Annotated in this window: 94 protein-coding genes and 20 pseudogenes (2 of these 114 running past the window's edge); 50 read left to right on the forward strand and 64 right to left on the reverse strand. The window is 69.7% G+C overall.

Annotation, left to right across the window (positions count from 1 at the left end):
- Positions 1-78: the start of a TetR/AcrR family transcriptional regulator gene (locus FB563_RS29170; protein WP_055708562.1), read on the reverse strand. It extends 567 nt beyond the left edge of the window; the window shows 78 of its 645 coding nt (coding positions 1-78); the start codon lies at positions 76-78; its stop codon lies off the left edge, out of view.
- Between the two features lie 170 nt (positions 79-248).
- Between FB563_RS29170 and FB563_RS29175 the strand changes: the two genes are divergently transcribed.
- Positions 249-1,475 (forward strand): acyl-CoA dehydrogenase family protein, encoded by a 1,227-nt coding sequence (locus tag FB563_RS29175; RefSeq protein ID WP_055708563.1) that lies wholly within the window; start codon positions 249-251, stop codon positions 1,473-1,475.
- Here the strand turns inward: FB563_RS29175 and FB563_RS29180 are convergent.
- The 3 genes from FB563_RS29180 to FB563_RS29190 are packed head-to-tail and all read right to left on the reverse strand — an operon-like array spanning position 1,472 to position 4,288.
- Positions 1,472-1,993 carry a cupin domain-containing protein gene (locus FB563_RS29180; RefSeq protein ID WP_055708564.1) on the reverse strand — a complete coding sequence of 174 codons (522 nt, stop codon included), beginning with the start codon at positions 1,991-1,993 and terminating at the stop codon, positions 1,472-1,474. The genes FB563_RS29175 and FB563_RS29180 overlap by 4 nt on opposite strands.
- A gap of 7 nt (positions 1,994-2,000) precedes the next feature.
- Positions 2,001-3,215 (reverse strand): cytochrome P450, encoded by a 1,215-nt coding sequence (locus tag FB563_RS29185; RefSeq protein WP_055708565.1) that lies wholly within the window; start codon positions 3,213-3,215, stop codon positions 2,001-2,003.
- A 26-nt stretch (positions 3,216-3,241) separates the two neighbouring features.
- Positions 3,242-4,288, reverse strand: coding sequence for a type III polyketide synthase (locus tag FB563_RS29190; RefSeq protein WP_055708566.1), 1,047 nt, complete (start codon positions 4,286-4,288; stop codon positions 3,242-3,244).
- Between the two features lie 184 nt (positions 4,289-4,472).
- On the opposite strand from FB563_RS29190, the gene FB563_RS29195 reads away from it, so the two are divergent.
- Entirely contained in the window at positions 4,473-5,120 is a 648-nt protein-coding gene (locus tag FB563_RS29195; RefSeq protein ID WP_055708567.1) for a heme oxygenase-like domain-containing protein, read from the forward strand.
- On the opposite strand, the gene FB563_RS29200 is transcribed toward FB563_RS29195, so the two are convergent.
- The 5 genes from FB563_RS29200 to FB563_RS29220 form a co-directional block, all read right to left on the reverse strand.
- Positions 5,117-5,350, reverse strand: a complete 234-nt coding sequence (locus FB563_RS29200) for a DUF6213 family protein (RefSeq protein ID WP_079048970.1) — start codon at positions 5,348-5,350, stop codon at positions 5,117-5,119. The two genes, FB563_RS29195 and FB563_RS29200, sit on opposite strands and share 4 nt — an antisense overlap.
- Positions 5,351-5,376: 26 nt before the next feature.
- On the reverse strand, positions 5,377-6,762 hold the full coding sequence (locus FB563_RS29205) for an NADP-dependent succinic semialdehyde dehydrogenase (protein ID WP_055708569.1): 1,386 nt from the start codon (positions 6,760-6,762) through the stop codon (positions 5,377-5,379).
- Positions 6,763-6,836: 74 nt separating this feature from the next.
- Positions 6,837-7,310 carry an NUDIX hydrolase gene (locus FB563_RS29210; protein ID WP_055708570.1) on the reverse strand — a complete coding sequence of 158 codons (474 nt, stop codon included), beginning with the start codon at positions 7,308-7,310 and terminating at the stop codon, positions 6,837-6,839.
- The gene (locus FB563_RS29215) at positions 7,307-8,845 is read right to left on the reverse strand and encodes an ATP-dependent DNA ligase (RefSeq protein ID WP_055708571.1); all 1,539 of its coding nucleotides are present in this window, start codon (positions 8,843-8,845) and stop codon (positions 7,307-7,309) included. The genes FB563_RS29210 and FB563_RS29215 overlap by 4 nt, the downstream gene beginning before the upstream one ends.
- 29 nt (positions 8,846-8,874) lie before the next feature.
- Positions 8,875-9,801 (reverse strand): NAD(P)/FAD-dependent oxidoreductase, encoded by a 927-nt coding sequence (locus tag FB563_RS29220; RefSeq protein WP_055708572.1) that lies wholly within the window; start codon positions 9,799-9,801, stop codon positions 8,875-8,877.
- Between the two features lie 77 nt (positions 9,802-9,878).
- On the opposite strand from FB563_RS29220, the gene FB563_RS29225 reads away from it, so the two are divergent.
- From FB563_RS29225 to FB563_RS29250, 6 genes are all read left to right on the forward strand, one after another.
- Positions 9,879-10,451 (forward strand): helix-turn-helix domain-containing protein, encoded by a 573-nt coding sequence (locus FB563_RS29225; protein WP_055708573.1) that lies wholly within the window; start codon positions 9,879-9,881, stop codon positions 10,449-10,451.
- An 85-nt stretch (positions 10,452-10,536) separates the two neighbouring features.
- Positions 10,537-11,502: an NADPH:quinone oxidoreductase family protein gene (locus FB563_RS29230; RefSeq protein ID WP_055708583.1), complete on the forward strand. Its 966-nt coding sequence runs from the start codon at positions 10,537-10,539 to the stop codon at positions 11,500-11,502.
- Positions 11,499-12,680, forward strand: coding sequence for an acyl-CoA dehydrogenase family protein (locus tag FB563_RS29235; protein ID WP_055708574.1), 1,182 nt, complete (start codon positions 11,499-11,501; stop codon positions 12,678-12,680). Before FB563_RS29230 ends, FB563_RS29235 begins: the two co-directional genes overlap by 4 nt.
- The gene (locus tag FB563_RS29240; RefSeq protein WP_055708575.1) at positions 12,677-13,759 is read left to right on the forward strand and encodes an acyl-CoA dehydrogenase family protein; all 1,083 of its coding nucleotides are present in this window, start codon (positions 12,677-12,679) and stop codon (positions 13,757-13,759) included. The genes FB563_RS29235 and FB563_RS29240 overlap by 4 nt, the downstream gene beginning before the upstream one ends.
- A gap of 116 nt (positions 13,760-13,875) precedes the next feature.
- Entirely contained in the window at positions 13,876-14,739 is an 864-nt protein-coding gene (locus tag FB563_RS29245) for a phosphatidylinositol-specific phospholipase C/glycerophosphodiester phosphodiesterase family protein (RefSeq protein ID WP_055708576.1), read from the forward strand.
- Positions 14,740-14,841: 102 nt separating this feature from the next.
- Positions 14,842-15,036: a hypothetical protein gene (locus FB563_RS29250; protein ID WP_055708577.1), complete on the forward strand. Its 195-nt coding sequence runs from the start codon at positions 14,842-14,844 to the stop codon at positions 15,034-15,036.
- Positions 15,037-15,038: 2 nt separating this feature from the next.
- On the opposite strand, the gene FB563_RS29255 is transcribed toward FB563_RS29250, so the two are convergent.
- The 4 genes from FB563_RS29255 to FB563_RS29275 form a co-directional block, all read right to left on the reverse strand.
- Positions 15,039-16,208, reverse strand: a complete 1,170-nt coding sequence (locus tag FB563_RS29255; protein ID WP_055708578.1) for a phosphodiester glycosidase family protein — start codon at positions 16,206-16,208, stop codon at positions 15,039-15,041.
- Between the two features lie 162 nt (positions 16,209-16,370).
- Entirely contained in the window at positions 16,371-16,730 is a 360-nt protein-coding gene (locus FB563_RS29260) for a DUF779 domain-containing protein (protein ID WP_055708579.1), read from the reverse strand.
- A 104-nt stretch (positions 16,731-16,834) separates the two neighbouring features.
- On the reverse strand, positions 16,835-17,182 hold the full coding sequence (locus FB563_RS29265; RefSeq protein ID WP_055708580.1) for a VOC family protein: 348 nt from the start codon (positions 17,180-17,182) through the stop codon (positions 16,835-16,837).
- Between the two features lie 385 nt (positions 17,183-17,567).
- Complete coding sequence (locus FB563_RS29275; protein ID WP_142219083.1) at positions 17,568-18,203, reverse strand: DedA family protein; 636 nt, start codon at positions 18,201-18,203, stop codon at positions 17,568-17,570.
- A gap of 1,013 nt (positions 18,204-19,216) precedes the next feature.
- On the opposite strand from FB563_RS29275, the gene FB563_RS43100 reads away from it, so the two are divergent.
- The 4 genes from FB563_RS43100 (at position 19,217) to xdhC (ending at position 24,589) form a co-directional block, all read left to right on the forward strand.
- Positions 19,217-19,504 (forward strand): hypothetical protein, encoded by a 288-nt coding sequence (locus FB563_RS43100; protein WP_167528454.1) that lies wholly within the window; start codon positions 19,217-19,219, stop codon positions 19,502-19,504.
- 330 nt (positions 19,505-19,834) lie between these two features.
- The gene (locus tag FB563_RS29280) at positions 19,835-21,334 is read left to right on the forward strand and encodes a xanthine dehydrogenase small subunit (RefSeq protein ID WP_055704872.1); all 1,500 of its coding nucleotides are present in this window, start codon (positions 19,835-19,837) and stop codon (positions 21,332-21,334) included.
- Positions 21,331-23,778, forward strand: coding sequence for a xanthine dehydrogenase molybdopterin binding subunit (gene xdhB, locus FB563_RS29285; protein ID WP_055704873.1), 2,448 nt, complete (start codon positions 21,331-21,333; stop codon positions 23,776-23,778). Before FB563_RS29280 ends, xdhB begins: the two co-directional genes overlap by 4 nt.
- Position 23,779: 1 nt before the next feature.
- Positions 23,780-24,589 (forward strand): xanthine dehydrogenase accessory protein XdhC, encoded by an 810-nt coding sequence (gene xdhC / locus FB563_RS29290; RefSeq protein WP_107100542.1) that lies wholly within the window; start codon positions 23,780-23,782, stop codon positions 24,587-24,589.
- A gap of 518 nt (positions 24,590-25,107) precedes the next feature.
- On the opposite strand, the gene FB563_RS29295 is transcribed toward xdhC, so the two are convergent.
- Positions 25,108-25,653: a GIY-YIG nuclease family protein gene (locus tag FB563_RS29295; protein ID WP_055704875.1), complete on the reverse strand. Its 546-nt coding sequence runs from the start codon at positions 25,651-25,653 to the stop codon at positions 25,108-25,110.
- An 863-nt stretch (positions 25,654-26,516) separates the two neighbouring features.
- Here FB563_RS29295 and FB563_RS29300 point away from each other — a divergent pair.
- A pseudogene (locus FB563_RS29300) lies at positions 26,517-26,976 on the forward strand (haloacid dehalogenase-like hydrolase); the annotation flags it as partial.
- Here the strand turns inward: FB563_RS29300 and FB563_RS29305 are convergent.
- Positions 26,971-27,879 (reverse strand): annotated as a pseudogene (locus tag FB563_RS29305) (IS5 family transposase). The pseudogenes FB563_RS29300 and FB563_RS29305 overlap by 6 nt on opposite strands.
- 22 nt (positions 27,880-27,901) lie before the next feature.
- Complete coding sequence (locus FB563_RS29310) at positions 27,902-28,489, reverse strand: NADPH-dependent FMN reductase (RefSeq protein WP_055704876.1); 588 nt, start codon at positions 28,487-28,489, stop codon at positions 27,902-27,904.
- An 87-nt stretch (positions 28,490-28,576) separates the two neighbouring features.
- On the opposite strand from FB563_RS29310, the gene FB563_RS29315 reads away from it, so the two are divergent.
- The gene (locus FB563_RS29315) at positions 28,577-29,089 is read left to right on the forward strand and encodes a MarR family winged helix-turn-helix transcriptional regulator (RefSeq protein ID WP_107100543.1); all 513 of its coding nucleotides are present in this window, start codon (positions 28,577-28,579) and stop codon (positions 29,087-29,089) included.
- Positions 29,090-29,141: 52 nt separating this feature from the next.
- Here the strand turns inward: FB563_RS29315 and FB563_RS29320 are convergent.
- Positions 29,142-29,720 (reverse strand): annotated as a pseudogene (locus FB563_RS29320) (integrase core domain-containing protein); the annotation flags it as partial.
- Between the two features lie 66 nt (positions 29,721-29,786).
- Here FB563_RS29320 and FB563_RS29325 point away from each other — a divergent pair.
- The 3 genes and pseudogenes from FB563_RS29325 to FB563_RS43555 all read left to right on the forward strand — a co-directional run.
- A pseudogene (locus FB563_RS29325) lies at positions 29,787-30,035 on the forward strand (HAD family hydrolase); the annotation flags it as partial.
- A 391-nt stretch (positions 30,036-30,426) separates the two neighbouring features.
- Entirely contained in the window at positions 30,427-31,848 is a 1,422-nt protein-coding gene (locus FB563_RS29330; RefSeq protein WP_055704879.1) for a DEAD/DEAH box helicase, read from the forward strand.
- Between the two features lie 133 nt (positions 31,849-31,981).
- A complete protein-coding gene (locus FB563_RS43555; RefSeq protein ID WP_079048614.1) occupies positions 31,982-33,376 on the forward strand; it encodes a RodZ domain-containing protein in 1,395 nt (464 codons plus the stop codon).
- A gap of 97 nt (positions 33,377-33,473) precedes the next feature.
- Here the strand turns inward: FB563_RS43555 and FB563_RS29340 are convergent, their stop codons facing one another.
- Positions 33,474-37,376 (reverse strand): caspase, EACC1-associated type, encoded by a 3,903-nt coding sequence (locus FB563_RS29340; protein WP_055704880.1) that lies wholly within the window; start codon positions 37,374-37,376, stop codon positions 33,474-33,476.
- Between the two features lie 6 nt (positions 37,377-37,382).
- On the reverse strand, positions 37,383-37,763 hold the full coding sequence (locus FB563_RS29345; protein WP_055704881.1) for an effector-associated constant component EACC1: 381 nt from the start codon (positions 37,761-37,763) through the stop codon (positions 37,383-37,385).
- Between the two features lie 1,059 nt (positions 37,764-38,822).
- Here FB563_RS29345 and FB563_RS44975 point away from each other — a divergent pair.
- The 3 genes and pseudogenes from FB563_RS44975 to FB563_RS29360 all read left to right on the forward strand — a co-directional run bounded on the left by FB563_RS44975 (position 38,823) and on the right by FB563_RS29360 (position 40,059).
- Positions 38,823-38,957 (forward strand): hypothetical protein, encoded by a 135-nt coding sequence (locus FB563_RS44975; protein WP_280116574.1) that lies wholly within the window; start codon positions 38,823-38,825, stop codon positions 38,955-38,957.
- A pseudogene (locus FB563_RS29355) lies at positions 38,957-39,572 on the forward strand (restriction endonuclease). Before FB563_RS44975 ends, FB563_RS29355 begins: the two are co-directional and overlap by 1 nt.
- A 43-nt stretch (positions 39,573-39,615) precedes the next feature.
- The gene (locus FB563_RS29360) at positions 39,616-40,059 is read left to right on the forward strand and encodes a hypothetical protein (protein WP_234357621.1); all 444 of its coding nucleotides are present in this window, start codon (positions 39,616-39,618) and stop codon (positions 40,057-40,059) included.
- A 329-nt stretch (positions 40,060-40,388) separates the two neighbouring features.
- Here the strand turns inward: FB563_RS29360 and FB563_RS29365 are convergent, their stop codons facing one another.
- The 7 genes and pseudogenes from FB563_RS29365 to FB563_RS29400 form a co-directional block, all read right to left on the reverse strand.
- Positions 40,389-42,638, reverse strand: a complete 2,250-nt coding sequence (locus FB563_RS29365; RefSeq protein ID WP_055704883.1) for a protein kinase family protein — start codon at positions 42,636-42,638, stop codon at positions 40,389-40,391.
- Positions 42,638-43,492: a hypothetical protein gene (locus FB563_RS29370; protein ID WP_055704884.1), complete on the reverse strand. Its 855-nt coding sequence runs from the start codon at positions 43,490-43,492 to the stop codon at positions 42,638-42,640. The genes FB563_RS29365 and FB563_RS29370 overlap by 1 nt, the downstream gene beginning before the upstream one ends.
- A 25-nt stretch (positions 43,493-43,517) precedes the next feature.
- Positions 43,518-44,360, reverse strand: a complete 843-nt coding sequence (locus FB563_RS29375; protein WP_055704885.1) for a vWA domain-containing protein — start codon at positions 44,358-44,360, stop codon at positions 43,518-43,520.
- A 270-nt stretch (positions 44,361-44,630) separates the two neighbouring features.
- Positions 44,631-45,338 (reverse strand): hypothetical protein, encoded by a 708-nt coding sequence (locus FB563_RS29380; RefSeq protein ID WP_079048625.1) that lies wholly within the window; start codon positions 45,336-45,338, stop codon positions 44,631-44,633.
- A 748-nt stretch (positions 45,339-46,086) separates the two neighbouring features.
- Positions 46,087-46,509, reverse strand: coding sequence for an ester cyclase (locus tag FB563_RS29385; RefSeq protein ID WP_324615827.1), 423 nt, complete (start codon positions 46,507-46,509; stop codon positions 46,087-46,089).
- Positions 46,510-46,619: 110 nt separating this feature from the next.
- Positions 46,620-47,366 (reverse strand): annotated as a pseudogene (locus tag FB563_RS29390) (alpha/beta fold hydrolase); the annotation flags it as partial.
- An 878-nt stretch (positions 47,367-48,244) separates the two neighbouring features.
- A complete protein-coding gene (locus FB563_RS29400; RefSeq protein WP_055704887.1) occupies positions 48,245-48,622 on the reverse strand; it encodes a MerR family transcriptional regulator in 378 nt (125 codons plus the stop codon).
- 75 nt (positions 48,623-48,697) lie between these two features.
- On the opposite strand from FB563_RS29400, the gene FB563_RS29405 reads away from it, so the two are divergent.
- Positions 48,698-49,426 carry an SDR family oxidoreductase gene (locus tag FB563_RS29405; protein WP_055704888.1) on the forward strand — a complete coding sequence of 243 codons (729 nt, stop codon included), beginning with the start codon at positions 48,698-48,700 and terminating at the stop codon, positions 49,424-49,426.
- Positions 49,427-49,709: 283 nt separating this feature from the next.
- Here FB563_RS29405 and FB563_RS29410 read toward each other — a convergent pair.
- A pseudogene (locus FB563_RS29410) lies at positions 49,710-50,536 on the reverse strand (IS701 family transposase); the annotation flags it as partial.
- Between the two features lie 144 nt (positions 50,537-50,680).
- Positions 50,681-51,637 (reverse strand): annotated as a pseudogene (locus FB563_RS45505) (IS630 family transposase); the annotation flags it as partial.
- 4 nt (positions 51,638-51,641) lie between these two features.
- Here FB563_RS45505 and FB563_RS29425 point away from each other — a divergent pair.
- The 3 genes and pseudogenes from FB563_RS29425 to FB563_RS29440 all read left to right on the forward strand — a co-directional run.
- A pseudogene (locus FB563_RS29425) lies at positions 51,642-51,944 on the forward strand (transposase); the annotation flags it as partial.
- Between the two features lie 31 nt (positions 51,945-51,975).
- Positions 51,976-53,051 (forward strand): IS630 family transposase gene (locus tag FB563_RS45510; protein ID WP_425281737.1). Its coding sequence is split into 2 segments (ribosomal slippage): positions 51,976-52,458 and positions 52,461-53,051, totalling 1,074 coding nucleotides; the frame shifts between segments, so codons are not numbered across the junction.
- 100 nt (positions 53,052-53,151) lie between these two features.
- Positions 53,152-54,813 (forward strand): hypothetical protein, encoded by a 1,662-nt coding sequence (locus FB563_RS29440; protein ID WP_055704893.1) that lies wholly within the window; start codon positions 53,152-53,154, stop codon positions 54,811-54,813.
- Between the two features lie 344 nt (positions 54,814-55,157).
- Here FB563_RS29440 and FB563_RS29445 read toward each other — a convergent pair whose 3' ends face one another.
- The 4 genes from FB563_RS29445 to FB563_RS29465 form a co-directional block, all read right to left on the reverse strand.
- Positions 55,158-55,613: a DUF6884 domain-containing protein gene (locus FB563_RS29445; protein WP_055704894.1), complete on the reverse strand. Its 456-nt coding sequence runs from the start codon at positions 55,611-55,613 to the stop codon at positions 55,158-55,160.
- A 347-nt stretch (positions 55,614-55,960) separates the two neighbouring features.
- The gene (locus tag FB563_RS29450) at positions 55,961-57,352 is read right to left on the reverse strand and encodes an MFS transporter (protein ID WP_159045453.1); all 1,392 of its coding nucleotides are present in this window, start codon (positions 57,350-57,352) and stop codon (positions 55,961-55,963) included.
- Between the two features lie 357 nt (positions 57,353-57,709).
- Positions 57,710-58,759: a DNA-3-methyladenine glycosylase gene (locus FB563_RS45245; protein WP_324615828.1), complete on the reverse strand. Its 1,050-nt coding sequence runs from the start codon at positions 58,757-58,759 to the stop codon at positions 57,710-57,712.
- A gap of 254 nt (positions 58,760-59,013) precedes the next feature.
- Positions 59,014-60,018, reverse strand: coding sequence for a GlxA family transcriptional regulator (locus tag FB563_RS29465; RefSeq protein WP_107100545.1), 1,005 nt, complete (start codon positions 60,016-60,018; stop codon positions 59,014-59,016).
- Between the two features lie 475 nt (positions 60,019-60,493).
- Here FB563_RS29465 and FB563_RS29470 point away from each other — a divergent pair, with 475 nt between their 5' ends.
- A complete protein-coding gene (locus FB563_RS29470; protein WP_055704896.1) occupies positions 60,494-61,666 on the forward strand; it encodes a TDT family transporter in 1,173 nt (390 codons plus the stop codon).
- 191 nt (positions 61,667-61,857) lie between these two features.
- Here the strand turns inward: FB563_RS29470 and FB563_RS45515 are convergent.
- From FB563_RS45515 to FB563_RS29485, 6 genes and pseudogenes are all read right to left on the reverse strand, one after another.
- Positions 61,858-61,998: pseudogene (locus tag FB563_RS45515) on the reverse strand (tellurite resistance/C4-dicarboxylate transporter family protein); the annotation flags it as partial.
- 55 nt (positions 61,999-62,053) lie between these two features.
- Positions 62,054-62,203, reverse strand: a pseudogene (locus FB563_RS45520) (tellurite resistance/C4-dicarboxylate transporter family protein); the annotation flags it as partial.
- Positions 62,158-62,520 carry a TDT family transporter gene (locus FB563_RS43120; protein ID WP_063797036.1) on the reverse strand — a complete coding sequence of 121 codons (363 nt, stop codon included), beginning with the start codon at positions 62,518-62,520 and terminating at the stop codon, positions 62,158-62,160. The pseudogene FB563_RS45520 and the gene FB563_RS43120, both read right to left, overlap by 46 nt.
- Positions 62,484-62,759 carry a DUF488 family protein gene (locus tag FB563_RS45250; protein WP_324615829.1) on the reverse strand — a complete coding sequence of 92 codons (276 nt, stop codon included), beginning with the start codon at positions 62,757-62,759 and terminating at the stop codon, positions 62,484-62,486. Before FB563_RS45250 ends, FB563_RS43120 begins: the two co-directional genes overlap by 37 nt.
- Positions 62,684-62,983 (reverse strand): DUF488 domain-containing protein, encoded by a 300-nt coding sequence (locus tag FB563_RS29480; protein WP_063797037.1) that lies wholly within the window; start codon positions 62,981-62,983, stop codon positions 62,684-62,686. Before FB563_RS29480 ends, FB563_RS45250 begins: the two co-directional genes overlap by 76 nt.
- 45 nt (positions 62,984-63,028) lie before the next feature.
- Complete coding sequence (locus FB563_RS29485; RefSeq protein ID WP_079048618.1) at positions 63,029-65,785, reverse strand: multifunctional oxoglutarate decarboxylase/oxoglutarate dehydrogenase thiamine pyrophosphate-binding subunit/dihydrolipoyllysine-residue succinyltransferase subunit; 2,757 nt, start codon at positions 65,783-65,785, stop codon at positions 63,029-63,031.
- Between the two features lie 856 nt (positions 65,786-66,641).
- On the opposite strand from FB563_RS29485, the gene FB563_RS29490 reads away from it, so the two are divergent.
- The gene (locus FB563_RS29490) at positions 66,642-67,262 is read left to right on the forward strand and encodes a TetR/AcrR family transcriptional regulator (RefSeq protein WP_055704900.1); all 621 of its coding nucleotides are present in this window, start codon (positions 66,642-66,644) and stop codon (positions 67,260-67,262) included.
- 65 nt (positions 67,263-67,327) lie between these two features.
- Here FB563_RS29490 and FB563_RS29495 read toward each other — a convergent pair.
- A pseudogene (locus tag FB563_RS29495) lies at positions 67,328-68,510 on the reverse strand (YbfB/YjiJ family MFS transporter).
- Positions 68,511-68,713: 203 nt separating this feature from the next.
- On the reverse strand, positions 68,714-69,016 hold the full coding sequence (locus FB563_RS29500; RefSeq protein ID WP_055704901.1) for a muconolactone Delta-isomerase family protein: 303 nt from the start codon (positions 69,014-69,016) through the stop codon (positions 68,714-68,716).
- 165 nt (positions 69,017-69,181) lie between these two features.
- Between FB563_RS29500 and FB563_RS29505 the strand changes: the two genes are divergently transcribed.
- The 4 genes from FB563_RS29505 (at position 69,182) to FB563_RS29520 (ending at position 72,495) form a co-directional block, all read left to right on the forward strand.
- Entirely contained in the window at positions 69,182-70,105 is a 924-nt protein-coding gene (locus FB563_RS29505; protein ID WP_055704902.1) for a LysR family transcriptional regulator, read from the forward strand.
- 289 nt (positions 70,106-70,394) lie between these two features.
- The gene (locus tag FB563_RS29510; protein WP_055704925.1) at positions 70,395-71,108 is read left to right on the forward strand and encodes an SDR family NAD(P)-dependent oxidoreductase; all 714 of its coding nucleotides are present in this window, start codon (positions 70,395-70,397) and stop codon (positions 71,106-71,108) included.
- A 32-nt stretch (positions 71,109-71,140) separates the two neighbouring features.
- Positions 71,141-71,512 (forward strand): YybH family protein, encoded by a 372-nt coding sequence (locus tag FB563_RS29515; protein WP_055704903.1) that lies wholly within the window; start codon positions 71,141-71,143, stop codon positions 71,510-71,512.
- A 356-nt stretch (positions 71,513-71,868) separates the two neighbouring features.
- Entirely contained in the window at positions 71,869-72,495 is a 627-nt protein-coding gene (locus tag FB563_RS29520; protein ID WP_267888634.1) for a DJ-1/PfpI family protein, read from the forward strand.
- 179 nt (positions 72,496-72,674) lie between these two features.
- Here FB563_RS29520 and FB563_RS29525 read toward each other — a convergent pair whose 3' ends face one another.
- The 10 genes from FB563_RS29525 to FB563_RS29570 form a co-directional block, all read right to left on the reverse strand.
- The gene (locus FB563_RS29525; RefSeq protein WP_055704905.1) at positions 72,675-73,550 is read right to left on the reverse strand and encodes an ABC transporter substrate-binding protein; all 876 of its coding nucleotides are present in this window, start codon (positions 73,548-73,550) and stop codon (positions 72,675-72,677) included.
- A gap of 58 nt (positions 73,551-73,608) precedes the next feature.
- The gene (locus tag FB563_RS29530) at positions 73,609-74,364 is read right to left on the reverse strand and encodes an SDR family NAD(P)-dependent oxidoreductase (RefSeq protein ID WP_055704906.1); all 756 of its coding nucleotides are present in this window, start codon (positions 74,362-74,364) and stop codon (positions 73,609-73,611) included.
- Complete coding sequence (locus FB563_RS29535; RefSeq protein WP_199832748.1) at positions 74,361-74,987, reverse strand: TetR/AcrR family transcriptional regulator; 627 nt, start codon at positions 74,985-74,987, stop codon at positions 74,361-74,363. Before FB563_RS29535 ends, FB563_RS29530 begins: the two co-directional genes overlap by 4 nt.
- A 140-nt stretch (positions 74,988-75,127) precedes the next feature.
- Positions 75,128-77,305 carry a SpoIIE family protein phosphatase gene (locus tag FB563_RS29540; protein ID WP_079048620.1) on the reverse strand — a complete coding sequence of 726 codons (2,178 nt, stop codon included), beginning with the start codon at positions 77,303-77,305 and terminating at the stop codon, positions 75,128-75,130.
- A gap of 101 nt (positions 77,306-77,406) precedes the next feature.
- Positions 77,407-78,606: a thiolase family protein gene (locus FB563_RS29545; protein WP_055704907.1), complete on the reverse strand. Its 1,200-nt coding sequence runs from the start codon at positions 78,604-78,606 to the stop codon at positions 77,407-77,409.
- Complete coding sequence (locus FB563_RS29550; protein ID WP_055704908.1) at positions 78,603-79,247, reverse strand: CoA transferase subunit B; 645 nt, start codon at positions 79,245-79,247, stop codon at positions 78,603-78,605. Before FB563_RS29550 ends, FB563_RS29545 begins: the two co-directional genes overlap by 4 nt.
- Complete coding sequence (locus FB563_RS29555) at positions 79,247-80,002, reverse strand: CoA transferase subunit A (protein WP_055704909.1); 756 nt, start codon at positions 80,000-80,002, stop codon at positions 79,247-79,249. The genes FB563_RS29550 and FB563_RS29555 overlap by 1 nt, the downstream gene beginning before the upstream one ends.
- A 222-nt stretch (positions 80,003-80,224) precedes the next feature.
- Positions 80,225-81,085 (reverse strand): DMT family transporter, encoded by an 861-nt coding sequence (locus FB563_RS29560; RefSeq protein WP_055704910.1) that lies wholly within the window; start codon positions 81,083-81,085, stop codon positions 80,225-80,227.
- A 57-nt stretch (positions 81,086-81,142) separates the two neighbouring features.
- Complete coding sequence (locus tag FB563_RS29565) at positions 81,143-81,568, reverse strand: SsgA family sporulation/cell division regulator (RefSeq protein ID WP_055704911.1); 426 nt, start codon at positions 81,566-81,568, stop codon at positions 81,143-81,145.
- Between the two features lie 7 nt (positions 81,569-81,575).
- Complete coding sequence (locus FB563_RS29570; protein ID WP_079048621.1) at positions 81,576-82,418, reverse strand: sigma-70 family RNA polymerase sigma factor; 843 nt, start codon at positions 82,416-82,418, stop codon at positions 81,576-81,578.
- A gap of 417 nt (positions 82,419-82,835) precedes the next feature.
- On the opposite strand from FB563_RS29570, the gene FB563_RS29575 reads away from it, so the two are divergent.
- The 4 genes from FB563_RS29575 to FB563_RS29590 all read left to right on the forward strand — a co-directional run bounded on the left by FB563_RS29575 (position 82,836) and on the right by FB563_RS29590 (position 87,779).
- The gene (locus tag FB563_RS29575) at positions 82,836-83,969 is read left to right on the forward strand and encodes a maleylacetate reductase (RefSeq protein ID WP_079048622.1); all 1,134 of its coding nucleotides are present in this window, start codon (positions 82,836-82,838) and stop codon (positions 83,967-83,969) included.
- Positions 83,962-84,831, forward strand: coding sequence for a dioxygenase family protein (locus tag FB563_RS29580; protein WP_055704912.1), 870 nt, complete (start codon positions 83,962-83,964; stop codon positions 84,829-84,831). The genes FB563_RS29575 and FB563_RS29580 overlap by 8 nt, the downstream gene beginning before the upstream one ends.
- Before the next feature lie 106 nt (positions 84,832-84,937).
- Positions 84,938-85,426 (forward strand): flavin reductase family protein, encoded by a 489-nt coding sequence (locus tag FB563_RS29585; protein ID WP_079048623.1) that lies wholly within the window; start codon positions 84,938-84,940, stop codon positions 85,424-85,426.
- Between the two features lie 133 nt (positions 85,427-85,559).
- Positions 85,560-87,779 (forward strand): LuxR family transcriptional regulator, encoded by a 2,220-nt coding sequence (locus FB563_RS29590; protein WP_055704914.1) that lies wholly within the window; start codon positions 85,560-85,562, stop codon positions 87,777-87,779.
- Between the two features lie 19 nt (positions 87,780-87,798).
- Here the strand turns inward: FB563_RS29590 and FB563_RS29595 are convergent, their stop codons facing one another.
- Positions 87,799-89,334 (reverse strand): 4-hydroxyphenylacetate 3-hydroxylase family protein, encoded by a 1,536-nt coding sequence (locus FB563_RS29595; protein WP_055704915.1) that lies wholly within the window; start codon positions 89,332-89,334, stop codon positions 87,799-87,801.
- A gap of 157 nt (positions 89,335-89,491) precedes the next feature.
- On the opposite strand from FB563_RS29595, the gene FB563_RS29600 reads away from it, so the two are divergent.
- The 3 genes and pseudogenes from FB563_RS29600 (at position 89,492) to FB563_RS29610 (ending at position 93,655) form a co-directional block, all read left to right on the forward strand.
- Positions 89,492-90,076 carry an ATP-binding protein gene (locus tag FB563_RS29600; protein ID WP_079048624.1) on the forward strand — a complete coding sequence of 195 codons (585 nt, stop codon included), beginning with the start codon at positions 89,492-89,494 and terminating at the stop codon, positions 90,074-90,076.
- Positions 90,037-92,346, forward strand: a complete 2,310-nt coding sequence (locus FB563_RS43125) for a helix-turn-helix transcriptional regulator (RefSeq protein WP_055704917.1) — start codon at positions 90,037-90,039, stop codon at positions 92,344-92,346. The genes FB563_RS29600 and FB563_RS43125 overlap by 40 nt, the downstream gene beginning before the upstream one ends.
- A 732-nt stretch (positions 92,347-93,078) precedes the next feature.
- A pseudogene (locus tag FB563_RS29610) lies at positions 93,079-93,655 on the forward strand (malonic semialdehyde reductase).
- Positions 93,656-93,692: 37 nt separating this feature from the next.
- Here the strand turns inward: FB563_RS29610 and FB563_RS29615 are convergent.
- Together FB563_RS29615 and FB563_RS29620 are read right to left on the reverse strand one after the other, a co-directional pair.
- A complete protein-coding gene (locus FB563_RS29615) occupies positions 93,693-94,208 on the reverse strand; it encodes a hypothetical protein (protein ID WP_199832749.1) in 516 nt (171 codons plus the stop codon).
- 140 nt (positions 94,209-94,348) lie between these two features.
- Positions 94,349-94,627: a hypothetical protein gene (locus FB563_RS29620; protein ID WP_055704919.1), complete on the reverse strand. Its 279-nt coding sequence runs from the start codon at positions 94,625-94,627 to the stop codon at positions 94,349-94,351.
- Positions 94,628-94,941: 314 nt separating this feature from the next.
- Between FB563_RS29620 and FB563_RS29625 the strand changes: the two genes are divergently transcribed.
- From FB563_RS29625 to FB563_RS29645, 6 genes and pseudogenes are all read left to right on the forward strand, one after another.
- The gene (locus FB563_RS29625; RefSeq protein WP_055704920.1) at positions 94,942-95,730 is read left to right on the forward strand and encodes an alpha/beta hydrolase family protein; all 789 of its coding nucleotides are present in this window, start codon (positions 94,942-94,944) and stop codon (positions 95,728-95,730) included.
- Between the two features lie 112 nt (positions 95,731-95,842).
- Positions 95,843-96,310: pseudogene (locus FB563_RS29630) on the forward strand (FMN-binding glutamate synthase family protein); the annotation flags it as partial.
- A 116-nt stretch (positions 96,311-96,426) separates the two neighbouring features.
- A pseudogene (locus tag FB563_RS29635) lies at positions 96,427-97,177 on the forward strand (transposase).
- Between the two features lie 50 nt (positions 97,178-97,227).
- A pseudogene (locus FB563_RS29640) lies at positions 97,228-98,304 on the forward strand (glutamate synthase-related protein); the annotation flags it as partial.
- 40 nt (positions 98,305-98,344) lie between these two features.
- Positions 98,345-98,849: pseudogene (locus FB563_RS45525) on the forward strand (IS701 family transposase); the annotation flags it as partial.
- Positions 98,850-99,103: 254 nt separating this feature from the next.
- Complete coding sequence (locus FB563_RS29645) at positions 99,104-99,394, forward strand: hypothetical protein (protein WP_142218989.1); 291 nt, start codon at positions 99,104-99,106, stop codon at positions 99,392-99,394.
- A gap of 589 nt (positions 99,395-99,983) precedes the next feature.
- Here the strand turns inward: FB563_RS29645 and FB563_RS29650 are convergent.
- A complete protein-coding gene (locus FB563_RS29650) occupies positions 99,984-100,166 on the reverse strand; it encodes a hypothetical protein (protein WP_055709605.1) in 183 nt (60 codons plus the stop codon).
- 1,059 nt (positions 100,167-101,225) lie between these two features.
- Here FB563_RS29650 and FB563_RS29655 point away from each other — a divergent pair.
- Positions 101,226-102,034 (forward strand): IS5 family transposase gene (locus FB563_RS29655; protein ID WP_411573236.1). Its coding sequence is split into 2 segments (ribosomal slippage): positions 101,226-101,583 and positions 101,583-102,034, totalling 810 coding nucleotides; the frame shifts between segments, so codons are not numbered across the junction.
- Between the two features lie 26 nt (positions 102,035-102,060).
- On the opposite strand, the gene FB563_RS29660 is transcribed toward FB563_RS29655, so the two are convergent.
- The 3 genes from FB563_RS29660 to FB563_RS29670 all read right to left on the reverse strand — a co-directional run bounded on the left by FB563_RS29660 (position 102,061) and on the right by FB563_RS29670 (position 105,208).
- A complete protein-coding gene (locus FB563_RS29660) occupies positions 102,061-102,576 on the reverse strand; it encodes a YfbM family protein (RefSeq protein ID WP_055710354.1) in 516 nt (171 codons plus the stop codon).
- Between the two features lie 83 nt (positions 102,577-102,659).
- Positions 102,660-103,571 carry an NAD(P)H-binding protein gene (locus FB563_RS29665; RefSeq protein WP_055704139.1) on the reverse strand — a complete coding sequence of 304 codons (912 nt, stop codon included), beginning with the start codon at positions 103,569-103,571 and terminating at the stop codon, positions 102,660-102,662.
- A gap of 224 nt (positions 103,572-103,795) precedes the next feature.
- Positions 103,796-105,208, reverse strand: a complete 1,413-nt coding sequence (locus FB563_RS29670; protein ID WP_244329038.1) for a carboxypeptidase regulatory-like domain-containing protein — start codon at positions 105,206-105,208, stop codon at positions 103,796-103,798.
- A 255-nt stretch (positions 105,209-105,463) separates the two neighbouring features.
- Between FB563_RS29670 and FB563_RS29675 the strand changes: the two genes are divergently transcribed.
- Both FB563_RS29675 and FB563_RS29680 read left to right on the forward strand, forming a co-directional pair.
- Positions 105,464-106,033 carry a TetR/AcrR family transcriptional regulator gene (locus FB563_RS29675; RefSeq protein WP_055704137.1) on the forward strand — a complete coding sequence of 190 codons (570 nt, stop codon included), beginning with the start codon at positions 105,464-105,466 and terminating at the stop codon, positions 106,031-106,033.
- A gap of 439 nt (positions 106,034-106,472) precedes the next feature.
- On the forward strand, positions 106,473-107,732 hold the full coding sequence (locus FB563_RS29680; protein ID WP_234357576.1) for an epoxide hydrolase family protein: 1,260 nt from the start codon (positions 106,473-106,475) through the stop codon (positions 107,730-107,732).
- A gap of 297 nt (positions 107,733-108,029) precedes the next feature.
- Here FB563_RS29680 and FB563_RS29685 read toward each other — a convergent pair whose 3' ends face one another.
- Positions 108,030-108,230, reverse strand: a complete 201-nt coding sequence (locus FB563_RS29685) for a hypothetical protein (protein WP_142218990.1) — start codon at positions 108,228-108,230, stop codon at positions 108,030-108,032.
- A 329-nt stretch (positions 108,231-108,559) separates the two neighbouring features.
- The gene (locus FB563_RS29690; protein WP_055704135.1) at positions 108,560-109,459 is read right to left on the reverse strand and encodes a LysR family transcriptional regulator; all 900 of its coding nucleotides are present in this window, start codon (positions 109,457-109,459) and stop codon (positions 108,560-108,562) included.
- Between the two features lie 294 nt (positions 109,460-109,753).
- On the opposite strand from FB563_RS29690, the gene FB563_RS29695 reads away from it, so the two are divergent.
- Entirely contained in the window at positions 109,754-110,977 is a 1,224-nt protein-coding gene (locus FB563_RS29695; RefSeq protein ID WP_199832713.1) for a serine hydrolase domain-containing protein, read from the forward strand.
- A 63-nt stretch (positions 110,978-111,040) separates the two neighbouring features.
- On the opposite strand, the pseudogene FB563_RS29700 reads toward FB563_RS29695, so the two are convergent.
- Positions 111,041-111,627: pseudogene (locus FB563_RS29700) on the reverse strand (DnaB-like helicase N-terminal domain-containing protein); the annotation flags it as partial.
- A gap of 33 nt (positions 111,628-111,660) precedes the next feature.
- Positions 111,661-111,774, reverse strand: a pseudogene (locus FB563_RS45530) (DNA cytosine methyltransferase); the annotation flags it as partial.
- Positions 111,775-111,964: 190 nt separating this feature from the next.
- Between FB563_RS45530 and FB563_RS29705 the strand changes: the two are divergent.
- Positions 111,965-112,510 carry a site-specific integrase gene (locus tag FB563_RS29705; protein WP_055704133.1) on the forward strand — a complete coding sequence of 182 codons (546 nt, stop codon included), beginning with the start codon at positions 111,965-111,967 and terminating at the stop codon, positions 112,508-112,510.
- Positions 112,465-112,689 (forward strand): tyrosine-type recombinase/integrase, encoded by a 225-nt coding sequence (locus tag FB563_RS29710; protein WP_055704132.1) that lies wholly within the window; start codon positions 112,465-112,467, stop codon positions 112,687-112,689. Before FB563_RS29705 ends, FB563_RS29710 begins: the two co-directional genes overlap by 46 nt.
- 25 nt (positions 112,690-112,714) lie before the next feature.
- Here FB563_RS29710 and FB563_RS44205 read toward each other — a convergent pair.
- Together FB563_RS44205 and FB563_RS43130 are read right to left on the reverse strand one after the other, a co-directional pair.
- A pseudogene (locus FB563_RS44205) lies at positions 112,715-112,948 on the reverse strand (hypothetical protein); the annotation flags it as partial.
- Positions 112,949-113,727: 779 nt separating this feature from the next.
- A complete protein-coding gene (locus FB563_RS43130; protein ID WP_167528455.1) occupies positions 113,728-113,871 on the reverse strand; it encodes a hypothetical protein in 144 nt (47 codons plus the stop codon).
- A gap of 10 nt (positions 113,872-113,881) precedes the next feature.
- Between FB563_RS43130 and FB563_RS29720 the strand changes: the two genes are divergently transcribed.
- Positions 113,882-114,274 carry a group II intron maturase-specific domain-containing protein gene (locus tag FB563_RS29720; protein ID WP_234357575.1) on the forward strand — a complete coding sequence of 131 codons (393 nt, stop codon included), beginning with the start codon at positions 113,882-113,884 and terminating at the stop codon, positions 114,272-114,274.
- A gap of 255 nt (positions 114,275-114,529) precedes the next feature.
- Here FB563_RS29720 and FB563_RS29725 read toward each other — a convergent pair whose 3' ends face one another.
- A protein-coding gene (locus FB563_RS29725; protein ID WP_055704129.1) for a hypothetical protein crosses the window boundary here: on the reverse strand, positions 114,530-115,343 show its 3' portion. 3,332 nt of this gene lie beyond the right edge of the window; the window shows 814 of its 4,146 coding nt (coding positions 3,333-4,146); its start codon lies off the right edge, out of view; it ends in the stop codon at positions 114,530-114,532.

Below are 115,343 nucleotides of genomic sequence, written 5' to 3' on the forward strand. Positions count from 1 at the left end.
CCGGTCGGCGGCTTCCAGCAGCTCGCGCCGTCGGCGGTCGGCGGACCGCTGCTGATCGGTCCGCTGTGTGGTGTCCATGTGCTCTCCCCACCCGTGCTGATTCGGTGACGCCTGCGCAAACTAACACTGACTGTGCCCCTGACATCGAACGGGATGCCGGGACGTCATCGCCGGTTGACTTTTCCTACCCGCCGGTAACAGACTCGTGTTACCGCTAGTAACATCGCACCGCCGCCGCTGGAGGGGACATGGCCGAGTTCACCATGGAGCTCAACGACGAACAGAAGGAAGTCCGGGACTGGCTCCATGGCTTCGCCGCCGACGTGATCCGCCCCGCGGCCGCCGAGTGGGACGAGCGCGAGGAGACTCCCTGGCCGGTCATCCAGGAGGCCGCGAAGGTCGGCATCTACTCCCTCGACTTCTACGCGCAGCAGTACTTCGACCCCACCGGCCTCGGCATCCCGATGGCCATGGAGGAGCTGTTCTGGGGCGACGCGGGCATCGCCCTGTCCATTGTGGGCACCGGTCTGGCCGCCGTGGGCGTTCTGGCCAACGGAACCGAGGAACAGATCGGCACCTGGATCCCGCAGATGTACGGCGACGTCAACGACGTCAAGGTGGCCGCGTTCTGCTCCTCCGAGCCCGACGCCGGCTCCGACGTCGCCTCCCTGCGCACGCGTGCCGTGTACGACGAGGCCAAGGACGAGTGGGTGATCAACGGCACGAAGACCTGGGCGACCAACGGCGGCATCGCCAACGTCCACGTCGTCGTCGCCAGCGTCGACCCGGAGCTGGGCTCCAAGGGCCACGCCTCCTTCATCGTCCCGCCGGGCACGCCGGGCCTGGCCCAGGGGCAGAAGTTCAAGAAGCACGGCATCCGCGCCTCGCACACCGCCGAGGTCATCCTCGACAACGTCCGCGTCCCCGGCTCCTGCCTGCTCGGCGGCAAGGAGAAGCTCGACGAGCGCCTGGCCCGGGCCCGGGAGAAGGCCGCCAAGGGCGGCGAGCGCGTCAAGAACGCGGCGATGGCGACCTTCGAGGCCTCCCGTCCGGCGGTCGGCGCCATGGCGGTCGGCACCGCCCGGGCCGCGTACGAGGTCGCCCTCGACTATGCGAAGACCCGGGAGCAGTTCGGCCGGCCGATCATCGACAACCAGGGCGTGGCCTTCCAGCTGGCGGACATGCGGACGCAGATCGACGCCGCCCGCCTGCTGGTCTGGCGTGCCTCCTGGATGGCGGTCAACGGCAAGCCGTTCACCGCCGCCGAGGGGTCGATGTCCAAGCTGTTCGCGAGTGAGACCGCGAAGAAGGTCACCGCCCAGGCCATCCAGATCCTGGGCGGCAACGGGTACACCCGTGAATACCCCGTCGAGCGCATGCACCGGGACAGCGCGATCTACACGATCTTCGAGGGCACGAGCGAGATCCAGCGGCTGGTGATCGCCCGCACTCTGTCGGGCATGCCCATCCGCTAGCGGTGTCTGAGCGGCGTCAGCTGCTCGATGTCGTACTTGGCCCGCAAGGCCTCGATCGCCTCCTGGTCCGGCGGGCCCCCGTTCCCCAGGATCTCCAGCAACTCCTCGAAATAGCGCTCGTGATCGGGCGGGGGAGAGGCCTGGAAGAACATCTTGGCCGGGGTGTCCGTCGGATTGGCGAACGCGTGCGGGCACCCCGGTGGTACGACGATGACCGTGCCCGGCGTCGCCCGCACCACCCGTCTGCCGGAACTCGACTCCCACTTCCGCCAGTTGTCCGGGGTGCGGATGCGCGGCTCGAAGGCGAGGACGTCCAGTTCGCCCTCCAGGACGTAGAACAACTCCTCGCTGCGCGTGTGCACATGAGCGCCCACGTCGAAACCCGGGGGGACCTCCACCTCGAAGGTGGAGGCCATCCGCGAGTGCGTGCCGGTGACCTTGAACGTCACCCGCTGGGCCGGTGTCTCCACGACACGGCCGTGGCCCGGCGGCACGTACAGCGCCTCGATCCCGGTCATCGGCGGATCACCACGTCACCGGCAGGGCCTCGGGCCCCCGGATCAGCGCGCCCTTCTTGAAGGGCACCTTCTCCGGCGGTACGGCCAGCCGCAGGCCCGGAATCCGGTCCAGCAGGGCGTCCACCATGAGTTCCTCCTCCAGCCGGGCCAGCATGTTGCCGGGGCAGAAGTGCGGGCCGAAGCCGAACGAGACATGCGGGTTCGGGCTGCGGGAGAAGTCGATCGTGTCCGGGTCGGGGAAGACCTCCGGGTCGCGGTTGGCGGCCAGGTAGGAGTTGTACACCGCGTCGCCCGCGCGGATCCGCACGCCCCGGATCTCCACGTCCTCCAGGGCGATCCGGGACAGGCCGACCGCGTTGCGGTGCGGGATCCAGCGCAGGAGCTCGTCGATCGCCCGGGGGCGGATCTCCGGTTCCGCGCGCAGCCGCTCCACCAGGTCGGGGCGGGTCAGCAGCAGGTAGAACATCTGCCCGCTGTTGTTGGTGACCGCCTCGCCGCCGATCTGGAGGAGACCGGCCAGTCCGACGGCCTCGTCGAGCGTCACCTCGCCCCGGCCCACCGCGGCGCCGAGCAGGGAGGTGACGTCCTCGCCGGTGCTGTTCTCGCGCAGCCCGATGAGGTCGGAGAAGTAGGCGGCCATCTCCCGTTTGGCCTTCTCGCTGATCTCCTTGCCGTTGGAGGAGGACAGGATGAGCTGGGTCCAGGTGTGCATGGTGTGCCGGTCGGCGGCCGGGACGCCCATCAGCTCGCAGATCACCGCGATCGGGAACGGGCTGAGCACCGTCGCCGTGAGATCGGCGGGCGGGCCGTCCTGGAGGAGTTCGTCGACCAGCTCCTCCAGCATGGCGCGCGCCTTCTCCCGTACCCGCTCCACGCCCTTCGCGGTGAACGCGGCCGCCACCGAGCGGCGCAGCCGGGTGTGGTCGGGCGGGTCGAGGAAGCCGACCGCGCCCGGGTCGGGGATGAAGTGCGGGGCCAGCCGGGTGACCGGCTTCTTCATGACCTCCTCGCGGCTGAAGCGGGGGTCGTTGGTCACCATGCGCACGTCGTCCATCCGGGTCACCAGCCAGGCCCAGCCCTCCCCGTTGGGCAGCTGGATGCGGGTGACCGGGCCTTCGCGCATGAGCTCTCTCAGCACCGGGTCGAAGTCCGTCCCGGTGAGGTCGAGCGCCGGCCAGTGCCGGATAGGGGGCAGGGTCTCGGTGAGCGTCTCTTCGGTCATGCCGTACTCGAACCGTCTCTCGGTCGTCAGCTGCGCCAGCGGCCCAGCGCCATTTCCGCGGTGATGCCGGGTCCGAACCCGGCGAGGAGCCCGCGCGCCCGGTTCTGCGCGCCGCCCTCGTCGAACATCCGGCGCAGCGCGTCCAGCACGACGCCGGAGGCGATGTTGCCGTACTCGGTGAGGGTGGCCCGGCTGAACCGGAAGGCGTGCGGGTCGACCTGGAGGAACTTGCTCAGGTCGTCGAGGATGCGCGGCCCGCCCGCGTGGACGATGTAGAAGTCCAGGTCGGACGCGTCCCAGCCGTGCATGCCGGCGAGGTCCTGCAGCGCCGGGGCCAGCGGCTCCATGGTGGCCGGCACCCGCTTGTCGAGCAGGAAGTGGAAGCCGGTCGCCCGGACGTCGTACATGATCCACTCTTCGGTCTTCGGGATCAGGTACGAGCCGTTGCGTTCCAGCTCGACGCCGGTGCCGCCCTTGCCGCGGACCACGGCGGCGGCTATGCCGTCACCGAACAGGCCGTTGGAGAGCAGCGAGCCCACGCCCAGGTCGGTGGGCTGGTAGCACAGCGAGCAGAACTCGCAGGCCACGATCAGCGCGTTGGCGTCGGGGTAGGCCGTGCAGAAGTCGTGCGCGCGGTTGATCGCCGCGCCGCCGGCCGCACAGCCCAGCTGGGCTATGGGGAGCTGTCGGGTGGTCGGGTCGAAGTCCATCTCGTTGATCAGCCACGCCGTGAGCGAGGGCATCATGAACCCCGTGCACGAGACGTAGACGATCACGTCGATGTCGGTGGTGAGCAGTTCCGCGTCGTCGAGGGCCCGCTGGATCACCGCGGGAACCCGGGCCTTGGCCTCGGCCTCGTAGAGCTTGTTGCGCTCCTCGAAGCCAGGGTGCTTCAGGGTCTCCTCGATGGGCTGCACTATGTGCCGCGTCCTGACGCCCGTGTTCTCTATCAGCCGCAGTGCGAGCGGCAGTTGGGGGTGGTCCGCGTGGCGGGAGCGCGCCAGCTCCAGCGTCTCCTCCATCGTGATCACGTGTTCGGGAACCGACACCGAGGGTCTGCACAAAGTCGCCATGAACCGTGCCTGCTTTCGCCGTCCGGAAGGCTTGCGCCCGCCGGTCAGAGGGTCGTTCACCTCAGGAGGTGGTTCACCCACGATCACTCGACCCGGCGACGATCTCGCGCCGAACTACTCCAGACCGGGGACACCCGGTTTCGATCCGGGTAGGAAACCGCAGGTCCGCAGGAGGGAGAACACCATGACGGCACCGGCCGAGAAGCTGCTGGAGACGACCACCCGGGCACTCGCCCCCGACCCGGCCGCCAACCCGTTCGTCCCCCTGGTGGAACGCGGCGAGGCACCCCGGGAGAACCTGGCCCGCCTGGCCCTGGAACAGCAGTGGGTGATCCCCGCGGACCGCCGCTCCTTCGACCACCTGGCCCAGCGTGCCGACCCCGCCTCGGCGGCCTTCTTCACCACCCTCGCGACCGGCGAGGAACTGGCGGCGCGGCACCTGACGGCGTTCGCCCGGGCCTGCGGCGTGACGGAGGACCGCTCCCGCACCCACGTCCCCCTGGCCGGCTGCCAGGCCTACCCCGCCTTCGTCTCCTGGCTGGCCCTCAACGCCTCCCCGGCGGACGTGGTCCTGGCCCTCACCGCGAACTTCTCCGCGTGGGGCGGCTACTGCGGCCGCATCGCGACAGCCTTGCGGGCGCACTACGGTTTCGCGGACGAGTCCTGCGCGTTCTTCGACTTCTTCGCCGCACCGGCGCCGCTCCTCGACGAGCAGGCGACGGCAGCGGTCCAGGCGGGCCTGGACACGGGCTCCCTGAGCCCGGACAGGGCACACACCTACGGGCGCCTTCTTCAGGCGTACGAGGCGATGTTCTGGACGTCGCTGGGTTAGGGCGCCCCACTGCTGTGCGCGATGCACGCCACATCGATACGATCGGCCAGCTTGGCCAGCTCGATGGTCAACGCGGCAACCGTGTCCTCGTCCAACCCCTGCTCCCCGGCCTCGACAAGCCGCAGCCACCGCCCGCCCACGGTCCTCAGCAGCTTACTCACGTCGGCCGCAGCCACCTGCAAGGTACCGCGGTCGTCGACGATCAGAGGCAGGGTCACTTCGCGGTTCACAAAAGGGGATGGTAGCCGCGCAGCGCTCACGCACCCTGCCAAACCGTGGTGATGTTGCAGAACTCGCGGATTCCGTGCCCGGACAGCTCACGCCCGTACCCGGACCGCTTGACGCCGCCGAACGGGAAGGCCGGATGGGAGGCGGTCATGCCGTTGACGTAGACCGATCCGGCCTCCAGGTCGCGGGCGAACCGCTCGATCTCGCTCTCCTCCCGCGTCCACACGTTGGAACTGAGCCCGAACAGCGAGTCGTTGGCGATCAGGATCGCCTCGTCCAGGTCGCCCGCCCGGTACAGCGTGGCCACCGGCCCGAACGCCTCCTCCCGGTGGATGCGCATCTCCCGGGTGATCCCGGCCAGCACGGTCGGCGGGTAGTACCAGCCGGGACCGTCCGGGCGCTGCCCGCCGCACAGCACCTCGGCCCCGCCGCGCCTGGCGTCGTCGACCAGCTCCTCCAGGTCGGCCCGCCCCCGCTCGCTGGCGAGCGGCCCGATGGCCGTGTCCTCCTCCAACGGGTCGCCGACCTTGAGGGCCCGCATACCGGCGACGAACCTCTCGGCGAAGGCGTCGTAGACGTCGGAGTGCACGATGAACCGCTTGGCGGCGATGCAGGACTGGCCGGTGTTCTGCGTCCGCGCGGTCACCGCCACCTCGGCCGCCCGGTCGAGGTCGGCGGAGGGCATCACGACGTAGGGGTCGCTGCCGCCCAGCTCCAGCACCGTCTTCTTGATCATCTCACCGGCGGTGGAGGCGACCGCCCGGCCCGCCGGCTCGCTGCCGGTCAGGGTGGCCGCCTTGACCCGCTCGTCGCGCAGGATGTCGTCCACCGCGCCCGAGCCGATCAGCAGCGTCTGGAAACAGCCCTCCGTGAAGCCCGCCCGGTGGAACAGGTCCTCCAGGTACAGCGCCGTCTGGGGGACGTTCGAGGCGTGCTTGAGCAGACCCACGTTGCCCGCCATCAGCGCGGGCGCGGCGAACCGGATCACCTGCCAGAGCGGGAAGTTCCAGGGCATCACCGCGAGGACGGGGCCCAGCGGCCGGTACCGCACCCGGACCCGGGACGCGCCGGAGTCCCGCACGTCCGGCTCGGCGGGCTCCTCGTCCGCCAGCAGCCCCTCGGCGCGTTCGGCGTACCAGCGCATCGCCTTGGCGCACTTCGCGACCTCCGCACGGGCCTGCCTGATTGGCTTGCCCATCTCGGTGGTCATCACCCTGGCGACCTCCTGCTGGTCCTCGTCCAGCAGGCCGGCGGCCTTGTTCAGCAGGCGGGCGCGCTCGGCGAACGCGGTCGTCCGGTAGGTGCGGAACGTGGCCTCGGCGAGCTGGAGCCGGCGTTCCAGCTCTTCCTCGCCCATGGGCTCGTACGTCTTGAGCGTCTCGCCGTTCGCCGGGTTCACCGTCGCGATGGGCATGGCTGACCTCCCTGGGAGCGGGCTTGCTTAGACCTTCGCGCGCGGTACGGCCGCCCGCAACGCGTGGCGTCCCTTCAGGCCGAGTGCTCCTCCAGCCGGTCGAGAAACGCGGTCTGCGCCGCGATGATCACCGCGCGGGCCCGCTCCAGGCCGAGCCACTCCACGCGGTCCAGCTCCGGGAACTCCCGCATCCGGCCGGACCGCGGCGGCCACTCCATGGCGAAGGTGCCCGGGCTGAAGCCGCTCAGGTCCGGGTCCGCCTCGACGGCCCAGGCCGTGACGACCTTGCCGTTCTTCTGCGCCACCTCGCCCAGCGGTACGGCCTCCCCGTCGGGCGGCGCCAGCCCCAGTTCCTCCTGGAACTCGCGCAGGGCGGCCTCCCAGGCGGGCTCTTCGGGGTCGTACTCGCCCTTGGGGACGGTCCACGCCCCGGCGTCCTTCTTCGCCCAGAGCGGACCACCCATATGGCCCAGCAATACCTGGAGTCCCTCGTCGGTGTGCCGGAACAACAGCAGTCCCGCGCTGCGCCTGGTCGCACGCACCGTCATGGCCTGACCTCCGGGTGTGCCGCCAGCAGGGCCTGAACGGTATCGGCCTCCTCGGGGCGTTTGTCCTCCCGGTAGCGGACCACGCGGGCGAAGCGGAGGGTGACGCCGGCCGGGTATCGGGAGGAGCGCTGGAGGCCGTCGTAGGCGATCTCCACGACGAGTTCGGGGCGGACCCGGACCACCCAGCCGTCGTCCGCGACGGCGAGCTCCCGCAGCCGCTCGGTCTGCCAGGCGAGCATCGCGTCGGTCATGCCCTTGAAGGTCTTGCCGAGCATGGCGAAGCCGCCGTCCGGGGTGCGGGCGCCGAGGTGCAGGTTGGAGAGCTTGCCGGTGCGACGGCCGTGACCCCACTCGGCGGCCAGCACCACCAGGTCGAGGGTGTGCACGGGCTTGACCTTCAGCCAGGCCGCGCCGCGCCGGCCCGCGCTGTACGGCGCGTCCAGCGCCTTCGCCACCACCCCCTCATGGCCACGGGCCAGGGTCTCGGCGAGGAACCGTTCCGCCGCCGGAATGTCGCCGGGCCCGTCGGCCACCGTACGGCGCACCCGCATCGGCTCCGGCACCAGCCGCGCCAGCCGCGCGTGCCGCTCGGCGAAGGGCAGGTCGAGCAGGTCGGTGCCGTCGACCGACAGGACGTCGAAGAAGACGGGGGAGACCGGGGTCTCCTCCGCGGCCCTCGTCACGTCCGTCCGGGAGCCCACCCGGCCCGCCGTCTCCTGGAAGGACCGGGGCCGCCCGGCCGCGTCGAAGGAGATCACCTCGCCGTCCAGGATGAACCGCTCGGCCGGCAACTCCCTTGCCGCCTGGGTCACTTCGGGCAGCCGGCCGGTGATGTCGTCCAGGGTGCGGGTGTGCACCCGGACCGTGTCACCGTCCCGGTGGACCTGCACCCGGATGCCGTCCAGCTTCTCCTCCACCGCGCAGGCGCCCAGCTTCTCCACCGCCTCCGCCACCGAGGACGCGCTGTGCGCCAGCATCGGCAGCACGGGCCGGCCGACCGTGAGCCGGAACCGGTCCAGCGCCGCGGGGCCCTCGCACAGCAGGGCCTGGGCGACCGTCTGCAGCGACCCCGCGAGCATCACCGCGCGGCGTACGGCGGCCGGGTCGGCGCCCGTCGCCCCGGCGAGCCCCTCCACCGCGACCGCGTCCAGCGCGCCCTGCCGTACCTCGCCGGTGAGCAGGCCGAGCAGGAAACGCTGCTCCTCCTCGGTGGCCGCGCCCATCAGCTCGCCGACGAGCCGGATCCGCTCCGCCTGCGAGCCCGGCCCGGACACCTTGCCCAGGTCGGTGAGCAGGGCGTCGACCTCCTGGACCGTGAGCGTGGGCTCACCGGCCGGCGGCACCGGCCGGCTCAGCACCTTCCAGCCGACGCCCAGCCGGCCCTGCGGCAGCCGCCCGGCCAGGTAGGGGATGACGATCGGCACGTCGTCCGCCTCCGCCTCCCGGAACAGCTCCGCGAGCAGCGCCGTCTTGCGGGACCGGGCCGCCGTCGCGGCGACCTCCCGGGACACCTGGGCGAGCCGGGTCAGCAGCATGCAGCCATCCTGCACCGGGGGAGCGGCGGTTACACCCGGACGGAGTCGAGATCCGCCATCAGCAACTCCCCGTTGATCGCCGCCCCCGCCCGGTAACCCCGGCTCGCCGCGTTGATCACCTGTTCCGCGAAGCCGCTCGCGTTGCCCGCCGCCCACAGGCCGGGCACGGTCGTGAGGCCGCGCTCGTCGATCACGGGGTAGGCGCCGAACGGTGTCTCGCGCATCTCGGCGCCCAGCCTCAGGAGCAGGTCGTTGTGCGGGACGGTGCGCGGGGCGGCGTACAGGACCTCGCGGTCGTGGACCGTGCCGTCCGCGAGACGTACCCCCGTGAGCCGGTCGCCGGTGACGACCAGTTCCGCGACCCGGCCGGGCACGAGCGTGACGCCGGCGGTGGCCAGCCGGCGCAGGTCGTCGTCCGTCAGTTCCGGCTCGCCCACCTCGTGCAGGAAGAACCGCACGTCCTTCGACCACTGGGTGATCATGAGCGCCTGGTGCACGCTCAGCGGTGAGGTCCCGAGCACCCCGGTCGGCAGGTCGCGGGCCTCCCAGCCGTGGCAGTACGGGCAGTGCAGCACGTCCCGGCCGAACCGCTCGGCCAGCCCGGGGACGTCCGGCAGCTCGTCCTTCGAGCCCGTGGCGATCACCAGCTGCCGGGCCCGGACGCTCCGTCCGCTCGCCAGGGCCACCGTGAAGTCCTCTTCCCGGGCCGCGTCCACTGCCCGGTCCCGGACCAGCTCCACCCCGTACCGGGCGATCTCCTCGCGTCCGACGGCCAGGAACTCGGCCGGCGACATGCCGTCGCGGGACAGATAGCCCTGCAGGTGCGCGGACGGCGCGTTGCGCGGCTCGCCGGCGTCGACGACCAGCGTGCGGCGCCGGGCGCGGCCGAGGACCAGCGCGGCGGACAGCCCGGCGGCTCCGCCTCCGACGACGACCACTTCGTACTGCTCGGTCATGTGACCACCTCCGCCCCCGACCGTCGCGCGGCCGATGCGCCATTGACAAACCTGTTTGCCGAATCTGCAATACCGGCATGAGTACCGACGACGTTCTCGCCCAGGTGGGGCCCCGTCTGCGCCGTATCCGCAAGGACCGGGAGGTGACCCTGGCGGCGCTGTCCGAGGCCACCGGCATCTCCGTCAGCACCCTCTCCCGGCTGGAGTCCGGGCTGCGCAGGCCCAGCCTCGAACTGCTGCTGCCGATCGCCCAGGCCCACCAGGTGCCGCTGGACGAACTGGTCGGCGCGCCACCGGTCGGGGACCCGCGGGTGCGGGCGGAGCCGATCGTGCGGGGCGGGCGCACCCACTGGCCGCTGACCCGCCAGCCCGGCGGCCTGCAGGCCTTCAAGGTGCTGGAACCGCAGCGGAGGCAGGAGCCGGATCCGCGCAGCCATGAGGGGTACGAGTGGCTGTATGTGCTCTCGGGGCGGCTGCGCCTCGTCCTCGGGGAGCACGACGTGGTGCTGTCGGCGGGGGAGGCCGCCGAGTTCGACACGCGCGTGCCGCACTGGTTCGGGTCGACGGGGGAGGGGCCGGTGGAGTTCCTCAGTCTGTTCGGGCCGCAGGGGGAGCGGATGCACGTACGGGCACGGCCGCGGCGGAAGTGACACGGCCGACAGTTCCCCGATGGACAAGCGACCGCTTAGTATGTCCTCGGACCCGGTCAGACGAAGCAGTCCCGTGGAGGCCCGCATGCAGGCATGGCAAGTGCACGAGAACGGCGAGCCGAGCGAGGTGATGCGCCTGACAGAGGTGGAGCCGCCCACGCCCGGTGACGGCCAGGTGCGCCTGCGCGTGCGCGCCGCGAACATCAACTTCCCGGACGCGCTGCTGTGCCGGGGCCAGTACCAGGTGCGCCCGCCGCTGCCGTTCACGCCCGGCGTGGAGATCTGCGGCGAGACCGAGGACGGCCGCCGGGTGATCGCCAACCCCGCGCTGCCGTACGGCGGTTTCGCCGAGTACGCCCTGGCCGACGCCCGCGCCCTGCTGCCGGCGCCCGAGGCGCTGGACGACGCCGAGGCCGCCGCGCTGCACATCGGCTACCAGACCGGCTGGTTCGGCCTGCACCGCCGGGCACACCTGGAGGCGGGCGAGACCCTGCTCGTGCACGCCGCCGCCGGTGGCGTGGGCAGCGCCGCCGTGCAACTGGGCAAGGCGGCCGGCGCCACCGTGATCGGTGTCGTCGGCGGCGCGGACAAGGCCGCCGTGGCCCGCGAACTGGGCTGTGACGTGGTGGTCGACCGCCGCTCCGAGGACGTGATCGCGGCCGTGAAGGAGGCCACCGGCGGCCGGGGCGCGGACGTGATCTACGACCCCGTGGGCGGCGAGGCCTACGCGCAGTCCGCCAAGCTCGTCGCCTTCGAGGGCCGGATCGTCGTGGTCGGCTTCGCGAGCGGCACCATCCCCAGCCCGGCCCTCAACCACGCGCTGGTGAAGAACTACTCGATCCTCGGCCTGCACTGGGGCCTGTACAACACCAAGAACCCCAAGCTGGTCCAGCGCTGCCACGAGGAACTGACCGAACTGGCCGCCCGCGGCGCGATCAGGCCGCTGGTCAGCGAGCGGGTGCCGCTGAACGAGGCCGCCGTGGCCGTGCAGAAGGTGGCGGACGGCCTCTCCACCGGCCGGATCGCCGTGGTGATGGAGGGAGCAGCATGACCGACGCCGACGAACTGCGCCGCCGCACACGGGAGTTGCTGGCAGCACATCCGCCCGCGAGCACCGGCCGCCTGGACTTCCTGCGCGCCCGCTTCGACGCCGGCCTCGCCTGGGTGCACTACCCCGAGGGCCTCGGCGGACTGGGTGCGCCCCGCCACCTCCAGGCCGTCGTGGACGCCGAGCTGGAGGCCGCGGGCGCACCCGACAACGACGCGCGCCGCAACGGCATCGGCCTCGGCATGGCCGCGCCGACCATCCTGAAGTACGGCACGGACGAGCAGAAGCAGCGCTACCTGCGCCCGCTGTGGACGGGCGAGGAGGTCTGGTGCCAGCTGTTCAGCGAACCCGGCGCAGGCTCCGACCTCGCCGCGCTCGGCACCCGGGCGGTACGAGAAGGCGACGGCTGGGTGGTCAACGGGCAGAAGGTCTGGACGTCCGGCGCGCACAACGCCCGCTGGGCCATCCTCATCGCCCGCACCGACCCCAGCGTGCCCAAGCACGCCGGCATCACCTACTTCCTCTGCGACATGACCGACCCCGGCGTCGACGTCCGACCGCTGCGCCAGATCACCGGTGAGGCCGAGTTCAACGAGGTCTTCCTCACCGACGTCCGCATCCCCGACTCCTGCCGCCTCGGCGAGGTCGGCGACGGCTGGCGGGTCGCCCAGACCACGCTCAACAACGAGCGCGTGGCCATCGGCGGCATGCGGCTGCCCCGCGAGGGCGGCATGATCGGCCCGGTGTCGAAGACCTGGCGCGAACGTCCCGAGCTGCGCACCCACGACCTGCACCAGCGGCTGCTGAAGCTGTGGGTCGAGGCCGAGGTCTCCCGCCTCACCGCCGAACGCCTGCGCCAGCAGCTCGTCGCCGGCCAGCCCGGCCCCGAGGGCGCCGGCATGAAGCTCGCCTTCGCCCGCCTCAACCAGGAGATCAGCGGCCTGGAGGTGGAACTCAGGGGCGAGGAGGGCCTGCTGTACGACGACTGGACCATGCGCCGCCCCGAGCTGGTCGACTTCACCGGCCGCGACGCCGGCTACCGCTATCTGCGCTCCAAGGGCAACAGCATCGAGGGCGGGACCACCGAGGTCCTGCTGAACATCGTCGCCGAGCGGGTCCTCGGCCTGCCCGCCGAACCGCGCACCGACAAGGACGTCGCATGGAAGGACCTGGCCCGATGACAACAGCGGCGGACCTGCTGTACTCCGAGGAGGAAGAGGCGCTGCGCGCCGCCGTCCGCGACCTCCTCACGGACCACTGCGCGCCGGCGGACGTCATCGCCCGCGTCGAGTCGGACACCCCGCACGACCTCGCCCTGTGGAAGTCCCTCACCGAGGGCATGGGCCTTGCCGGGCTCCTGGTTCCCGAGGAGCAGGGCGGCCAGGGCGCCTCCGCCCGCGAGGTCGCCGTGGTCCTGGAGGAGCTGGGGCGGGCGGTCGCTCCGGTGCCGTATCTCACCAGCGCGGTCGTGGCCACGGAGGCCCTGCTGGCCTGCGGTGACGAGGAGCTGCTGGGACAGCTGGCCTCCGGGCGCACCATCGGCGCCCTCGCCGTCGGCCTGCACTCGGCTCCGGGCGCCGTTCATAAGGCCGTACGCCTGGAAAACGGCGCCCTGCACGGCGAGCTGACCGGCATCGCCGACGCGGCCGTGGCGGACGTCCTGCTCGTCCCGGCCGAGGACGGCGGCCTGTACGCGGTGGCCGCGGGCGACGCGACGGTCACCCCGCAGAGCTCCCTCGACCTGACCCGGCCACTGGCGACGGTACGGCTGGAGGGTGCACCCGGCCGCCGCGTCGGTGACGCCGATCCCGCCGTACGACGCGCCCTGCGCGCCGCCGCCGGACTGCTGGCCTCCGAGCAACTGGGCGTTGCCGACTGGGCGTTGACCGAGACGGTCCGCTATCTGAAGGAGCGCAAGCAGTTCAACCGGCCGGTCGGCGGATTCCAGGCGCTCAAGCACCGGCTGGCGCAGCTGTGGCTGGAGGTCGTGAACCTCCGCGCCGCCGCCCGGGCCGCCGCCGACGCGCTGGCCTCCGGCGAGGACACGGACGTGTCGGTCGCCGTCGCGCAGGCCTACGCGGCACCGGTGGCCGTCCATGCCGCCGAGGAGGCCCTGCAGCTGCACGGCGGCATCGGGATGACCTGGGAGCATCCGATCCACCTGTATCTGAAGCGGGCCAAGGCGGACTCGATCGCCTACGGCACGGCGGGCGAGCATCGCTCGGCGCTGGCCGGGTTGGTGGATCTCCAAGGGCCCTGACCACCGGCGCCCACAAGTGAACACAGGGCGAACTCCCCTCTGGGCGGGGGATGTTGGCCGTAGACCGAACGCATACTCCCTTGAGGTCCCCTCCGGCACCTCAAGGGAGTATGCGCATGGCCCTCACCACCCGTCGCAGAGCCCTCACCACCCTCGGCGCCGCCTGCGTGGGCACGCTCGCCCTGCCCACGGGCCGCGCCCTGGCCGGCGGACAACCGCGCGGTCCGCACCCGCTGTGGAACGCGCACGCCCACAACGACTACGAGCACCCCCGGCCGCTGTTCGACGCCCTCGACCACCGCTTCAACAGCGTCGAGGCCGACATCTTCCTCGTCGGCGACCAGCTCCTCATCGGCCACGACAGCTCCGAGCTGGACCCCTCCCGCACCCTCGAATCCCTCTACCTCGACCCGCTCGCCGCCCGGGTCCGGGAGAACCACGGTGCCGTGTACCAGGGCTGGCGGCGGCCGCTGCAGCTCCTGATCGACATCAAGACCGAGGGCTCCTCGACGTACCTCGAACTCGACCGCCGTCTGCGCCGCCACCCGCACCTGTTCACCCGGTACGCGCACGGCCGGGTCCACCCCGGACCGGTCACCGCCGTCATCTCCGGCGACCGCGCCGCCCGCCTCCCCATGGAGGCGCAGCAGGAGCGGCGCGCCTTCTACGACGGCCGGCTCACCGATCTCGGCGGACCCGCCCCGGCCACCTTCATCTCGCTGATCAGCGACAACTGGACGCAGAACTTCACCTGGTCGGGCGAGGGCGCGTTCCCCGACGCCGAGCGGCAGAAGCTGCGGAGCATCACCGCCGCCGCGCACGCCCGCGGTCAGCAGGTGCGGTTCTGGGCCACCCCGGACGCCGCGGGCCCGGCCCGCGACGCCCTGTGGACGGAACTGCTCGCCGCCGGTGTCGACTACCTGAACACCGACGACCTGGCCGGCCTCGAGACCTTCCTGGACGCCCGCCCCACCGGGTGACACCACTCGTTCGGGGGACATGTCAGCCACCCGGACAAACCCTCCGCTACGCCACACTTGCGGCCGAACGCCGCTCAAGGGGTGTGGCGGAGGAGGTTCCTGGTGGTCATTCCGGTCTCTGCGGTCGTGCTGCTCCTGATCCTGGCCGTGATCTTCATTCGCAACTGCTCGCTGAAGATCTCCCACGCTCTGGTCTGCATGCTGCTCGGCTTCTTCCTGGCCGGTACGAGCATGGCGCCCACCATCCACAGCGGGCTCATGACGACCGCCGACCTGGTGAGCAGTCTGCGGCCCTGAGGTCAGCCGGCCGAGAACACCCCGATGCCGTTCGCGACGGGGCGCTCGGCGCCGGTGCTCGGATGGTTGCGGACCGTCACGGCGCTCGCCCCCTCGTCGCGGGTGACCAGCTCCGTCGAGCCGCCGCCGTCGAGGTTGAACGCGTCGGACGCGCCCAGCGAGCGCATGGTGTCGGCCTCCTCCGCGACCGTCATACCGGTCCGGTACGCGGCGGCCCCGTCCAGCGCCAGGATCAGCAGCTGCCGGCCGCCGTCCCGGAAGCCCACGGCCGTGCGCACCGACGAGGCGGTGTTGTCCAGACCGGGCAGCGCCTCGCCGCCCTCGAGGACCGGGAAGCCGCCGACCGCGAAGGCGTACGGCACCCCCGACGAGGCCACCAGGTCGTGCGTGACCTTCACCGCGTCACCGACGGCGAGCTTGCGCAGCTGCTGCGCACCCTCCTCGCGGCCCACCAGGACCGTGGTGTCCGCCGGGATCGACCCGCTGCCCGGAGTGTCGGCGGCCGAGACCACCCGGCCGCCCCGGACCTTCACCTCGTAGGTGTCGGTGCTGCACGGCGCCGACCGCTGGGCGTCGGTACCGCACACGGCACGCATCCGGGAGGCGCTGCCCCAGCGGGCGGTGAAGGCGCCCACGGAGTTCTCCGGGAGCGCGTACTGGTTGAGGCCCTTCAACGGCAACGTGCCGTCCGGTGTGTCCACGCTGCCGGTGAGGGAGAGGCGGTCCAGCCGGGCCCGCCCGTCGGTGCCGACGCCGAAGACGTCCTGCGTGCTCGTGCCCGGCGGCAGCGCGGGTCCGAACCGCTGGCCGTTCGGCACCGCCGCCTTGAGCACCTGCCCGCCCGCGATCGCCGGTCCGACGCCGGCGCCGGTGGCGTCCACGCCCGGATGCTGGGTCTCGCTGATGTCGAAGAAGTCACCGTTGACCCCCGCGACCGCCCCGGCCGAGTCCGCCATCCCGGAGACGGTGGCCCGGGCCGCCACCGCGCCCGGGTACAGCAGGTCCACCCGGACGTGCGGGTCGGCCAGATCGACCGTGACCAGATGGGCGTGTGCCGGGCCCGCGGCCGCCCGGACGTCGAACTGCCGGTAGGTGACACCCGGCGCGATGCGGCTGCCGGCCGGTACGGCACCGGCCGGCGCCGCCCCCGCCAGGGCCGCACCGGCCAGCACACCGAACGCCGTGACAACCGTGAGTACCGCTCTGCCCGCTGCCGAACGCCTGCGACGTCTGATCACCGTGGCCCCCTGATGGGTCGTCAACTGTCCCTGCCGTACGGGCTGTCGTACGGCCGTCAAGGGCAGTGGACCAGAGGGCGGCGACCGCCGGGCCGACTAGGCGTCGACTACGCGAGAACGGGTGAGGAAACGCACCCCCTCGGGTGCCTCCAGCGAGAAGCCGCTGCCCCGTCCGGGTACCACGTCCACGATCAGCCGGGTGTGGCTCCAGGCCTCGTACTGGCTCCGGGACATCCAGAAGGTGACGGGCTCGGCCACGCCGTCCACCGTCAGTTCCGCCAGCAGCACGTCGGAGCCGCCGGTGCGGAACTCGCCGTCCGGGTAGCACATGGGCGCGCTGCCGTCGCAGCAGCCGCCGGACTGGTGGAACATCAGCGGACCGTGCTCGGCGTGCAGCCGCCGCACCAGGTCCGCGGCCTCGGGGGTGAGTTCGACGCGCGGGATTTCCTCATCCATGGGTCACCCTCCTGGAGAGCCGGGGCGCGGGACGTCGGACCCGGCCAGTCTCACGGATCGTCACCGGCCCGTCCAGAACGCCTCGTCGGCCCGGCCCGGTCGGGTCAGCGGTGACCGAGCACGTTCACCACCCGGCCGTTCGGATCCCGCACGAAGAACCGGCGTACGCCCCACTCCTCGTCCGTGAGCGGATGCACGATCTCCGCGCCGCGCTCGAGCATCGCCGCGTATGCCGCGTCCACGTCCTCGACCTCGATGCTCAGATCCGGGGCGACCGGCGCGGTGCGGTCCCCGGTCATCAGGCTGAGCTGCGCGCTCGGGTTCTGCCGGGAGGCCAGGGTCATGATCCAGCCATGGTTCATGACCTCCTCCAGCCCCAGCACACCGTAGAACTCCGCGCTCTGCGGCAGCGCGGTCGACCGGATGGTGGGCACGACGCGGCGTACGGGCATCTCGCGACTCTGCTGGTCGGTCGGCTGGTACGGGAGACGCCAGAGTAGCCCTGCTGTGCTTCGTCCGGGTGTGACCCTGCGGCCGTACCTCACCCGATGTCACGGACCCGGCGCCTCGGCAACGCCAGCGAAGCGCCCCCCGAAGCGGCGCGGGTAACTGCGCGGGCCTCGAACAGGAGGGGCAGCATCGACAGGACGACGACCACGGCGACCAGCGGCAGCAGGTAGTCGTCGACGTGGGGGGCGGACGTGCCGAGGCTGTAACCGGCGCCTCGGCAAGATCAGTGAAGCGCGCCCCGAAGCGGCGCGGGGAACTGCGCGAGCCGCCACGACGGCGCCGCGGACGCCGGGCGGCACAGTGCGGCGCACTGGGCGCGCGGCACTGTCACCGGCGGGCACGCCCTTCGCGGCGGGCGCGGCGGGCCTCGAACAGGAGGGGCAGCATCGACAGGACGACGACCACGGCGACCAGCGGCAGCAGGTAGTCGTCGACGTGCGGGACGGACGTACCGAGGCTGTAACCGGCGAGGACGAGCAGCTGCGACCACAGCACCCCGGCCACGGTCTGCCAGAGCGTGAAGGTCCGCACGGGCACCCCGAGGACGCCGGCCACAGGATGCAGCACCGTCCGCAGCAACGGCACGAACCGGCCGATGACCAGGGCCTTCCGGTAGCCGTACCGGGCCAGCAGCTCCTCGGCCCGGGTGGCCGCCGCCTTGACCCGCCGGCTGGAGGTGCGCGCCAGCAGGGCCCGGCCGCCGTGCCGCCCGATCAGGTACCCGACCTGCCCTCCCACCACCGCCCCCACCGCCGCGCACAGCAGCACCTGCCACAACGCCAGCCGGGGCGCCTGGTGGGCACCGCCGGCGCACAGCACACCGGCGGGGAACAGCAGGGTGTCACCGGGCAGGAAGAAGCCGACGATCAGCAGACCGGACTCCGCGAAGATCACCACCAGGACGCCGATCGCGCCGAAGGCGGCCAGCACCGAGGCGCTGTTCAACGGATTGACGGCTATCACCTGGCCGCGCCTCCCGGCCTGCTCGCAGGGCTGCTCGTTCACCAGCATCACCCGGCCACCGCGAAAGCGCCCACCCCGGTGCCGTACCGGTCTCAGCCGGTCCGGATGCTCGTCTGCATCTCCGGCCGGACGGCCTGCCGGGCGGGCCACCCAGCGGCGACAGCCCCGACGAGCCCGGCCGGCAGCAGGAACAGCACCATCCGGGCGAACGGCACGATCGTGGGGACCCGGCTGGACCATGCGCTTGACGCCTGCGCGGCCCATGCCGATCGCCCGCAGCGTGCCGATCTCGCGTCGGCGTTCCGGGTGGAGCAGGTTCAGCCCCGAGGTGATCGTGCCGCTGAAGCCGTCCTCCATGCCCTGCTGGTCGTTGATCCCGATGGCCGGGTTGTGGCCGGTGGCGGTCTGCAGCGTCTTCAGCGCGTCGCCGGCGCCGTGCTCACCGCTGACAAGGATGCTCCCGATGTACGGCTCCACCTGGTGCGCGGTGACGGCCGAGGCCGGGACCAGGACCGTGGACAGGACCTTGCTGTCGTCGAAGATCCCGCCGACGGTCACGGACCATTCGCCGCCGTCGGGATACGTGACCTGCACCGATGAGCCGACCGACAGCCCGTCGGCCGCGGCGACCTTGGAATCGACCAGGACCCGCCCCCTGCCCGAGACGGTATCGTCGACCGCTCCGGCCACGGAGTTCCCCACCGCCGTCATCGCGGTGATCATGCTGAGCCCGGCGGCGAGGGCACCGCCGGTCGTGGCCGTGCGCCGCGGGTTGCGTACGGCGTTGAGCCGGGCGAGCTTCCCCGGGCTGCGGCAGCAGCGGCGAGGCCACCGTGACGACCGGACGGGACAGCGTCGGCAGCAGGAACAGCAGACACAGCGCGCAGAACCCGGCGCCCACCGACATGCGCAGCAGCCCGGAAGCACCCGGAGCGGCGTCGAACGCCACCACACCCGCCCCGATCACGAAGAGCAGCACACCGAAGACGTCGCGGACCAGCAGACTCTGTCGCGTGGCCGGCCGGTCGCCGCTGCTCATCGCGGCCGCCGGGGGAAACGTGCGCGTCGCCTCGAACAGCCCGGCGCACGAGACGAGGCTGACCGGCACGGACGACGGCCGCGACCAGCGTCCGGCCGGGGCCGGCTACGGCATCGCCGGCATGCGCGAGCGCGTTCGGCCTGCTCAAGGGGCACTTCCGGGCGGCCCCCCGTCCCGAAGGCGGCTTCCAGGCGGAAACGGGGCTCCCGGCCTGACGACCCGCCTCGTCCTCGCCGACGACCAGCGGGGCTCGACCTCTTGACCTCCGTAGCCCCAGCCACTAGCTTGCGGTAGCCGATCCATGACTACCGAAAGGAGGCGACCAGCGGATGTACACCTGCTCTGATCTCGGTCGCCTCGCCCAGTGCACCGTCTGGGTTCCGGGTCGGATCGCGCACGGCTGCTGAGCAAGCCGTTCTGATGTGCCCGTCCGTGGCACATGCCGGGTTTCCCGTCACCACCTTCTGGCACGTCGCTGTCGCGTGCCCTTTTGCGCCCGCTTCTCCCACGTGGCGCGTCTGAACACAGAAAGCTGCCTGAAATTGGCGAACATGATGAATCGACCCAGCGCGCATCGGAACGAAGGCCCGTCATGGTAGCGGCGCGGATCACGGTCAATGGGACAGAAACACCGATTTCACCGGCTGCGCCCCACACCACAGTGCTGGACTTCCTGCGCGAACGTGGGCTCACCGGTACCAAGGAGGGCTGCGCCGAGGGTGAGTGCGGCGCCTGTTCGGTCCTGGTGGCCCGTCCCGGGGTGAACAAGCCGACCGACTGGGTGGCGGTCAACGCCTGCCTGGTCCCGGTCGCGGCGCTCGACGGTCAGGAGATCATCACCTCCGAAGGTCTCGCCACCGCCGGCGAACCCGGCACACCGCCCACCTTGCACCCGGTGCAGGAGGAGATGGCGGTCCGCGGCGGCTCCCAGTGCGGCTACTGCACGCCGGGATTCGTGTGCAGCATGGCCGCCGAGTACTACCGGCCGGACCGGTGCGCGCATGCGGACCCGGCCGGCAGTGCCGACGGCAAGCACAGTGCCGATGCCGAGCACAGCGGCGACGCCGAGCACGGGCCGAACGGATTCGATCTGCACGCGCTGAGCGGAAACCTGTGCCGCTGCACCGGGTACCGCCCGATTCGCGATGCCGCGTTCGCCGTCGGTGTGCCCACCGAGGAGGACCCGCTGGCGCAGCGCCGCGAGCAGTCCCCGCCCGCCCCGGTCGCCACCGAGTACACCCAGGACGACCAGGCGTTCCTGCGCAAGAGCACCCTGGCCGAGACGCTGCGGCTGCTGCGCGAGCGGCCCGACGCGGTGGTGGTCGCCGGCTCCACCGACTGGGGCGTCGAGGTGAACATCCGCTCCCGCCGCGCGGATTGCGTGATCGCCATCGACCGGCTGCCCGAACTGCGGGAGCTGCGCGTCGACTCCGACCACATCGAGATCGGGGCGGCGCTGACGCTCACCGAGATCGAACGCCGGCTCGACGGCGGGGTCCCGCTGCTGGCAGAGCTGTTCCCGCAGTTCGCGTCCCGGCTCATCCGCAACAGCGCGACCTTCGGCGGCAACCTGGGTACCGGCTCCCCCATCGGTGACAGCCCGCCCGTGCTGCTCGCGCTGGAGGCGTCGGTGGTGCTCGCCGACGCCGACGGTGAGCGTGAGGTCCCGCTGGCGGACTACTTCACCGGCTACCGGCAGAGCGTTCGCCGTCGCGGCGAGCTGATCCGCGCGGTGCGCATCCCGCTGCCGCTGTCGCCGGTCGTGGGCTTTCACAAGATCGCCAAGCGGCGCTTCGACGACATCTCCAGCGTGGCGGTCGCTTTCGCGCTCGACATCGAGGACGGAGTCGTCCGCAAGGCGCGCATCGGCCTGGGCGGCGTGGCCGCCACCCCGATCCGCGCCCTCGCCACCGAGGCGGCCCTGGAGGGCAGGACGTGGGCGGTGGAGACCGTCGAGGCCGCGGCCCAGGTGCTGCGGGCCGAGGGCACCCCGATGAGCGATCACCGTGCCAGCGCCGACTACCGCTCCGCGATGCTCGGCGAGAGCCTGCTGAAGCTGTACGCGCAGAACACCGAGGCGGTGTCGTCATGAGCCATTTGTCCGAGCGTCCCGAAAAGCCCGTCGTCGGTGTCCCGATGCCGCACGAGAGCGCCAACCTGCACGTCACCGGTACCGCGCTCTACACCGACGACCTGGTCCAGCGCACCAAGGACGTGCTGCACGCCTACCCGGTCCAGGTCATGAAGGCCCACGGGAGGATCACCGCGCTGCGCACCGAGCCCGCGCTCGCCGTGCCCGGTGTGGTCCGGGTGCTGACCGGTGCCGACGTGCCCGGCGTCAACGACGCGGGGATGAAGCACGACGAACCGCTGTTCCCCGACGAGGTCATGTTCTACGGCCACGCGGTCGCCTGGGTGCTCGGCGAGACCCTGGAGGCGGCCCGGCTCGGTGCGGCGGCCGTGGAGGTGGAACTCGACGAACTGCCCTCGCTGATCACGCTGCAGGACGCGATGGCGGCCGGCAGCTATCACGGTGCCCAGCCGGTGATGGTGCACGGCGACGTCGACGCGGGCTTCGCCGACTCCGCGCACGTGTTCACCGGAGAGTTCCAGTTCTCCGGCCAGGAGCACTTCTATCTCGAGACGCACGCGGCGCTGGCCCAGGTCGACGAGAACGGGCAGGTGTTCATCCAGAGCAGCACCCAGCACCCGTCGGAGACCCAGGAGATCGTCTCGCACGTGCTCGGGGTGCCCGCCCACGAGGTGACCGTGCAGTGCCTGCGGATGGGCGGCGGTTTCGGCGGCAAGGAGATGCAGCCGCACGGGTTCGCGGCCGTCGCCGCGCTCGGCGCCAAGCTGACCGGCCGGCCGGTCCGGTTCCGCCTCAATCGGACCCAGGACCTGACCATGTCCGGCAAGCGCCACGGTTTCCACGCCACGTGGCGGATCGGCTTCGACGCGGACGGCCGTATCCAGGCCCTGGACGCCACCCTGACAGCGGACGGCGGCTGGAGCCTGGACCTCTCCGAGCCGGTGCTGGCCCGGGCGCTGTGCCACATCGACAACACCTACTGGATCCCCAACGCGCGCGTAGCCGGTCGCGTCGCCAGGACCAACACGGTCTCCAACACCGCCTTCCGCGGTTTCGGCGGACCCCAGGGCATGCTGGTGATCGAGGACATCCTGGGCCGCTGCGCGCCGCTGCTCGGCCTGGACCCCATGGAGCTGCGGGAACGCAACTTCTACCAGCCCGGCCAGGGCCAGACGACGCCGTACGGGCAGCCGGTCACGCAGCCCGAACGGATCTCCACCGTCTGGCGGCAGGTCCAGGACGACGCCGCCATCGCCGATCGCAAGCGCGAGATCGCCGCCTTCAACGCAGCGCACCCGCACACCAAGCGGGCCCTCGCGATCACCGGCATCAAGTTCGGCATCTCGTTCAACCTCACCGCCTTCAACCAGGGCGGCGCGCTGGTGCTGATCTACAAGGACGGCTCGGTCCTGATCAACCACGGCGGCACCGAGATGGGCCAGGGCCTGCACACCAAGATGCTGCAGGTGGCCGCGACCACGCTGGGCATCCCGCTGCACAAGGTGCGGCTGGCCCCCACCCGCACCGACAAGGTGCCCAACACCTCCGCCACCGCCGCCAGTTCCGGGGCGGACCTCAACGGCGGGGCGGTCAAGAACGCCTGTGAGCAGTTGCGGACGCGGCTGCTGCAGGTGGCCGCCACCCAGCTGGGCGCGAACGCCTCGGACGTGCGCATCACCGAGGGCGTCGCGCGTGCCCTGGGCAGCGACAAGGAGCTGGCCTGGGACGACCTGGTGCGCACCGCGTACTTCCAGCGCGTGCAGTTGTCGGCGTCCGGTTTCTACCGGACCGAGGGGCTGCACTGGGACGCGAAGACGTTCCGGGGCTCGCCGTTCAAGTACTTCGCCCATGGCGCCGCCGCGACCGAGGTGGAGGTGGACGGCTTCACCGGCGCGTACCGCATCCGGCGGGTGGACATCGTGCACGACGTCGGCGACAGCCTGTCCCCGCTGATCGACATCGGCCAGGTCGAGGGCGGTTTCGTGCAGGGCGCGGGCTGGCTGACGCTCGAGGACCTGCGCTGGGACGTCAGTGACGGGCCGCACCGCGGCCGGCTGCTGACCCAGGCCGCGAGCACCTACAAGCTGCCGAGCTTCTCGGAGATGCCCGAGGAGTTCAACGTCACGCTGCTGGAGAACGCCACCGAGGAGGGCGCGGTCTACGGCTCCAAGGCGGTGGGTGAGCCTCCGCTGATGCTGGCGTTCTCGGTGCGCGAGGCGCTGCGGCAGGCCGTCGCCGCGTTCGGGCCGAGCGGGGCCAGCGTCGATCTGGCCTCGCCCGCGACGCCGGAGGCGGTGTACTGGGCGGTCCAGGAGGCCCGTCGGAGCGATGCCTCGCACAACGGTCACGCCCGCGCCGGGTCTGCCGCAGGCGGCCATCCCGGCAACGGTCGCGCCGCGGGCGGCAGGATCCGAACCGACGCAAAAGCGTTGAACAGTGCCTGACATGACGTGGATCGCCGCGGTCGCACGGTTGCGGGCACGCCGGGAGGCCGGCGTGCTGGTGACCGTCGCGACCGTGCGCGGTCATGCGCCGCGCGACGCCGGCGCGAAACTCGTCGTGGGGCAGACCCGGACGTGGGGCTCGATCGGCGGCGGCAATGTGGAGGCCGTCGCGATCGATCGGGCCCGGGAGATGATCGCCGTGTCCAAACCGGAGCCGGAGCTGATCGATTTCGCCCTGAACGACAAGGTGACCAACCAGCACGGCGTGCAGTGCTGCGGCGGTACGGTCTCGGTGCTGCTCGAACCGCTTCCGGTGGTACGGGCGGTGGCGATCTTCGGCGTCGGGCACGTCGGGCTGGAACTGGCGCGCATCCTGGCACGTCAGGACCTCGACCTCCACCTGATCGACACGCGCTCCGACGTCCTCACCGAGGAGCGGCTCGACGTGCTGGCCGACGCGGTGGCGCAGGTGCACGTGCATCACACGCCGCTGCTGCCCGAGGAGGTGCTGGAGGAGTTGCCGCGCGGCACCCACGTCCTGATCATGACCCATGATCACGCCGAGGACGCCGCTCTGTGCGACGCCGCCCTGCGCACCACCCATCTCGGTTCCATCGGGCTGATCGGCTCGGCGGCCAAGTGGGTGCGGTTCCGCAAACTCCTCACCACCGAGGGCGGTCACGACGAGGCCACCATCGACCGGATCAAGACTCCGATCGGACTGGCCGACATCACCGGCAAGGAGCCCGCGACCATCGCCGTGAGCGTCGCCGCCGATCTGCTGCGCACCTTCGAAACCGAGAGGAACTGACGCCGCCGTGCGAACCGCGCTCACCGCCGGGTGAGGCCGGGCGAAAGGCGCCTGACGGGGGAAAGCCAGGTCAGGCGCCTTTCCCGGGCGTCTGGAAGGCGCCTGCTGGGATGGCGGCGTAACCGGGCTGACCAGATCCTCTTGCCTCGGGATGATTGTCGGACTGCGGAGCACCGCCTGCCCTCATGCAGCATCCAGAGCCCGAAGCAGTCGTCGTCCTGGTCCCGAAGCAGAACCTGAACCGTTCCCGGGAAGGGCCAGGGCATCTGCTCCAAGTGAGGCAGAAGGCCTGTCCAGTTGCGTCGTCAGAAGTCGATGGCCCATGCGTCCATGCCAGGGATGGGTTCAAAGCACTGGTGCCACTCGCGATGCTCGTCGGGCTGGGTAAGAGGCTCCATCACCTCTTGGGCTCCGAAAGCGACTATGACTTCGCAATCTCTACTGGTGCGTGCCATGTTCGGGTTCGCGTTCTGAAGAGGTCAACGTCCGACCGCGTACAGGTGGCCCCGTCGGCGGACCTAAGAGCTGATCGGCAGCTCCTTCGCTCGCTGCCGTGCTCCGGCCCGTAGCTCCTCCAGTCGACCGTGGAACGCGTTATGGCGGTTCTGGGCGAGGTTCAGGGGGAGGTCGAGTGGGGAGATGAGCCGGGACTCCAGGGTCCACGGTTCGTTCTGCTCGATCCAGCACACTCGCGCGTTGTCCGCCATCCACTGACTCAGCGTGGCTTCGCCGGCCTTGCCGAAGGTCATCTTCTGGCCGTTGCCCACGCGGCGCAGCTCAAGTCCGAGCAGGCAACCGAGGGTGAGCCGCAGCGTCGAACTGGCCGCATTGCCCCGGTAGTGGTTCCGCACCCGCTTCCGCAGGTTTTGGGTGCTGGTCCGGTTCGCCATATATCGCGGGGCTATCCCGACATAGAGGAGGCGCCCAGCGTCCAGGTCCGGGTGGGGCGACTGCTTGAAGTGCCACCCATAGACCCCTGCCGCCGCCGGGACAGGGCTCGGGCGCACCAAGACCTCCTGCGCCGACCACAGCCGGTCGGGAGTGACGAGAGCGGTGGCTTCCACGAACCCTCCAGGCGTACCACGGGTGATCGCCGCAGGCTACTGGCCGACGCTGACAGAGCGCACCTTCCTTGGCGGCCGAGGGAGTCTGACGGCCACCCGTCTGCGCACTCGTAGCCCTTATACGTCCAGCGAACGGGCGACCAACACGCTTTCCAGGTGTGTTGGCCGGGGGAAGGGATGCGGCCGTGACCGTTCACCTGCGTTCATGGGCGAACGACGGCCGAGCTGGTCGTTGGCGGTGGACCGTCTGTACGGTGGTGAACGTAGCTGAATGAGACGGAAACGGAGACGGCCTGGCACGGGGCCAGACCGTCTCCACCTGGCGCGGCCTTCTGAACACTGTTGGACGGGGATGGTTGCTGCAGTTGTTGTACTCGGCTGCTGTATCGACCAAGTCCGTTGAGACGGAAGGCACAACGGAATCTCGTGTCAGCCGCCGTCGGCGGGATCATCTCGCTGCTGCTCGGCCAGGATTGCCCTGACTGACGCAACGCCTGCACCCGCGACCACAGCCACCGCCGTAGCACGCTCCGCGGTCACCGCGCCCAACAACACCAGGGCACATAGCAATCCGACACAGATGACAACGACAGCAACAAGCGGCTTACGGTAGCGCCGCGTTCGGCGGGTTAAGCGGATCTCGGGTGGGCTCTCGCCGCTATGCGTCCTAGCATGGTTCATGGAGACGGCTCCTCTCGCGGGATGTCGGCTTCACCAACCAGACGGCCTCCTGTGGCAGCAGGGGGCCGTCGCGCGTGCAGCGACGTCCCGTTCGGCCGTACGGGTGAGGACCTCCATGGAATACCTGAAATCCGCGTGGAGCAAACAAGGGCGCCCCACCTTACGCCGAATGGTGGGCGCCTATGCCCAGGGTCGTGGAAGACCACTTCTTGCCCCGCGCAGCAGCCTTCTTTGATCTGGACAAGACGGTCATTGCGAAGTCGAGCACGCTCACCTTCAGCAGAACCGTCCGCCAAGGTGGGCTGATCAACGGCAGGGCCGCGCTGCGTACCGCATAGGCCCAGTTCGCTCTACTGGCCGGCGGCCTGTATCACGATCAGATGGAGCGCATGCGCGAGTACCTGCCCGCGCTGTGCCGCGGCTGGAACGTACAGCAGGTGCGGGAGATCGTCGCCGAGACCCTGCACGACCTGATCGACCCGATCATCTACGCGAGGCCGCCTCGCTCACCGAGGAGAGCACCACACGGCCGGCCACAACGTCGTGATCGTGTCAACGTCCGGGGCCGGGGCCGAGTTCGTCGAGCCGATCGGCGAACTGCTCGGCGCAGACCGAGTGGGGGCCACACGAATAGTTCTAGGCCGTGTCTGGCAATCGTTCGTGAGCGGGTTGGCGGAGCCAAAGGATGAGTGAGGCGATGTGAGTCCGGCCCGGTAGCGGGTTGCCAGCTTGTCGAAGCGCTCGCGATGGCTCGGAATTGCTTGAGGCGGCTGAAGCAGCGCTCGACCACGTTGCGGGCTTTGCAGAGCTCGGGGTCGAAGGCCGGTGGTCTGCCACCGGCTCTGCCGCGGCGCTGGCGATTGGCCCTTTGGTCGGTCCGCACCGGGATGACTGCGCGGATGCCCCGGCGCCGCAGGTCCTGTCGGACCTCCCGTGACGAGTACGCCTTGTCCGCGATGACCGTGTCGGGTCTTTGCCGCGGCCGCCCGGCGCCTGCCCGAGGCACCCGCACAGATTCCAGCACCGCTTTGAACACAGTGCAGTCGTTGACGTTGCCGGGGGTGAGGACGACAGCCAGGGGCAGGCACCGGCCGTCGCAGGCGAGGTGGACTTTGGTGCTCAGCCCGCCGCGGGAGCGGCCCAGCGCCCGGTCGGCCGCCGAGCCTGCCGAACCTTCCAGCCCGCCGTTCGCGCCCGCCCCTTTTTCCGGGGGCCGGCCGCGTGCTGGTGGGAACGGTTGATGGTGGAGTCCACCGACACCGTCCATTCCACCGCTCCGACGGAGTCGTCGCGTGCCTGAACCTGCTCCAGGAGGCGGGCCCAGGTCCCGTCCCGCTCCCAACGGGCGAACCGCTCATAAACCGTCTGCCACGGCCCGTAGCGTTCCGGCAGGTCACGCCAGGGAGCACCTGTTCGCAACCGCCATAACACGCCGTTGAATACCTGCCGGTGGTCGCGCCACGGACGGCCGGGTCCATCGGTAGCCGGCAGCAGGGGCTTCAGCGCCTCCCATGCAGCGTCCGTCAGCTCGCCGCGTCCTGTCACGTGATCGGTCACGAACTGGGCCTCATGCAGCCGTGGTCGTCTGCGTCTTGGCCTGGCGCACCCCGCGCAGGGCGCCGGACCAGGCGATCACCTGGTCGAGCATGCCGCCCACGGCGGTGTCGAGGCCCTCCTGGGGGACGAAGGTGCCGGTGTGGAACGAGGGGTGTGTCGAGATGGTGGGCTGGGCGCGGACCGTGGCCACCTGGAGTTCGGCGAGGACGAGCCGCAGCGCCTCGGCGGCCCGGGCCCCGGCGACCCAGCCGCCGTAGCTGATGATCCCGGCGGCCTTGTCGTTCCACTCCCGGTAGACGTAGTCCAGGGCGTTCTTCAGGGCTCCGTGGTAGGAGTGGTTGTACTCGGGGACGAGGAACACGTAGCCGTCGAAGCTGTCGATGAGTGCGCCCCAGGCGCGGGTGTGGTCGTGCTGGTACTGCTGGAAGTTCGGGTTGCCGGGCTCGTCGAGGTTGCCCAAGTCGTGGTCGGCGAGGTCGATGAGTTCGTAGTCGGCGCCGCCGTGGGCACGGGCGGCCTCCAGTGCCCAGGCGGCGATCTGGTCGCCGCGGCGTCCGGGGCGGGTGCTTCCGAGGATGACTGCGATGCGAAGTGGCATGGCTTCCTTCCGGGAGAGTTGTCACGTCAACTCTAGGCCCGAAGGAGTTGAAGTGACAACTCTGCTGGTCGCGGTATCCTCGGCGACATGACGGAGACTCGATCGCTGGAACCCGAGGAGTGGGAGTTCTGGGATACCTGGATGCGCGCGCAGCGCCTGCTCACCAGGGAGCTGGAGCGCGGTCTACAGCGTGACTGCGACATCTCGAAGGCCGAGTTCAGCGTGCTGGTGACGCTGTGGCAGGCCGCCGGCCGGGAGATGCGTGTCGGCGAGCTCTCCGAGTCGCTCGACTGGGACAAGAGCCGCGTCTCACACCAGCTGACGCGCATGGAAAAACGCGGCTTCGTCAAGCGCACCCAGTACGGGGCGGATGGTCGCCGCGCGGGGATCGGGCTGACCGCCGAGGGGCGCCGGGCCGCCCAGAGTGCCATCCTCGTGCACGGCGGCAACATCCGCCGCCACTTCCTCGACTCACTGACCCCCGAGCAGGCATCAGTCATCCGGGCATGGAGCGAGCAAGCAGTCGATCGCCTGGAGCCGCACCGCAGCGAGGCTGCCAGCGGGGCGCGTCCTAGACCGCGTCCCACACCGCCTTCATAGACGCCGCCGATACGGCCCTGGGCATTGTCAGACAGGCCCTAGGTGTACTCGGTCATGACTTTGGTGACAGTCGGCTGATCGGGGGCTGGCCTGCGAGCGCGGTGTGTCGGCGTCGAGTGTTGTAGAAGGTCAGCCATGGCGCCAGTGCGCGGTCGCGTTCGGTGTTGCCGGTGAACACCTGGCGGTAGGCCCACTCGGTTTGCAGGGTGCGGTTGAAGCGTTCGACCTTGCCGTTTGTCCAGTGGCAGTGCGGGCGGATGAACCGTTGTTCGGCGCCCAGGTCGGCCACGGCCCGGCGGAAGACGGTGCTCTTGCGGTAGCTCCAGGCGTTGTCGGTGATGACCCGTTCGATGCGGTCGATGCCGTGGGCGGCGAAGAACGCGGCGGCGCGGGTGAGGAAGCCGGCGCAGGTGTCGGCCTTCTCATCGGCGTGGATCTCGGCGTAGGCCAGACGGGAGTGGTCATCGACGGCGGCGTGGACGTAGTCGTAGCCGGTCCGGGCCTGCCTTTGCGCGTAGGTCTTGCCGGCTTCCCGGCCGTGGGCCCGCCATCCTCCGCCGTCCGGGATCCGTCCGATCTTCTTCACGTCGACGTGGACGAGATCGCCGGGCCGGGCGCGTTCGTAGCGTGTTCCGCCGCACTCGGCGGCCACCCACCGATCAGCCGTGTGAACAACGCTTCAGGTCAATACACCTAGGACGGCTGCTTCACCAGAGAGGTGGAGTACCACGCCTACGGTCCGACGAAGGCCGAGGCGATCCGCGAGCTGGCCGCGTCCGAGGGCTACGACCTCGGCCGCTGCTACGCCTACAGCGACTCGGCGACCTACGTGGCGATGATGGAAGCCGCCAGCCACCCTCACGTCGTCAACGCGCACCGCGCGATGCGCCGGCGGGCATCCGTACGCGGTTGTCCGATTCTGAACACCACAGCCCGTGCTCGGCTGTGAACTGCGGCGGAGCGGGCCGCCGGGCCTGACTGACCGGCGGCCTGGTCCCCGCCGTTCCCCGTGGTTCCCCGGACGATCTGGCACGTGTCTGGCACGGGATCGTTCCTTAGAGCTTGTGCGAAGAAGCTCCAGGAACGGACGGACGTTGAGGTCTGGAGTGTGTGTCAGGCCGGCATCCGACCGCCAAGGAGATGCCGGCGAAGACCGTGCCGACGCCCCTGTTCCCGGCAGTGTCCCTGTGGCACCACCTGGCGCAGGCAGCGTGCCGCATGCTATTGTCGCGCTTTTGCAGCGTCGCTATCTCGGTGCTCCGTTCGGTGTCTCTGGCTGGTGGCCGCGTCCCTGCCGCGCCTTCCTCGGTACGGTCCCCTTCGGAGGAAGGCTCTCTGTGAGCGAATCAGCACGTGCCGATGCCCGGCAGCAGGACGTTGTGTCCGAGACGCCGGGCGCCACTTCGGCAGTGCCCCCGGCGGCGTCCTTCGCGCAGCTGGGGTTGCCGGCCGAGATTCTGCGGGTGCTCGACGAGCGCGGTGTGACTGTGCCCTTCCCCATCCAGGCGGCGGCGCTGCCGAACGCGCTCGCGGGACGGGACGTCCTGGGCCGGGGCCGCACAGGGTCAGGCAAGACGCTCGCCTTCGGCCTGGGGATGCTCGCCCGGACGGCCGGACAGCGGGCGCAGCCGAAAGAGCCGCTGGCGCTCGTTCTGGTGCCCACCAGGGAGCTGGCGCAGCAGGTCGGTGAGGCGCTCACACCGTACGTCGAGGCGCTGCGGCTGCGGCTCGCGACCGTGGTGGGCGGAGTGTCCATCGGGCGGCAGGCCGCCGTGCTGCGGGATGGCGCCGAGATCGTCGTCGCCACACCCGGTCGGCTGCGCGACCTCGTCGAGCGCAAGGGCTGCCGACTGGGACGGGTGCGCATCGCGATCCTGGACGAGGCCGACCAGGTGTGTGACATGGGGTTCCTGCCGCAGGTCACCGAGATCCTGGACCAGGTGCGTCCCGACGGGCAGCGGATGCTGTTCTCCGCCACCCTCGACCGCGACGTCGACCAGCTGGTGCAGCGCTACCTGCGCGACCCCGCCGTCCACTCCGTGGACCCCTCGTCCAGCGCGGTCTCCTCGATCGAGCACCACGTCTTCGTCGTGCACGGCCCGGACCGGTACGCCGTGACCACGGAGATCGCCGCTCGGGACGGCCGCGTCCTGCTCTTCCTGGACACCAAGCACGGCGTCGACCAGCTCACGCGGCATCTGCGGACCAGCGGCGTGGCCGCCGCCGCCCTGCACAGCGGGAAGTCCCAGCCACAACGCACCCGGACCCTGGCCCAGTTCAAGAACGGGCAGGTCACCGCGCTGGTAGCGACGAACGTCGCCGCACGCGGCCTCCACGTCGACGACCTCGACCTCGTGGTCAACGTCGACCCTGCCACCGACCCGAAGGACTACCTGCACCGCGCGGGCCGCACGGCCCGGGCCGGCCGCTCCGGCACCGTCGTGACACTCGTCCTGTCGGGACAGCGCCGCGAAACCAGCCAGGTCATGGCGGACGCCGACGTCACCCCCAGGGTCACCAAAGTGCGGTCCGGCGAAGCGGAGCTGAGCCGGATCACCGGCGCCAAGGCCCCCTCCGGAAAGCCTCTCGACGGCGGGCAGGCCGTACCGCACCCCAAGAACCACAACGCCCCGTTCCGCGGCCTGGGCAGCACCAAGGACGCGAAGGGCGGCTCCGGCGGCAGGTCGTCCCGCAAGAGCAGCGAGGCCCGCAAGCTCGCGGAGGCCCGCAAGGCGGCCCGGGTGCGGCGCGGCGGCTGAGAACGGCTTCCCGGCCTGCCGGGAAGCGTCTTCGTCTACGCTGCTGGACGGATACGCGGGACCGGCGATCGGCCGGGGCGCACCGGACGGTGTCACGGATGGGTGACCGTGCGCAGGGGGAGGCCTGCAGGCGATGGAGAACGGCGCGGACCTGCCACGACGGATCGGTGTCTACACCGTCGAGCGAGAGCTGGGCGCGGGCGGCATGGGGACGGTCTACCTCGCCCGGTCACGGGGCGGTCGGGCCGTCGCGGTCAAGGTGGCCCGCCCCGAGCTGGCGGCCGACCCGCACTTCCGTGAACGGTTCCGCGCAGAGGTCGAGGCCGCCCGCAGAGTCGGCGGTTTCCACACAGCCCCGGTCGTGGACGCCGATCCCGACGCGGAGACGCCCTGGCTGGCCACCGCGTACATCCCCGGGCCCACGCTCGCCGAGCTGATCGAGCGTCAAGGTCCCATGGAAAAAGAGCAGTTGCGGTCCCTCGGGGCAGCGCTCGCCGAGGCGCTCCAAGCCGTCCACGCCTGCGGGCTCGTACACCGGGATCTGAAGCCGGGCAACATCATCATGGCCGACGACGGCCCACGCGTCCTCGATTTCGGCATCGCCCGGGCCGTGGAGTCCACCCGGCTGACCGCCACCGGGGCGGCGTTCGGCACTCCCGGGTACCTTGCGCCCGAGCAGGCGCAGGGCGGCGAAGTCAGCGGCGCCGCCGATGTGTTCGCGCTCGGGGCCGTACTCGTCGCGGCGGCCGGGGGCAGTGCGTTCGGCACCGGCACGCCCATGGGGCTGATGTACCGGTCGGTGCACGAGCCCGCGGATCTCTCCGCGGTGCCGGGGGAGTTGCGGTCGCTGGTTGCCGCCTGCCTCTCCAAGGATCCGGCCGGCCGTCCCACGCCCGAGGCGCTCCTGCGCTCGCTCGGGCCGGACCCGAAGCCGGGCCCGGACCCGAACACACTCGCTCTCGCCACCCCTGACCGACCACGTGTCGCACCGCCGGTACCGGTCGAGACTCCCGCCGATCCCGGCCGCGTCGACGAACCTCTCCCGCGTGCCCCGGCCGAACCCTCGCGCATGCCGCGCGTGATCATCCTGCTGATCGTGGCTGCGGCCGTGACGAGCGCGCTCGTGGGTGCCCTCCTCGCCCTCACACGGAATGGGGACGACAACAAAGGCGGCGGCCCGTCCGGCACCGCTTCGGATACCCGGCGGGTCACGTCGCACGCTTCCGCTCCGCCGTCCACGCCCACATCGTCATCGTCCCGGGTGAGCGCTGCTCCGAAGGACCGGGTCACGGTCGTGGTGAGCGCCAGGAGCGGGCGGAGCTGGATCTCGGCGAAGGACCACAACGGCCACATTCTGTTCGACGGACTGCTGGACAACGGCGAGACCAAGAACTTCACGGACAAGAACCAGATCACCCTGATCCTTGGCGATGCTTCCGTCCTCCAGCTCGTCGTCAACGGCAAGGAGGTCCCGAACGACTTCCAGCCCGGCCAGGTCGAACGTCTCACCTACGGCAGAAGCGACTAATGGCTGCGGGCGGGAAACCTCCCGCACATGATGTACGTCGCACGGAGCCTGCCCGGCGGCTGAGCGGGCCGCCGGGCCGGGCTGCCCTGTTGGGGACTCAGTCGAACAGCGGTGCCAGCGCGGTGTCGCCGGCCAGGATCCGCCAGGCGGGTACCCGCACCGTCCGGCTCACCGGGCAGGGCTTGGCCCCATGGCCTCCGGAGGGCAGTCCGGTGAGCAGGTCGCCCCGCGCGTGGATGAGCCGAAGGTGCCGCGCAGGGTCGCCGTCGGGCCCCGGGCCGGGGTCCATCAGCACCGCCGTGTTCATGCCGGCGTCGGTGAACAGCAGGTCCACCGGATGTCCGCCCACCAGCACCGTCCGCTCCAGATCGGTGATACCTCGTCCGGTCAGGTACCGCTGCAGGCGGTCGGCGAGGTCTTCGCGGACCGCGGTCACCGGGCCGGGCGTTTCGGCCTCGGCCGTCGTGCCGTCCTCGTCGGCTCCCAGCAGGGCCGAGCGCGCCGCGAGGAGGGCCGGCAGGCCGCTCTGACCCTGCCAGAAGGCGCGGCCGCCCACGGTGATCAGCTGCGACTTGGCCCGGGTGACCGCCACATTCCACAGGTTGACCTTGCTCGCGACCCAGTGCGTCGTCCGGGGCGGGGTGTTGTGCGCCGCCACCGGGCTGAGCACCATCACGTCGCGCTGTCCGCCCTGGAAGGTGTGGACGGTGCCGACCCGGACCCGGTCGTCGTCCCGCCACATCCGTGCCAGTGTCTCCTTCTGCGCCCGGAACGGCGTGACCACTCCCACCGTCGCGTCCGGCGGAAGCCCTGCCAGCAGCCCGTCGACCACGCGCCGCACGGCCTCAGCCTCCACCGCGTTCCGCCAGGACCGACCGTCGCCGCCGCGCGCCGATTCCCCCGACGGTACGTCGACCCAGCCGAGCACAGGTGCCGGGTCCGCCGCTCCCACCGGGTCGTGCGCCGGTGCCTGCCGCCGCACGTCCGTCAGCACCCGCAACCGGCCGCCGTAGCAGTGGCCGTTGACGATGTCCGCGATCCGCGGATGGCAGCGGTAGTGCTCGTCGAGGAGCAGCGCGCTGCCGCCGTGCTGTTCGGCCGCGTGGTACGAGGAGTGCACGTGGTAGGTGAGGCGGTGGTGCTCCAGTTGCGCGGCGCTCAGCCCGGCCCGCACCCGTGCCTGCCGCTCCTGCTGCGGTGACACGCCGGGGATGTGCCCGAGCTGCATGGGGTCCCCGATGATCAGTGCCCGGCGGGCCCGGAACAGCAGCGTCAGCACCGACGGAATGGAGCACTGGCTCGCCTCGTCGATGACCACGAGATCGAACAGCTTCGGGGTGAGTTCCAGCTGCCGCACCGAGTGGGTGCTGACGGCCCACCCCTTGATGTGCGTCATCAGGTTCTTCTGGCTGCGCTGGTAGCCGGATCGGCGGCGGAGCGCCTGGAGCCGCTGGTTCATGAGCCCGGCGGCCCGGCCAAGGGTCTCGGCGGACAGCGCGCGGGACAGTTCCGCCGACAGGCCGGACAGTGCCCCCGCCGTCACCAGCCGGGACTCCTTGAGCCCTTCCTCGTCCCATTCCCCGTGCCGGCGGACGAGCTCCCGCACCTCCCGCTCCACGGACACGATTGCGGCCAGAAACTCCAGCAGTTCGGACGGCACCGGTCGTTCCGTCGCCCACTTCGGCCACCCCGGTCCGGTCCCCTCGGAGTGTTCCGCCCCCGCCGAGACCAGCGCGGCGAGCGCGCGCCCACGCCGCCGTGCCCCCAGCTGCCACCAGCGAGCCACGGCCGTCTTCCGCGCCCTCGCCGCCCACCGGCCCAGCGATGCAACGCCGTCCGCGTCAGCAGCCCAGGCCTCTTCGAGCAAGGACAGGGGAAGCTCCAGGGCTGCGGCCCGCTCCTCACGGTCGTGGAGCAGTTCCAGCAGCCGTTCTTCCTCACCGACGTGGTGTGCCGCCTCCGCCCGCAGCCGGTCGGCCCTCGCCCGGGTGTTGCGCAGCTCGCCGCCCACGGTGGCCGATCCGCGGCGCGGCGCCTCGACCGGTTCGGCGAGCAGCCGTTCCAGTTTGGCCGCCTCCCGCTCCAGCGCCTCTGCGTTGCCCGTCCGCATCAGCAGACCGGGCGCGATGTTGTCGCAGCGCTGGGCCACGACGTCCACGGCCTCGTTGTTCGTGGAGGCGACCAGCACCGACTGCCCCGCGGCGATGCAGGTGGTGACGACCGCCGTGACGACCTCGCTCTTGCCCGTGCCGGGCGGCCCGGTCGCCACCGTCAGTGGCTGTGTCATCGCCGACGAGATGACCTGTTCCTGGCTCTCGTTGCACGGCCCCGGAGCGATGAGTGTCACCGGGCTTGATGCGGTGGCGGTCGTGGCCGGCGTCTGCCGGGCCCCGCCGTTCAGCAGCGCGTCCAGGGCGGTGTCCGCGATCTGCGCGGTCCGCGTCGAGATCTGGAGCAGGTTGTCCACGAGCGCCTGGGTGGCCATGGCCTCCGCGCCCGAGGGGACGAGCAGTACGGCCGCATTGTGCGCGCCGGGCCGCAGTGCCTGCATGACCGTGCGGTCGCTGAGCGCGGACGGGTCCAGCGGTTCGAGTTCCGGAAGCCCCAGCTCCTCCAGCAACTCCCTTATGGCGCGCAGCATCTGCGCGTCGTTGCCCTCCTGCCAGGCCGGCTGCCAACGGGCCACCAGGTCGGCGGCGTCGCCCGCGTCCAGGAGTTCCGAGACGACACCGCTGTGCAGGGACGGCACACCGCTGGGCCTGAGCACGTCCCGGCCGTCCTCGTCCGGCGCCAGCTCCATCTGCTGGATGAGCAGCGGCGCCAGCTCCACCGTCGCACGCCGCCCCCGGCCGCCGTCCCGCGCGGGCAGCGTGATCGCCGGATACCCGTACCAGTACTCCTGCCGCGTCCCCGCCTCGGTGCCCGGCCCGGTCCGCCCATCCTGTGGGCGGGGCAGCGATCCGGGCGCGACGATGTGCGGTCCGCGGCCCGACTGGATGGTCTCCTCGCCCTGGGCGAGCAGGAAGTACCTCTCGTTCCGTCCGCCGTCCCGGTCGGGCCGCATTCCGGCCGCCGCCTGCGCGGTGAGGCAGTCCGCGTAGTACCGCAGCAGCCGCTGCGCATCGACGCCGTCCCGTTCGTCCGCCTCGGCCAGTGCCCGGGCCTTCAGCAGCGCGGGGGAGCGCCGGGCGGCTTCGCCGGCGTCGCGGGGGAGCGAGGGAAGCCGCACCGGTCGTGCCACCGACCGGGCGAAGGGGAGGCTGCGGGTGGCCCTGATCGTGGACTTGGTGGGCCGCTGCTCCTCGGGCACGCCGTCGCGGGTCATCTGCGCGGTCAGGTAGTCGAAGAGGTCGTCCGGGGTGATCCAGCCGCCGTCCTTGATCCGGCCGTTGCGCAGCCCCTCGACGATCTCACCGGTGAACCGCGAGGTGCCGAGGCCGGAGCCGGGCGGCGCCATCGCGGAGGCCGCCTGGAGAGCGTCGGACGCGGTGATGAAGTACACGCCGGTCGGCCGCAGCAGGGTGCTCGGCACGGGCCGGTCCGGTTCCCCCGCCGGGCCCTTGGCGGTCCAGCCCTGGACGACGGAACCGCTGGAGCAGCAGTCCAGCAGGACCACTTTGGAGGCGGCCCGGCAGGACCCGAGCATCCTCTCCAGGAACTCCGCCGGTACGGCCGTGCCCGGCAGGTCGGCGGGGTCGGTGTCCCGGGTCAGGAAGTACAACTGGCCGTCCTGCTCGCAGTACTCGCCGTGCCCGCTGAAGTAGAGCAGCGCGGTCTCACTGGGCTGCCGGGCCTCCAGGAACGTCTCGACGGCGTGCAGCATCTCCGCGCGCGTCGGCTCGGCGGCCACCGCGCACTCGTTGTACATGCCGATCTCGGTGTTCTCCAGAACCGCCCGCATGTAGTGCAGATCGGCCCGCACGGCCGGGAGGTCCTGGTACGCCTCGCTGTCGTACGTGGAGACACCGACGAGCAAGGCGTGGCGGTCGTTGTCGGTCATCGCCGCTCAGCCCGCCGTCGCCCCGTCGCCGCCGTCAGTGAGGAACCGCTCGATCAGCGTGTCGTCCTCGCGGGCCTCCTTGCCGGTGATGTGCAGGGTCGCCCCGTCGGGCCGCTTGACGACGATGGTGCGCTGAGGGACCCGCGCCAGCCACGTCTGCACCAGCGCGACGACGAACGAACCGGCGCTCAGCAGCAGCCCGACGGTCTCGGCGGACGGGCCGCCCTTGTCGCCGGCCCCCGCAGGGCTGCCGGGTTCGGGAAGGTCCAGCCTGGCCGTGGAGTCCGCCGCGGCCAGCGCGGCGAGCAGTTCGCGTGCTTCCTTGCGGGCGCGCAGCGGGTCCTCGTCGACGACGGAGATGCGGAATCCGGAGTGGTTGTCGTGCATGGCGGTGTCGTGCTCCCCCTGGGCTCACCGGCTCCTTGCCGGGCGAACGACACTAGCGCCCGGCACTGACACCGAAGGCCCCGTTCTGCTGTGTTCTCCAGGCCGTTGGCCTGAAAGTGCTTGCCGATGGCCGGGCCTGTGCGTCTCATGTCAGGGGGATCGAGGCGCCTGGAGGGCAGATCCCCTCCAGGCAACCGATGCAGTTTGACCAGCGAAAACAGCTCCGATCGCCACAAGCTGCGGACGGCTGGTCCGGGTATGGTCCGGATCTTGGTTCGAAGGTTCGTGGTGATAAGCGCTGCGCGCATGTCGCGCTTGTACGACGATGACGGCCTCGGCACTGCTTCGAGAGGCGACGACGGGCCGCAGAAGACTGTCCTGAACGGGCTGCACCAAGGCTGGATCCGGCGCTGGCGGAGGCCAGCGGCGGTTTCTTCGGCCCGGCCCTACAACCGTGGCGCTGTCCTCGCAGGACCGCGACGACGCCGCGTTGAGAATTCGCCCCGTGGGGGCTCGGTTGGCCGAGGTGGCGCGGCGGTGGGTTGATCAGTGCCTACCAGTGCCTCCCGACCCTGTGACGCCCCCGGGTCATGGTCGCAGAACCACGGTTCGAAGGGCCGGCTCCGGCGCACTATGGCTGTGAGTGCGCTTCCGCTGCTTTTCGCCATTCGCCGGCAGAGCTCCGCTTGGCGTGACCGGGGCTGTTTCCGCAGGTGAGAGACGGACGGTCAGGCGCCGCGTGAGGGCTGGCGGAAAGGGCCATGGTGAACCGCTTGAGAGCTGAGAAGGGCATTCGCCCAGCTGAGCTGCCCCAGGCTCGCTGCCCCGTGAATGGGCCTGACGGTGTGGCCCTCCTGGCCTGATGGCGACTCGACCGGGACGTAGCGCCGTGATGACCCATCAGCTGCTGTCAGTGCCCACTGCTACACCCTTTTGTTGGGATGAGCCGCGCTCCGCGGCGCACCGACGGGAGGCGGAAACATGTCGAAGGTACCGGAGGGGTTCCACCGGGTACGCGGACACATCCGTCGCAATCCGAAGCCCAGGAGCGCCAAGCGCATGAGCGGTTGGATGATTGCCGGCTTACTGGCCGGCGTGTGGCTGTGGGGGCAGGTGTTCGGGTTCAGTGAGTCCACCGCCACCACACCGCCGACGGATCCGAAGCCGACGGCCAGCGCGACGGCCGACCGCTGATGGGACGGATACGTCTGCGGCGCCCTCGCGGAGCCGCGGAACTGGTCGCAGCGGCTGTGGTCGCCCTGGCTGTGCTCGTCCTGGTGGCGCGGACGGCGGCCACGGCGGTCGGCACACTGAAGGCGGCCTGGCCTGCCCTGCTGGCTCTCGCCCTGCTCACGGGAGCCGTCGCGGCGTGGCGGATCAGGCAGGCGACCACGATGCGGCGTCGGGAGAAGGAGCGGCTGGCCACTCTGCGGATCACGCTCGCGGAGTTCGACACCATGGACGACCGTCGCTTCGAGTACGCCCTGCGGGATCTGCTGGTCCGCGATGGATGGCCGGCCCGCAGAGTGGGTGGTGGCGGCGACCAGGCCGCCGACGTCATCGGTGACCATCCGCAGCGCGGCCGGATCCGTGAAGGGGACGGCCGGGCCGGTCCACAAAGCCGATCACGCTGTCGTCGTCACCAACGGAGCCTTCACCCGCGATGCCATGGCGTGGGGCGACCGGCACGGCGTCCACTGGATCGACCGGGAAACGCTACGGCGCTGGGCCGAGGACGGTGCCGCTCTGCACGAGCTCCTCGGATTGTCTGCGCGCTCCCGCCCGAGCCGACTCAGGCGTGCGGCATGACTGGCAAAGATCGTGATCGCTGCCCAAGTCGTCTGGGGGTGTGGTGTTCGACGAGGACGGGTCGCTCGACCCGCTGCTGAAGTTCCTGCTGTATGCGGTCGTCGCGCTGGCCGTCGGCAAGATGCTCTGGGAGTGGCTCACCGAGGACGTCGGTCAGTGGATCACCGTAGATCTACGGGGGCTGATAGCAGATCACCCGTGGTCGACCGGGCCCATCGTCGCCGGCGGACTCGCCGTGCTGCTCCTGCTCGGCAGAATCTTGTCATTCCTGTTCGACGTCAACACGTACGCCGACGCGGACAACACGTTCGTCGCTCCCTCTGGGGATGCGATCGAGTCGGACGCACTGACCTTCAAGATGAAGCAGCTCTCGTTGATGAGTGCGACGGGTTTCGAGCAGGCGTGTACTGATCTCCCGGCCCGGGACGGATTCCGGAGTCCCAGCCCCCGTCGGTCTGGTGGAGGCCATGTTGGGCACGCCGGGTGAGGAGACTCCCCTCCGTGGTCCCCTCTGCGGATTCTTCGGCGACCACTGGCAGCAGAGCTACGACAAGGTGTGCGGGACCATCGACGACCCGCGCGTGAAACCGATCTCAGGACGCGCAACCGCCGGTCGCAGCGCGCTGGGCAGAACCATCTACGACCGTGACCTGCGTGGTGAGGCGCACGAGGCACTAGGTCCGCTTCCTGCATTTTCGTGAAGATGTCACCCGCGGTGCTGGGGGCCCTGATCACCTGATGCCGCCATCTACCTTGCCCGCGTGCACCCAACTCTCGCCCAGCCCCGCTCACGCTGCATACTCATCTCGGGCCTGGTTAGTGGCCCGTCAACAGGAATGTGACGTATTTCCGGACACCGAGGTTGCGGCGGGTCTCCGTCCGTGCGGCGCTGAGTTCGCCCTTCACCCTCGCTCGTTCCGCCTCGGCGCCGCTCAACTGCTTCTGGCGTTGCAACAGGTCGGCACGCTTGCGCTGGGTCTCCATAGCGCGCTGCTGGCGGTCGGCCGTGAGCCTCTGCCGTTCGTCGGTGATCCGCTTCTGTAGGGCATCCCGGTCCTGCTGGGCCTTGCTCTCCGCCTGCTTTACCTCCCGGTCGTACTGCGCCCGCAGCGTGGCGATCTCTGCGCGGATCCTCGTCAGGGCTGGCCCAGGCAGCTTGGCGGGTGCGGAAGCCCTTGCCCGTTGCTCCAGGGACCGGCGCCATGCGTCGAGGGCGGTCGCCCGCGCTTCGCCCACGCCGGCCACGCGGACGTGGTGGCCGCCTGGGCGGACGAAGTAGGCGACACGGCTCCCGGAACCCTGGCTTTGGGAGTAGGACACCCCCGTGAAGTCGGCCGCGGTGCGGATACCAGCCTGCACCAAAGCCCCGACCGTCTTGGCGCCCATGTTCGGCAGCGACCGCGCTTCCTGGATCGAGGTGGCGCGCAGCTTCACCTCGACGTGCTGACGCACCGCCGGTTCCAGCGCGGCGGCGATCATGCTCTGCTCTCTGGCGGGAAGCTCCGCCTTGCGCTTGCGGGACTGGTCGGTGCGTCGGTTCAGCTCCATGGTGATGCGGGCCAGTCCGTCGCGCAGGTCGGTCTGGAGGGTCTGGATGCGCTTGTCAGTGGCCGCGCCGTCCTTGGCGGTGGCGGCATCCAGCTTCTGGATCTCCTGTTCCAGTCGCCGGTGTGCGCCCGCCGGATCCTTGAGTTCGCGGACCCGGCGACGTAGTCCCCGGACCCGTTGGTGGGCGGTTCGACACTCCGGCCTGAGCCGCCGGCCTACGCCGATCACGGCGGCCGAGGCGATCAGGGCGGCCCCCTGCGCGGCGGGAAGATAGCCTGCCGGCTGTCCGACAGCGACCGTGAGCACGCCGGGGGCGGCGGTGCTCAGTACGGCGGTGGCCGCGGCCGCCAGGTCGCGAGGGCGGCGCCCGGTGAAGCCCGCGGAGACGGGGGCCGGCGCGCTGGTCGGCACCGCACTGGCGGGGGCGGACGCCACGCGATCCACCAGCCAGGCTGGGATGCCACCGGAAGGTGCATGTGCCGGGGCCGCGGCACCCGTCGTAGCGCCGGTCGCCGTCGGAGCCGCGGCGCCGCCCTTTCGCTTGCGGGGTGGGGCGGAGAGCGTGAGCGCGTCGGCGGTCAGGCGGGGCAGCGTGGAGCAGGGTTGCCCGAGGAAGCCCCGGACGCGGGCGGCCTCCGCGCGGAGCCGTTGGTCGGAGTGGCCGAGGAGCACGGACCAGGCCAGTGACGTCGCCGGGTCCTTGAAGTCGGGCTCCGAGAGGATCAGGTACTCGCCCTGGCTGTCGTGAAGCTGAGTCCACAGGCTTGAGTCGGTAGCGACGGCGAGCAGGGAGAGGTGGATGAGCCAGGCCGAGAAGCGGTCCATGGCAGGCCCGAAGTCGGCGGCGCCGCGTTGCGGCGACTGGTAGTTGCGGTGGCCGTTCTCCGTCGCCGCCTCGCCCTTGAGAGCGGGGACGTACATGCCGTCGTAGTCGACAAGCCTCAGGGTGCTGTCGGCCGCCACGAGGATGTTGCCGTGCTGCAGGTCGCCGTGGGCGATGCCATGGTCCTCCAGGTCGCCCACCATCGCGAGGAAGCGATCGGCGAGGGCGTGGACGGCAGCCGAGTCGTGGCGGTGACGATCGATCCACGACATGAGGTCGGTGCCCTGCACCCACGCCATCCGGACCACCGGGAACCAGTCGCCGAGGGCCAGCACGCCCTGCTCCAAAAACTCGAAGCGCACAGGCCACGGTTGAGAGAGGCTGCCCGTGTCGAGCGCGCGCAGAGCAGTGCTGATCGCTGTGTAACGGGCACCGATGGCGGAGGTGTCCCGGGTGAAGCACTTGAGCGCGTAGCGCTCCCCGTCCGGCGCGGTGACGGAGAAGACGCTGGCAAAGTTGCCGGAGATCGCCTTGGGCCCGAGGACGGGGCTCTGCTGGACGGTTCCGTGCTGGAGATCAGGATCGCGGAAGCAGAGTTCGGGGTGTTGCAGGGCCTCAGCGTAGTTCGCGCCCGTAGGGAATTTCCGGACCCCACCGGTTCCGGTGGCGGGGCGACCGCCGGAGGACACAGCCATCACGCCTCCGTTCTCACCCGTATCCGGATAAGGGTCACGTCGTCGTTGCGCATGAGCCCGCGCACCCGCTGGTCCTCCACCCACTCCGTGAAGGGCTCATTGCCCAACTCGGCAAGCGTGGCCAGCACGGTGCCTGGCGCGCGGTGCTCGTGGTGAGGGGACAGCAGCCAGGCGGCCAGCGCGTCGCTGGCCAGCAGCACTTCGTCACCTGGCGCCAGGGTGCCGTGGGCGAGCTGCAGCCGCTCGGCCACCAGCGCCGTGTCGTGGTTACGGCTCCCGAGGAGCTGGGGGGTGATGCCGAAGCCCTCGACGTCCTCGAGGGGGAAGGCCCGCCGGACGACACCGTCCCGCACATGGAACAGGCAGCTGTCGCCCAGGGCGAAGGCGTGCCAAGACCAATCGGCCCTACAGTTCCCGGGCACGGTGGCTCGAACCTCCGCCCCCAACACGGTCGCGAACGCGCCCTTCTCCAGGCCGGGTTGCTCGTACCACGTGATGGGTCGGCCACGGGCGTCGCGCTCCGCCCGGTACCACTCGAGGTACGCCTCCCAGCGAGGCGCGGACCGCTCCATGAGGTCGATGACGAACGTGTCCACGTCGTCCCACCAGTCACGGCCGAGGGACATCGACTCGACGGCGTCCGCGACGAGGCGCTTCGCCCAGGCGCCCGCCAGTAGGCTTTCCGAGGCGCCGTCGGACACTGCCGCGTACAGCGGGAGGACGGTACGGCCCTCGTCGTCGGCCCGCGCGTCGCCGAACCAGGACAGTCCCGCGTCCTCGCACTCCTTGAGCGTGTTGCCCGCCTTGGGTACCCGCAGCAGCTGGCATTCCGGCAGAGCCGAAACGTCCTCCATGGTCAGCGCAGCTCCGTCTCGGTGGTCAGCGCAGCTCGGTGGCGCGGGTGCCGATGTCGAGGAACTCCACGATGGAGGTGATGTCCGCGTTGTAGACGAAGCCCCGGGTGGTCTCGCTGACACGGTGCCCCTGTGAGGCCGCGTAGGAGCGCATGTGGCTGGGCAGCACGCTGGACATCTGGAACAGCAGCCGTGCGTACGTGTCCGGCAGCCCCTCATCGCTGTCCGGGAAGGTGACCGGTGTGCCGCCGGTGCCGGACACGTGGAGGTTGAACAGGAGGACCGCGCCATCGGCGGTGGCGTGCGAGGCCAGCGCGATGGCGGCGCTGGTGGGGTCGCCGTCGGTGGACTCGCCGTCGGTTAGGTTGAGCACGATCGGCGGGAAGCCGCTCGGGTGCGCCTCGACCCAGTTCGCCACGAGGCTGTCAGCGTAGCCGAGGGCGCGGGTCATGGGCGTGCCGCCGTTGGTCACCGGGTCCATCCAGACCGGGAACTGCACCGAGGTCTCGACCAAACCTCCGGCGCCATCGGGCACCTTCTTGGTACGGCTCTCCACCCGCGCGGGGTTGTTGGCGACCTCGCTCAGCGGAACGAGGTCGCGCCCGGCCAGCGTCCCCTGGAATGCGGAGCCCACGTGATTGTGTCCGTACCCGATCACGGCCACGTGGAAGTAGTCCCGTACGCCTTCCTCTTTGGCACACTTGACGGACAGTTCGGTCAGCAGGCGGTTGATCGCGTCGGAGACGACCTCGGCCCTCTGCTGCGTGACCTCACCGGCGCCCATGGGATCGCTCATGGAGGCGGACTGGTCCACGAGGAAGATGAAGCAACCCGGATTGGTTCGGCTGATCTCTGCGGTGTACGGCACTCCGCCCCCCTTGCTGTGAAGGGAATCACCATATCGAATGACCAGTGCTTTCACACTGCCTTCACAGTCTCGGTGTCGGGGAAGTGATCGTCACTCACATGCCGTTCCACCGGCCGCCCGGCATGAGCCCCCGACGGCCTGCTCGACGACGTTTGGATCCAAGTGCTGCTCGGCGTCGTGGAGGAGGTTTTCGATGTCTCCGGAATCGAGGCTAGTGCCTTCACCCAGGGCAGATTCCCGTGGTCAATGACATGCGAGGCAGTCTGCTGGTTACGCCTCGTGCGGCCACTGGGGCTGCGCGGCGTTCGGAGTGATGAACACCGCAAGGCAGCGGAACTCGCCACTTGGACTCTTCAGTTGGGTGTACTGACGCCAGGCGAGCGTGTAGGCGCCGCGCAGCACTCGGGTGTTGTCCGGGAAGGAACCGCCGGCCCACAGCAAGGTACCGCTCAGTTCGCGCCCGTGGTGGATGCGGAACTCCTCGTCCCTGGTGGGCATCCTGCGTTGCCTGGGGCGCCACAGGGCCGCCTCGTTTGTGATGAGCAGGGCCAGCCCGTTCTGGTCCTCGCGGTCGCAGAAGCGTTCCAGCCTTGCTACGTCCCGCAGGAAGTCCCTACGTGCGACGTCCGGGGCGTTGTGTCCGCGCAAGGCGTACTCCTCGGGAGGCGTCCCTGCTGTACCCGACCATTGTCGGGTCACGTACTTGAACTCGATGGCCGTACGGCCCGCCGGCCCCAGGCACAGTAGGTCCAGGTACTCCGAGGCGTTGCTTCCGCGCACCGGGATCTCGAGACGGCACCTGACCTCCGGTGCGACCTCGCCTACAGCGAGGGCGAAACTGTGCTGGAGATCGGCCTCGGAGTGGAACACCGGCCGCCGCGCGCGTAGACACTCCAGGACTTCGTCCAGCGTGGCGGTACCCGCGATCGACTCCAGGGTGGCGGGCGGGGGCGGGGGTGTCGGCGTCGGCGTGGCCATGACGCCATTGAAGACTGTGCTGCCTGCCCATGTCAGCTGATAGTCGACTACCGTCCACGGGACGTCGGCCACATCGCTGGACGCCGAAGCGCCCATGATCCGCCGAACGCATCTTCAAAGGGGGCCGATACCGAGGATGCCGTCGGGCGGCAGCGATCTCCTGAAGAAGGTGCGTACGACGGAACCCGGGCTTGCTCGACTACTGGGTGCAGCGGCGGCGTGCATCGTGACCGACGGTTATCGAGTCGCGCCTCGGGAGCACGTTCCGCACGCGGTACGGCCTCCTCTGATGCTGGTCAGGGTGAGGGTGATGGCCGTGCTCGGTTCGGCCACCGGATCGGGGGCACTTCTTGCAGCCGGTGGTTCCCGACCGGACGGATGACAGGCGCGTCATGACCTCGTTTCCGCAGGAACAGCGGCAGCGCCAACGGTCCGCTCGTGCACGTCGGCAGGGCCGTTCTCGCCGCGAGGAGACTTCGCTCGCGGTACGGATTCGTTCAGGACGGCTATGAGGTCGAAGAGGTCTCCCAGTGCTGCCGACGGTTCGGCGCTGCTTACGGTATCGACGTATCGCCGCGCTCGTGAGCGGGCGGCTCGTGGGTTGTGTCCTTCGGAGCTCATTGGTCCGCGAATGGTCCGGCAGGAACTCTCCTGCCAGACGGTAGCTTTGAGAAGCCAATTGATTACAGTGGGCCGATCGCGTGCGAGCTGGTTGTTCCCGGTACCATCGGAAATCCCGCTCTTGGGGTCACAACTCGGTGAGTCCGAGTTGGCGCAGCATGCCGAGTTCGTCGCTGCTGCCCCAGCGTTCGACGAGCTTTCCGTCGCTGTCGAAGCGGCTGATCTGCATGCCCCGGTAGCTTGCCTTCCTGCCGGTCGCCGGCCGTCCCATCAGCGGCCCCAGATGCGTTCCGGTGATGGTGTAGGCAAAAGCCAACTCGTCGTCGGTGGCCACCAGATGCTCCACCGCGACGTGCAGGTCGGGAAAGGCTGCCCGCAGATCGGCGAACATGGCCTTGTACCCTTCGGGCCCCGGCAGCTGTCCTGGGGCTGGATCATGGTCGATCGAGTCGGGTGCGACGATCTCGTCGAGGGCCGCGAGGTCGCCGGTGATGACCGCCTCTGCGAAAGCGGTCTGTGCGGCGATGTTCGTTTGCTGAGACATGGGCATTCCTCGGGCTCGCGCCTGCCAGTGGTCTGGCGCCGGCCGCGTGAACGCGGGAAGACCGGTGAAACGACACCTGGTCGGTCAGCCGCGTGCGAATTCAAGGAGGTCGTGCAGACCTTGAAGGTCACGTCCTTGACCAGTTGCGACGATTTTTTCGCGGATGTCACGATGGGCATGATCTGGTCGTCGTCGCCGTGAATGATCAGCGTGGGAATGTCGAACTCCTTGAGGTTCCCCGTGAGGTCAGTCTCAGAGAAGGCTTTGACGCAGTCGTAGACGCTCTTGACGCCTACCGTCATGCTCCAGAGCCAGAACTCGTCACGGGTCCCCTGCGACACGGTCGAACCTTCGCGGTTGGCGCCGTGGAACGGAGCGCTGAGGTCCTTGTAGTACTGGGACCGGTCCGTCAGCACACCTTGCCGGATCTCGTCGAAGACCTCGATCGGCAGCCCCTCCGGGTTCGCTTCCGTCCTGAGCATTAACAGAGGGATCGCGCCGAGCAGAACCACCTTGGCCACACGCCTCGAGCCGTGCCGGCCGATGTAGCGCGTCACCTCTCCGCCGCCCGTCGAGTGGCCGACCAGGATGGTGTCCTGGAGATCAAGGTTCTCCAGGACCGATGCCAGGTCCAGGTCGTCGGCATACGTGTCCAGGTCGTTGCCCATCCACGGCTGGTCGGACCGTCCGCCTCCGCGTCGGTCGGGGGCGACGGCCCGGAAACCGCTGTCCGCCTTCAGCTTCAGCTGCGGATCCCACGCATCCGCGATCAGTGGCCAGCCGTGGGAAAACACCACCGGCTCACCCGCCCCCCAGCCCTTGAAGTAGATCTGTGTGCCGTCCTTGGCAGCGGCAAGGGCCATGATCGCCTCGCTAGCACTTGTTCGGAACACCGCCCTTCACGGCGATTCAGCGCCCGAGCCGGGCACGTGAATACCACGTCCGACCAGCAGTGAACGCCCGCGAGGGCGAGGGCGATACTGGTGAAGGCAGCCGTTCCGTACAGTCTCTTCCCCACGCTACTCGGGACGCCCCACTTCAGCACGCCGGGGCAGACCGCCGTGAGCACACACCCGTGGCTAGAGATCTTTAACGATGTGGGTCACGGCATTTGAATGGCACTGAGGGCTTCAGCGAGTGGGCGCGTGAGTCGGAGAGCGCAGCGGTCTGCCCCGACGGCGCGCCGGACGTTGGTATGTCAGTGGCGCCCGTTACGTTGCTGAGCATGACAAGTTGGATCAACCGTGGCGTCATAGCGTGGCTGGAAGAAGACTGATGTGGGGACGACGAAAGCGTCCTGGTCTACTTCAAGGGGACCGGCCTGGCCGCCATGGCCGATGGCCTGTCCGCGCACGACCGGCCGCCGTTCGCCTACGGCAACGGCACGGCATCCGGTGACTGGGGCGTGATCGTTCACCACATGTTCAACCCCGTCCATTGCCCAGGCCCACCGGCCCAAGGCGTACCACTACAAGGACGGCCAGATATCGTCCTGCATCGACTACGAAGGCCCCGACTACGTCGCAGACTACTGGCCCAACATGATGGCCTCCCTCATCACGGCGGCCGGACTGGACCACGAGAACGAGACCTACGAGGAGCAGCTGAACCAGCTGATCTGTGACCACCTGGGGCTGCCCGCACTGGATCGTGACTCCATCACGGTGGACCGCGACCTGGTGGCCTCCTACTTCCAGTACTCCGGCCGTAGATCGCTGGTGCGACGTCAGACCGACCGCGCCTACGGGTGCGTGTCCGTGATCGCGATGACCTCGTCGAGGCGGTCCAGGGCGGCCTGCAGGTCGTCGACCTTGGCCTGGATGCGGTCGCGCTCGGCGCGCAGCATGGCTCGTTGCTCGGCGTCGGTGTGCCCCGTGTCCCAGCATGGAAGGAGTTCCGCGATCCTTCGGCTGGTCAGACCGGCGGCGAACATCTGCTGGAAGAAGCGCACCAGGGTGACGGTGTCCTGCCGGTAGAGGCGCTGGCCGGACGGGCTGCGCTCCGCGATGAGCAGCCCCTGCTGCTCGTAGTAGCGCACGGCGCGTACCGAGACGCCGGCGCCGCGTGCCACCTCGCCGATGCGGACCAGCCGCTCGGCCGCAGCCTCCGTGACGGTCATGGTGATTCCTCTCGCCCCGGTCCTGACGGCCAGCACTTGCCTCTGACGTCAGCGTCAGGTTTTAGCGTACCGGGCATGGATATCAACAACTCCGTCGCCCTTGTCACCGGAGCCAACCGCGGCCTGGGCCGCGCCTTCGCCCAGCGCCTGCTCGAACGGGGCGCCCACAAGGTCTACGCGACGGCCCGCCGACCGGTGACCGTGGACCTGCCCGGGGTCGAGGTGCTGCCCCTCGACATCGCCGATCCCGCATCCGTGAGGGCCTCCGCCGAGGCCGCCCCGGACGTCTCGCTACTCATCAACAACGCGGGAATCAGTACGGGGACCGACCTAGTGACCGGTTCGCTGGACGCGGTGCGGCACGAGCTGGAGACCAACATGTTCGGCCACCTGGGAATGATCCGGGAGTTCGCGCCGGCACTCGCCAGGAACGGCGGGGGCGCGATCGTCAACGTCCTCTCCGCCATGTCGTGGTTCGGGGGCAAGGGCGCCGGTGCCTATCACCTGTCCAAGGCCGCCGCCTGGGCCATGACCAACGGCGTCCGCCTGGAGCTCGCCGAGCAGGGCACGCTCGTCACAGCGGTACACCTCGGCCTGGCCGACACCGACATGGCGGCGGGCTGGCCCGTGGACAAGATCGCTCCGTCGGACCTGGCCGACGCGGCGCTCGACGGTGTCGAGGCGGGCTCCGCCGAGGTCCTCGCCGACCAATGGAGTCGGGACGTCAAGTCCCGGCTGCCACTGACGCCGGAAGAGTTCAACGCCGCGATGGACCGCGCCCTGGCGGCGTTGATGGCGGCCTGAGGGGCCCTCGGGCCCCGCTGACGGTGTGTTGCTTCTTACGGCCGGTCAATTAATGCTCCGTCCGCAGTTGTGGATCTTCATGTTGTGGCCTCGCGTCGGCGGTGGTGGCGGTCGCGGGCGCGGGCCTGGTGTCGGACGACGCCATAGGGACCAGCGCAGGCGATGGTCGCGTTGGTCGTTCGGGTATGCGGCGGGCAGGGTGAATAGGCGCTGTATTTCGTTGCAGGTGAGGGGGATGAGTCCGGCGGGGGCGGGGTGTTCGCGGTGCTCGTCGGCACCGGATGACGGCCAGGAAGGCGTGGGTGAGCATCGCGAGGGTCACCCAGCGCAGCCAGGGAGTGTGGCGGCGGACCTGGTGCTCGTCCAGGCCGGCGAGGCCCTCGCCGGCCTGGAAGGTCTCCTCGAACCTCCAGCGGATTCCGGCGACCCGGACCAGGGCGGTCAGCGGTACTGGCCACGGGCTGAAACAGCGGTAATGGGCCACCTCGCCAGCAATCATCGACAGCAGGGCCGGGTTGCCGCCGTAGACCTCGTCGCCGGTGACCCAGCCGGCCGTGTGACCGCCGGCCCAGAACCTCTCGAGCATCGCGGCAGCGAACTGCGTCCTGGTGGCGAACCGCACCTCGTCAGGTTCCAGTCCCGCACTGCGGCACGGCTCGGGACCGTCGGTCCATGCTCTGGGCAGGTACCACTCACGGTCGACGGCGGCGTGTCCGCGCGGCGTGGCATGCACAAGATAGACGGCAACCTGGGAGTTCTCGATCCGCCGGCGGTGCCGGCGTACTGTCGCTGTGCCCCGACGGTCGCGTTCCCCTTCCTCACGTCGCCGGTCTCGTCGACGACGAGGACGGCCTGCTCGGTGCCGAGGCGATCGACAACGTACTCGCGCAGATCATCGCGGACCGCGTCCGCGTCCCACTTGGCCCGCTCCAATAGATGCTGCATGCCATCCGGCGTGGCCTCACCGGCTCACTCCGCGATCGTCCAGCAGTTCTTGCGGGGCAGATCAGCCAGCAGTCCGCGAACGAACTTCCCTACCCGACGCCGGGGTTCAGAACGGGCGAACCGCCGGCTATGCGCTCCATCAGCCCCTCGAACTCCTCGTCCCAACGGGCAAGGCCTCCGCTGTGGCCTACGGCCACCGTCTGATCTTCTGTCCTCACACCCGATGATCAGCGGGTGGCCGTACCCGTCGGCACCGCCTCACCTTCCAAGATCCACAACTACGGCTGGAGTACTAGGAGATCTTTACCGTTACGGAGAAGATTGGAGGTCGAGCGCGGTTTTGGCGATGAGTCCCTCGAGGAGGCGGGGGCGGTACTGCATCCGCTTCCGCCGCGTCTTCACCAACGCGGTGAGCTGGCCGAGGCTGTGGTTGGTGAGGTTGGCCAGCGACCTGTTCAGGTGTGACCACACGCCCTCGGCGGGGTTGAGTTCGGGGGCGTACGGAGGCAGTTGGTGGACCGTCAGCCATAGTCGGGCTTCGATCAGTTCGCGCATGTTGCGGCTGACGTGCGTGCTCAAGTTATCCCACACCAAAACGAGGGGGCCGCCGAGCTCCTGGTGCGCTGCATCCAGCAGGCGGGCATAGTCGGTCTTGGTGAAGCCCTTGCGGCGGCCCCTGGCGGGACCACGGTCGAGGTGGAGGCGGTAGGTCAGCCGAGGCCGATGACCGTCTTTGGTGCAGATCAGCGCAGCCATCGAGACGCGTTTGGTGCCCGCAGCGGTGACCCGCACCACCGGGGTGTGGCCCCGGCGGCCCCAGGTGCGGCCCTTGGGCGGCCTCAGGTCTGGGCCGGCTTCGTCCTCGAAGCAGACCCAGGCGCCCAAGTCCGCCGCCCTCTTCTTATGACGGGCCACTGCTCGTCCTTCCAGGCGGCGATCTTCGCCTCGTCCCGCTCGGTGGCCTTACGGGATGGGACCTGCACACTCCAGCCGATGCGGTGCAGCAACAAGTCCGGCCCGGCCAGGATGTACTCCACGCCGAACCGGCGGCGCACGATCTCGGCGATCCTCGCCAGCGTCCAGCACTGGTCACTCCAGCCGCACGCGGCCGGGCCAGTATCCAACACCTCCTGTAAAAACAGGCAGTTGTTCCGGGGCGAGCTTGCAGCGGGCGCCACTGGGGCCCTTGGAAGCCAGGGCTTGCCGACCGCCCGAAGCCAACGCCCGCCGCCGGCGATTCGCCGACATCCGGGTCGTTAAAGATCTCGACCTGGCCGCGGCACATCCCAGCGTGACCAAGGTCTGGGCCGACGGCGGTTACCAGAACAGCATCTTCAACCACGGCGCCCGGCTGGGCATCGATGTCGAGGTGGTGCAGCGGCCACGGGCGAAGGGGTTCGAGCCGCTGCCGAAGCGGTGGGTGCACGAGCGGACCTTCGGCTGGCTGATGCAGCACCGTCGCCTGGCGCGGGACTACGAAGCCCTCCCGCAGAGATCCCGCACGGTGATCCACTGGGCGATGGCTACTGACGACGGCGCTTTGATGTCGTCTCGCCGAGGTTCACCCTGCTGACGAACGGCCCTCACGGCGCAATGTAGTTGAAGTGAGATATGCGCAAGGCGGCGGGTTGGACGCCGGGGGGCGGGCACGCCGCGAGGCGTTGCGGTTGCAGGCTGCCGCGATGTTCGTCGAGGACGTCACGCCTTCGGAGATCGCCAAGCTGCTGCGGGTGACGGTGCGGTCGGTATACCGGTGGAGGGCTGACTTCGAGCGCGGCGGGACGGCGGCGCCGGCAAGCCGGGGCCCGCTGGGGCAGCGGTGCAAGCTCAGTACGAAGTCGCAGGTCAAACTGGCCGCGATGCTGGATGAGGGCCCGGCGGCGTTCGGCTGGGATGAGGACCAGGTGTGGACCGGGGCTCGGGTCGCCAAGCTGATCGGCCGCAAACTCCATGTCTCCTACAGCGCCGACGCGGCAGCCCGGTTGATCCGTCGGCTCGGCTTCACGCCGCAGATGCCGGCGCGACGGGCCGCCCGGCGCGACGAGCTCGCGATCGCCGCCTGGAAGGAAACAACGTGGCCTGCGGTAAAAGGACACCGGCCGCGCTCGGCGCCTTCGTTTGCTTCGAGGACGAGGCGGGCCAGCATCTGACGCCGCCGCGCGGCCGAACCTGGGGACGTCGGGGCCAGACCCCGATCGTGCAGGTGGCCGGGCGCAGCTCCGGGCGGGTGTCGATCGCCGGACTGATCGCGGTCCGTCCCGGGGGGCGCACGAGACTGTTCTACCGGCTGCGCGTCCACCGCGGCCGCAAGAACGAGCGACGCTCCTTGTCCGAACGCGACTGCATCGGGCTGATCGACGCCGCCCACCAGCAGTTGAGAGCCCCGATCATCCTGGTCTGGGACCGGCTGAACACCCACGTGTCGGCAACCATGAAACAGATGATCGCTGAACGAGCCTGGCTGACCGTCGTGCTGCTCCCGGCCTACGCCCCGGACCTGAACCCGGTCGAGGGCGTGTGGTCCCACGTCAAACGCAGCCTGACCAACCTGGCCGCGCTCACCGTCGATGCGCTGGAGACGCTGATCCGCAACCGACTCAAGCGCCTTCAGTACCGGCCCGTCGTCCTCGACGGCTTCGTCGCGGAGACCGGCCTGACCTTCCACCTGCTACCGCCATGACGTCGCGAAACGCCGTCGTCGGAAACTCGCCCGCCGCGATCGTCCGCCGCGCAGGCAATCCCCTTGCGCTGCCGACCCTGTCCAGCGATGCTCGACTGCCGTGAGCGGCTTCCAGATCAGCACCCTGACGGCCACCGAGGAGCGGCTCTGGCACGCTTTTCCCACCGGCGCCCTGGTCGACCTGCGCTCCGGACCCGACGACGGCCCCGGCCAAGCGACGTGGTGGCCGCGCACCCGCGACATTCGCGCCGAGGTGATCGCGGCGCTGCTGACCGGCAGCGGGCCCGATGCGAACGGCGGCGCGGGGGTCAAACTGGCCGGCGCCCGTGTCGTCGGGCGACTCACGCTCGCCCACACGCAAGTCCCCTACGCACTCGACTTCGAGCACTGCTGCTTCGACGACGGCCTGGACCTCGCCGAAGCCGAGACTCGCAGCGTGCGCCTGCGCGGCTGCTACCTCACCGTACTGGAAGCCAACCGCGCCGAGATCCGCGGCGAGTTCCAGATGGAGGGCTGCCGCCTCGACCGGCTCAGCCTCTACGCGGCACGCGTCTTCGAGATCGAAATCAGCGGGACCACGATCACCGCGCCCCCGCTCGAACCACCGGACCCTGACGCCGACTGGACGCCGCCGCGCACGGCCGTCAACGGCGACCTGCTCGTCGTCGACACCGCGATGTACTGCCACGACGTTGTCATCGACGGACAGTTCCGGCTTCCCGGCGCGCGCATCGGCGGCTACCTGCATCTGGACGGCGCCCGGATAACCCACGAGGAGCCCAACCGCCCACCCACGCCCGCCCTGCTGGCGCAGGGGCTGCGCGTGGACACCGGAATGTTCGCCCGCCGTGGCAACACCCGAGCGAAGAACCGGTTCACCGTCACCGGCGGCGTCGACCTCAGCGGTGCCGCGATCAAGGGCGGGCTCATGCTGGCCGACGCCGACCTGGTGGAGGACCACGGCCAAACGGCGCTGCGCGCAGACCACATCTCGGTCGAGGGCGGGGTCGACCTGTCGGGCGTCACGGCTTCGGGCGCGGTCCGGCTCAACTCGGCCCGTATCGTCGGGCCGCTGACACTGAGCGGTGCGCGACTGGGCACGCTCGACGCCTCCGGCGCGCGCGTCGAAGGGGCGATGTTCTGCAATGAGGGATTCACCGCGCACAGCTTGGACTTGCGGCGGGCACGGACTGCAACCTTTGAGGACGACGCCGCGTCCTGGCCCGACAAGCTGCGCCTGGACGGCTTCGTCTATGACGAACTGATGCCGTTGCCGACGGCCGGGATGCGACTGCCGTGGCTGGCTCGTGACGCGTATCAGCCTCAGCCTTACGAGCAGCTGGCCGCGCGCTACCGCGCGGTGGGGCGTGACGGCGAGTCGCGGCGGGTGCTGCTTGCCCAGCAGCGGCGGCGACGTGAGGCGGCTGGCCTGCCGGCGAAAGCATGGGGCCTTCTCCAGGACGCAACGGTCGGCTACGGGTATCGGCCGTGGCTGGCCGGGCTGTGGTTGTTGGGCCTGCTCGCCGCCGGATCGGTCTACTTCGCCTCCCACCACCCCGCACCGCTGGGTACGGGCGGACCGCATTTCAACCCGGTCGCCTACACGCTCGACCTGTTGGTGCCGGTAGTGAGCCTCGGTCAATCGGGCGCGTGGAATCCGAGCGGGTCCAGCCAGGCGCTGGCCTATGCACTGATCATCAGTGGCTGGACACTCGCCACGACGCTGGTCGCCGGGGTCACACGAATACTGGTGCGGCCCTGAGATAACAGGTCCCTCTCCGACTGGCGCGCCTGTCACGAAACGACATCAAACCGTCGTCCTCAGTAACAAAAGGTCCCGCGAGCTGACAGGAGAATCCACACCAACCTGGCGAATCGAAACGGACATCCCGCTCGCATCGGCGTGAAAACTGATCAGATACTCTCTTACACCCTAGGATGCCCTGAGGAGCAAGCGGTCGGCACCGCCTCCGCCGTCAGCTTCACGACGTCGCGCTGTGGTACCGCCACACCATATACAGCCGTCACCTCTGGAACGCTCCCCAGTCCCCGTAGTGCCTGCGCCTCGGTACATGGCGGCGAGGCCTCGGGTCGCCGCACGAAGCGTCATGTCAGAGGCATTCCCCGTCCCTTGCGGAATGCTGCAAGCCGGGCCATTTGCTCACCCATACCGCGTGCTCCGGCCAACGGCGTGTGGACGTGCGGCCAGACGGAGCGCACGAGGCTGATGTGTCGTGCACCGCCGAGGGCCACCACCGGGTCAAGGCCCACGATGTCACGCACGGTTGCCTGGTCCAGAAGGACCTGGCTCGTTACCGCGTCGGCTGCACCATGAGGTGTGTCGTACGGCTCGATGACGTCGTCGAGGTCGAGGAGCCCGTGGCGTGCGGAGAGAATGAGCAGCAGGTCAGGTTGCAGTGCGTCGGCGGCCTTGCGGCATGCCCGGTGGTAGGAGCCTACGTACATGTCTGCGGAGCGCGCGGGCGAGCCCAGTTTGCGGCTGCCGCACGGGATGACGACGAGTTGCGGCTTGAAGTAGTCGAGATGGTCGTTTGTGGTCATGTCTGGGGTCCTGCCTGTGCTGTGAAGTGAGCAGTGCTGGTCGTGTGCGCGCCCGGCGTGTTCTGGTGGAGACCCGCCTGCCGAGCGGTCGAGCAGGGGATGGCTATGGCGGAGCGGAGTTCGAGAAGAACAGGGTCATGCCGGATGACCGGCCTGAGGCGTCCACGCGAGGGGCAGGGGAGGCGGCCGATGGAAGCTCAGACCCGGCGATGCCGCCGTCGCACGAGCAGCTGGTGCACACTCGGCCTCTTCGAGCAGGCCCACCATGTCCCCTGACGCGCAGCGGCAGCACCGTTCCGCCAGGCCCGCCGCGGCCGCGGACTCTCGCTTTCGCCGCCGGCGGCGCGTCAGACCACGCGCTCCTTGGCGTTGGTCCTCACCGTCGGAGTCTCGGCCGGTGTCGGGTGGATTCCGGCGAAGCCGAGGAACGCACCGAAGGCCGTCATGCCGGCGGCGATGGTGAAGCTGAAGGCGTAACCGTGCGCGGCGGCGGTCACCTGGTCGGCGCCCGCACGCCGCAGCACGGCGGCGTGGCCGGTGCCCAGTGAGACCAGGGCAGCCAGGCCGATGGCGCTGCCGATCTGCATGGACGCATTGTTCATGCTGGTGGCGATGCCCGCGTCCTCACCGGTGGCGCCGTCCACTCCGGCGACAGTGGATCCGACGAGGACGAGGCCGCCTCCCAGCGGCACGAGGATCAGTCCGGGCAGTACGTCGGCCACATAGGTGCCGTGGCTGCTGAGGCCGGCAAGGAGGACGTAGCCGACCGTGGTGACCGCAAGTCCTCCTCCGTTCAGGGCCCGCAGACCGAACCGGGGAAGGAGGCGTGGTGCCATCACGGTGGCACTGAAGAGAATGACCAAGCCGAACGGTACAAAGGCGAATCCGGTCGCCAGCGCGGAAAAGTGAAGTATGCGCTGGACATACAGGCTCAGTGAGAAGAAGAGGGTGGCGAACCCGACGTAGTAGCAGATGCGCACGACGTTGGCGATGCTCCGGTTACGTGAGCGCAGGAATGCGAGGGGCACCAGGGGCTGGGCCACGTGAGCCTCCACCAGCACGAAGCCGATCAGGCAGAGCACACCGATCCCGACGCAACCCAGGACGGGGAACGAGAACCATACGTGACTGTCCTTCTCCAGGAGGCCGAACACGACCAGGAGCAGACCGAGGGTGACGGTGACGGCGCCGAGGACGTCAGGCCGACCGCGCTTGGTGGCCCGGCTTTCGGAGACGAGCCTGAAAGTGGCGAAAAACGCGAACGCGGCGATGGGTAGATTGATGAAGAATATCCAACGCCAGGAGGCGATGGTGGTCAGGATGCCCGAGAGCACGACTCCCAGGGCTACCCCAACTCCGGCCAGGCCGCTCCAGACGGCCATGGCCCGTGCCCTTTCCTGCCGCTGTGTGAACAGCAGCGTCACCAGGGACAGGGCTGCCGGGCTGACGAGTGCCGCGCCGACGCCCTGTACGAAGCGGCCGGCGATCAGTACACCGGCTTGCTGGGCCACTCCCGCGCTCGCCGACGCCAGCGCGAAGATCGCCAAGCCGGTCAGGAAGAGGCGTCTGCGGCCGAGCAGATCACCCAGGCGTCCGCCAAGCATCAGCAGTCCACCGTAGGTGACGGTGTATCCGTTGACGACCCATGCCAGGCCCGTGGTCGTGAAGCCGAGATCGTGCTGGATGGGGGGAAGTGCGACATTGACCACGGTCACATCGAGGAGCAGCATCACCTGCACGAGGCAGATGATCCCGAGCGCGCGCCACCTGCGCGGATCCGGTTCGGGAGTGGGACTGATCGGAGTCATCACTGATCGCCTTCTATACGGTCGGGCCGCCGCCGTCCCCGCGGACGCCGTCTCAGGAGGAGAGGCAGCAAGCGGGCCCGGCCCAAAGGACATTTCCTGAGGTTTTCAACTCGCAGGCGCCAGGTGTGCGTGGCCGCGGATAAGGACAACGAAGGCGCACATTCGGTCTTCGCTGCGGTTTCGTCGCAGACCCCGGCGCCGGTACCGGAGCGAGGCTGAAGCACCTCCGGGTGCCGCCGCCTCCGGGGAGCGGCGCCGGCACTCGTGATGTCCCAGGCCGGGGGAGGCTCAGCCCTTCGCCCGCCTCCGTTGGCGGGACCCCGGGTGCGCCCGATAGGCGCTGACGCTCGACTCGCCCAGCATCCAGAAGCGCCAGGGATGCAAAGCAGCAGGACCGCCCACCCCCGTCCGCGGCCCTCGGCCGACCCGCGCGGACGAGACACCCCCGGCGGGCTCCGCGAGGAACAACTCCGACGCTGCGTCGCATGCTGACTGACCGTCATGATGCAGATCGGCGATGCCCAACGCTCGCGCGAGGTTGGCCGGGCCGCGCGCCAGATCGCGCGCCCGTACCCCAGGCCCCCGGCGTTCTTGCGCGACGTCCGCTCCCTCCACGACGGTGCCGGCGCGGAGCAGCACCGAAGCGGGACGCCGCCCGGGCCCGCAGACGGCGTTCAGGCACCGATGCACCGCGTGCGTCCGGTACACGTAGAAGGTCCCCGGGGCCCCGAACTCCGCTCGATTGGTCCGGTTCGGACCCCGGAACGCGTGCGAGGCCGGGTCATCGGGCCCCTCGTACGCCTCCACCTCGGTGATACGCACAGCCGTCACGCCGCGCTGCGAGCGCGAGACCACGAGAGCCCCCAGGAGTTCGGGAGCCACCTCGAGGGCAGGCCGGTCGAAGAAGTGCTCGCGCAAGGCGGACCGCCCTGCCGACGCAGCCCCCGGCTCATCGAACGCCCGCAACTGCTCGTGATCAGTCCCGGCCACGCCCGGGACCGTCCGGTCCTCTGCCAAGCCGCTGCCTCCTGTCGAGATTCCGGGACGCCGGATCCGACGCCCCCACCGTCCCAGCGCTCTCCTTGCGTCGCCCCATGGCCCGAGAAACTGCCGTGAGGCACTCGGATACGGACCTTCGAGCCGAACGCCCACCAGGCCGTTGGAGGAAGGAACACGCTTCCGGACGAGGTGACATCGAGGCCGAGCACGCGATCCAGGCCGCGGACGCGATGCTGGACCATCCGCAGTCGGGCGAACGTTTCCCGGGCCGCGAGACAACACGGCGGGCATCCGGCCGACCGGCGGTTCACCCTCCTGCGCGTCACCGGCCACGCGCATGTATGGGTGAGCGAATGCCTCACCATCTACGACGGTGCGCCTTCGTACTCGGCGAGGTCATGGAATTCGCCGACCAGCAGGTCGTGCACGAGACGCAGTACTTCGCCGGTCCTTTCAACGCGCCCGCGTGGCGGGCCGCGCTCGCAGAGCCGGTGCTTGGGACGGACTGCCGAGGAGGCCTGACTGGCCTCGTCCGGCACGGCCGGCCTGTCGGGTTTCGGCGATTGTCTGTGCTCGCCGGATACCTTCAGGGCTCAGGCGCCCTTGCCGTCGACTCCGGTGTGCGTGGTGCGGAAGCGTGCCCGGTAGGCTCCCGGCGTGATGCCGAGGTTGCGCGTGAAGGCCCGACGCAGGGACTCCGGTGACCCGAAGCCGGTGCGCCGGGCCACCGTGGCCATGGGGTCGTCGCTGTCTTCCAGCATCGCCTGGGCGGCCTCCATGCGGACCTGCTCGACGTAGCGGGCCGGGGTCGTGTGCATCTCGTCGTGGAACAGGCGTGTCATGTGGCGGGTGCTCACGCCTGCCCGGCGCGCCATGGCGGCAAGGGTGTGCGGGGCGGACGGGTCCTCGGCGACCGCGTCCAGGACCCGGCGCAGCATCTCCTGTCTCGCGCGCGGGGTGTGGGTGCGGACACTGAACTGGGACTGGCCGCCCGGCCGCTGCATGAACACGACCATGTCCTTGGCCACGGCGCGGGCGACGTCGGCGCCGAGGTGCTCCTCGACCAGGGCGAGCGAGAGATCGATGCCCGAGGTGACGCCTGCGGAGGTCATGATGTGGCCGTCGCGTACGAACAGGGCGTCCGCTTCCACGGTCACCTTCGGGTAGCGCAGGGCGAGCTGGTCGGCGAAGCGCCAGTGCGTTGTCGCCTTCCGTCCGTCGAGCAGTCCGGCCGCGGCGAGGAGAAAGGCGCCGGTGCAGATGGACGCCGTGCGGCAGCCGCGTGCGTCGAGCCCTCTCATGGCGTCCAGCAGCGCGTCGTCCTTGATGAGGGAGGGCCACTCCGGGCCGCCGGGGATGACGACCACATCGCTGGCCGCCTGTACCTGCGCGGCAGCGAGGTCGACGCGCAGTCCGGTGCCGGCTGCGGTGACCACGTCGGCGCCGTCAGGGGAGACCGTGCGTACGCGGTAGCGACCGCCGAATTCGTTGGCTGTCGTGAACACCTCGATCGGTCCGGTGACGTCGAGCAGCCGTACGCCGGGGAAGACCAGCACGGTCACCAGGAGCGGCTTCCTGCCTGACGGCCTGTCCTTCATCGTGCGCCTCCCGGACGGACTGGGGCCCACATCGGAGGACACCATCATCCGCCCGGCGATGCTCTGCCGCTCCCGTGCCGATTGTCGTCCGCGTCCCTGCGGCATGCTGCTGCCTTCCGTGGTGTGGAACGAGGCATCGGGCTTCGGCGCCTCGCCCATGTTCAGCGGCCGCTTGCCGTCTCGTCATGGCCACAGGTGTGGCCACAACACGCTCGGACAAGGACATCGGGGCATCGGGCCGGCACCCGGCAACGGGCCTGGACGGTGCTCGATGTCCTGGTGTGAGGGCGTCATGGCGCGTGCTGTTCTGTGGCGGGAGCCGCGCTTCGCCATAGCGTCGAGGGCGCCAATGGGCCGACGGTCTCGGCCGCGCCCCTGAGCTGCTGGGTGTGGCCCGGCCAGTCGGCCGGCCCGTCACCGTGGCTGGTCGTGGACGGTGACGAATCCGACATCCCAAGAGAAGGCACTCCGCGCTGTGACACCCCACCCCAGTACCAGCCGAGCGGTCCCGTCCCAGGTCGGCCCGGCCCCGAGAGCGTCCGCGGTCTGCTCGGCCCCGAGATCATCCGCGCTTGTACGTGACCAGCCGGACGAGGCGAACGGCAGGAAGCGGGGCCGGCTCGGTCCCGGCTGGTTCGCCGCCGTCATGGGCAGCGGGATCGTCGCCGTCGCGGCCGCCACCCTGCCGCGCAGTTTCCCCGGGCTCGGCGAGGCCGCCACGGTGGTCTGGGCGGGGACCGCGCTGCTGCTGATCGTGCTCGCCGTCAGCTATACCGGGCAGCGGGCGCTGCGGGTGCATGCCGGTGATCCGGTACTGGCCCAGTTCTTCGGGGCGCCGCCGATGGCTCTGCTCACCGTCGGCGCCGGGACGCTGCTGCTCGGCCGGCGGCTGATCGGGGAGCGTGCGGCGGTGGATGCGGACTGGGTGCTGTGGTCGGCCGGTACGGTGCTGGGTCTTGCCACCGCCTGCACGGTGCCGTATCTCATGGTCGCGCGGCACCGTTTCACGCCGGACGCGGCGTTCGGCGGCTGGCTGCTACCGGTGGTGCCGCCGCTGGTCTCCGCCGCGGCGGGCGCGCTGCTCATCCCGCGGGCGCCGGCCGGGCAGGTGCGGCTGGCCCTGCTGCTGTGCTGCTACTCGATGCTCGGGCTCGGGTTGGTCGCGGTCCTGCTGGTGCTGGCCATGGTCTACAGCCGCCTGGTGCATCATGACGCGCCCGGCGGTGCGGTGGTGCCCACGATGTGGATCGGCGTGGGGGCGCTGGATCAGGCGGTGACAGCGCTGGGGACGCTGGCCACGGCGTCGCCGAGCGCGCTGCCCGCCCCGTACGCGCGCGGGAGTGGTGTCGTAGCGCTCCTGGGTGGGCTCGGGATCTGGGGCTTCGCCCTGCTGTGGCTGGTACTGGCCACGGCGCTGACCGTACGGGAAATCCGCAGAGGGCTGCCCTTCGCGGCCACCTGGTGGTCCTTCATCTTCCCCCTCGGTGCGTGCGTCACCGGCACCAGCGCGCTCGCTGCTCGTACGGGCTCGCAGCTGTTCGTCTGGATCGCCGTCGTCCTGTACGCCCTGCTCGTCGCCGCCTGGGCGGTGGTCGCCTGGCACTCCCTGCGCCATGCTGTCCGGCAGCGTGAGCGCGCCCGCCGCTGACAGCGCCCGTGTAACGCTCCGCATGACACGGACGCGTCGCGCGAACCCGGCTGTCTGCCGACGGGCAGCCGGGTTCGCGCCGCACCGCAACGCGTGCCTATGGCAGCGCCCCGGTTGCCGTCGAGGCCGGTTGCGGTCGCACGTCCCAGCTCATGCGTGGTGACCGCATACATGCCGACCGGGAAGACGAGGTTCCACCAGCCGAGCTCGTAGCGCAGCGGGATACGGCGCAGCGCGTGCCGCCAAACGCCCAGAGCCAGCAGGAGCGGGATCAGCCAGCCTGAGAACGCCCACAGGACGACGGACGTCCCGATGACGAGCGGGCGCGACATATTGCATCAGGCCGACGGCCCAGCACACCACTGCCAGGACGGCCAGTGCGTGTCCCGGGGTCACCCGGGCCAGCGATGCCGCCGCGACCGCCACCGACTCCGATCCCACCGACCACAGGAACCAGGTGCCGTTCACCTGGTCGAGCGAGGGGCCCCGCTTCAGCGTCGTGATGAGCGCGAGCGGGATGCCGTAGTCCAGCACCACCCACCCCAGCGTCCCGAACGCCAGGAACGCCCCGGAGACCGCGGTGTGTCCGGCCGGCACAAAGCGAGCAGCCAGCCGTTCGAGGAGATCGCGAGGGTGAGGAACGCGAAGGCACGCGGCCCGAGGAGATCCGCGACGAACCGCTCGCGCCGGCGCAGCAGCCGCCAGCCGTAGGCGGGCACCAGTACGGCACAACCGGCCAGGGGCACCCACAGCAGTACGGCGGAGGCGGTGTCGGCGCCGTTGACGTACAGGGCCGTGGAGACGGTGCCGGTGCCCATCATGAACGCGAGTGCGCGCGCGTTGAGATTGGCCACCGCGGCGGAGACCGCCGCGCGGTGTCCGGGCGGCCGGAACCGGGAGCGGCGCGTCCGTGCTCGGGACGGGCGGCATCCGGGCGCCGCTCATCGTGAGAGCCGGGTTCGGTGAGCCATTCGGCCAGGACCGCGGTATGGCTGTGGTCCATGTCCTGGGTGGAGGTCAGCAGGGTGAGTCTGCGGTGTTGGGCCAGGTCCCGAAGCCGGGCAGCTGCGTATTTGTGCCGTTGATCGCCCAGTCGGTGAGATAGCGGCGGCGGAACTCACCGAACCGCTGGCGGTGGCGGCCGTACCAGCGCTGCAGCTCGATGGAGGGTGCGACCTCCCGCAGCCACTCGTCGAGCGGTGCGCCTTGCCGGCGCAGACCTTTCAGCCAGACCCGGTCGACCAGCACGCGCTCGCCGACCTCGCCGTCCTCGCTCGGCGTCTGCTCGTCGATTCTGCGGCAGATGATCTCGGACACGACGCGTCCTCCGACGCAGGCCGGAGAACTCACCGGCCCGCCCCGTCACGATCTTGTGGACTGGAAGGCCGATGCCACGAGAGCCTTCTGCTCCACGCCGTGCCGGCGGGCCGAGCCGACCGCGGGCGCGGGCGCCTCGGGCCGGCTCACGCACTCCACGGCGCGCCGGGTCAGCCGGTGCAGACGCGGCGCGACGAACGACCACGCACCCTGGTTCTCCGGCTCCTCCTGCACCCACCGCACGTCCGCGGCCGCGGGGAAGTGGGCGAGTTCCGCCGCGAGTTCCTCGTCGGGGAACGGGTAGAGGCGCTCCACGCGGACGATCGCCGTGTCGGTCGAGCCCGCGGCGTGCCGGTGGGCGTCGAGGTCGTAGAAGACCTTGCCCGAGCACAGCAGCACGCGCGAGACACGGGCCGGGTCCGTCGTGTCGTCCGGCAGGACCGGGCGGAAGCCGCCCTGGGTGAACTCGGACAGGGCGGAGACGGCCGCCTTCGACCGCAGCATCGACTTCGGGGTGAAGACCACCAGTGGCCTGCGGCCGTCCAGCGCCTGCTGCCTGAGCAGATGGAAGTAGTTGCCCGGCAGGGAGGGCATGGCCACGGTCATGTTGTCCTGCGCGCACAATTGCAGGAAGCGTTCGATCCGGGCGGAGGAGTGGTCGGGGCCCTGGCCTTCCAGGCCGTGGGGCAGCAGCATGGTCACTGCGGAGCGCTGGCCCCACTTCTGCTCGGACGAGGCGATGTACTCGTCGACGACCGTCTGCGCGCCGTTGGCGAAGTCACCGAACTGGGCCTCCCACAGCACCAGGGCTTCCGGACGGGCCTGCGCATAGCCGTACTCGAAGGCCAGCGCCGCCAGTTCGGACAGCATCGAGTCGTACGATGCGAAGCTCGCGGCCTGCGGGCTGAGGGAGTTCAGCGGCGTGTGCTCCGCGCCGGTGCGCCGGTCGGTCAGTACGGCGTGGCGCTGGCCGAAGGTGCCGCGCCGGGAGTCCTGCCCGGCCAGCCGTACCGGGACGCCGTCCAGCAGCAGCGAACCGATCGCCAGTGTCTCCGCGGTGGCCCAGTCGACGGTGCCGGTGTCGAGCGTCGCCGTACGCCGGTGCAGCTGTGGCAGGACACGCGGGTGCACGGTGAAGCCCTGCGGCAGGTCGGTCTGCGATGCGATGACCTGACGGGCCCTCGCCTCGTCGATCGCGGTCGCCGTGCGCTGGGTGGCCGCCTGTCCGGCGTCGGCGCAAGGAAGGTCTTCGGCCGGTGCGGGAGCGGGCAGCGCCCGGGTCTCGGCGAAGGCCCGTTCGAGGTGATCCTGGTAGTTGCGGCGGGCACTGTCCGCCTGCCGCTCGCCGATGTCCCCGCGGCGTATGAGGGCCGCGGCGTACAGCGTGCGCACCGAAGCCTTGGCGTCGATGCGTTCGTACATCATCGGCTGCGTGATGGACGGGTCGTCGACCTCGCTGTGCCCGTGGCGCCGGTAGCAGACCAGATCGACCACGACGTCCTTGTGGAACGCCTGGCGGTAGTCGAAGGCCATCCGTGCGACGCGGTCGACGGCTTCCGGGTCGTCGCCGTTGACGTGGAAGATCGGGGCCTCCACCATCCGTGCCACATGGGTGGCGTACGTGCTCGAACGGCCGTTGGCGGGGAGGGTGGTGAAGCCGACCTGGTTGTTGACGACCACGTGGACCGTCCCGCCCGTGCGGTAGCCCGGCAGTTGCGACATGTTCAGGGTCTCGGCGACCACGCCCTGGCCGGCGAAGGCCGCGTCGCCGTGGAGGACGACCGGCAGTACGGGGAAGGGCTCGCCCTGGTCCCCGGCCAGGTCCTGCTTGGCGCGCACCACGCCCTGGGCCACCGGCCCCACGATCTCCAGGTGCGAGGGGTTCGCCACGACCGAGACGGCGATGGTGCCGCCGTTCAGGGCACGGTAGGTGCCCTCCGCGCCGAGGTGGTACTTCACGTCCCCCGAGCCCTGGACCGACCGGATGTCCACCGTGTCCTCGAACTCGTCGAATATCTGGCCGTAGGACTTGCCGATGATGTTGGCCAGGACGTTGAGCCGGCCGCGGTGCGCCATCCCGATGACGGCTTCTCGGACACCGTTTTCGATGGCGCGGAGCAACAGGGCGTCGAGCAGCACGATGGCCGACTCGCCGCCTTCGAGCGAGTACCGCTTCTGGCCCACGTACTTGGTCTGCAGGAACGTCTCGAACGCCTCCGCGGCCCCCAACCGGTAGAGGATCCGCAGCTGCCCGGCACGGTCCGGGCGGCGCTGCGGGCCCTCGACGCGCTGCTGGATCCAGCGGCGTTCCCGGGCGTCCTGGATGTGCATGTACTCGAACCCGGCGGTGCGGCAGTAGAACTCCCGCAATGCGCCCAGCACTTCGTCGAGTGTCATCGTGGCGCGCCCGGCGAACCCGTCCACGGCGAAGTCCTCCGCCCGGTCCGCGTCGTTGAGTCCGAACGCGGCGATGTCGAGCTCCGGATGTGCTGCGGCTGGCCGGGCCATGAGCGGATCCGTTCCGGCCATCAGATGCCCGCGCACACGATACGCGTGGATGAGCGCCGCGACCCGGACCGCCTTGAGGGCCACCTCGTCGGTGCCCTTGTGGTGTTGGGCCGAGGCGGTCAGGGAGGCTGCGGCGGCCGGGGACACCAGAGTGGCGAAGAAGTCCCTCCACGTCTGGTCGACCGAGCCGGGGTCCTGGAGGTAACGCCGCCGCTGCTCGTCCACGACCCATTCGTTGAGCCCGAAGTCCAGCCCGTGAGACGCTGCTCGAGCGGTGTCTGATTGCGACGCCATGGCGCGAACGCCTTCTTTCCTCTGTGAAGCCTTGGGATGGCGGACGCGGCTACGGCGGTCGTCCGCCTGCGTGTCAGGTGTTCGAGGACTTCGCAACCGTTGCGGAGACCGACCCGTTCGACCGAGTCGCACTGACGACGCTAGGACGCCGGGAGTGCGGAGACGGATGGTCGGGCGCGCCACGACGGCCTCACATCAGGACATCGGCCGGGTGACGGCCTGCTGCCTGCCGTCGTCGCACAGTCGGAGTGCGGGCGGGTGACGCCGTCCTGATCCGAGGGCGCCGGAGAACCGACCCCTGGGAAGGAATATGATCGACTACGATTTGTCGGACACCACGCGGTGGCAGTTTCCAGGGGTCCTGCGGACCTTGTCTCGTGCACGGTGAGTTGCGGGTGCAGCACGGACTGTCGCTCCATGACTACCTCATTCTCGGCGCGCTCGCCGAGGCCGCGAGCGGATCTGTGCCCGTTGCCAAGCCGGCGGCGTTCCTCCAGGACTCCGGGGACCGGTTGTCCTACCTCCTCCGGGGTCTGCAGGCGGCCGGACTGATTGATCGCCATCGTCGTGCCGGAGACCGCGGGACGGTCGAGGCCACCCTGACCGACGCAGGACGCTCCAGGTTCGCCGCCGCCGAGACGAGCGCGCAGGCGCTGATGCGCCAGCTCAGTCCCGGATGGCAGCAGTCCATCCGCGAACTCGCCGCGCCCGCACGGCCGCCCGACCGCTGCATCCCTCATGGCGATGGGCATCTCCGCCGAGGCCAACGCCTACCTGTGCGGCCGGCGTCCTACGGCCGCCCGGGGTTCGCTCGCTGCAGGTAGCCGACCGGTCGGTTATTTCGTACGCTGATGTCATGGGACGTACCTCCGACGCCAGGCGGAAGCTCCTGGACGCCGCCCGCTCGCTGATCGAGGAGCGCGGGTACTCGGCGCTCGGCGTGGCCGAGATCTGCAAGGCCGCCGGGGTGCCGAAGGGGAGTTTCTACTACTTCTTCGAGTCCAAGGAGGCCCTCGCACTCGCGGTCGTCGACGAACACTGGGCGGCCCAGAAGCGCGACTGGACACAAGCCCTGACCGGTGACGCGGAGCCGCTGTGGCGGTTGCGGCGGCTGTTCGAGGAGACGGAGGCCGGCCAGCGTGCCGTCCAGCTGGGCTGCGGCACCGTGGCGGGCTGTCTGTTCGGGAACCTCACTCTGGAGCTGAGCAACCAGACCGAGGCGGTCCGCGAGCGGCTGCAGGAGATCTTCGACGCACAGGTCGACATGGTGGAGTCCGTCATCGCCGAGGCCCGTGAGCGCGGCGAGGTCGGCGTGGCCGACACCCGTGAGGCGGCGCGCGCCGTCGTGGCCCAGCTGGAAGGCCAGGTGATGTTCGCCAAGCTGTACAACAACACGGACCGGCTCGGCCCCCTGTGGCCCAACTGCCTGGCCCTCCTCGGCGGACGGCCGACGCAGGAGGCCGTGACCGGCGTCTGAGGCCCGATCTTCGCCTGCGCGACGGCTCCTGGCGGCTGCGGCGGCCCGGGGAGGGCCCGGTCTCCTCAGGCCTCGTCCTCGTCCAGCACGGGGCAGGCGTACACCGGTGCGGACTGCCCCACCTGCCCGGCAGACCGTGCCGCAGGGCTCTGGTCCACGACCGGCATCGCGTGGGGGAAGCCGACGCGGAGCGCGGCGGCGGCGACCGCGCCGGCCAGGACCACCGCCGAGGCCAGGATCAGAGCCTGGTGGTAGCCGTGGTGGAGCAAGGGGGTGACGGCCAGCGGGCCGAGGATCTGGCCGACCGAGTAGCCGGCGATCAGCAGCGCGACCGACCGCGGAAACCGCAGATGAGCGCCCGCGGCAAGGGTGAGGGTGCTGATGCCGATGAACGTTGCGCCGAACAGGATCGCTGAGACCAGTGCGGCCGGCACCCCGGCGACGACGGCGGGCACGGCGATGCCGACGGCCTGGATGACCAGCACGGTGAGCAGCAGGCCGGGGCGGGACCAGCGATGCGCGAACCATGCCCACAGCGCCGAGGACGGCACGGCGGCCAGTCCGGCCAGCACCCAGGCGCCACTGCCGACCCAGCCCGGGTGAGCCTTGTCCGATCGCGGCGACGAGGAAGGTGCCGGCGACGATGTACCCGATGCCCTCCAGCGTGTAGCTGACGAACAGAGCGCTGAACCAGCGGTGTACCCGTGTCCTGGGATGCGAGCCCGCCCCGCCGCCGGAGGGTGCGGGCGTTTCCTCCGGACGCAAGGTCCAGCAGGCGACGGACGTGAGCGCGCAGAGCACGGCCGAGGCCCACCAGGCGGAGCGCCAGTCGCCGAACGCGCGCAGGAAGAGGACGACCAGACCGGACAGGGCGATCCCGGCGCCGACGCCTCCGAAGGCCCAGCCGGTCGGGTGGGCGGGGTGCTGCCTGAGGTGGCCGAGGAGGGAGTTGACCGCGATGACGAAGATCAGGGCGCTGGTGATCCCGGCGAGCAGCCGGAGCGCAAGCCACGCGCCGGTGCTGTGGACGGTGGACATCCCCGCCAGAGTGGCGGTCAGTACCACCAGGGAGACGCGAAGGAGCAGACGGGAGCGGACCGGCGCCGGGACGAGGATGCCCGCCGGCACGCCGATCAGACAGCCGACATAGTTGGCGGTGGCCAGGTTCGCACCGGCACTCGCGGACAGCCCCGCCTGCGCGTGCATCAGCGGCAGGATCGGGGTGTAGACGAAGCGGCCGACGCCCATGCCTGCCGCCAGTGCCGCGGCGGCCTGGCCGCGTGGCCGCCTGGCCGCGCGGCGAGTGCAGCGTGCGGTGCGGACGAACGGACGACAGGCCCAGGTCCGGCGAACTCATGTGGATATCCCTCTGACGCGGTGCAGACCTTGGTTGATGAAGACCTCGGTGCCGCAGCCACGGGTGACGGCGAGGGCCCCGGCACAGGCGCCGGTCACTGCGCCGCGCCGACCGTGCCCGGGTCGTTGGGGTGAGGCACCAGTGCGGTGACGGTGAAGGTCATCCAGGACCGGAGCGGCAGTGTGCCGAGTATCTTCTCGTGCAGCTCGGCTTCGTCGGCGGCCCGCCAGATGCCGATGCTGCGCAGCTCGCCGAGCGGACGCCACAGCCGGTACAGATGGCCGGAAGCGGCCAGTTCCGCCGCGCGGACGGCCTCGGCGGCTCGGCGCCGCCCGACCTCGTCCGCACCGACGCCCTCGGGGACGGTGGTGGTGATCTGCACCAGGAACTCTGGCATCTCCTCGCTCCTCTCGGATCCACGCCGGAGTCACTGGATCCGCGTCGTAGGGCCGTTCGGTGCCCCGTCCTCGCCTTCGTGCAGCCATCCTGGCCCTGCCACCAGGGACGTTGCCACGACCGGCTCCCTCCTTGCTGATAGGTGACACCTCCCAGCGCGCGTAGCATGACGGGCGTGGAGCTGCGCCAACTGAGGTATTTCATCGCGGTGGCCGAGGAGCTGAACTTCGGCCGGGCCGCCGCGCGGCTTCTGATCGCGGGCCCTTCCCTCTCCCAGCAGATCAAGGCCCTCGAACGCGACCTCGGGGTGCGCCTCTTCGAGCGCGATCGCCGCTCGGTGTCCCTCACTCCGGCCGGTGCGGAACTGCTCCCGCACACCCGCGCTCTGCTGGAACGGGCGGATGACCTCCAGCGCCGCGCCGGCCGGCTGTCCGGCTCCGAACCGGTCCGGCTCGGCTACGTCAACTGGCTGCCCGGAGATCTGACCGTTCGTACCTCCGCGGTGGCTCAGATCCACATCGACGCCTGGGTCGCCCCCTCCCACACCCAGGCAGCCCGGGTGGCCGACGGCAGCCTCGATCTCGCGGTGTGCTGGGTCCGGGCCGAGGACGTGGAACGGCACCGCCTGAACGCCCGGATCCTCGGCGCCGATCGGCTCTATGCCGTCGCCAAGGGAGACGACACCAGCCCCGTGCGGGCCCGGGACACCGCGGTTCTCCTCGACGACGACATCACGTCCTGGTCGTCCTGGAACGTCTACGCCGAAGAACTCGCCCGTGACACCGGAGCCCGAGCCGTGCCCATATCGGACGGCGGCATCACCGGCCCGGCCTTCTTCGACCACGTCCGCCGCAGCGGCCGTCCGATCATCAACTCGCCCAAGGGTCAGACCTGCGCGCTCCCGGCCGATCTGGTGCGACGCCCCGTCGTCGCCCCCGAGGTCTACTGGACCTGGTCCCTCGTCCGACGCGAGGACGAGGCACGCGCGGCGGTCATCGCTGCCATGGACGCCCTGTGTGACGGCGTCGTAGACCTCGGCATACGCGCCGCCGACGCCTGGCTGCCCGCCGGCGACCCGTACCGACAGTAGAGACGGAGTCCCCGCCGCCGGAAGCCGCCGTTCCCCGGCACCCACGCAACCCGTCGGGCCCGACGCGATCCCTCGGGGGCCGACGCAATCCGTGGTCCTCTACCTGCGACGTCCTCACCTGCACTGAGAGCCACGGCCTCCCGGACGGGAGGAATCGCGTCCCAGCGGAGGGGCCGCCAACCGTTGCCTCGCGGGCGCACGGCTGCCTATCGTCAAATAGTCGACCGGTCGGCTAGTAATTTTTTCACCGGTCCGGAACAGTCCTCCCACCTCGAAAGTGAAGATCACCGTGAGCATTGCGCAGCAGAAGGTCGCCGTCATCACCGGCGCGTCACAGGGCGTCGGCGCCGGACTTGTGGACGGCTACCGCGCACTCGGGTACGCGGTCGTCGCCACCTCCCGCACCATCGCACCCTCGGACGACACGGAGGTCGTCACCGTCCAGGGGGACGTCGCGGATCACTCCACCGCCGGCCGTGTCATCTCCGCCGCGGTGGAGCGGTTCGGCCGGGTCGACACCCTGGTGAACAACGCGGGCGTCTTCGTCGCCAAGCCCTTCACCGACTACACCCTCGACGACTATGCGGCCGTGATCGGCGTGAACCTGAACGGTTTCTTTCGCATCACTCAGCTGGCGGTCGAGCAGATGCTCGCCCAGGGCGGCGGTCACATCGTCAACATCACCACCAGCCTGGTGGACAGCGCTGACTCCAGGGTGCCCTCGGTGCTTGCCTCTCTGACCAAGGGCGGCCTGCAGTCCGCGACCAAGTCCCTCGCCATCGAGTACGCCCGCCATGGCATCCGCACCAACGCGGTGTCGCCGGGCACCATCAAGACCCCCATGCACCCCGAGGGGACCCATGAGTTCCTCGCTGCCCTGCACCCGGTCGGCCGGATGGGTGAAGTGAGAGACATCGTCGACGCCGTGCTCCACCTGGAGAAGGCGCCCTTCGTCACCGGCGAGATCCTTCACGTCGACGGAGGCATGAGCGCCGGACACTGACCGTACACCGAGTCCTGGACCAAGGAGTGGACATGACCGCCACGACCGACGACGCGGAGATCCTGAGCGGAGTGCTCGACCAGTGGAAGGCCGCGGTCGACGCGCACCAGCCCGACCGCGTCGCCGCCCTCTTCACCGAGGACGCCGTCTTCCAGGGGCTGCACCCCTACAGCGTCGGACGCCAGGGCGTCGCCGACTACTACGGCTCCCAGCCCCTCGGCATGAAGGCGGCATACCGGATCCTCGAGACCAGGCGGCACGCCGACGACCTCGTCCTCGGCTACCTCGCCGTCGAGTTCTCGTTCACGGACCGGCCCCCGCTCGACGTGAAACTCTCAGTCCTCGTTGTCCGCACAGGGGACGACTGGTCCATCGGCCACTATCAGGTATCCCGCCTGGATTAGCCCGTTCGGCCAGATCAACGACCTCGTCTCTGGCGCATGTTGACGCCCGCCCAACGGGCGCTTCGCACCCGGGTTGCGCCGCACCGTGCCCCTGAGCGGGGTGACCGGTGTGGCGTACCTGCGCTGTCAGCGACGCCTTCCCCCACTGCGGAAGCATGCCGGCAGCTCCTTCTCCGCGGTCCGAGTCAGCTACCGAGCCTATTTGCATGTGCAAGCGCCGCGGAGGCTCCCGACCCGAAGTGCCTCTCTCAGGTCCCGTTCGGTCGTGGGGTGGGTGACTCGCCTGCCGGGCGCCGTCGAGTTCGCCACGTGCTCGAATATCGCCTGGGGACGCCGCGTGGCGGCGGACTGGGAGGATCGTCGAGGCGTTCGCGTCGGCCGACGAGCTCGGCGGGCGCTATCGGGTGCAGCTCGCGTCCGAGGACGGGGCGGGGCTGGTCGCCTCCGCCGGGACCCGCCTCAGCGCTGACCTGCGTGTCGATGAGGTACGTGAGTCGTGCGACGTTCTGGTGATCACGGGCGGTTCCGATGGGGAGACGTTGATCAAGGACGACGTCCTCCTGGATGCCGTCCAGCAGCTGAATGAGAAGGCCCGTTGTACGGCAACGGTGTGCACGGGAGCGTTTCTGCTGGTCGGGGCCGGACTTCTGGACGGACGTCGTGCCGTGCCGGCGGAACTCGCAGCAGCTGGCTCTGCGTTTTCCGTCCGCGGAGGTCCAGCCGGGCGCCACTTCGTGCGGGACGGGCGGATGATGACATCGGCGGGCGTCAGCGCCGGAATCGACCTGTCGCTGACGCTCGTCGAAGATCACTACGGTGCGCAGGTCGCTCGGGCGGTCGCCAAGGACATGGTCGTCTTCATGCAACGACCGGGTGGCCCGTTCCAGTTCAGCGTCCGCTCCCGTGCCCCGCACAGCCGCCAAGAGATGCTCCGCCGGGTCCTGGACGCGGTCGTGGGCACTTCCGAGCCGGGGTCGGCGTAGTCCGTGACCGTCGTGCTGGTCGCCGGTGGAAGACCGCGGAGGCGGGAGGGCCCTGATCGACGGCGGCCCGGAGGGAGGAAGCCCATACCTGAGAAGAACCACGCCGCGGTCGCGGTTACCGGAGACACCATCGGCCCGCGGGCCCAGGGCTTCGCACCCTACGACTCGACTCCTCATGCCTAGGCTGTGGCCGCGGTGCGGTAGAACTCGGCCGCGGTGACCGTGGCAGGGACGCCGAGTTCGGCGGCGACCGCGGTGATCGCCTTGTCGCCGACAGCGAGATCGGCGTGGCCGTCCGTGGTGAAGTACGGCGCGATGAACGTGTCGTAGTGGGCTCGGGCCTCTTCCGCGGTCTGTCCGCCGAGGAACGTCTGCATGTGGCGCACCGTGGTGTCGGGGTCGTCGTGGATCACCTGAAGGGCGCGCCGGTGGGCTCGTACGACGGCCTGGACCGCAGGGTCGTCCGGTGAGATGTAGGTGGGGTCGACGGCCACGCCCACGGTGGGGATCTGGAAGTGGTCGCCGACCCAGGCCAGCACCTGCCAGCCGTGCTCGGCGGCCACCGCCTCCGGTGCCATGGTGCTGCCGACGTAGGCGGCGTCGATGCTGCCGTCGTTGAGCCGGCGCAGATCCATGCCGTAGTCGCCGGGCGAGCGGACGATGGTCTTCACGTCACGGTCCGGGTCAAGGCCGGCCTTTCGCAGCACGATCCGGGCGAATGCGCCGGGCGGGGTGTGCGGGGCGTGGACCGCCAGCCGTCGTCCGGCCAGGTCGGCCAGGGAGGTCAGGCCGGGGCGGGCGAGGAACCAGAACAGCGGGCGGTGGGTGTTGACACTGAGTGCGACCCACGGGGTGCCGTCGGTCAGTCGTGACAGCAGTGCCCGGCCGAGCCCGATGGTGGCGCAGCGGCGCAGCCGTTCCACGTCCCAGGTGCAGCCGTCGCGCAGCGCGACGTGGACACCCTCCTCGGCGTAGTAGTCCTGCTGGTCGGCGATGTAGGCGGCCAGCTCCTCGTGCAGGCCTCGTCCGACGTAGGCCAGGTCGATCGTGTGCATGAACGTCTTTCCTTGATCGTTTAAGGGTTCGGCCGTGTGTGCGGAGGTCAGCGGGGCGTCAGTACATGGCCATGCCGCCGTTGACCGCGGCCGTGGTACCGGTCATGAAGGAGTTGTCCTCGGCGGCGTAGAAGGCGACCGCCTGGGCGACATCGGCCGGGTAGGCCAGGCGGCCCAAGGGGGTGGCGGCCACCTGCCGCTGCCTCGTCGCGTCGTCGAGCACGGCATCGGCGGTGCGGGACTCCACCGGGCCGGGCGAGACGACGTTGACCGTGATGCCCTGCGGGCCGAGTTCCTGCGCGAGATACCGGGCGAACTGCTCGAGTGCGGCCTTGGAAACGCCCAGCGCGATCATGCCCGCCCGAGGCAGGCGGCTGAGTCCGGTCCCGATGTAGATGAGTCGTCCCCACCCTCGTTCGGTCATCGTGGGCAGTACGGCTTTGGTGACCGCGAACGCCGCGTGCATCTCGGCGTCGATCTTGCCGCCCAGTTCTTCCCACGTCATGTCCTGGAACGGCTTGACCGCATACGGGATGAGCGCGTTGTGCACGAGCACGTCGATGCCGCCCCAAGCCGCCTGGACCTGTCCGACCATGCTCTCGACGGCCGCCTCCTCGCGCACGTCGGCCTGCACGGCCATGGCCTGGCCGCCCGCGGCCTCGATGTCGGCCACGACCTCCTCGGCCGCCTTGGTGTTGCGGAGGTAGTTGACCACCACGCGCATTCCTCGCGCGGCCAGAAGTCGCGCCGTGGCCGCGCCGATTCCGCTGCTGGCCCCCGTCACCAATGCCACCCTGCCGGTCGTCCCGGTCACGGGCCCACCTCCTGATCGTCGTCGCGGGCCGTCGGGATGACCGCCCGGGGTTGTTCGTCGTCGATGCCCCGGCCTGTCGGGCGGATCGCCCCGTACAGCACGGTGTCGACGGTCGCCCGCAGCAGATCGGCCGCGGTCCAGTCCAGATCGCGCGGCAACTCCGACATGAGCAGCCGCTCCAACGCGCCGCGGGTGATCTCACTCAGCAGCTCGGGCGGCGCCGGCAGCAAGCCCTGCCGGTGTCCCTCCCGGAACAGCTCGTCGAGCCGCCGGTAGACCACCGCGTCCACACGCTGCTCCACGTACTGGCGCAGCATCGCGTCGCCCCGCCCCGTCGCGAGCTGAGGCGCGCCGATCCGCCCGAGCTCACTCCCCGCCGCGATCAGGAACCGCTGCACCCGCGCACCGAACGGCCGCCCTTCCGCCTCCTCGGTCGCCGCCTCCAACGTGCGCTCCACCGCGGCGAACTGGCGGTCCAGCACCGCGGCCAGCAGGCTGCGCTTGTCAGGGAAATGACGGTAGATCGTCTTCTTGCTCATCCCGAGCTCACGAGCGAGATCGTCCATGCTCACCCGCGCGAGACCCGCCCCGAAGAACAGCCGGCCGGCCGCCTCCACGATCACGTCCGCACGCCGCTCGCCACTGGGGGAAACTTTAGAAACTGGATTAGTTTCCATAGTTCCCATCGTTGCCCTCCGTCTCTTGGCTGTCAAGGCATGCCGTACGTCCCAAGTGCCGGCCGGCGAGGTCTGGCCGGGGCGCGCTACCCGGTGGTGGCAAGCCCGATGAGCAGCAGGGCGATGTCGTCCGTCCGGGGCGCGGTCTGCCGTGCATGGTCGATCAGGGTCGTGGCGAGCCGGTCCATGGGCTGGGTCGAGGCCCGGGCGAGCTGGGTGGCGAGCCCGGACATGGCGTCGTCCATGTCGACCCCGGGAGTCTCGACGAGTCCGTCGGTGTACAGGGCGAGGACGGTGCCGGGGGTCAGCGGGATCTCGGTGGGGGGATAGTCCGCGTCGGGGTCGATGCCGAGCAGCACGCCGGGTCGGAGCGCAAGGACCTCGGCGTGGCCGTCCGGGTGACGCAGAACGGGCGGGGGATGGCCGGCGGTGGCAAGGACGGCCCGGCGGCGTGCGAGGTCGAGCTGGGCGTACAGGCAGCTGACGAAGCGGCCCGGCTCCATGGCGACCAGCAGGCGGTTGGCCTGCGCGAGGGCCTGTGGAGGCGTGGCCCCCGAGGCGGCGTGGGAGCGGATGGCGGGGCGCACCCGGCCCATGAGCGCGGCAGCGGTGACGTTGTGGCCCTGGACGTCGCCGATGACCGCGGCTGCGGTGGTGTCGTCGACGCGGACCAGGTCGTAGAAGTCGCCGCCGATGTCCATGCCGCGGACGCTGGGCAGATAGCGGGCCGCCACATCCAGTCCAGGAAGGTCGGGCAGCGAGTCGGGGAGCAGGGCCGCCTGCAGGGTCTTGGCGAGTTCGTTGCTGGTGTCGTACAGGCGGGCCCGTTCCAGCGCCTGCGCGATCAGTCCCGCGAGCGCGATGAAGACGACCCGCTGCTGGCCGGGAAAGGGGTGGGGCCGGTCGAAGGCGAACACGCACGAGCCCACCGGATGCCCGGAGGCGATCAGCGGCAGAAACGCCCAGGCATGCAGACCCTTCTGATGCGGGGCGGGCGGGTAGGCCCGGGACAGCTCGTCGAAGGAGGCGAAGAAGCTGGGCACGCCGGTGGCGAGGACCCGGACCGCGGGTGCCGGGTGGGTCAGCGGCACGCCGTCGAAGTGTTCGAGCAGCGCGGGGTTGTAGCCGCTGCGGCCGATGACCCGCATTCTGCCGTTCTCGGCCGCGAGCAGGGCGACGGTCCGGGCTCCGAACGCCGGCAGCATCTCCTCGGTGACCAGATCTACCACGTCTGAGACGCCCACGGTTTCCGACAGGGCGGCGGCCAGGTGCAGCACCTGGTAGATCTCGCCCAAGCGGATCGGCTCGCCCCGGAACGTCTCCGTCCTGGTGGGCCCCGGCTGCGCGTCCCCGCCCGGACCGGTCGGCGATATGCGGACGCTCACCCCCGAGCCGTCGGGATAGAGCTCGAAGGCGAGCCACTGGGCCGGCGGGTGCATGGCGGTGTAGTAGCCGGGCTTCCGGCTGACCACGGTGGCGCGGAAGTGGTCCTCGAAGGCCGGGTCGGTGTGCCAGGGCAAGGACTGCCAGGGACGCGTGCCGATCAGGTCGTCGGGGCTGCTCGCGCCCAGTAGGGCGGCGGCGGTGGCGCTGACGTAGGTGAACCTGCCCTGGAGGTCGAGGGAGCAACTGCCCCAGGGCAGCCGCTCGACGAGGTCGGCCGCGGCGAGTGCCTCGGCCGGCCCCCGCTTGCCGGCGGGCGGCTGCGCCAGGGTGCGGGGTGCGGGTCCCGGGCCGACGGCGTGGCCGGTGCCGGCGGCGTCGCGCAGGAAACGCGCCAGACGCCGACCGGCGGCACGGACCCGTTCAGGGCTCGGGCCGTCGGTACTGGTGGCGCCGGCGCCGGGCCAGAACAGCAGCAGCGCGCCCCACACCGTGGTTCCGGTGAGGAGCGGTGCCGCGACCACCGCATGGTGGTAGGGCAGGGCGATCGCCGTGCGCGGATAGCGACGGGCGAGGTCCTCCGGGTCGCCGAGCCAGACGAGCCGCCGCTCGCGCACCGCATCGGTCACGGGAAAGCGGCTCGACAGCGGGACCCCGAACCAGGGCGCGAGATACTCCGCCGGCATGCCTGCGGTCACCTCCAGCCGCAGGGTCTGGCCGTCGGATGCCAGCAGAAAGACCGCTCCCGCGTGCACGCCCGTGTCGCGCACGGCGAGCTCCAGCAGCCGGTCCAGCTCGGCCCGGCGCAGTGACCCGGCGGTGGGTGAAGGGGAGCGGGGCCCGTGGGGCTGCGCCGCGCCGCCTTCCCGCATGGCGCACATATCAGTACCGTACGTCCGCCCCCGCCGACCCCGCGCGGAGGCCGCTGCCGATTCCCGTCCCGGACGCTGTTCCCCACGACGGTCTGCTCGCCCCGTTCGTGTCAGCGTTCGAGGACGAGGGCGAGGCCCTGGCCCACGCCGATGCAGAGGGTGGCCACGCCCGTGCCGGAGCCGCGGCGGGCGAGCTGGTGGGCGACGGTGCCGGCGAGGCGGGCGCCGGAGGCGCCGAGGGGGTGGCCGAGCGCGATGGCACCGCCCTGCGGGTTGAGGATCGCCGGGTCCAACTCTGGCCATTCGGCGAGGCAGCCAAGGACCTGGGCGGCGAAGGCCTCGTTCAGCTCCAGTACGTCGATGTCGGCGAAGGTCCGGGCGGCCTTGGCCAGGGCCCGGCCGACGGCCTCGACGGGGGCGAGGCCGAAGTAGTCGGGGTCGATCGCGGAGACTCCGGTCGCGCAGACGCGTGCCAGCGGCTCGCGGCCGATGGCCTTCACACCCTCCTCGTCGGCCAGCAGCAGGGCGGCGGCGCCGTCGTTGAGGGGGGAGGCGTTGCCGGCGGTGACCGTGCCCTGCTCACGGAAGGACGGCTTGAGCCTTGCCATCGCCGCGAGGGAGGCGTTCGGGCGTACGCACTCGTCGGCCGCGAACAGCTGGGGGTCGCCGTTGCGCTGGGGGACCGGGACGGGCACCAACTCGGCGTCGAACAGGCCCTGTTCCTGGGCGGCTGCGGCCTTCTGGTGGCTGTGCAGGGCGAACTCGTCCTGCTGCTCACGGCCGATTTTGTGCTTCTCGGCGATCAGCTCGGCCGACTCCCCGAGAGGGATGGTCCATTGCGGGTTCATCGCCGGGTTCACCATGCGCCAGCCCAGCGTGGTGGAGTACAGCTCGGCGTGGGCGGCCGGGAACGGTCTGTCGTTCTTGGGCAGGACGTAGGGGGCGCGGGTCATGGACTCCACGCCGCCGGCGATGGCGACGGAGGCGTCGCCGACAGCGATGGCGCGGGTGGCCTGGATGACGGCTTCGAGTCCGGAGGCGCACAGCCGGTTGACCGTCGCCCCGGGCACGCTGGTGGGCAGGCCGGCGAGCAGGGCGGCCATGCGGGCCACGTTGCGGTTCTCCTCGCCGGCGCCGTTGGCGTTGCCGAGGTACACGTCCTCGATGCGCGCAGGATCCAACCGAGGTAGACGGGAGAGGAGTTCGCGGATGGCGTGGGCAGCCAGGTCGTCGGGGCGCACCGAGGCCAGGCCGCCGTTGTAGCGCCCGATCGGCGTGCGCACGGCGTCGACGATGTAGACGGGGTTCACAGCAGGCCCTCCGTGACGGTCAGCTTGGCGTCGGTCTTGGCGATGATCTCCTCGACGTCGACGGAAGGTGCGCGCTCGACCAGCACGAGCCCCTCGTCGGTGACGTCGAGGACACCGAGATCGGTGATGATCCGGTTCACGCAGTGCTTCCCGGTCAGCGGCAGCGTGCACGCGGTGCGGATCTTCGGCGAGCCGTCCTTGGCTGTGTGCGTCATGACGACGATGACCGTGCGGGCGCCGTGGACCAGGTCCATCGCACCGCCGATCCCCGTGATCATCTTTCCGGGGATCGCCCAGTTCGCCAGGTCCCCCTGCTCGGAGACCTGCATGGCACCCAGCACCGCGACGTCGATGTGTCCGCCGCGGATCATCGCGAAGGACAGTGCGGAGTCGAAGAAGGAGGCGCCGGGCAGGACCGTGACGGTCTCCTTCCCGGCGTTGATCAGGTCCGGGTCGACCTCGTCCGCACCCGGGTAGGGGCCGGTGCCCAGGATGCCGTTCTCCGACTCGAGGATCACCTCCACCCCTGGCGGCAGGTAGGTGGGGATCAGCGTGGGCAGGCCGATACCGAGATTGACGTACTGGCCGTCGCGCAGCTCACGCGCGGAGCGGGCGGCCATCTCCTCACGAGTCCAGGCCATCAGCTGGTCACCGTCCGCCGCTCGATCTTCTTGTCCGCCGCCTGCTGCGGGGTGAGGGCCAACACCCGCTGGACGAAGATGCCGGGCAGGTGCACCGCGTCCGGGTCGATCTCGCCGGGCTCGACCAGCTCCTCCACCTCCGCGATCGTGAGCCTGCCGGCCATGGCCGCGAGGGGGTTGAAGTTGCGGGCGGACTTGCTGAACACCAGGTTTCCGTGCCGGTCGCCCTGCGCCGCCCGCACCAGCGCGAAGTCGGTGCGGATGCCGCGTTCGAGCACGTACTCGGTGCCGTCGAAGACCCGCACCTCCTTGGCCGGCGAGGCCAGTGCGACCCCGCCGGAGCCGTCGTAGCGCCAGGGCAGGCCGCCCTCGGCGACCTGCGTGCCCACCCCCGCCGGGGTGTAAAAGGCGGGGATGCCCGCGCCGCCGGCGCGCAGCCGTTCGGCGAGCGTGCCCTGCGGGATCAGCTCCACCTCCAGCTCACCGGACAGGTACTGCCGCGCGAACTCCTTGTTCGCCCCGACATACGATCCTGTCACCCGTCCGATCCGGCCCGCCGAGAGCAGTACCGCCAGGCCCGAATCCATTGCCCCGCAGTTGTTCGAGACGACCGACAGCCCGCCGACGCCTCGCTCGAACAGGGCCTGGATCAGCACGTTCGGCACACCACTCAATCCGAACCCGCCCACGGCCAACGACGCTCCATCCGGCACATCCGCCACGGCCTCCAGGGCCGTATTGACCAATTTCCCCATATTTTTCGGATCTCCAGATGCTCGCGTGAATTCTGTGTCCATCGCGGAGTGTTTTACGCCGCCGACATGTCCGCCCGATGTGCATTCAGCCTGCCGGGGCCGTCCGCTGAGACCTGGTTCCACGGTCCGATGCCACGGCGCGCTTGGCCATCCCGCAGATCGGCGATATCGGCTGCGATTCAAGGGCTGTGCCGTCGGCCGCTCTCGCACGAATCGGGTATTTCACATTCCTGCGGGAACGAGATGCTGACGTGACAGGCGGGCGACCCCGTACGCCACCAGCGCGAGCCCGAGCACCTGGAGGGTCAGCCACCAGCCACCACGCAGTCTTTCCCCGTAGAGGGTGACGCCGAGCGCCAGGCTCACCAGGGTGTCCCCGAGGGTCAGGGCAGGCTGGGAGGCGACCAGCGGTCCGGACTGCATGGCGTTCTCCAGCAGGAACAGGGCGCACACGCCGAGGGCTGCGAACGCATAGGTCTGCCATGTGGTGAAGAAGGCACCCATACCCCGGCGGCCGAGGGCGGCGGTCGAGGACTTCATGAGCGCGGCGGTGAGGGAGTAGGAGACGGCGGCGGCCAGGCCCATGCACGCGGCGCGCGCCGCGCCGTTGGGCAGCCTGACCGCGACGCTGCACAGCACCACCACGGCGAGCAGGCAGCAGGTCAGTACGGCTGTCCACCGGGCCGCGGGGATCCCGAGAGTGCCACCGGTCGGCGCGGCCGCGAACAACGCCAGGCCCAGGCCGCCCCCGATACTGCCGACGGGCACCCAGCCGGCCCGGGGCAACAGGCGCCCGAAGACGATGCTCGCCAGCAGCAGCACGAACGGCAACTCCAGCATGAAGAGCGGCTGTACGACCGCCAGGGCGCCGGTGGCCAGCGCGGCGCCCTGGAAGATCGCCGAGAGGACGACCCCACCTATGCCGAGCAGCCAGACCGGTGTGCGCAGCAGGTCCCACATCAGGCCGATGCGCAGACCGCTGGACTGCGGGACGACGGTGGCGGCCCGGCGCTGCATCACGGTTCCCAGTGCGTTGGTTGCCGCTGCGAGCAGAGCGAAGATCGGCGACAGCACGGTCAACATCGTGGTCTCCTGTCCCGGGATCGCTGTGATCGATGATCGATCGATCGTGGGTGTGGGTCAGTGCTCTGCGAGAAGGTGCATCAGTTGGGCGTCCAGCTCGACATGCACGTGCTCGGTGCCGGGTGACACCACCGCATCGGTGCGTTGCAGGAACTCCGTCACCGCCGGCCAGGGGAACATGAGGTCCGCCCGTCCCGCGGGCGGCGTGAGGACGATCTGCACCATGTGCTGTCCCTGGTGCCAAGCAGGGCGCAGGCGGACGTCGCCGATACCGACTGGCTGGAGCAGCCCCTCTCTCAGGAGCTCACGGGCGAAGAACCACTCGACCGCCCGGTCACCGCCGAGGCGGAAGGTCGCACGGACCGCGTAGGGATCGTCGGGACGATAGCCCAGTCGCGTGGACACGGGCACCGCCGAGCCGTCCGCCATGACGAGGAGTGCACACAGCTCGGCATCGACGGCACCGGTGCTGGGTCTCGGCATCTCTTCCTCACTCACTCGGTACGGGAGTCGAGCCCTCCGGCCCGGGGCTGTCCCGGACACCGGGCCGGAGGGCTGTCAACGGGTGTTCCATGCGCTCTTGGAACACCGCTGCCCCCTGCGTGCATCCCGCCTTCCGCCGCCGGCCCGGGTGACCTCGCTCACCAGCCCGTGGTGCGGACCCACTGCCTCGAACGTGACCCGCCGGGACGAGACGGTGCTCCTGGGCATAGCCCTCCAGCAGCGAGCGCAGCCGTCGGTGACCTCGGTGCAGTCGGGACAGCACGGTGCCGACGGGAGTCTGCATGATGTCGGCGATCTCACGGGTGGTGAAGCCCTCGACGTCGAAGAGGTACACCGCCGTCCGGAAGTCTTCCGGGACGGCTTGCAGCGCCGCCTTGACGTCCGAGTCGGGCAGGTGGTCGAGCGCCTCGGCCTCGGCGGAGCGCAGTCCCGACGAGGTGTGCGAGGCCGCGCGGGCGATCTGCCAGTCCTCGATCGCCGTCGTGTCGTCGCGTTGCGGCCGCCTGCGTTGACTGCGGCGGTAGTTGAGGAACGTGGTGGTGAGGATGCGGTACAGCCAGGCCCTGAGATTCGTGCCCTCGCGGAACTGGTGGAACGAGGCGTAGGCCCGGGCGTACGTCTCCTGGAGCAGGTCCTCGGCGTCGGTCGGACTGCCGGTGATCCGCACGGCGGCCGCGAAAAGCCGGTCACGGTGCACCAATGCCGGTTCGAAGCGGGCCTGCATGTCGTGGTCCGCCACGGCCTTCGCGTCCTCATCGGCATTCCCCGTCGCCGCCGGACTCAGCGGGATCTCGGGGTCGGCCTCGCGGTCGGGTCCGGTTCCGGTCATGGTGCCTCCTGGGGTGGGGACGACGGCCGGATCTCAGCCGTCGATCAGGTGCGCGCCGGACCGGTCCGCACCTGGTCCGGGAGACGCACGGAAAGCGGCCGTATTCCTGGGTTCGGCGCCCCCCGACCTGAACCCTCGCCGCTCGTGAATGCGGACCCCTCGGACGCCGTTCCGGTGACCTCGACCGGCATCTCCGCCTGACAGAGGTCCGGATCCACGATCCAGTCCCTGCACACCCACCGCATCGCGCAGACGAGTGATGTCCGTCGAGAGCCGGAGGCCCCGGGCTCGGAGCCTGTCGCACGAACGAGGTATTTCAACGCCGGTGCCCGTTATCCCTCGCGGATTACGTTGACCCCTGTCATTCAGGCATCGAAAGTCTTGGTTCCAAGCAGACGGCGGGACTGGGGAATTCTCATGAAGACATTCGTGCATCGGGGACAGATCACCAAGGTGGTCTTCGGCAGCGGTACGCGCAGCCGTATCCCTGAAGAGGCTGATGCCCTCGGATGCCGTCGGGTGCTCATCCTGTGCACACCCGGTCAAGCGGGCCAGGCAGCGGAGGTACAGGAGGTACTGGGTACGGCGGCGGTGGGAACCTTCATGGAAGCGGCTCCGCACACCCCCGTCGAGGTCACGGAGAAGGCGGTCGCGTATGCCAGAACCGTGGCAGCGGACTCGGTGCTCGCCATCGGCGGTGGCTCGACGATCGGCCTCGGCAAGGCGATCGCCCTGCGGACCGGGCTGCCACAGCTGGCGCTGCCCACCACGTACGCCGGCTCGGAGATGACGCCGATCCTCGGAGAGACCGAAGGGCGCCGGAAGACGACCCGCCGACTGCCGGAAGTGCTGCCGAAGACCGTGGTGTACGACGTCGACCTGACGTTCACGTTTCCCGCGGCGGCATCGGTGGGCAGCGGCATCAACGCGATGGCGCACGCGGTGGAGGCCCTCTACGCACAGGACCGGGACCCGCTCGCCTTCCTGATGGCCGGTGAAGCGCTCGAATCCCTCATCCGCTCCCTCCCGGTCGTCGCACAACGTCCGGACGACCGCGAGGCGCGGGCCGACGCCCTGTACGGGGCGTGGCTGGCGGGCACGTGCCTCGGTACGGTCGGCATGGCCCTGCACCACAAGGTGTGCCACGTCCTGGGCGGCACGTTCGGGCTTCCGCACGCCGAAACCCACACGGTCGTGCTGCCGCACGTCGTCGCCTACAACGCACCGGCGGCGCCCGAGGCCATGGCACGCATCGCAAGGGCGCTGTCGGCGGCCGACGCCGCGAAGGGACTCTTCGACTTCGCGGGGCGGCTTGCCGCCCCCAGGGCACTGCGGGACCTCGGCATGCCGGAATCGGGCATCGAGCAGGCGGCCGAACTCATCGTGCGCGACGGCTACTGGAACCCGCGACCAGTCGAACGGACGGCGCTACGCGCCCTCCTGACCCGCGCCTGGGCCGGACAGCCGCCGCGCACATCACCCGGCGACGGACATCCCCGGACCGAGTCCGCGGTCCACCACTCCACCACCACGGGAGCGCGTCATGCGTGATCTGACCAGCGACACCATCACCGAGGCCGTGATCTCGACCATGCGGGACACCAAGGACTCACGCGTCGCCGAGATCCTGGAATCACTGGTGCGTCACCTGCACGCCTTCGTCCGCGACGTCGAACTGACGCAGGACGAATGGGCCCGGGGAGTCGACTTCCTGACGCGCACCGGGCAGACGTGCACCCCGACACGTCAGGAGTTCATCCTGCTGTCCGACGTGCTCGGAGTCACCATGCTGGTCGACGCCCTGACCAACCGACGCCCCAGCCAGGCCACGCAGAACAGCGTGCTGGGTCCGTACTTCAGGGAGGACAGGCCGCAGCAGGCCGACGCCGCCGACATCTCCGGGGGTCTGTCCGGGACCCCGCTGTTCTTCGAGGGACGGGTCGTGGACCACGAGGGAGCGCCGGTGGCCGACGCGGCGGTGGACGTCTGGCACAGCGACTCGGACGGCCACTACGACATGGAGGTGCCCGGCCTGGACGAGCCGGCCATGCGCGCGCTGTTCCGCACCGACGAGACGGGGCACTTCGCTTTCCGTTCCATCCGCCCGTCCAGCTACCCGATACCCGGTGACGGCCCGGTCGGCGAACTCATGAGCGCGACCAGCAGGTCGCTCATGCGTCCCGCCCATGTGCACCTGCTGATCGAAGCGCCGGGATTCCAGCGCGTGACCACCATGCTCTTCCCTTCGGACGACCCGCACCTGGACACCGATCCGGTGTTCGGCGTCAAGGAGTCGCTGGTCGACCGCTACGACACCTACCCGGCCGAGGCCGGGCCCTGCCGGGGCATGGCCGACGTGCCGTACACCCTGCTGCGCCACACCTTCGTCCTCGAACCCTGCGTCACGGACTGATCCTCACGGCGTCACCACGACGGGAGCCGGTCATCCACGAGGACGGCCGACGTCGAACACTCCATCACACCGCGGGGTTCAGCCCCGAATTCACGGAGGTCCTCAAATGAGTGAAACCCTTGATGTCGTCTTCGGGTTCCGAGCCACGATGAGCCGGCTCGCCACGGGTGTCAGCGTGATCACCACATGCTCGGGCAGCACGCCCATCGGCATGACGGCGAGCGCCGTATCCGCGCTGTCGCTGGAGCCGCTCCAACTGCTCGTGTGCATCGGCAATCAGCTCTACACGCGGACCGCGATCGCGGAGCACGGTCGCTTCGCCGTCAACGTCCTCGGCGAGGACAGCGAGCACCTCGCGCGGAACTTCGCCGTTTCCAAGCCGGACAAGTTCGCGGGTGTGGAGACCATCGACGACCACGGCGTGCCGGTGCTGAAGGACGCCATCGCGGCTGTCGTCTGCGACGTCGCCGCGGCGCTGCCCGGCGGCGATCACACCATATTCGTGGGCGACGTCCGTCACTTCGAACACCGGATGGAAGGCCGGCCGCTGGTCCACTTCGGCGGAGACTTCGGCACGCTCAGGCCCCCCTGCTAGCGCGGCTGACAGGGGCCCGACGAAGGCTGCCGTATCCCTGCCCGGTCCACTACGGCCCCCGGCGTCCGGCTCCTGCAGGCGAGCCACGGGCGCCGGGGGCTTTACCAGTCCTTTCGACTCCACCGAAGGTGCCATGACCAGTTCCGTGCCGACCTTCAAGCTGCGTCCTGGGGACCAGCCTCCGCACCAGCTGACCCGCCCCCGGCTGCTGCGCCGGCTGGACGCGTCGACCGAGCCCGTGGTGGTGGTCTCCGCGCCCGCCGGTGCCGGAAAGACGGTGCTCCTGACCGAGTGGTCGCGAAGCCTTGCAACTCGGGGCGCGTGCGCCTGGCTCAGCCTGGACGCGTACGACAACGCCCCGGGCCGGCTCTGGGCCGGCATCCTGCGGGCGTTGCAGCACGTACGGCCGGAACTGCCCGTCCGCCCCCACAGCGGCGAGTGGACACTCGACGCGTGGCTCGAGGAGATCCTCCCGAGCCTCGTGAGCGGACTGGACGGACAGGGACCGCTCGCGCTGATCCTCGACGGAGTGGAATCGATCGCGGACGTCGATGCGGTCCGCAGCCTTTCGGATTTCCTGACAAGGCTTCCGCAGGGCTTTCGCGTCGTTCTGTCGACCCGTCACGTTCCGGGTGGACCCGTACCCACCCTGCGCGCCCGGGGCGCGATCGCCGAACTCGACCGGCACGACCTGGCCTTCACCCCCGAGGAGGCACAGGCCGTGCTCACCGATCTGCTCGGGTCCGCTCCGGCCCCGGACACGTTGAGCGCGGTGTACGAGACCACCGAGGGGTGGGCGGCGGCGCTGTGCATCATGGGCCGTACCCTCGCTCGCTCGTCGGACGACGCCGACACGGCGGCCGACCTGGCCCGCGGCAGGCGAGCGGTCACCGAGTACCTGGCCACCGAGGTGCTCCACCGGCTCACCACCGAACAGCGCGAGTTCCTGCTCCGCACCAGTGTGCTCGACGAGTTGAGTGCCGGGCCGTGCCGGGCCCTCGCCGGGGACCGCGCGGGCGTACTGCTGCGCGAGCTTGCACGGACCGTCCAACTGCTCGTGCCCGTAGCCGCCGATCCCTCGGCATACCGGCGTCACCGCGCACTGTCCGCGCTGCTCTGCGACCTCCTCGGATCCGAAGGGCGCGAGACCGCCGTGTCGTTGCACAGGACGGCGGCTCGGTGGTACTCACGGCAGGGCGAGACGACCGCGGCCGTACGGCACTGGGTGCGCGGCGGTGACGAGGCCGCCGCCGTCGCGTCGATACTCCACGACTGGGAACAGGCGATCTCGGCAGGCCGCGGTCGGGAGGTCAGGCAATGGCTGGAGCTCTTGCCGCTCCGCACGGTCGCCGCCGACGCAAGACTGTGCGTCGTGGCGGCGATGGCGGCCCTGTCGGGGGGTGCTCCGGAAACGGCCCGGCGCTGGCTGGACGTGGTCCGGCTCAGGGGGCCGGGAGCGGAGAAGGTCGGCGAAGGCAGCACGGTGTCCGATGCGGCGGCCGTCGCCCGGGCCGTGGCCTGCTGGCTGCAGGGGGAGGTCCTGACCGGCGACCGTCTCGCCGAAACCGTCCTCGCCGGCACCGTCCCGTTGACTTCCTGGCGTGCCCTGGCCTGTACGGCCCGCGGTACCGCTCTGCTGTGGACCTCCCGGTACGAGGAGGCCGAGGTGCTGCTCGGCGAGGCGACCCGTGACGCGCATGCCGCCGGGCACGGCCTGACGCTCGTCCGCGCGCTGGGGCTGCGGGCGCTGTGCGCCCTGCTGGCCGGACGCCATGAGCCGGCGCGCATGCTGAGCGACGAAGCCCTGGACGCGGCCGGGACGGCCGGGCTGGAGCGGCACTTCGTCGCGGCGCCCGCCTACATCGGCAGGGCCGGCCTGCTCCTCGATGAGGGACGGGCCGACGAGGCCGAACGGACCCTGGCCGATGCGGAAGCGGCGCTGGCGGACTCGTCCAGGACAGGCAGCGAACCCCAGATGCACGCCTTGTATCACGGCACACGGGCACGACTTGCCACTGCGCGACGCAACGCGGACGCCGCGCGGGAAGCCCGTGAGGCGGCCGAGCGGGCAGCGGCCCGGTGCGAGTCACCAGGAGTGCTCACGGATCTGCTCGGGGGAGTCGGGGAGGACACCGTCGTGCCGCTCGTCGTGTCCGGCCCCCAGGAGCTGTCGCTCGGCGAGCGCCGGGTGCTCCGCGCCCTGTGCGGTCCGCTGACACTGCGTGAGATCGCCGCCGAGTTCTATGTGTCCCACAACACCGTCAAGACACAGGTACGGGCGGTCTTCCGTAAACTCGGTGCGCACGACCGGAGCGCAGCGGTCGCCAGGGCCCGGGAGTGCGGCATGCTCTGACCCGGGCCCCGGCATCCTGCTACGAGGCGTTCTGACGAGAGGCGTCCTGGCGTCGGGCGTAGTCCGCCTGGGCCAGGTACGCGGTCCCCTGCTCCCCGTCGTTGCTCACGCTCTCGATGCCGCAGACCTTGCGCGCGAGGTCCGCCATGCTGCCGGTGGGGGACATCTCGGCACGTTTCATCGTGAGGCTTCGGATGGCCAGCAGGGGCGTGCCGTTGAAGTTCTCGAAGGTGCTGATGCGGTCGCCCCAGTCGGAGAGGAACATGTCGCGGATCACGCGGCTGATCTTCAGCCGGTCGTGCGGCCTGCCGACCGGCCCGGTCTGCAACGCCGCCAGCCAGGGCCGCAGTTCGGGCCGGTCCCACTGCCCCTCGGTGGGATAGATGAGCGCGGCACGACCGGACAGGTCGATGAGCTCGTGGGTCAGGTCGGTGATGTGCTCGATGTAGTACGCCCGCCCGAAGTCGAACATCAGGACGTTCGGCTTGTAGATGCCGCCGGGAGTGAAGAAGCCTTCGTCCTCCGAGGCGATCACATGCGCCTTGAGCGTCTGGAGGAAGCCGGCGAACCGGGCGATCCGCGCCTGGACGGGCGGCAGTTGGTAGGTGCCGATGTGCTCGGTGATCAGCAGGGCCAGACCGAGCATCAGCTCGGCCTTGACCATGGCACGCACCAGCGAGTGGTAGTGCAACCAGTCGAAGACGCGCTGCGGGTACAGCGAGGCGTGCTCGGGGTTGCCGATGTGGAAGACCCGGTTCCAGGGGATGAGCACGTCCTCGAACACGATGATGCTGTCCAGCTCGTCACCCTGCGAGGCGAGCGGGTGCTCCACCTCCTCGCCGTCTCGGACGTTGCTCTCGCGGCAGATGATGGTGACCCCGGGGGTGTTGGGCTTCACCGCCCCGTAGATGATCTGCTCCGACACGATGCCGGGGCGGTAGAAGACGCCGATGTGGATCCAGTCCCCGAAGGCCGCGCCGGTGCTGATCGACTTCACACCCCGCACGGTGATGCCCTCGTCCGAGGTGGCGACCACCCGCAGTGCGGGGGAGATGGCCTGTGCCGAATCGCGGGAGCGGTCCGCCTGCGGGTCGACGAAGGCCGGCGTCGCGTTGAGGTCGCCGTCCCGCATCACGTTCCAGAAGTCGAGGATCCCACCGGTGAGGTCCCGCCCGTCGGTCCCGACGGACTGGCTGCTCCAGGGTTCGGGGTCGTCGACGTAGGTCAGCAGGACGTAGTTGTTGACGTCCGGCGTGCGCGGGATCGCACCGCCGCCCAGTTCCCGCTGCACCGTCTCCAGGTAGCGCCGCTTGCGCAACAGGTCCTCCTTGGAGCGGTGCTGGAACCATGTCATGGACCGCCGGACACCGTCCTCGTCCAGGAACGTCATGACGTCCTGGAGGTCGGGACGGTGGTGCAGGTCGTAGAAGTCCGCGATGCTCCGGGCGTACGCCCTGGTCTTGGGGTGCGTGGACACGTCGTCGACGAGTTCGTCACCCACCCACACCGTGCGGCCGTCGTTCAGTGCCGCGAGGTATTCCTTGCCTGTACGCACGTCGTGCTCCTCTCGGGGGCAAGAGATCTGGACGCCCCGAAGGATGTGTCGTGGCGGGGTGAGCGGACGGCACGGAACCGGCAATCACCCGGGTGAAAGCGCCGGGCACACATGAACCGGCGTTGAGGGCGATGTGGCCGTGCGGCATGCTGGCCCCATGCGCAGCACAGACCCCGTGGGTGACCGGCCCGGTGGGCGTGGGCACCGGGCCGTGAACGGCCTGCGCCTCAGGGGACGGAGCCGCGAGATGGCTGCCGTCCGTGAGGCGCTGGACGCGGTGCGTGGCGGGCGGGGTGCCTGCGTCGTCGTGGAAGGCGCACCCGGCGTCGGCAAGAGCCGGCTGCTGTCGGAGCTGGACGAGATGGCACGGCGGTCCGGGTTCGACGTGGTGTCCGTACGGGCCGACGAGCTCGACCAGTACGCCGCCGGAGCCGCCCTGCAGTCCGCCCTGCAGTTCCCCGACGGTTCCGAACGAGCGGCCGCGGCCACCGACGATCAGCGGCTGTGGCTGCTGGACAGCATCACGGACGCTCTCGAGGAGCGTGCCCAGCGCGCCCCGGTGGCCGTGCTGGTGGACGATGCGCAGTGGGCGGATCCGGCCACGCTCCTGGTGCTGCGCACCCTGCCCCGGCGACTGGCGGCTTCGCGGATCCTGTGGGTGCTGGCGGTACGGTCGGAGACCGAGCGGCCGACCGTGCGAGGGTGCGGGAGGACCTCGAACGCCTCGGAGCCCGGTGGCTGACCCTCGGTCCCCTGCCGCAGCAGGAGCTGCAGCACATCGCGGCCGACGTCCTCGGGGCGAAACCGTCACCCGGTCTGGCCCGGCTCCTGGGGGGCGTCGGGGGCAATCCGTTCCTGGCGATCGAACTGGTGCGCGCCTTCGTCGACACGGACGCCGTCAAAGTGGAGGCGGGCGTGGCGAGCCTGCTGCACGACGGCATCCCCGTCGGCTTCCGGCGGAGCGTCGCCGCGCGTCTGGACCGGCTCCCGGAGGATGCCGTGCGCCTCCTCCAGACCGGGTCCGTCCTCGGCCGGGAGTTCGACCTCGGTACGGCCGCCCGCATGCTCGGCAGGCAGGTCGGCAGCCTGCTGTCGGGCGTCGAGGCGGCCCTGAACGCCGGTCTGCTCTCCGGCGACGGGCCGCGACTGGCGTTCCGCCACGACCTCATGCGGCAGGCCGTCCACGAGAATCTGGCGCCGGCCGTACGGACCGCTCTGCACCGGGAGGCCGCCGACATTCTGCGGGGCAACGGGGCACGATCGGCCGAGGTGGCCTGGCACGTCGTCCTGTCGGGCGGCCCGGTCGACGACGACGCCGTGACCACATTGGCCACCGCGGTACGGGAACTGTCCTCGTCGGCCCCTGACGCGGCTGCGGACCTGGCTCAGCAGATCGCCGGACTGCTGCCCCTGCACGACCGGCGGCGCATCGCCCTGCTGACCGACGCCGCGGAGTACCTCGGCCGGACCCGCCGGGTGCACCAGGCGCTCGACCTGGTCGACGCGACCCTGTCGGACCGGCTGGAGCCGGTGCAGGAGGCGCGTCTGCGGCTGGTGGCTGCCGAGATCCACCAGGCCGCGGGCGACGATGCCGCAGCGATGACACACCTCCAGCAGGCTCTGGTCCTTCCCGGGCTGCCGACCGACCTGCGAATCAGGCTGCTGAAGACCAAGGCGACGGGCCACGTGTACCTCGGGGACATCACCGCTGCCGAGCAGACCGACATCGGACTGGTCGAGGCCTCCTACCGCAGCGAGGACCCGGCCGTCGTCGTCAGCGCCATGGTGTTCCAGTCGCAGACGTTCTTCTACCGTGGGCGCCTGGCCCGCGCCCTTGAGCTCGCCGAGGAGGCCACGGCACGCGCCGCCGGCACGGAGTCCGGCGTACTCTACCTGCGGCCTCCGCGGATTCCCGCGCTGTGGCTGGCCACGGTGCTGACCGCCACCGACCGGCTCGCGGACACCGAGCGGGTGCTGCGGGAGGGGCAGCGCGAAGCAGAGACGCTGGGCCTGGGCTGGTCGCTTCCCCACTGGCATGCGAGCCGTGCCTGCGCGCTGTTCGAACAGGGGGCGCTGGACGACGCGGCCGTGGAGGCCGAGTCCAGTCTGATGGTGGCCGACGAACTCGAGATCACCCAGCCGAATCCGCAGGCCCGCTCCGTCCTGGCATTGGTGGAGATCAGACGCGGTGACCTCGCCAAAGCCAGGGACCATCTCCGCGCCGCCGAAGCCGGATCCGGCACGAGCACCCAACGGTTCGGCCTGTGGGTGTCGCTCGCACGCGCCTGCCTGGCCGACGCGGAGGGCCGGGACACCGCAGCGGCAGCGGCGATGGGCGGCAGCTTCACGGACGCCGAGCCGGCACGCCTGCTTGCGGTGCCGCCGTCCCACTGGCCCGGGATCGTGCGCATGGCGCTCCGCGGCAAGGACCCCTCGCTCGCGCAGGCCGTGTCCGGCGCATTGCGCACCCTGGCCGCACAGGACGGCGGCCAGCAGATCGTCGGGACAGTCCGTGCCCATGTGGACGGCCTGCTCCACCACGACCGGGGCGCACTGGCGTCGGCCGTCACCGGTTACCGGAGCACCGGCAGGCGGCTGGCCCTGGCCGCGGTCTGCGAGGACCTCGGGGACCGCGTGGCCGCGTCGGGCGACAGCACGTCGGCGATCCCGTATTTCGAAGAGGCGGGTGAGCTGGCGTCGGCATGCGGAGCCCTGCGCGATCACGAACGGATCATGCGGCGCCTCAGACAGTTCGGCGTGCGCACAGCTGCCCCACGGCACCACACGACCGGCGCGGCGGGATGGGAGAGCCTGACCGAATCCGAGCGGAAGCTCATCCCGCTCGTCGTGGAGGGCCTCACCAACCGGGCCATCGCCGACCGGCTCTACGTGTCCGTGCACACCGTCAACACGCATATGAAGCACATCTTCACCAAGCTCGGCATCAACACACGAGTCGAACTGACCCGGCTGGCGATCGAACGGGGCGGCATCGCCGACGGGGCGGACTGAGCGATGCCTGCGGCGGGGCGCGGCGGCGAGATCCCGTGAATGGGCGATGCAGGCGGCTGACGTACGGGTGATCCTGCTCGCGACGGCGCCACAGGCACGGTGCCGACAGCGATCCGATCACATGCGGACGGCTGAGCCCGGAGACCGACCGGGTCGTTCCCCTGGCGCAGACCGGTCCGCGTACCAGGCGCTCGAGAAGGAGTACCGGTGTGGGAGGACTATTCCCGGTGTCGCGGATGGATGGTCAACCGCGGCCCGGGTCGGTCGGCACCGGCGCGGTCGCCGGACGCGGATACCGCGGCCGGCTCCGTGCAGCCGTGGCCGCGAGCGCGGCGCCGCACGGATACACCCTGGCGCTGTGGACCGCCACCGCCGTGACGTCGTCCGATCGGGGCGCCCCAGGGACGGCCGAAGTCCTGGCACTCCTCGCCGGTGCGACGCTCGCCTTCGTCGGGCTGGGTGCCGTCGCGTACGGTGGCTCCCCCATGAAGCCGGAGAGGTCCGCCCCGGCCGGCACGTGGATATGGGCCGCCTTCCACCTGCCCATGGCGGCTCTCGCTGCGCTGGTCAGCCTGTTGCTTGCATGGTGCTGTTCCGGTCCCCTCCTGTGGGGGCTCGTCGGGACGACCACGACGGCTGTCCATCTGCTTGCTGTCAGCGCCAAGTTCCTCTGTTTCTCAGTTCGCCGAATCACCTGGATGCCAAAGCCGCACAGGCAGTGAGAGGTTCACCATGTCACTCGCACCCGACCCCGTAGCCCAGGACCTTCTGTTCCGGGAGGCTCGTACCGCCAACACCTTCACCGACGACCCGGTGACGGACGACCAGGTGAAGGCCATCTGCGAACTGGTCAAGTACGGTCCCACCAGCATGAACCAGCAGCCGCTGCGCATCGTACCGGTTCGTTCGGCCGAGGCGCGTGAACGCCTGACCGGACACCTGTCCGAGGGAAACCGTAAGAAGACCGCGGCCGCCCCTGGCCGCGGACAATGAGTTCCACGAGGAACTGCCGAGCCAGTTCCCCCACTTCCCGCAGGCAAGGGATCTCTTCGCCGAGCGTGCGGTGCGTGAGCGTTCCGCAAGGCTCGATGCGCTCCTCCAGGTCGGCTACTTCATCATCGGCGTCCGCGCGGCCGGCCTGGCCGCGGGACCGATGACCGGCTTCGACGCCGAGGGCATCGACAAGGAGTTCTTCAGCGACGGCGAGCATTCTGTTCTCGCCGTCGTCAGCATCGGCAGGCCGGGCGAGAACGCCTGGTTCCCGCGCTCCCCACGCCTGACGTACGCCCAAGTGGTCACGACCGTCTGATCCACTGCCAGGCATCTGAGCTCCGGAACCCCTCCGGTCATCCACGCGTCCGCAGGCCCGGGGGGAGGGTCTCCCCCTCCGGGACCGGTTCCGTCCGGCTCCCGGCGGTGTCACCGATGGCGATGTGCGCGGGCGGCCATGGCAGCAGGGCGATCAGGGAGTGTGCCCGGCGGATGAGGAAGGCGGCGAGCGGCAGTTCGGTGGCCAGGGCAAGGCCCCCCGCCATCCAGACGTCCTCAGTTCCGACATCGAGCGAGATGTCGAACCAGGTGTCGCAGATCAGCAGGACTGCTGTGGCGTGCGCGTACAGAATGACCGAACGGCTGCGCCGCCAGGCCAGGAACGCCGTGGACGCCAACGCGATGATGAGCAGCACGTCGAATCCGACCCAGGTGAGGCGCCACTGGTGCACGTGGTGGGACGACGGCAGCGTCAGCCCCAGCATCACGGTCCAGGGTATGAGACAGGCGGCGCACGTGGCGAGCAGCTCAGCGGTGTGCCTCCTGCGGCGGTCCGGCGCGAGGCCGCGGTGGCCGCTATGTTCCTTGGTCACTTGCGGTCCGTCCTCGTGCACTTCCTCCGACACCGGCAGGTTTCCCGGATTCCACATGGGCACAGCCGTAACGTCGTTCCGGATATTCCCGCGGTGTGCCACCGAACCTCTCGGGCCGCGGGCGATGCCGGTGTCACCCACTACGGGCGTGCCAACCCGAACGTCTTCAGCTGCTCCCAGATCCACGGGTAGAAGCGTTCGTACGTGGAACAGTCCCAGACGTGTCCGCGATGTCCGTCGTGGTGCCCACCGACGGTTCCCGTCTCGGCCACCGCACCCGCTCGGGCGGGGACGCGCGCGTCGGCCGGAAGAGCAGCCGCGTTCGCGGAACCCCCGGCGACGAGGAGGGTGCCTCCGGCGAATGCCAGAGCGGCGGCGGTGGTCGCTATACGCTGTACGAGCTTGTTCTTGGTGCGCAAAACAATCATTCCCTGGTTTCCGGGGAGCAGAAACTGCCAACGCGGCCAGTTTCGATCAGGAAGGTGCGTAGTGCATCGCATGATCTGGTGATTGACTGCTGCCCAGGTGGGGCCATGCTGCAGGTATGTATTGTGGGCCTGAGCCGAGACTTGGTAGTCACATGGATCGCCAGACTGTGCGATGTTCTCAGTTCCTTTCCGGTCTACTCTGCCCAGAGAGCTGATATCGCTCGAGTTTTCTTGACTCGGCGGTCGTCTGCCGAAGAAAAGTGGCGCACGAAACCAGATCGGGGTCGGGGGCGTGGAGGGCCAGGATGTCCAGGCGCAGTAGCAATATCGAGTTCGTAGGCTCGCAGGGCGTCCCGCTCGTGGCGCGCCTGGACCTGCCGGAGGAGACGCCTTGGGCGTACGCCGTATTCGCCCCCTGCTTCACATGCGGCAAGGACTGGTTGGCGGCCGCTCGGATCTGCCGGGAGCTGGCCGAACGCGGAATCGCGGTCCTCGGTGTGGACTTCACCGGCATCGGTGAGTCCGGGGGTGACTTCGCCGACAGTACATTCAGCTCCGATGTGGACGATCTCGTGCGCGCCGCCGACCACTTGCGCGAGAACTTCACGGCACCGTCGCTCCTCATCGGGCATTCGCTGGGCGGCGCAGCCGTGCTGGCCGCCGCGCACCGGATACCCGAGACGGCGGCGGTGGCCACGATCGGTGCGCCTGCGGAGCCGGAGCACGTCGTGCACATGTTCGGCGGCAGGCGGGAGGAGATCGAGCGGAACGGGGAGGCCGAGGTGAGTCTCGGAGGCCGCGTGTTCCACATCCGTCGGGAGTTCCTCGACGACATCGCCGCGCAGCCTCAGGCCGAGCGCATCCGCCGGCTGCGTCACGCGCTCCTGGTGTTGCACTCGCCGATCGACGAGACGGTGGGTGTGGAGAACGCCCAGCGGATCCTCGACGCAGCACGGCACCCCAAGTCCTTTGTCGCGATCGATGGCGCCGACCATCTGCTCACCGATCGTGCCGACGCCCGCTATGTCGCGACGCTGCTGGCCGCATGGGCCGGCCGTTACGCGCGCGGTTCGGTCCAGGCCGGGCCGGCGTGACGGAATTCGCATACCCCGAGCTGATAGGACTTCCGTGCACATACGCCGAATGTGCCGCATATCGCATCATGCAGACATTGTGACGCTACTGGGACAGGAGTAGGTTTCGCACGTGATTAGAATTGCATCGATCGCATTTATTGGAGTCCTCGCAGTCGCATTCGGATCCTTCGGGGCGACCGTATCTCCCTGGTGGTGGCCAGCCGCCGTGCTGTGCGCGGCGTTGGCGGGCGTGGGTACCTACGATCTCCTCCAAAAGCGCCACTCGGTGCTGCGCAACTACCCTGTGCTGGGACATGTGCGCTTCATGCTGGAGTCGATCCGGCCGGAGTTGCAGCAGTATTTCATTGAGCGCAATTACGACGGCCGTCCCTACGACCGTGATGTGCGCAGTCTCGTCTATCAGCGGGCCAAGGGCTTGGAAGCGGAGCAACCGTTCGGGACCGAACGGAACGTCTATGCCGAAGGCTATGAGTACTTCGAGTCGTCGATGAGGCCACGCCCGGTGCCGGCGGAGCAGCCGAGGGTCCGCATCGGTGGTCCGGACTGCACCAAGCCCTACGACATGGCCCTGTTCAATGAGCCTTTTCAGCGTGGCCACCGATCGGGTGATGACCTTGGTGCCCGCAACGGACAGGGCTCCCGTGCCGTTGGGTGAGGTGTTCGAAGTCTCAACCTGCCGGTCCAGGAGCCCTGTTGGTTCCCTATCCTGCCGCACTCGACCTGCCTCATGCGCTGGTCGAGTGGGTCACGATGCTTATCGTCACCCGCGAGGGTGACCGCCGCTGCAAGCTCCCGCCGCACCAGCGCGCCCTCGTCGCTCTCGCCTACCTGCGCAAGCACGAGACTCTCGCGCAGATCGCCGCCGGGTTCGGCATATCCGTCGGCACCGCCCACGCCTACACCACCGCCGTCGTGCGGCTCCTCGCCGACCGGGCGCCGGGCCTGCTCAAGACCCTGCGCGAGCACGACCCGGACTACGTACTCCTGGACGGCACCCTCAGCGAGTGCGACCGCCTGGGCGACGGACGCGCCGATTACTCCCACAAGCACCGGCGCCACGGCGTGAACGTGCAGGTCGTCACCGATCCCGTAGGCCAGCTTCTGTGGATCTCGCCGGCCTTGCCGGGCCGTGCTCACGATCTGACCGCCGCACGCACCCACCGCATCATCCGAATCTGCGAACGCCAGGGCGTCCCGATCGTCGCCGACCGCGCCTACATCGGCGCCGGCTCCTGGGCCACCACCGCCATCCGCCGCCCGCCCAACGGCGGAACTGTCACCGACCGAGCGGACGCTGAACCGGGCACTCGCCCAGGCCCGCGCTCCCGTCGAACGAGGTGTCGCCCGCCTGAAGTCCTGGCGGATCTTCCGCCGCAGCCGCTGCAGCCCGAACCGCATGACGGACATCGCCGCCGCAGTCCTCACCCTGGAGAGGCAACGTTGAAAAGGCTCAATGTCTCGGCGATGAGTTTCGGCTCGCTGTCCGCCAACGCCATCCTCGCCCTGAACCAGGGCGCCGCCCTCGGGGGTTTCGCACACGACACGGGTGAGGGCGGCCTGTCGGAATACCATCTGCGGCACGGTGGCGACCTGGTGTGGGAGATCGGTACCGGATACTTCGGCTGCCGCACCGAGGACGGCCGTTTCGACCGGGCGCGGTTCGCGGAAAAGGCTGCTCACGACAGCGTGAAGTGTGTGTCGCTGAAGCTGTCCCAGGGAGCCAAACCCGGCATCGGAGGAGTGCTGCCCGGGGAGAAGGTCACCGCCGAGATAGCCCGGGTACGCGAAGTCCCCGAGGGGCGGACCGTCATCTCGCCCCCGTACCACGAGGTTTTCAGTACCCCACGGGAACTGATCCGATTCATCGCCGAGATGCGCGAGCTGTCCGGGGGCAAGCCGGTCGGCTTCAAGCTCTGTGTGGGCTCCCGGCGTGAGTTCCTGGCGGTGTGCAAGGCCATGATCGAGGAGGGCACCGCGCCCGATTTCATCATCGTCGACGGAGCGGAGGGCGGTACCGGAGCCGCCCCGCTGGAGTTCGCAGACCATCTGGGCAGCCCCCTCACCGAGGGCCTCATCACGGTCCACAACGCTCTGGTCGGCGCCGGCCTGCGGGACCGGATCAGGATCGGCGCCAGCGGCAAGGTGGCCACCGGAGCCGACATCGTCAAGCGCATGGTGCAGGGCGCCGACTTCACCAATGCGGCTCGCGCCATGATGTTCGCGATCGGCTGCATCCAGGCGCAGAGCTGCCACACCAACACCTGCCCCGCCGGAGTCGCCACACAAGACCCGCGCCGCGCCCGCGCGTTGCACGTCGACGACAAGTCGGTCCGGGTCCAGCGCTTCCAGTCCGCCACGGTGAACAGCTCCCTGAAGATCATCGCCTCACTGGGCGTGAACGGACCGGCCGAGCTGCGCCCGCACATGCTGCGCCGGCGCGTGGATCCGGTCACGGTCCGCTCCTACGCGGAGCTCTATGAATGGCTGGACCCGGGGCAGCTGCTGATCGAGCCGCCGGAGTCCTGGGCGGTGGACTGGAAGGCCGCCGATCCTGATCGTTTCGCCGCTTGACTGGTCCCGCCGCGGTGAGCGGGCGGGGTGCGCCATCGACGCCGGCGCCCCGCCGCTCTTCGCCGTGCCCAAGTCGCGGCCCGTGCACGGCCCGCGCATCGATCACGTCCTCGCCCAGGCCCCGCCCGAGGCATGGCAGCATCTGTCGGCGGGTGCGGGAGCCAAGGGAGAACGGTCCTACGACTGGGCAGCCGCCGGCTTGCCCGCAGTGTGGGGGTTCGACGGCGACGAGCCGACCCGGCAGCGGCGGATGCTGGGCCGCCGCAGCATGAGCAGGCCCGACGAAATCGCGTACTACCTCGCCTGCGCCCCGCCGGCGGCCACTGTCGGAGAAGTACGAGGTCCGCCGCTACATGGGATGGTGCCGGCACATCACGCTCACCATGCTCGCCCACGCGTTCCTCACGGTGAGGGCCGTCCAGAAGTGAGAAAATGGGGTGACCCGGCCGACGCACCCGGCCTCGTGGACCTCACACCAGCTGAAATCCGTCGTCTGCCGGCAGCTGAGGCCCGCCACCCTCCTGCATGCCGCGACCACGCGGTGAACTGGTCCGGATGGCGGCGTCGCCACCAAGGACGCGCCCGCCGCTGTCACTAGATGCGGCGCGGCCACACGTGGGTGGGACAGCCCGTCCAAGACCGTCCCACCCATGCCAGCCCCTCGCTACGCTCCCCGGCTCTGACTGACTCACCGCTACTACACCATCCCCGGTTTGGTGCTTCCATGCTGGGCCGTGGCGGACGACGTTCAGCGGGAATCCTCCGCGAGCTCAAATTTCCATCTGCCGAGGGAGTCACAGTGCAGGCACCGTATTTCGGTCCAAGCCTGGTCAAGAATGAGGTGCTTGCGTCGTCCACGTTCGGCGGGTGTCTCTGCCCGTTCGGCGGCGATCCGCCGAGCCTCTTGCTGGTCCCTGGCGTTGTCGACCAGGTAGAAGCACCGAATTATGCGATCGGGGGCAACGTGGTAGCGGAATCCGATCAACCAGATGACCGTGTCAATCATTGTCGGCTCATCAGCTTCAACGAGGGGATGGGTGAATGGCATTTTATGTCAGTGATTCTCCTGGCCGACTGCCAGCCACGCTGAAAGCCAGGGCTCCAGTCCGTCTGTGAATGTTTGGCCTGGCTCATACTTCGGAGAGTCGAGATCGGTGGTGGCGCACTCCGGGGTGCACGTGTGACAAGACGAGTAAGGCTGGGACTCAGCTGGCGTAGAGCTCAGGGCACTGTCAATACCGCTCATCGTGCAAAACACCCCCGGCTTCTATCGGGAACTAAATACCAACACCATCAGTTTCGTGAGCTGGGCTTTTTCCCTGGTGTGCCGCGTCGAGTTCGCGCAGCACGCGGTAGGCGTGGATGAGGAGCTTGCGGCCTCACCGCAAGCTGGTGGCGCTCCTCCAGCCACAATGACGGGGACGAGGTTCTGGCCACGATGAGACTCCCTCTCCTCCACATGGGACTGGGCAGTGACCAGGTCTACACGCCGGCGCAGCGTGCGCTGGCACCATCAGCGGGGTCACATGCGGCCGGCGAAGCGATGATCTTGCGCCGTGGCGGACTGGAAGCGGTGGACTCGAGCCTGGTTCGTGGACGTTCGATGCGCCGGCGCGACGCGGGTCCTGGGGGGCGAGGCCGACGGGGCAGGTGTTGGTTCGCGTTGACGGACACCCCGGTCAGTTGACGTGTCCGAACTCCGTGAGCTGGTCCCAGACCCAGGGGTAGAAGCGGTCGAAGCGGTCGTAGGCGTAGCGGCCGCAGTGCCCGTCCGAGGACTTCCCGTGGTGGCGGTAGCCATCACTCCTGACTCCGCCGTACCCGCCGTGGTTCCAGCCGGTGGCTCCCGTCCCCGCAACCACACCTGATTGGGCGGAGGTGGGCGTGTCCGCCGGGAAAGCGGCCGCACTCGCCGAACCGCTGGAAGCGAAGAGAGCACCTGCGGCGACTGCAAGAGACGCAGTCGCGATCCCCATGCGATGTGCGAGCTTTTTCATGATTATTTCTCCTTGTTTTATCGATCGCTAACAGGAATCACTATGGATCGGAAAAGGGCGGGGAGCATCGCACGATCGAGTGATTGGTCGGCGTATGACCCGCCATCCCCCTTCGAGGCGTCCCTTTCGGGCTTGACCGCAGAAAGACCGACTCAGGGCGATCCCTGTGGGTGCCGTCGAGTATCTCGTCGCCATCGCACGGTCACCAGTAAGGAGGAGTTACTCGCGACAGGGGAGGGAACGGACGGACCGATCACCAGATCATGTGATGTGCCTCAGTTCCTTGCCGTGCCATTCTGGCCAGGCAGAAAACCAGTGGCCACGTTCCCCTCGCCCGCGCGGATGTCGGGTGTGTCCGGCAGCTCTTGCGGGCCTGCAGTGCGGGCGACGGCCGGCTCGCTGTCCGGCCCGTCAAGGACTTCGAGTCGCCGGTAGGAACCGAGCCCTCCGCACGAATGAACGGCCGCAGATGAGCGATCAGACGAAAGTGATGGTCCTGGGAGTGATCGCACTCGTCCTCGGTGTCAGCCTTGTTCTCGTACTGCAGCAGTCCTTCACGCACTGATGGACAGTGCTCCCGAGGCTCGCCTGGGCCTTCATGGGGGGACGCCTTGGGCGTACCCGTATTCGCCCCTGCTTTTTACGTGCGGCAGGGACTGGTTGGCGGCTGCTCGGATCCGCCGGGAGCTGGCCGGACACGGAATCGCGGTCCCCAATGCGAATCTCGCCGGCATCGGGGAGCCCTGGGCGACTTCGCCGGCAGCGGGTTCAGCTCCGACGATCTCGTGCGCGCCGCCGACCACCTGCGTGAGCACTTCGCGGCACCGTCGATTGTCGTGCGTCCCGCCACCCTGAGGCCGCACCTTCGACCACGCACCGCCTTAGAGGTCGTTTCTTTTGGTGTGGTCGCTCGTTGAACCGTGCATGACGGATCTGGTTGAGCGGTTGGTGCCGGATGAGTTGTGGGTCCTGTTCCGGCGGGTGGTCCCACCGACTGAGGTGAAGCGTCCGCAGGGCGGGGGTCGACGGCGGGCAGGTGACCGAGAGACTCTGGCGGCGATCATCTTTGTAGCCACCTCGGGCTGCACTTGGCGTCAACTGCCGCCCGTGTTCGGTCCGGCCTGGCCCACGGTCTACCGGCGCTTCGCCCAGTGGAGCCGGGCCAGGGTGTGGGCTCGTCTCCACCGGGTCGTCCTCGACGAACTCGGCGCCCGCGGTGAACTGGACTGGTCGCGGTGCGCGATCGACTCTGTCAGTGTCCGGGCGGCAAAAGGGGGCCACTGACCGGACCGAATCCGACCGACCGCGGCAAGAGCGGATCGAAAATCCACCTGATCACCGACCGGAACGGTCTGCCCCTGTCACTGGGCATCTCCGGCGCCAACATGCACGACAGCCTCGGCCTGGAACCGCTCGTGCGTGGGATACCGCCCATCCGCTCCCGGCGCGGCCCGCGCCGCCGGCGACCGGCCAAGCTCCATGGCGACAAGGGATACGACTACGACCACCTGCGCCGATGGCTCCGCAAGCGAGGCATCCGTCACCGCATCGCGCGCAAGGGCATCGAGTCCTCCACACGGCTGGGCCGCCACCGCTGGGTGGTCGAGAGGACGGTTTCCTGGCTGGCCGGATGCCGCCGCCTGCACCGCCGCTACGAACGCAAGGCCGAGCACTTCCTCGCCTTCGTCGGCATAGCCGCAGCCCTCATCTGCCAACGCCGTCTGGACAGATGATCCGAGCAGACAGGCTGGGAGCCGCGTCAGACCAGCATGAGGACTACGCCATCGCCTGCGGTGGCGGCAGCGGACAAGAACCGGGTCAGCTCCTCGTAGCGGTGCTGCAGGGTGTCCAGGTCCGAGGGGACCTCGGTTTCGGATTCCGGCAGGGGGTAGATCTCGGCGCTGCGCATGGCCGCCAAGTCGTAGTGTCGGGCCAACTCGTCAAACGGTGTGGTGGCGAGGCAGCCGCTGGCCCGGGCGACGTCCTCGGGGCTCAAATACCTGGCGGGGCCGAAGTCCATGTCGTCCTCCAACGGAAGCTCAGCCCCTCCGTGGATGACATCGACCGGCATGCCACCGTGGGCGGCAATGAGGTAGTGCAGCTTGTGCCACGACTTCTCGATGCTGAAGTAGGGCGCCTTCTCGGGTGGAAGCGGGTCCTCTTCGGCCCAGGCATCACCCAGCTCGTCGATGTGTTCCTGCGCCCAGGACGGATCGCTCAACGACCGCTGCAGCTCAGCAGGGGAGAGACGGACGTACTCGCAGTGGATGCCCATGGACGCGAACCCTAACCGCAGACTCTGACATCGCTCCGGTCACATCCGCCTACTGCCTGCCGATAGCCATAAGAAACGACGTCTTAGCTTCGCTTCCGCCTCAGCCCAGCGGTACCCCGGGCGGTGTTCGGCGCGGGCCACCAGGCTGCGTTCGAGATCGGGGTCGCCGGTGAGCCGGTGAGTCGAGGAACCACGTCGGTGACCACGGAAACCTCGCCCCTCTCGATCGCCTGATACCACGAGATCCAGGTCTCGATCTGTTCCCCGCTCATGCCCAGTCGCCAACGCCGTGCGAAGGCTTCCTCGAGGGTCTCGGGTTCGTAGCGGTAGGGCTGACCGGTGGCCGCGGCGATCCGGGTGACAGCTTCGTCGAGAGTCAGGGCCTCGGGCCCGGTGATCTCCAGGGTCGCGCCGTCGTGCTCGGAGCGGGGACCGTCCTCGATGGCGACGGCCGTGATCACGTCGGCGATGTCCTCGTGGGTGACGAAGGCGGCCCGGCCTGTCGGCGCGGGGCCGCTTACGACAAGTTCCTCGTTGGCGAGGGCGGCAGGCGTCGCCGCGTAGAAGCCCGCCCGGAGCACTGTGTGGCGGATCCCGGTCCCTGCCAGGAACTGTTCGGTCAGCCACTGGTCACGGGCGTTGAGGTAGGTGGCGGTGGGCGCCGCGCTGACGAGGGACACATACAGGACCCGGCCCACGCCGACCGCGATCGCGGCCTCGACCGCGGTGGCGTGTTCTTCCAGCCGGCGACCCGTACGGTGTCCGGAGACCAGGATGAGGGTCGACGCGCCCTCGAGCGCCCTGCGCATGTCTGCCGCGTCGGCGTAGGCGGCCGGACCGCGTCGCTGGGCGCCTGGCAGTTCGGGCATGCGGTCGGGACTACGTCCGACGAGGAGTTGCGGGACGCCGTGGTCGGCGAGTCGGGCCGCGATCCGGCTGCCGAGCGCACCGGTCACCCCGGTGACCGCCACCGTGGCGTGATTCTTGTCAGACATGCGTTTCCCTCCAGCCCGGGCCGTTGCCGATCCCGGCGTTCTTGTCTTCCGCTTACGTCCAGCAAAGAGAGCGATGGTTTCGGCCGCATCCTCCAGCCGTGCGATGGCGCCGGGGGCCACCGCCACGCGGCACGGCGGCTTCCCGGGAAACCAAGATCGTCGCGGTGTGCATCGAGCAGGGCGCATCGACCTCGTCGGCCCCGGCTGGGGCCATCCGTGTGGTCTCAGGATCCGTGTCTCGCGTGTCCGAGGTCGAGGCGTTGAGCGCCCGCGCGGACTGACGTGCCGTTGCGCCGGTCGTGCAGGGTGAAGTCGGCCCGGACGGCCACACCGGACTGCAGCAGCTTCTGGTGGACCAGGGGGTCCCGGCCGGGGTGCGAGACGACGACGCTGATGTATCCCTCGGGCAGTCCGGTCACGGCGTAGTCTCCGCGCGCGTTCGTCGTGGTGCGCACCAACTGCCGGCCGCCGGTGTCCATGACGGTCACCGCGGCATGGCGGACGGGCTGCTGTTCGCCGTCGTAGACGGTGCCCTCCAGCATCGGCAACGGCTCGCCGAAGTGGTGGGGGTGGACCGGTAGCGCGGTGGGTGTGGGCGTCTCCAGGGAGGGGTCCTCCACCGGCGGTTCGGGAATGTCCTGCGGCTCGTCCTGCGCTCCCCGTCGTACGGCCATGCGGTGGTGGTGCCAGGCGTCCAGGCCCAGCAGCGCCCAACCCGCGGTGATCCACGCGCACAGCGCGAGGACCGGCTTCAGCACCCCGGCGCCGTCGAAGTACAGCACTCCTCTCAGGGCGTCGACCGCGTTGCCCAGCGGCATGACGGCGTGCAGGCCCTGGAAGAACCCCGGCAGCAGCTGGACGGGGACCAGGCCGCTGGAGGGAACGCTCAGCACGACGTACAGGCCCAGACCCGCCAGGGGGAAGAAGTGCTTGACGAAGGGCGCCATGCCGAGGGAGAACGTGGCCACGGCTGTGGTGAGCAGGAAGGCTATCGCCAGGGCCGCGGGGTCGTTGGGGAAGAAATCCAGTCCCACGCCGACCAGGAAACCCACGGCGCTGAAGAGGCCGGCGGCGCCCGCGACCGTGATGAGCTTCTTGCGCCGGTTGAAGGTCACCGCCCGCAGCAAGGTCGTGGCGAGTATGTAGCCGGGAACGTTCCAGGCGATCCCGAAGTAGACCAGGGTCGCGCCGGACCCGTCCTTGCTGACCGTGGGGGCTACGTCCGTGACGGTGAGCTTCTGGTGGTTGTGCGCCGCGAGCTGGGTGAAGCCCTTGGTCAGCGCCTGCTCGAGGGACGCGCCGTTGGCCTTGGCCACGTAGAGCACGGCGGCATGTCTGCCCGTGACGGCGAAGCCTGCCGCGGCGTCCCGGTCCAGCACCGCCCGGCGGGCTGCCCGGGCGTCCGGGACGGTGGTGACGTCGAACCCGCCGGGATGCTGCCGCTGCAGTGCGGTCTCGACCCTGTATTCCACCGCGGGATCGGCGATCACGAGCTTGGCGTGGTGGGGCTGAGGCTGGTGGAAGGCCATGGGGAAGCTGAACAGCAGGCCGAGGAAGAGCACGGCCGGGATCGTGAGGGTCTCGACGAGGACTCTGGCCACGGATATGGCCCGGGGACGCGCGATCCGGTGTTTCACAGGACCACCCTCTGGCCGCCACGGCGGGCCATGCCGCAGAGACCGCGGCACACTCGGCCGACCGGATCCCCGGTCACCACTTGGCCGCCTCTCCGGTACCGGTGGTCCCTCACTGTTCGCGATCCAACCAGTTTCACGGCGCCTCCCTCGGCTGTGCCGCGCCTGACCGTCGCCATGGCGCCACCTCCATTAACGTACCGATCGGCACATTTACGTCTGCTGGACCTTACGCGTACCGGTCGGTACAGTCAAAGCGTGCCTCGCCCCGTCAACGCCGAGAAGCGCGCCGAGCTGCTGAAGCAGGTGGTGAACCACCTCCAGCAGCACGGCGTCGCGCAGATGTCGCTTAGTCCGCTCGCCGAGTCGATCGGCACCACCAAGCGCATGCTTCTGTACTACTTCGGCAGCCGTGAGAACCTGCTCGCCCAGGCGCTGGCCGCTTGCCGTCCCGACGCGCACGCGATGTTCGACGACGTCCGCGACAGCGCGGGGCTGCGCAAGGCGGCTCATACCCTGTGGGAGGCGATGACCGTCGGGGAGCAGTCCGGGCCGGTCCGCATGCTGCTGCAGCTGCTCAGCCTGGCCGCCACCGATCCCGAGCAGTACGGCGACATCGCGGCCGAGACCGTCGAGGTCATGATCGGCCCCATCGCCGCGGCTTACGTCCGGCTGGGTCACCCGCCACAGCAGGCGCGGACAGCGGCCACGCTCCTCGTCTCCGGCCTGCGCGGTCTGTGCCAGGACCGCTTGGTGACCCATGACGTCGCCCGTACCGACGCGGCCGCCCGCCGCCTCATCAGGGACGCGGTCACGACGGCCGACTGAGCCTGCGCCCCCGACCACTTCGGGGACTCGGTATCACCCCGGCACTCGGGAAGCCGGGCTGGTAGTCCGGTCCTGCGGGTTGGTCCATGGATGGCGCCCCGCTTGGTGGCGCAGCCGATCAAGACCAGGGCGCACGACCTGCAGACCACCGCCTTGGCTGACCTGTTGGCATGGTCCGGTGGTCTGGAGCCGATTCGAGCCGAGTTGCATGTATACGGAGAGGTACATACCGTTGCAGTAAGTTCATGACAGTGTCCACGGACGAGCGTTCGCACTGCCCGCGGCGCACACACCGAGGCGTGTGAGTATCGCGCCGGATCCCCGATGCACCCATCGCAGCCACTCTCGGAAGAGAGAGGTACGACCTGAGGAGATCCACGTGCCGGTCTTTTCCCGGGGGTACTCTCGGCGAAAGTTCATCGTCGCTTCCAGCGCTGCGGTGACCGCGGCGACCGTGGCGGCCGCGGGAGACCTCGGTTCTTCCGTCCGGAAGCCGGACACGGCGAGCAAGCGCGTCGCTGTCCGCCCCTTCCACATCAGTGTCCCGGAGCAGGTGCTGACCGATCTGCGGCGGCGCATCACCGAGACGCGGTGGCCCGACCGTGAGACCGTCACGGACCAGTCTCAGGGTGTGCAGTTGGCGACGTTGAAGGAACTCGCGCACTACTGGAGCACCGCCTACAACTGGCGGAGGACCGAGGCCAGGCTGAACACCCTGCCGCAGTTCCTCACCGAGATCGACGGTCTCGACATTCACTTCCTCCACGTCCGCTCGCGGCATCCGAACGCCCTGCCGATGATCCTTACGCATGGCTGGCCCGGCTCGGTCCTCGAATTCCTCAAAGTGATCGATCCGCTCACCGACCCGACGACCCACGGAGGGCGCGCGGAGGACGCCTTCCATCTCGTCATCCCATCGATGCCCGGTTACGGCTTCTCCGAGAGACCGACCACCACCGGATGGGGCCCCGACCGGATCGCGCGCGCCTGGGCCGTACTCATGGAGCGCCTGGGATACGACCACTATGTTTCCCAGGGCGGCGACTGGGGAGCGGTCGTGTCGGACAAGATGGCGGTGCAACGACCCGCGGGCCTGCTCGGCATCCATGTCAACTTTCCGGCCACCGTGCCCGCGGACATCGCGAAGAGACTCGCTTGTGGCGATCCGGCTCCGAAGACGCTGTCCGTCGACGAGAGAGCGGCGTACGACAAGCTCGCCGCCTTCTACAAGACAGGTTCCGGCTACTCCGCCATGATGGTGACCCGCCCGCAGAGCGTGGGATACGGGCTGTCGGACTCGCCGGTCGGGCTGGCCGCTTGGATGTACGACAAGTTCGCCGCTTGGACGTACAGCGGAGGCGAGCCCCAACGGGTGCTCACCAAGGACGAGATGCTCGACGACATCACGCTGTACTGGGTGACGAACACGGCTGTCTCCTCCGCCCGCCTTTACTGTGAGAACAACGCCAACAACTTCAATGCCGTGTCAGTCTCCATACCGGCCGCGATCACCGTGTTCCCCGGTGAGATCTACCAGGCGCCGCGAAGTTGGGCCGACCGTAGCTACCACAACCTCATCTACTTCAACAGAGCCCGCAGCGGGGGGCACTTCGCGGCCTGGGAAGTACCGGGGATCTTCAGCGAGGAGCTCAGGGCTGCCTTCCGGCAGCTGCGCCCCCGAGTCACCGTCGGAAAGTAAGGGCCACACACCTGTGCCGTCCGCGTGGCGGTCGCTGGTCACGGGGGGCTTGCGCATCCGGCGAACGGGGCTGTTGCATAGCGGAGTCGTACTGAACTGCTCGGGCCACGGGGTGCTCCTCGGTGCCGACTCGCCCACGGGTGCGGTCAAGAACGGACGGCGAGGTGCACCAGGCCGGTGCCTCCTCGGCGCCGTGGACGCCTTAGAGGGCATCTGATCAATGTTCACGGCGTTGTGAGCGGGATATCCGTTTCGCAAGGCGGCGGTGCTGCATCAGCCGGCCAAACGTCCTCTCGATCAGCGGCTCTGGTCCACTTCTTGTGGTCGCGTACGCAGCGTGACGGTCGATCTTCGGGCCATGGCGGTGGAGGTCGCCCGAACATCGTCACAGGCTTCTTTGACAACCTTCTTCAGCAAGGTCGCCGTGGCGGCCCAGTCCTCGGCCGCCGACTGCAGCGATGGCAGATTGACGTGGAGAAGTTCTTCGAAGGTCGGCACCGGTCCCCCGGTCAGTCACGGCGTCGTCGCCGTTGCCTTCCGGAGCTTTCCCCGGTCCACTTCGGACACATGACGGGGCCCTCCGCCTTCGGTGTGCGGGGCACCTCGTCATCTGAGGTGGCGGGTGGCACGTCCAGGTACTCGGAGATCCTGGAGGCGCTGACCTGCGCGGCAATGAGATCGTCATCCCGCCGGGAGGACTTCACCGAGTAGTCGAGATGGTTGGAGAGCTGAGCGCAGGCGTCGAGCAGTACCTGCAACTGTGCTTGCCAACCCTCATCAGCGTCGGCAGTAAGGAATCCTGGTGAAGGTCCGCACTCGGTGCCCGCTCAGCGGTCGTCGAAGTTCAGCGGCCCGAGGTCCCGCACGACTTGGGCGAGTGCTCGGATGGGCTCGTTCTCGGATTCGGTACGCCAGACCAGGGCGTAGCTCAGGGGTGGCATGTCCCGGATGGGCAGCCAGCGGATGTGCGACATGGACCAGTGCCGGGTGACGTGGGCGGGGAAGCCATGCACGATCTCGCCTGTCCCGACCAGGTGGATCAGGTCGTCGCTGTTGGTGATGCTCTGGCTGCGTTCGATTGGGCGGCCCCGCGGGGTCTGGAAGGGCAGGTACCGGTCCTCCCAGTAGTCGGGCATCAGGGGCGCCGTGACATGCCGGCGATCGGCGAGGGCCTCCAGGGTCACGGACGATCGGGCGGCCAGAGCGTCCTCGATGGAGACGGCGAGCAGCCGGGGGTCGTTGAAGAGGACGGGGCCCACGGTGAGGTCCGGGTGCTCCACGGGCAGAAACACGACCAGGACGTCCAGTTCGCCGTCGCGGAGTCTGGCGAACGGGTCGACGTAGGGAGCACGGCGGATCTGCAGTTCCCATTGCGGGTGGCGGGAACGGAACGCCCGCCAGCAGTGGTGCAGTTCGGCGATGTTGAAGGGGAGCATGCCGACCCGCAGGACCGCCGTCACTCCGCGGGCGGCCAGCCGTGCGCGCTCCAAGCCGGCCTGTAGTCCCGCGTACACCGGTCGCAGATCGTCACGCAGCTGCTGCCCCAACGGAGTCAGCCGGATCCGCCGACGGTTCGATCGGTCGAACAGCATTCCACCGAGCCGCCGTTCCTGCGCCGCGATCGCCTGGCTCACGCGCGCCGGGGTGACGTGCAGACGAGCCGCCGTCCGACCGAAGTGAAGTTCGTCCGTAAGCGTCAGGAAGATCTCGATGTCCCGCAGTTCCACCGGGCAGGTCTCCCTTCATAACGCGTGGGTTATCAGCACGCGCCCGAAGTTTACGTTGATCAGGGCCAGTATCCGGGGCCAGGGTTGGTCCCGGCAGTGGCCCGCCACTGGCAGTTGAGTCACTGGACCTCGAAATCCTCGCCTGCGGGTGGCAGCCAGGATCCGCAGGTGATCCGGCTGCGTGCCCGTCAGGTCAATGGCACCTCGGTGTTCGCGTCCGCCGCGCCTGCCTGACCGTGAGTGCCGTGCCGTGGACGGGTCAGTTCGAACAGTGCAAGGAGATTGGAGATGAAGATGAGCTACCGCGGCTTCTCCGAAGGAGGGTTGTGCAGGATCCGCGAGGTGCTGGCACGCCATGTCGAGTCCGGGAAGATCCCCGGGCTGGTCGCGCTGGTGAGCCGGGGCGACGAGACGCACGTCGAGGCGATCGGGACGATGCGCCACGACGGCGGCGCGCCGATGCGCAGGGACACGATCTTCCGGATGGCCTCGACGTCCAAGCCGGTCACCATGGCGGCGGCGATGGTGCTGCTGGACGAGTGCAGGCTTCGCCTCGACGACCTGGTGGAGCCGTGGCTGCCCGAGCTCGCCGACCGGCGGGTGCTGAAGCGGATCGACGGGCCGCTGGACGAGACTGTGCCGGCGCGGCGGCCGATCACCGTACGGGACGTGCTGACCTCCACGTTCGGGCTCGGCATGGATATGACTGTGCTGGGCACGCCGATCATGGACGCGGTCTTCGAGCAGGGGCTCACGCCCAACCTGCCGGAGCCGATGCCCGAGCCGGATGAGTGGATGCGCCGCCTGGGCACGCTTCCGCTGATGCACCAGCCGGGCGAGCGTTGGCAGTACCAGATAGCCAGCGATCTGCTCGGCGTGCTGGTCGCGAGGGTCACAGGCCAGTCGTTCGGTACGTTCCTGCGCGAGCGCGTCTTCGACCCGCTGGGGATGAAGGACACCGGCTTCCACGTGCCCGCCGACAAGTTCGACCGGCTGCCGACCCTCTACGCTCCCGACCCGCAGAGCGGTGAGTTCACCGTGTGGGACGAGGCGGAAGGGGGGCGCTGGAGCAAGCCTCCGGCGTTCGAGGGCGGCGGTGGTGGGCTGGTGTCCACCGCCGACGACTTCCACGCGTACTTCCGGATGCTTTTGAACGGCGGGATGCGCGGTGGCGAACGGATCCTGTCCCGGGCCGCCGTTGAGCTGATGACCACCAACCGCCTTACGCCCGAGCAGAACGCCGCCCGTACCGCCCTGGCCCGCGACAACGTCCACATCTCGTTCGGCCAGGGACAGCACGGCGGCTGGGGCCTCGGGATGGCGGTGCGCACCTACCGCGGCGACTACGCACCCATAGGGCAGTTCGGCTGGGACGGCGGAAGCGGCGCCTCGACCTACGCCGACCGGGACAACCAGCTCACCGGAATCCTGCTCACCCAGGTCGGGGCGTCCGTCCCGGATCCGGTGAGGCTCATGCACGACTTCTGGACCACGGTCTACCAAGCCGTCGACAACTGACGCCGAGCCCACCGAGGGGCAGATCTCCTCAGTGGGCTCCCAGTGCCTGACCGCCCTGGCCCGCCGCCGCGACTCGATGTCGGCGGGGCGGGCGGTGGCGGTCGCGAGCAGCAGCTGCTCCTCCTCGACCGCGCCTCGGCGTGGTCGGTGGTGATGGCCGGCGGCGGTGCCGCGGTGCGTGGCAACACTCCGGCGCGGGGCGGGAACCGGCTCGCGATGTCGCCCACGACCGTGGTCAGCGCGTCGGCCTCGGCGAGCACTTTCTCGACTGGGTGCGGGTGGGAGGCATCGTCGACGGTCTGGATGAGGCGTTCGGCGGCCGTCTGCAGGCGACGGCGGGCGTGTCCGGCCTCGACCATCCGGGCGTAGGCCGGTGCGTGGCGGGGCCAGGGGCAGACCTGGACGAGGGTGTGAAGGTAGGAGGGGGTCAGCCCGCGCGCCCGTTGGCGGCTCGTCGCGAGCACTTGATCGAGCCACTTGGTGTTCTTCACGTGCTCGGCGGGGTCGGGCGGAGGGAGGGTGCTGATGGCGGCGTACAGGGCGGCGTGCGCGGCGGTGGTGAAGGAGTCGGCGGCGATGCCGCTGACGTTGCTGAGACGGTGTGGATCGAGGAGGAGAGCGCCGAGGAGGGCCTGCTCGACGTGGAACACCGGCTTGGGCGGTGCAATTGTGTCGAGGTCGTCTTCTTCGGGTTCGAGGGTGACGCCGAGGTGCGGGGCTGGGAGGTGGCCGACGAGCAGCGGGGGTACGGCGTTTCCGATCAGCGAGAACTGCTGGCCCTTGTTGCGGGCCCAGGGTTATCTCTAGGTCGAAGTCGGGGGCTGGCACGTGGGTTTGGGACGACAGCGTCCAGCGGGTGACCGTTGACGAGGCGTACACCAACCACACCGAGGGCTCGGCCTACTTGCCGGGCTGCGAGCGGCGAACCGGTCGCCCAACACCGAGCGCGTCTACGGCGGCCGCGTCGCGCTTTACCTGACGTACTGCATGACGGTCGGCATCGACTGGTGCCGCCCGACGTCCTTGGACCTGGCGCGCTTCGCCCAGTGGCTGATCACCGAACCGCTGGCGCCGCGCGGGCCACGGTCCACCGCCGTGCGGTTCCGGACCAAGAAGTCCGCGAACCCCGTGCTGACCACGTTGTTCGAGTTCCTGCGATTCGGCACCGCGCACGGCTGGGTGCCGGCCGACGTGGTCGATCGACTCTCTGATCAGAAGTACCCTTCCTTCCTGCCGCCGGGCTACGACCCGGGTGAGGACGACGCCCAGTACCGCACGGTCAACAGCCGGACTGTCAAGTTCGTGGTGGCTGACGACGGCATCGAGTGGCTGGCCGACGCGCAGATCGAGCGATCGCTGGACCTCATGCCGCGGGCCCGTGACCGCTTCCTGGTGGCCCTGCTGCGGTGCACCGGGATCCGCATCGGTGAGGGCCTGGGGCTGCGACGGGAGGACATGCAGTCACTGAGCAGGTGGTCGGCCTCTACGTGGACTACCAGTACGAACGCGGCCAGGTCGCGGCGGCCGGGATGACCGACATGGTGTTCGTGAACCTGTTCCGGGCACCGCTGGGCCGGCCGATGACCTACCACAACGCCAAGGACATGTTCGACCAGCTCGCCCACCGGGCCGGGTTTGCCGCCCGCCCGCACATGCTGCGGCACTCGGCCGCCACGACACAGGAGCGACTCCTGCGCGCACCGGCGAGCTGAGCGACGATGTCCGCCCTCGACAGCGGGTTGCTGTCGCCTTGGCCAGGGCCTTGCCGAGGTCCTGGTCGACCAGAGCCGGTGAGCCGGAGACGACCAGGAGCAGGTTGCCGTCACGGATCGCGGTCTGCTTGACGACGCTGTCCTGCCCTCCGGCGGAGAAGGTCAGCAGCTGGCTGAACTACTCGTCGCCGAGCCGGGGCGCGGCTGTCTTGTGTGTCGTGACGCCGATGGCGGTGGTGCCCGAGAGGACTTGGTGGCTGAACCGGGGGTTTGGTCCGTGACTGGTCCGGAAGCACTGGTCAGGAGGGGTGCAGTCGTGGGAGGAATTGGGAGTCAGCACGCAAGCCGGGCCCGCTCGAGAGCGGGTTGCACGAAGGGCGCCTGACGGGTGAAAGCCCAGATCAGGCGCCTTTCCTCGTGTCTCTAGAAGAAGCCGAGCTTCTTCGGCGAGTACGACACCAGCAGATTCTTCGTCTCCTTGTGGTACACGACCTCACCCGCTTCTGACCTGCGGCAATGGGTGGAATCGCCCGATGCGAAGCCGAGTTGGTCCGCCCCTGGTCCGGATCTTGGTAGGTGATGCCAGCGGAGGATCTTCCCGCGGTACTACATGGCACATGTCGTAGAAACCGTCTTCGGGCGTCCACGTCAGTCCAGGACGGGCATGAAACTCCAGGTCAGAACGGTCTGGTCCGTGAGGGGCCGCCCAGTCGGTGATTGCTGCGTGATAGACGAGTGATACGGCGAGGCCCCGCGGGGGTCCTTCCTGCCGGGACTCTACTCGGAGCCCTGAGACGGCGCAGCCGCACCGGAGCGATTCGGTGTGGCTGCGCCGTGAGATCGGCTGCGCTGTCGCGGACGATGCAGTCGGCGCCTCACGCAGTCTGGGTTCCTGCGACGATCTGGGAGTGCCTGATTTGCGATCGCACCCGCCTACTCGTCCGTAACGATCCGCGTAGCACATGGCGCGCCCCGGCCACGCGCGGGTGGGGGCGTGAATGACGAGGCGGTGGCCGTCGACCGCCTGCGGGACATCCTCTAGGCGCCGAGCGACTCTGCGGCCTCACGCATCACATCGAGGACGAAGTCAGGATGCGAGAGCATGGGAAAGTGACTGCTGTCCACGGGACGGATATTGGCGCCCATGCGCTCGGCGGCGGACCGCTCCAGGTCGGGGTGCACGGTGCGGTCGTTGTTGGCGACGATGCCAGCTTGGCTTCGTCCGCCAGGCGGTGCCGGGAACCTGCTGGTTGAACAGGTCCGCCACTGGCACAGCGCCTGTCGCCAGAACGAGCTTCGCTCCTGGCGGCTGCAACACCGCACTGGTTCGACCCTCACAGATCTCGCGCGGCGGATCAATCCCGTCGTTGCGGGGTGGCTCAACTACTACGGCCGCTACGGCCGTTGGGTGTTGATCCCGTTCCTTCAGCGCATCAACGCCTACTTGGTGCGCTGGATCCGCAGGAAGTATCGACGGCTGGCGCCGTTGCGGAGGGCCATCGCGAAGTTCCAGGAGATCGCCCAGCGGTATCCGCGGATGTTCGCGCACTGGCCGGACACAACGCTCGCCGCATTGGCCTGGTGATCAGGATGACAAGAGCGGAGTGACGAGAGATTGTCACGCTCCGTTCTGGGAGAGCCGAGGGGTGAGATTCCCCTCGGCTACTCGACCCAGCAAGGTGAGCGGGCCGGTGTTGGTCAGGTCCAAGGCGTGACAGCAGCCGCTCGTAAGGTCACCCAGCGCCCCCTGCACGACCTCGGCTGAGAGCCTCGACGACAGACAGCTCAGGGTCCCGGCGTCCAGAAGGACGCCGGGACCCTGCGTGCTCACACCGGATGGCTACTTCATGGCTGCCAGAGCCCCGTCGACGCCCGCGGTGGGGGAGCCAAGGCCGGTGACGGTGTCGTAGCCGGGGCCGGCTGTGCACTCCGCGCCGCATCGGCCGTTGGAGCCGGCGGTGATGTCTCGCAGGTAGCTGCTGCCGAGCGCGTAGACATCGGTGTGCGCCGTGTCGCCGTCCGGACCGTCGGAAGCCAGGTGCGGCTTGCCGGCGGTGGCCCGGAGCTGGTCGGCCGAGGCGATGATCGCACCCCAGATCGGGGCGGACAGGCTGGTGCCTCCCACCTTGAACCACATGGAGTGGGAGGCGCCGCCGTACGTCATCGTCAGGTAGACCGGCACGCCGGTGGCGGGGTCGGCCACGAAGCTGACGTCCGGTGTGGCCCTGAGTGGCGAGGGCTGCACGCCGTCCTGGTAGGCCGGGCGCGGCTCGAAGTAGCTCAGGCCGCCGCCGGTGGACCTCCACGCCGTCTCGTCGATGGTGTTGCCGTCGGCGTCCAGTCGGAGGTTGGTGCCGCCGATGGCCAGGGCGTAGGGGTTGGTGGCGGAGTAGCTGCCGGGGTAGCCGAAGTCTCCGGTGGACTGGACGCAGACCGAGTCGGCCAGCTTGCAGTGGCCGTCGTAGAAGGCCTCCTCGGAGAACTCGCCGGCGCCCCAGCTGTTGCTGACCGCGGCCGGGTGCAGCGCCGCGGCCGCGTCCTGGGCCCGGGACAGCGCTGCCATGGTCGGATCCTTGGCCTCGACCAGGACGATCTTGGCGTGCGGGGCCGCCGAGTGCGCCCACTCGATGTCCAGCGCCGCCTCCTCGTTCCAG

It is taken from the genome of Streptomyces puniciscabiei, assembly GCF_006715785.1.
Taxonomy (GTDB): domain Bacteria; phylum Actinomycetota; class Actinomycetes; order Streptomycetales; family Streptomycetaceae; genus Streptomyces; species Streptomyces puniciscabiei.

Bases quoted from the DNA above. Each gene is read 5' to 3' on its own strand.
- FB563_RS29175 (WP_055708563.1), top strand. From the start codon at position 249: ATGGCCGAGTTCACCATGGAGCTCAACGACGAACAGAAGGAAGTCCGG.
- FB563_RS29180 (WP_055708564.1), bottom strand. From the start codon at position 1,993: ATGACCGGGATCGAGGCGCTGTACGTGCCGCCGGGCCACGGCCGTGTC.
- FB563_RS29185 (WP_055708565.1), bottom strand. From the start codon at position 3,215: ATGACCGAAGAGACGCTCACCGAGACCCTGCCCCCTATCCGGCACTGG.
- FB563_RS29190 (WP_055708566.1), bottom strand. From the start codon at position 4,288: ATGGCGACTTTGTGCAGACCCTCGGTGTCGGTTCCCGAACACGTGATC.
- FB563_RS29195 (WP_055708567.1), top strand. From the start codon at position 4,473: ATGACGGCACCGGCCGAGAAGCTGCTGGAGACGACCACCCGGGCACTC.
- FB563_RS29205 (WP_055708569.1), bottom strand. From the start codon at position 6,762: ATGCCCATCGCGACGGTGAACCCGGCGAACGGCGAGACGCTCAAGACG.
- FB563_RS29210 (WP_055708570.1), bottom strand. From the start codon at position 7,310: ATGACGGTGCGTGCGACCAGGCGCAGCGCGGGACTGCTGTTGTTCCGG.
- FB563_RS29215 (WP_055708571.1), bottom strand. From the start codon at position 8,845: ATGCTGCTGACCCGGCTCGCCCAGGTGTCCCGGGAGGTCGCCGCGACG.
- FB563_RS29220 (WP_055708572.1), bottom strand. From the start codon at position 9,801: ATGACCGAGCAGTACGAAGTGGTCGTCGTCGGAGGCGGAGCCGCCGGG.
- FB563_RS29225 (WP_055708573.1), top strand. From the start codon at position 9,879: ATGAGTACCGACGACGTTCTCGCCCAGGTGGGGCCCCGTCTGCGCCGT.
- FB563_RS29230 (WP_055708583.1), top strand. From the start codon at position 10,537: ATGCAGGCATGGCAAGTGCACGAGAACGGCGAGCCGAGCGAGGTGATG.
- FB563_RS29235 (WP_055708574.1), top strand. From the start codon at position 11,499: ATGACCGACGCCGACGAACTGCGCCGCCGCACACGGGAGTTGCTGGCA.
- FB563_RS29240 (WP_055708575.1), top strand. From the start codon at position 12,677: ATGACAACAGCGGCGGACCTGCTGTACTCCGAGGAGGAAGAGGCGCTG.
- FB563_RS29245 (WP_055708576.1), top strand. From the start codon at position 13,876: ATGGCCCTCACCACCCGTCGCAGAGCCCTCACCACCCTCGGCGCCGCC.
- FB563_RS29260 (WP_055708579.1), bottom strand. From the start codon at position 16,730: ATGGATGAGGAAATCCCGCGCGTCGAACTCACCCCCGAGGCCGCGGAC.
- FB563_RS29265 (WP_055708580.1), bottom strand. From the start codon at position 17,182: ATGCCCGTACGCCGCGTCGTGCCCACCATCCGGTCGACCGCGCTGCCG.
- FB563_RS29280 (WP_055704872.1), top strand. From the start codon at position 19,835: ATGGTAGCGGCGCGGATCACGGTCAATGGGACAGAAACACCGATTTCA.
- xdhB (WP_055704873.1), top strand. From the start codon at position 21,331: ATGAGCCATTTGTCCGAGCGTCCCGAAAAGCCCGTCGTCGGTGTCCCG.
- xdhC (WP_107100542.1), top strand. From the start codon at position 23,780: ATGACGTGGATCGCCGCGGTCGCACGGTTGCGGGCACGCCGGGAGGCC.
- FB563_RS29310 (WP_055704876.1), bottom strand. From the start codon at position 28,489: ATGCCACTTCGCATCGCAGTCATCCTCGGAAGCACCCGCCCCGGACGC.
- FB563_RS29315 (WP_107100543.1), top strand. From the start codon at position 28,577: ATGACGGAGACTCGATCGCTGGAACCCGAGGAGTGGGAGTTCTGGGAT.
- FB563_RS43555 (WP_079048614.1), top strand. From the start codon at position 31,982: ATGGAGAACGGCGCGGACCTGCCACGACGGATCGGTGTCTACACCGTC.
- FB563_RS29340 (WP_055704880.1), bottom strand. From the start codon at position 37,376: ATGACCGACAACGACCGCCACGCCTTGCTCGTCGGTGTCTCCACGTAC.
- FB563_RS29345 (WP_055704881.1), bottom strand. From the start codon at position 37,763: ATGCACGACAACCACTCCGGATTCCGCATCTCCGTCGTCGACGAGGAC.
- FB563_RS44975 (WP_280116574.1), top strand. From the start codon at position 38,823: ATGAGCGGTTGGATGATTGCCGGCTTACTGGCCGGCGTGTGGCTGTGG.
- FB563_RS29365 (WP_055704883.1), bottom strand. From the start codon at position 42,638: ATGGCTGTGTCCTCCGGCGGTCGCCCCGCCACCGGAACCGGTGGGGTC.
- FB563_RS29370 (WP_055704884.1), bottom strand. From the start codon at position 43,492: ATGGAGGACGTTTCGGCTCTGCCGGAATGCCAGCTGCTGCGGGTACCC.
- FB563_RS29380 (WP_079048625.1), bottom strand. From the start codon at position 45,338: ATGGCCACGCCGACGCCGACACCCCCGCCCCCGCCCGCCACCCTGGAG.
- FB563_RS29385 (WP_324615827.1), bottom strand. From the start codon at position 46,509: ATGCCCATGTCTCAGCAAACGAACATCGCCGCACAGACCGCTTTCGCA.
- FB563_RS29400 (WP_055704887.1), bottom strand. From the start codon at position 48,622: ATGACCGTCACGGAGGCTGCGGCCGAGCGGCTGGTCCGCATCGGCGAG.
- FB563_RS29405 (WP_055704888.1), top strand. From the start codon at position 48,698: ATGGATATCAACAACTCCGTCGCCCTTGTCACCGGAGCCAACCGCGGC.
- FB563_RS29445 (WP_055704894.1), bottom strand. From the start codon at position 55,613: ATGACCACAAACGACCATCTCGACTACTTCAAGCCGCAACTCGTCGTC.
- FB563_RS45245 (WP_324615828.1), bottom strand. From the start codon at position 58,759: ATGCGCGTGGCCGGTGACGCGCAGGAGGGTGAACCGCCGGTCGGCCGG.
- FB563_RS29465 (WP_107100545.1), bottom strand. From the start codon at position 60,018: ATGAAGGACAGGCCGTCAGGCAGGAAGCCGCTCCTGGTGACCGTGCTG.
- FB563_RS29485 (WP_079048618.1), bottom strand. From the start codon at position 65,785: ATGGCGTCGCAATCAGACACCGCTCGAGCAGCGTCTCACGGGCTGGAC.
- FB563_RS29490 (WP_055704900.1), top strand. From the start codon at position 66,642: ATGGGACGTACCTCCGACGCCAGGCGGAAGCTCCTGGACGCCGCCCGC.
- FB563_RS29500 (WP_055704901.1), bottom strand. From the start codon at position 69,016: ATGCCAGAGTTCCTGGTGCAGATCACCACCACCGTCCCCGAGGGCGTC.
- FB563_RS29505 (WP_055704902.1), top strand. From the start codon at position 69,182: ATGACGGGCGTGGAGCTGCGCCAACTGAGGTATTTCATCGCGGTGGCC.
- FB563_RS29515 (WP_055704903.1), top strand. From the start codon at position 71,141: ATGACCGCCACGACCGACGACGCGGAGATCCTGAGCGGAGTGCTCGAC.
- FB563_RS29525 (WP_055704905.1), bottom strand. From the start codon at position 73,550: ATGCACACGATCGACCTGGCCTACGTCGGACGAGGCCTGCACGAGGAG.
- FB563_RS29540 (WP_079048620.1), bottom strand. From the start codon at position 77,305: ATGTGCGCCATGCGGGAAGGCGGCGCGGCGCAGCCCCACGGGCCCCGC.
- FB563_RS29550 (WP_055704908.1), bottom strand. From the start codon at position 79,247: ATGGCCTGGACTCGTGAGGAGATGGCCGCCCGCTCCGCGCGTGAGCTG.
- FB563_RS29555 (WP_055704909.1), bottom strand. From the start codon at position 80,002: ATGGGGAAATTGGTCAATACGGCCCTGGAGGCCGTGGCGGATGTGCCG.
- FB563_RS29560 (WP_055704910.1), bottom strand. From the start codon at position 81,085: ATGTTGACCGTGCTGTCGCCGATCTTCGCTCTGCTCGCAGCGGCAACC.
- FB563_RS29565 (WP_055704911.1), bottom strand. From the start codon at position 81,568: ATGCCGAGACCCAGCACCGGTGCCGTCGATGCCGAGCTGTGTGCACTC.
- FB563_RS29570 (WP_079048621.1), bottom strand. From the start codon at position 82,418: ATGACCGGAACCGGACCCGACCGCGAGGCCGACCCCGAGATCCCGCTG.
- FB563_RS29575 (WP_079048622.1), top strand. From the start codon at position 82,836: ATGAAGACATTCGTGCATCGGGGACAGATCACCAAGGTGGTCTTCGGC.
- FB563_RS29580 (WP_055704912.1), top strand. From the start codon at position 83,962: ATGCGTGATCTGACCAGCGACACCATCACCGAGGCCGTGATCTCGACC.
- FB563_RS29585 (WP_079048623.1), top strand. From the start codon at position 84,938: ATGAGTGAAACCCTTGATGTCGTCTTCGGGTTCCGAGCCACGATGAGC.
- FB563_RS29590 (WP_055704914.1), top strand. From the start codon at position 85,560: ATGACCAGTTCCGTGCCGACCTTCAAGCTGCGTCCTGGGGACCAGCCT.
- FB563_RS29600 (WP_079048624.1), top strand. From the start codon at position 89,492: ATGCGCAGCACAGACCCCGTGGGTGACCGGCCCGGTGGGCGTGGGCAC.
- FB563_RS29625 (WP_055704920.1), top strand. From the start codon at position 94,942: ATGTCCAGGCGCAGTAGCAATATCGAGTTCGTAGGCTCGCAGGGCGTC.
- FB563_RS29660 (WP_055710354.1), bottom strand. From the start codon at position 102,576: ATGGGCATCCACTGCGAGTACGTCCGTCTCTCCCCTGCTGAGCTGCAG.
- FB563_RS29665 (WP_055704139.1), bottom strand. From the start codon at position 103,571: ATGTCTGACAAGAATCACGCCACGGTGGCGGTCACCGGGGTGACCGGT.
- FB563_RS29695 (WP_199832713.1), top strand. From the start codon at position 109,754: ATGAGCTACCGCGGCTTCTCCGAAGGAGGGTTGTGCAGGATCCGCGAG.
- FB563_RS29705 (WP_055704133.1), top strand. From the start codon at position 111,965: ATGACGGTCGGCATCGACTGGTGCCGCCCGACGTCCTTGGACCTGGCG.